The following is a 114,444-nucleotide window of genomic DNA, read 5'->3' as shown; positions in this document are numbered from 1 at the left end:
CCGGCGAGACCACCGCTATCGGGTACACCGTGCGCGGATTGTGGTCCTGCCACACCGATCCGGGCGACCTGACGGCCATCCAAGCCCACCACGCCATGCAGTTGCACCTGGGATGCGGAGTGGACCGCTGCCGAGTCCGGCGGCGCGCACGCGACGCACTGGTCGCCGCCGGGCGTATGGTTCTCGACGCACGCGCCACTCCCACCTCCGCCCCGCCGTCCACATCCTGGTTGACGCATCTGCGGCACGTACTGTTCGGCTACAGCGCAACACTTCTCGGCGGCCGCCATGCCCTCCGATGACCCCGACCGTATCGAATTCCAGGTCATCGTCGACGTCCTCGACACCATCGACGCCCGACTGCGCACCCACGAACGCCACGGCTGGCACCTGACCGTCCCCCGCTCCCACATCTACGCCGCCGTCCTGCACGCCGTGATCCGCAGCGCCCGCGCCACCCACACCTTCCCACCCACCCTCGACCGCGCCCCCATCCTCGACACCATCTTCGACGGCACCGAACCACCCCCGACCGACATCCCCTGCCCCCTCGCCGCCGCCATCACCGCCCACACCGTGAATACGAACTGACACAGTCCATTACAACTCGAGCCTACAAACCAGCGCCGCCCGATTCGGAGGCCGCCACCCGCCGTGCCGATCTCCCGACGTCGACTGTGGGCGGGCTATCCGATATCGACAACCCGGGCCCAGGTTGGAGGCGCGTCCGGCACGTAATCGGGATCGTGCCGCCGCCACGAACCGGCGCGGCGGAACCGGCCGATCACGGTGCGGCACGGTGGTTTGCGCGACGGCCAGGGTGTCTGCGCGTCGGTGAGCGCCACGATGACATCCGGACGTGGCCGAGCACGAAGGGCTTGGGCGAAGCCGGTGCGCAGATCGGTGCCGCCACCACCTACCAGCGGAATGCCCTCGGCCGCACACAACGGGTGTGCGATGCGGGCGGGCGCGTCGCAGGACAGCACCGTGACCAAGTCGCGGCGGCCGCCCACGGCGCGGGCGATGGCGGCGACTTCCAGTAGGGCGCTGCCCAATTCGGAGTCACTGACCGAAGCGGAGGTGTCGACGATGACGGTGACGCGCGGCGGGGTGCGCCGCAGGCTCGGCAGCACGACGCGCGGCACACCCGCCGCGCGCCGGGCGGGGCGACCGTAGCTGTAGTCCTCGCCCGCAGCGGAAGCGGAGAGCGCGGCGCGCAGAGCGCCGCCGAGGAGGTCGCGCCAGGCTTGTGGCGGGTGCAGCGCCTCGTCCGCCCAGCGCCGCCAGCTCTGTGGCGCATCGCCGGGGCGGCCGATGATGCCCTGTGCCACCCGGAATCGGACGGCGTCGCGCTGCTGCTCGGTAAGGGCGTCCGCGCCGTCGGGACCGAGGTCCCATTCGCGATCCATCCCGTCCGCCCCGCTGCCGCAATCCAGCCAGGCCATGGCCGGCGTGTAGGCGGTGAAGCGGAACTCACGCAGGTACTCCTCCATGAGCTTGCCTTCGGGCAGGTCGATATCGGCGGCGGTGATCGCGCTCTCCGGCCGGACCAATGCGTCGTCGAAGATATCGTCGTTGATCTCGAAATCGGCGGCGATATTCATCCGCAGTCGTTCGCCGGGGCCGGTCAATTCGTGCTCGCGGGCGAAACGTTCACCGCGCCCGTGGTGGTCGCGCAGCAGATGCGACACCTCGTGCACCAGTACGCCCGCCAGTTCCTCGACGGGCATATGGGCCACGAACGCGGGGGACGCATAGCAACGCCAGTACCGGTCCACACACATTGTCGGCACCCGGCGCGACTCGACGATATGCAGCGCGAACAGCGCGGTCGCCAGATAGGGCCGGACGCGGACGGCGTAGAGCCGCGCGGCGAAGAACTTGTCCACGTCCAACCCCGGCGATTCCGGCGCGGTCATCGGCCCGCCCGCACCAGCGCGGCGGCTCGGTCCGCGCGCTGCGATACCGACACCGCGCCCGCCAGCTGTTCGATCGCCGCCGGAACATCCCAATCCTCCTGGCGCAGTGTGGCGAGTGTCGTCGCGGGCACGACCACCAGATCCGGGGCACCGGTCTCGATCGCCTTGACCAGCAGCGTCCACGCCGCGTCCCATCGAGACTTCTCCGGATGCTTGCGCACCGCCGCCACCACACCGTCGAGCACGGCCTGTCGGAGATCGCCGCGCTCCGGCAGCACCGCCCGCGCCGGGTCCGCGAGCAAGGTTTCGGGATCCGGAAGTTCCATGCGGTCCAGGCTGGTCAGCAGTTCGAAGCCCGGCCCGTCGCCCACCGTGCCACGAATCAACAGCGACAACACATCTCGTGACGAGTTCGCGGCGGTGGCGAAGGCGATCAACCGCACCGCCATATCCCAGCTGCGCGGCGAGGCCCACGCACCGCCCCGGCGCGCCTCACCGGTCGGCATCCGATGCACCAGCTTCGGACGAGCCGTGAGCAGCACGCAGACCGCACGGCGGGCGAATTCGACAGCAGCCGCGAGCTTTTCCGGATCGAGCTGGGGGAGCACGGCCTGCGGCCAGACTCCGCCCAGTCCCCGTACCACCACCTCGTGATCGTGCACCCAGTTCAGGTGCACGAAACGGTTGGCCAGCGGCGCACTCAACTCCCACCCGTCGGCCGCCGACGAGCGGGGATTCGCCGCCGCGACGATGCGCACCCCGGGCGGCAGGGTCAGCGATCCGACCCGCCGTTCCAGCACCAGGCGCAGCAGCGCGGCCTGCACCGCGGGCGGCGCGGTGGACAGCTCGTCCAGGAACAGCAGTCCCCGCCCCGCCCGCACCAGCCGCACGGCCCACTCCGGCGGAGCCATCGGCACCCCCTGCGCGGCCGGGTCGTCACCGATGATCGGCAGGCCCGAGAAGTCCGATGGCTCATGCACACTCGCGATCACCGTGGTCAACGGCAGGTCCAAGGTCTGTGCCAGTTGCGTCAGCGCGGCGGTCTTGCCGATGCCCGGCTCGCCCCACAGCAGGACCGGGAGGTCAGCGGCGACCGCCAGCATCAGGGCTTCCAGTTGATTGTCGGGTCGCGGTTCCGTCGTCGACTCGCCGAGCAGGCGCAGCAGATCGGTCGCGATCGTGAGCTGGGAATCAGATGTGGAAGAAGGCATGGGGATTCACCTTGGGTTCGGAATGATCGAATGGGGTAGCGGGCGCGCCGCCGGGAGCCGACGTGTCGACCCGATGTCGTAAGGGGTTGTGACAGCGAGCGTTTCGACTACGACATGGCCGCTCCGCGAGCACCGGTGCGGCGATCGCGTGAGCGGTGTGCCCGCCGTTCTCGGACCCGGCGGGCTTCGGCATTGCGTGGAGGCGGGATGAGGGATGGTGATTGCGGGCCGGATCGATAGCGCCCGTAGGTGATCCGCTGTTCGGCAGCGGCTCGGAGTTCGTCGCGGAGCGCGCCGTCACGCAGCGCCGCCGCCGGGCCGAGGAGCGTCTCGACCAATGCCAGCACACCGGCGACATCACCGTGGACGAGACGTTCGCGGACACTCGCGAGGCAGTCCGGATGGCGGTGGACCTGATCGATGACCTGAAGGCAGGGCACGGGTTTCCCGGTCAGCGCGGCGAGCAGTTCTTCGCGATTGATTTCGCCTGGTTCGTGGTCCAACGCCGTCAGGACGCCGTCGACCAGGCCGATGCGGTGCAGCTCGCCGCGGCACTCCACGAACTCCGGACGCCCCGATTCCGGCTGCTTCCAAGCCGATTCGTCCCGCGGGTGGCCCGGACACAGTACGGCGGCGACCAGTGGATGGAGCCGATCCGCCGACAGTGCGCCGGTGCGAAGCAGTTCGAGATCGGGCAGGGTCCAGGTCGCGGCATCGGGCAGGATCGGAAGCGCCGAGATGCCGCCCGCCGGGTAATCCGGGACGACCCGCACACCGGGTGCGTCCGCCGTGAGCTCCAGGATCACCCGCTGTTTGGCCCCGAGCCGCACCTGAAACGTATTCTCCTGCCGCCCTTCGGCATCCAGCAGAATCCGCGCCTCGGCGGGCCAGCGCCCGACTGCGCATCGCTCGACGGGAACCGCCGCCGGAAGACCCGGAACGATCGGAGGCCGGTCGGCCTGCTCGACCCCGGCGCGGATGCGCAGCTCGTCGGTCCTGCGCACATCCCAGAGGTGACGGTGCAGATCCAGCCGGAAGCGGCGATTGGGCCTCGGATGTGGATGCGAGCCGGATTCGGTGCGTGCACCGTCCCACAGCGCGATACTCACTCGCTGTCCGGCATCCGCCCACGCGGGAGCGGTCCGAACCACCAAATATGTGGAACCGCGCCCACCCCGACCGGTTTCACTCCGATAGCGCGCCAGTGCGATCGTCGTACCCGGTCGTAGCAAGCCGTCGGGCGCGACCCTCGGCAGATGCCACCGCAGCAGATCCGGGGCCAGATGCGACAGGTCGTCTCGAATCCGAGCCGCGACTTCCGCACCGTACGTCCTCGCCGCGGACCGCAACCGCAGGTCGACATCGAAACCCGCGGCAGCACAAGCGCCTGCCCAATCGCCGACCCGCCGCCTGGCGGTAGCGTTGTCGATCATCGAAGCCGGCACGGCGAATTCGCGCACGCGCGGCCAGTGGGAAAGATGGGAATCGTCCCTCGTCGTCTGCACAGTGAGCATCAGCACTCACCTTGGACGAACGGGACCCCCAATCTGTGATCAGAAGGAATCATCGTGTCGATCGTAAAGCCGGATGCCGTCGCACGGCAAGCGCGGGCCGGGGGAGTCGGCGGCATTGGGGTCACCGAAGCTGCCGCTACTGGCCTGACCGCCCTTGCTCGACTGCTCGGCGGTCTCGGAGCGGTTGCCGAACTGTCCGCCGAGCGCCGAACAAACCATCAGCTGATCGAGAGACAGATCACTGCCGACCTCGACCGGCTCGGCGTAGACGGGGCGTGCGTGGATAACCCATCACTGCCGGTCGGGTTAAGAAAGCAGCCCACCGGTCCTATCGACGCGATCGAACCGAGAAGGCCGCCGCACGCGACGCGGACGGGCATACTTGCAGGGTGACAGATACTGTCGGCCCCGCTCGCGGAGCGACGCCGCGCGCGGACAACACCGATGAGCCGAACCATCTCGCCGCAGCGGACGAGCGAGGGTTCGGCAGCTTCCGCTTCTGGTTCGCCACCCAATGCTGGGAATGGTCGCCGGAGGTGTACCGCATGCACGGCTACGCCCCCGGTGAGATCGAACCGACCACCGAGTTGCTGCTGGCGCACAAACATCCGGAGGATCGCGAACAGGTGGCCGAAGCGATCGCGCGGTCACTCACCGAAGGCCACCCCTTCTCGAGCCGCCATCGCTTCCTCGACACCGCCGGTGGCGAACACCGCGTAATGCTGGTCGCCGACCGCATCCTCGACGCCACCGGCACCCCGGTCGGCACCGCGGGCTACTACATCGACCTGACCGACACCCTCGCCGAGGCCGAACGCGAAACCCTCGACGCCGTGATCCCCGAAGTCGTAGAGAACCGCGCCGCGATCGAGCAGGCCAAAGGCGTCTTGATGCGCATGTACGACATCAATGCCGACCAGGCGTTCAAGGTCCTGAAATGGCGCTCCCAGGAAACCAACACCAAACTCCGCGACCTGGCCGAAGCCCTGCTCAACGGCCTGCCCCAACTCCCGCCCCCGCCGCCGAACACGGTGGCCGCATTCGACCATCTGCTGCTCACCATCCACGAACAGATCCGCTGACCCGCACGCCGCACCGTGGTGGTCACGACCTCCGCGGCGGCGAGCGGCAATCGCAGACCGACCCCCACCAGGCGATTGTTGGTGCGTGATGGGGGTCGGCGGGCGGATAACGCACTCAGGCAGCGGGGCTGCCGTCCCAGGACACGAGCTTCCAACCCTTGCCCGGCTTCCCCTTCACGACCACCCGTCCGGTGTTCTGGATCGGGTCGGACTGCAGCTTGCTCACGTCCACGTCGTCGAGCGTCATCACGGCCCAGACCATCATGGCACCGCCGTGTGAGAAGACCACCGCACGCTTGGTGCCGCGATCCTGGATGCCCTGGATGGAGGCGTCCATCCGCTGCTTGAACTCATGGCCATCGATCGAGCCGGGGATGCGAGCATCCAGGTTGCCCTGCATCCACTGGAGCGGAGCGGCGAAGTAGCCCTGCATCGCGTCCCGCTCCGGTGTGCCCTCGTAGATTCCGGCCTCGATCTCGTGGAAGCCGCTCTCGACGACCGCTGGACGATCACACCGCTCCGAGACCGGCCCCGCCGTCTGCTGAGTCCGCACCATCGTCGAGACGTACACACCGTCGATGAACTTGCAGTCACCCAGGGCCCCGGAGACAGCCTCAGCTTGTACCCACCCCTTGTCGGTCAGCTCGGGGCCGGGGACGGAAGTGTCGATGAGACCGGACGCATTGCCGGTCGACTCGGCATGACGGACGAAGGTCAGCGTCATTTCACCGGGCGGCACCGCTCCCGCGGTACCGCCTCCAGCGGCCACGACTGCCACCGTGGCGACGACCGCTCCGATCACCGCCGACAGGCGAGATGCGATTGATTGCATGGATACTCCTCGAGTGATGCGGACCACACCGGAATAGGAATATGGCCTGCTCAGGGACGGTAGGTCTGGGTGCAGGCGGCCGCAAAGAGGTGTCCCGGTGAATGGTCGAGGGGGGTCGATTAGGCCAGCGGCCCGCTGCCCGAATTGATGCAGATGACTATCCATCCACACCGACAAGACCATCCTCGACGATCAAGATCAGGCACCGGCTACGACAGGGGCAGTCAAATGCTGTTGTCGTCCTGCGGTCGCTGGCGTTGTTCCCTTGCATGAAGGTCGGCCTCTCGTTGATCGGCCCACGCCCGAGCTTCCACGATGGCGTCCCGAAGGTCGGCAAGGTCCAGTTGCTCGCGAAGGTCTGGCCGGTCCAGGGTGAAGCGCACGTCGGGTGGCCCGTCGGGGCCAAGGGTGACGACGTCGATGAGCAGCCATTGTTGGATGTCTGTTGGTCGGCCACCGCCAGCGGCCGCCGATTCGAGCACGCGGTAGGTGGAGCCATCCGATCGGAGGGCCTCAACGGCCTCGAGCGCTTCCTGGCTTTGCCTTTTGATCGTTTTCAGGTCGTCATCGTCGGCGGCAAGTCCCGCATTTTCGACGACGGCCATGGTGGCGAGCAGACGTGCATGATGCTGGTCCAGCAAGTCCGAGTCAGGATTGAGCGAGTCGTCTCCGAGAGGCGAGATCGTTGCGCTTCTCATCCCGGAATAGGTGCCGCTGGTTCGTCTCCCTCCCTGAACAGAACCAGATTTCGCGCTCGTGGCTGCGATGAACCCGGACAGTCTGGCCACAGGTTTCGCAGATCGGAACTGGACGGAGCGGTGGAGTATCCGCGTACTGCTTCTCGATCTCCTCCAACGCGGCGAGGGCGGCAGCTCGATCGGCCTTCCACGCAAGCCACAGATCGAATTGGCATGCGACCCGGTGTGGGTGGCTGTGCGCAACGAGCGTCATCGCCTGTTCACGAAGGAACGGATCGTGGCTGCTGTCATCAGGGCAGTGATACGTGAGCGTGTGCGCTTCGGCGTCGTAGGCGACCACGCACGCGCGGGTAGTCGTTCCCGGCCCCACCGTGATGTCAGAGCTGACAGCCGATCATCGGCGCGTCTAACCCGGTTCTTCAGGTCGGCCCGGTCTCGTCGCTGCTTCTCCGCGGCCTGTCTGGTGGCATCGTCCCTTTGCCACTCAGCTGTGGTCGCGACCGTATAGGCAGATTGGTCATCGGTGAGACGGATCCGATCGTCGACCCGGCAGGTTCTGCAGCCCCGCGCCACGCCGGCGACAATCAGCTCTGTAAATGTGTGGCACCGCGGCCGTGCCTTTCCGAGACTCCTACAGTCGGCCATGTGGATCGTGCCGGTACCGGTGACAGCGACCTTGGCCGTGATTTGCGTCAGCGGGCCGGGGTCGACCCCACTCCCGCCACGGTCGACCGGACTGAAGGCGCGAATTGCCTCTGAGAAGCTGGGACCGGGCATCGGTTCCTCCTGACAGCGTGAACTAGCCTGAGGGTGGCGGGTCGCCTTCCCGCGTGACTGCTGTAGGAGGAAAGATGCCGGCTGTGGATGCCCGCGGCGAACAGCGGCTGACGGCTGAGGAGTTCCTGGCTGCGGACCCCGGAGACCTTGCTGCACGGTTCGGCGGGCCATTCGAGTTGGTGGATGGTCTCGTGGTGCGCTGTCAGGCGCAGAGTAGAGCCCATGACCGGGTGATTCACAGACTCCGCCGGGCGCTCGAGAACGCGCACACGCCGAACGATCCGTGCCTCGATACCGAGTCGGACACTCCTGTTCGCTTCCCCGACGCGGACAGCGCGAGCGTGGATCGGCGAGCGAACTTTCGGTTCCCCGACCTGCTGGTCATCGACTGCGGCCGATGGGATGCGACGACGGTCCTGCCGCATATCCGCATGGTCGTGGAAGTGGTATCCCCCGACAGCATCGGCGACGATACCGAGTACAAGCGGAAACTCTATGCCCGCACAGGGATTCCCGTGTATCTCGTCGTTCACTTCGCCGATGACTGGGAAACCGTCGAACGTATCGACGAGTTCCGTCTCGACTGGTCGAACAAACGGTACGGGCTGCACCGTGAGCATTGGGACGAGCTCGCCTTGGAGGAACCGATCAAGTTGCAGTTGCCGTTCACCGATCTCGATGGTGTGCGCCGGGAGAAGTGATTCCGCTGCTCGGGGACCCCGAGCAGCGGGCTTCGACCAGCAAGTCGCGGGGGCGCGTACCCGCCGCCAGTGGCGTGCAGATCGTCGCCCGACTACGAGGCGGAGCGTCAGCCAACAGCTCGCTTCCGAATACCAACTGGCCAAGGGCAGCAGCTGTTCAGCTGCCTCGTTCGTCTTTGATCACGCGGATGATGTCGGCGACGCATATGTTGATCATCGTGGTGAGCTTCTGGGCGTCGACGCCGATCGCCTTCCAGGGCGCCGCGTGCCGGATGGCGTAGCGGCCGTGGTCGGGCAGGTCGCGCCATTCCAGGCGGTGATCGGTGATGCCGCGGGGACCGAAGACCGAGTTGCCCTGTGCGACGTCGATGACGCCCATCAGCGTGGGCCGTACCCGGAAGAATCGCTTGGATCGCACGCTCACGATGCTGCCGTGGTCGGCGGCCGTGGGTGACCGCGCGATGCACTGGTCGAGATCGTCGGTGCCCGAAGCTGGTGCCGCCAGCGGGATTTCGGCCTGAGCGCCGGGCGCTTCGTCTGGCAGAGCGGCGACGACGGTGTCGGCCAGCGCGACGGGATCGCAGGCGGCGACGGTGAAGCTGCCACCCACGCCCGGAGTCTTGCCGGGTAGCTGGGTCACTACGTAACCGTGGCCGCCGGCGCGGGCGGCGAGGATGCGGATGCGTGCCTGTTCGTTGTCGGGATCGTCTGTGTCCCAGCCATTCACGGTGATCCGCAGGTCCGGTCGGGTGATCGCGGTGAGTACGTGGTCGAATGAACTGCCGTGGGTGGCGTGCAGCCGCTCGCGGGTTTCGCGCTTCTCCCGCAGGTAGTCGTAGTACGACGGGGTCGGGCTGATGATGGTGAATGGTGACGGGAGCAGCTCACCGGTCGCGTTCTCCCACAACACGGCGAGTTCGAGATCGGTGAAAGTCCACGTGCGGGTCATGAGTCGGCTACCGGCTTCACGACTTTCGGTGCCTCGCCCCAGGACTCGGCGAGGTACTCGGCGGAGTTCAGGTACTCCGCTCGCTGATGCTGCTTGCCCTGCCCATGCCCTTGCCCCGGCCCGGCCGCACCGGCGCCCGGGGCCATCGGCCCCATCGTGGTCGGGGAACCGCTTCCGGAGGCGAGAACGGCGCGTGTCGAGGTCGTCGCCGCATCGTCGGCGGCGGCTGCGGCCCTGGGGAACAACGACGCCGAGGTCGTCCGCAGTTCGGGGCTCGGAGAGGTGGGCGAGGTCGGGCTTCCACCGCCACCGCCGGGGATCCCCGCCGAGGGCTTACCGTCCACCGCCGTGACGGGGAGTCCGGTAACGGGGTCGAGCGTGGTGGCCGGGTCCTGGCTGGTGACCTGTTTCGTGGTCTGCTCGATGCCCTGCTGCACCGTCTGCGCGACCTGCTGCGCGATCTGCTGGGCGGCTTGAAGGCCTTGCTGCACAACCTGAGTCCCCTGCTGGAGCAGAGTCTGTGCCACCTGCTGCGCGGCCGCGAGCGCCTGCTGTTCCAGCGTGGTCTGCGGCGTATCCTGCGGCTGGGTAGTCGTCACGGGCGAGTCGGGCTGTGGTTCCGGTGTCTCAGTGGTCACGGGCGGTGTTGTCGGGGAGGGAGATTCGGCCGTGGTGGTGCCGGGCGCTTGGGGCGTTTGCTGTACCTGAGGCGTGGTCACCGGTTGCGCGCTGGGCACGGGCAGGCTGACCAGCGCGGCGTTGTAATTGATCAGCCCGGTGCAGTAGTAGAGCTCGCAGGCATGCTGGTAGGTGCTCAGCGGCGCCAATGCGGTCTCCTTGCCGCCCAGCATGTACCCCTGCGGGTTACCGGGCAGCGCGGGATCGTCCGGCAGCGGCGGCATGGCGTTCTTCGTCTTTTCCAGCCAGTCCGAGATACCCGCCAACTGGGAGCCGACGGTATTCGCCGTGTCGGCCAGCGCGGCACCGTCGTCCACCCGAGCCCGCACCGCGCGTCGCGCCATCTCCGCCGACGGCCCGACCCATCCGGACTGGATCGAATACTCGCTGCCCTGCCCGCCCTCACCCAGCGCGGTGCGCTTGAACTCGTCGACGCCGGTCCGGATCTCGGTCGCCATCCACTGCCAGTACGCCGACACCGCGGTCACCGCCGCGTGGTTGATACTGACACCCAGGTCGTAGAGCGGCCTCCACTTCTTGGAGTACGGATTCTCCGGATCCACCGCCCGCCCGTCATCCGGCTTCGTGTACTGTCCGACCACCGACCCCGGCCCCAGACCCACCAGCGCCGCTCCCCCAGGCACCGGCACCGGATTGATGCTCTGCTCGGAGGCGGGAACATCCAGACTCGGACGCGAGGAGTAGGAGTCACCAATCGCTCCGGAGATCGTGAGCCCCTCGAAAGCAGCAGCGGAGTCGGCTTCTGCATTCTCGAACACCCGCGCAGCCGCCTTGAACGTGTCGGCCATATCGCCCAGCAAGGCGATATGTGTGCCGAGAATGTTCTCCAATTCGCTAGCGAGGGCGGAGTATTCGTCGGCGAGCTTGGACCCGGAGGGGAAATCGGCGTGCGGTCCCGCGAACGGCGACAGACCCGTCACATCCGCGGTGGCCTTCCGCACCGCCAGCAACCTGCTGACCAGGCCGTCGCAGGCGGCCACCCCGATCGCCGCCGCGGCCGGATCGAATTGCACAGTGCCTTGGGCGACCTGGCCCTGGACATCACCGAATGATGGAGTTCCCTCGCCGGCCACGACTATCTCCACCCTCCCCGATGCCCTGCGCTCCGATCCTCGCGATACGGGCCGACCGTATCACCGCAGCCAGCTCCGGACGAGCCATGGCACCCCAGCCTCCTCGCAGTCCACCATTCGAGGATCGAGAGCGAGGACCGCGCCCCGCTGAGCGGAACGGTGCTACAGGCGTACCGCTCTCATCACCGCCACCCGTGCAAAAACGGTGCGCTACCGGCGGATCCGTTGCCGGTTCGTCCCGGTCGGCGATGCGAGGCACGCACGTGTTTCTGATATTGTCGCCGCGACGGATAGCAAGGGGGCGATCATGCAGGTATCGGCTGAGGAACTGCGCCAAGCAGCGACAACCTTCGACGGCCTTGTCAACACGATCAACACGTTGCCGACCATCGAATCGACCGACGGCCCGATGGGTGGGTGGACCCGGTCGGCGTTCATGCAGGGGTCACAGACCGCGCCGGAACTCGACCGCATCGAGTCGGTCCGGACAGCGGCGATGAAGTCGGTCGCCAACCGCTACACTCAGTTCGCGAGCCTGCTGCGCGTGTCGGCGGACACCTACACCGACACCGATCTCGCTGCGGCGGAGTGGTTCATCGCGCTGGGTGATTTCAACAGCGGGGAGGCCGGGGGTACATCGGCGTGACCGAGACCCCGCCGCCGTCGAAGAGCCAGGTGATGAACTGGAATGTCGACCTCGCTTCGATCGCCACGCCCGCGGAGAAGATCGCCCAAGGTTTGCGCGATGCGGCCGACGACATGGACCGCACCATCGACGGCATGAACTGGTCTGGGGAAGGCCGCGACGGCGCGGACTACCGCTCCGACCGCGAACGCCAGCAGATGCGGCTGCTCGCCGACCAGTGGGACAACCTCGCCGAAGTCGGCCGGAACCGCCAGAACTCGCTTGGCGGACTGGTATCCACCGCGCGGACCACGGTGACGACGGTGCAGGGTGACGGCTTCGACGTGGCCGAGGACTGGACGGTCACCGACCGCTACAACTATCCCAAGGCATTCGCGGCGATCACCGGTGACAGTGATTACGCGCAGTCCTCCCGGGACCAACTCACGCAGCTGCAGACCAGCCGAGCGAACGACGCGCAGAACAACACCGTGCTGCTGCAACGACTGGCCGCGTCCATTGGCGCCGAGGACGCCGCCACGGCCACCGACATCCGCAACACCCTCAACTCCATCGAACAACTGGCACCGGACTCGACCACCGAACTGAGCCCCGCGGACGCCGAACAGGACGGCAAGGCCATCGCCGACGGCACCGCCACCAAGGAAGAGATCGCGCGGATCACCGAGCGGCTGGCCAAGACCGGGCTCACCGCCGAACAGTTGCAGATGATCGAAAACGGCCAGACCGTCGACCTTCCACCCGGCGAGCTGGCCTACTTGCAGGCGTTCTACGGCTACGCGGGCAAGGACGGGCTCCTCGGACTGTCCGAGCAGCTGGAGACGGACGGTTCCCCCGAGGCGCAGGCCCTGCAGACCTACCTTGCCAATGGTCTGCTCACGCTGTCTCAGGAGAAGGTCGTCACCCGCGACAAGGACGGCAACATCCTCGACACCGGGGGCATGGACAAGCTGGACCCCGAAATCACCGAGCTCATCTCGACGCGGCCGTCTTTGGGTGGTGACCTGCCCGACGCGACGACCGTCAGTCTGGCCGAGGAGTATCGCGGTGGCCCAGCGGATCGAGGCGAGTACGTCAGCGACCTGAAGACTTTCGGCAATCTGCTCGCCAGCTCCAGCACCGGTTACGACCCGGGTACCAAGCTGGGTGTCGAGTTGACCCGTCAGGGCGCGCACTTGGCGGGGCTCGATGACCAGGGCTTGCTGACTCAGGTCGGTGACAAGACCATCGAGCAGTACGTGCAGGTAGGAACCCGCAACGAGGACTCCAACTACGCGCTGATCACCGGCAAGGGTACCGACGAGATCCCCGGCAATGGCGATAACGGGCTCTCTGCCGAACAACTCCTTGGCCCCGGCTACCAGCGCGAGAGCGTGATGGTGCCGTTGCTGTCGCACGAGTGGGACGACGACGGCGCCGCGGTCGGCAAGGGCCTGTTCGGGTGGATCGACGATGACGCGCGGGTGGAGGGCGAGGCACCGACCGTGGCGAACCGGCGGGCCGGGGAGGCGGCGTTCGGGCTCGCGCAGATCCTGTCCGACACAGAGGGCAGCAACCTGCACGAGCGGTGGCTCGATATGGGCATCCCCGAAGGCGGGGAGGACGACTCCCTCGGCCAGGTCAACCCCGAACTCACCCGGTCGATGGCCGAAGCGTTGGTTCCGTATGCCGGAAGCCTGGTCGGCATGCCCGATGATTACACGGGCACCGCCGGGTTCGGCGACCTCGGTGGCCCCATCGAGACGGTGCGGGTCCTGTCGGTGCTCGACGGTGACATCGTCGCCGGTACCACCATCAATGGGGCGATGCTGTCGGAATCCATGCGTATGAACGAGACGTACGCGTCGATGGTCACCTCGGGCGAGGAGGTTGCCCCCAAGCTGATGGGCGAGTACGCCAACCGGTTGACCTGGGCTGTCGAAGCAGGCCTCGATGCCGAATACGCCGAACGCGACGCCGACACCGACGCCCACAACGATCGAATCAGCGACAAGAAGACCATGTTGAACGCTGCCTATACCGCCGCGCAGATCGGTATCGGTGGTCTCAGCGCTCCGGCAGCCGGCGTAATGGCGCTGACGGCATTTCCCCAAGCCGATATCGTCGACGCGCTCGGCGGCGCGGAGCAAGTGACCGAGCCTCGCAATCCGGCCTACCGCGAAGGCATTGGCCCGATCAACTACGAGTACAACCCGACCACCGACGGTACCGATACGCACCGCAACTACGCGTTCCTGCAATCACTCGTCCAACAGGGCACGATCGACGTGAACGCCCTAGACCCAGCACTCACCAAACAAGTGGACGGCAAAACCGTCCTCGCGACCTTCGACGACTACCAAAACAACTTGAAGAGCATGCGCTTCAACACGCAGATCACGTCCACTAATGCGGTGACCAATGCGCTGACCGCAGCTGGCGTCGATGAGACCAAGGCCGATGACTATTTGGATGCCGCGGACAACCCCGCCTACCAGAAGAGGTACAACGACCTGATCGCGAACGGACCCACTGAGGACAACGGTAACGTATGGATCTACCCCTAGGGATGGAGCAGATGAGCAGGCGGACGGCGACGACATTGGTGGCCGGGATCCTCACTGTCGCGATGGCGGCGACCGGCTGCGGTGATTCCGCGACCAGCCCGGCCGACCCCACTCCTGCCGGGGAGCGCCCGTGTACCGATATCCCGATCGTCGCGGGCACCTACAAGCCGCCTCAGCAGGTATGTGACGCCACGATGGTGTGGTCGGCAGAACCCGGTATCGACCTCTACACGCCCGAAGCAACCCTGATCCGCGCCACCGATGAAGCCGATCTCATCGCCCTGTACGCCGGGCTCGACTACAGCTATCCCGGATACGCGGCGGCCTTGATGGACCCGACAAGACTCGAACGCTACGAAGAAGGCGAAGGTCACCGGACGGTTTTCGGCACCTTGCGGTCCCATGTATGGCAGATTCAGCCGAACGCGAACGGATTCCACGCCGAACTCTGTGGCCTGAACAACGAGTCCGCCGCCACGTCACCCGGGGCCCCGGAGCTGAGCAGGCCTAACAACCGTGGCGGCTACCAAGGAATCGATTTCGTTCGCACCGGTGCGGCGGTCGAGACACCGGTTACGGCCACTCCGTATGCCCCGGCACCGGATCGGTTGCATTGGCAGGCACCGACGTACAACGTGTTCGACGGCTGGACCGTCAGTTTCGAAACTGGCGAGGACCCAGAAGCAGCGGCGCGGTGCGATGCGTGGGCGCTGAGTCTGTTCCCTGATCTGCCCGCTGGGCTGGGTGACTCGACACCCCTCGACACCCCTCCCGTGCCCCAGCCCGCGTACCCAGGCTGGCCAGCCCCAGCAGTCTGACCGTCGTGACGCCTGCGTCCCACCGATGACCAAGTGCGGCTCACTGTTTCGAGGAGACCGGGAAGAATCATGAGTGCTCTGAACCTCCCACCCGAACTCCGGGCACTGCTGAATACGCCACGGGACGAGCCCGCCACCGCGCCGGAGCCCGACAGCCCACCTCCAGGCACCAGCGCACAGCAAGGTGCCGAACCTAGCTGGGCAAGTGAAATGAGTTACGAGGAACGGAAATTCAGGTCCGAGAACTCCCGTATCGCCGCGGAACCGCCCTGGTGACAATAGCCACGAGAAGAACACGTGACGGAGAGCGACGAGTGAGCCACCGGATGGCGGCTATCCGTGCGAGTGTCGGCCGGACGCTGGTGACCGTGCCGATCGCGGTGGTGCTCCTGTTAGACAGTGCCTGCGGCAATACCGCCGAGAGTGACCCGGTGGCGCGCGACCAGCCTACGATCGCGACAAGCGAGCGAACTACCTCTGCCACACCGCGATTCGAAGACGAAGTCGTCGATGGAGAGTGCTTCCTCACCGCGGCGGAGATGAGCACTCTCGCCGGTGTGAGTGTGGACACCGCCGAGAATGTGACGGCCACGGGCCTCGACGGCTCCGCGCACAGCAGGTGTGAGTACAACCGCGGCATGGGGACGTTTCGGCTTCCCATGGCGTCGATCAGCGTCCGTCCCCCGGACGAGGGATTGCCCATCGACCTTGTCGTGGCACTGCACACCCCGGATGACAGTCGCACGATTCCGGGGATCGCCCGCGCGGTGGTTATCAGCGAGGAGACCAGCGATCTTCGGGTCTGGATCTGTACCGACCACCTCGCCGTGACGGTATTGCTCAGTACGAACGGCCTGCCGAGCCTGCCGACCGACGAGCAGTGGGCGGACGCGGCCCGGCGGATCGTCGCCAGACTGCCGGCGCGGTGATCCGATACGGAGGGTATCGCGGCGCTGGCCGCGCGGTAGCGGTCGGTTACGGCGGATTTCCAACTCGTCCGGATTGTGCTGCGGTGGGGGCGATTTCGCCGGACCCCGGCTGACTGTCCCGTGTGTACCGCTCGGTCGCAGTGCGGACCAGGCAGTCCCAGCGGGGATGGTCGCGATGAATGGCGTGAAGTGCCACGGCCCGAGCCTCGGTGAGGTCCAGTAGCTCGACGTGACACAGGTATTCGGCCAGCATCCCATCCGCGGCGACGAACATATGTGTACAGGCAGGCTCGGGCATCGCGGTGGTCCTTCCGGTATGCGGTGGTCACGAGGGCTCGCGGGCGGGTCGTGGTTATCGAGCTGCGATCGGCTCGCCTCGGCGGTCTGGGTGATCGGCCGCGAGGCGTTCGCTCTCGATCCGGGCGGCAATGCTGTGCACGGTGAGTGCCTCGTGAGTGGCCGCGTGTGCTGGGTGAGCAGTGGCGGACAGCGGCGCGATGATCCACGTGATCAATCCGCCCAGGCCGACTCCGAACAGAAACGGCAGTGCGAAGGACATCATCTCCAGCTCCTGGCGTCGTTCTTCGGTCTCTCCGGCCTCCGACCGAAGTGATGCCGATCACGAATTCGATGCAAGCAAGGCTATCCGGCTTGTTACAAGTAATCAATCAAGTGTCTATTTTGTCTGGATACCAGTGCGGTACCGTAGGGGCGTCTACCCGAAGGGAGCGAGATGGCCCGGACCTCCCCCGCCGTTGCCGGATGGGAACTGATGCTGCGACTCCGCGAGCAAGCCAAGCGGCGCGGAGTGTCACCCAAGGAGATCGTCAACGCGCTCGACGTCAGTCAGCAGTACTGGTCGTTGCTCGGCAAGGGCAAGGGGTTGCTGACCGAAGAGAAGCTGCGAAAGTTACTGGACCTCCTGGATTTCGAGGCCGATGAACAGGAAGAGCTGCTCGAGCTTCGAATGGTCGCGAAGGGGCGTGGTTGGCAGTCCGAGTACTCGGGACTGTTCCACGATGAGCTGATGCGCTACTACGGGCTGGAGGACGGCGCGCAGACTATTCGCAGCTGGGAATGCGCGGTCATCCCCGGACTGCTCCAGACCGAGGACTATGTCCGCGCGTTGATGTCGGCGATTACGGCCACCGGCCGCCCGACCGAGGCCGAGCAGCGGGTCCGGGCGAGGTTGCGACGTCAGGCTCGGCTGGATGAGCCAGAGGCCCTTCGCCTTTCGGTCGTAATCGGTCAAGCCGCCCTGATGCAGCAGGTCGGTGGCCCGGAAGTCCAGCGTCAACAGCTGGTGCATCTGCTCGAACTGGCGGACGAGTACGCCGACACGCTCGACCTACGTGTCATCCCCTTCGACGCACAGGGGTCGATAGCGGCAATGAACACCTCAACGTTTCATCTACTGGACTTCGTCAGCCCTCGGTTGCCAACGGTCGGCTGGGTCGAGGCCGCGCTCTTCGTTCAGGTCGTGGAGGACTCGAGGCGGGTCGCCGAACTCGAATTCCTGTACAACCGAGTACATACGATCGCGCTGGGCCGTGAGGATTCGCTGCGTTTGATCGACAAGACCGCGCGCCGGATAGGGTGAAACACCGTGAGTTCCGCTTGGTACAAGTCCACATACTCTGGCTCCGAAGCGACCTGCGTCGAAGTCGCCCACCGTGGCGACGCCGTGCTCATCCGCGACAGCAAGTTCACCGGACCCTCTGACGAACAGCCGATCGTCTCTGTCGCCCCCGCGCAGTGGCGCTCTGTGCTCGATCTGGTCCTGAGCGGCGAATCCGGAGCGGCTGGCGATGTGAGCATCTCGATCGATCCCTCCGCCGGTGCCGCCATGTCCGATTGTTTCGTGACGCTGTCCTACAACGCGGCCGAATGGGACGCCTTCATGAAGGGGGTCGCGGACGGGCAGTTCGACCGCCGGGCGTGACCGGCTTACCCGCCGCGTCGGAACCTTCGGAGAATTCGAGCTGTTGGGCCATCGGCCCCTCGGATTGGGAGCACCCGCCACCGACCCGAAGAACCCTCTGCAACACCCCAACCGCTTGACATGTCGGGCAGGGTCAACGGCCCGCCCCGAATCCCACGATGGCGGAGTCGGCTGAGTTCTCCGATCCGGATGGGCAGACGACGATGGTCGCGCCGGGCACCGGTAACACGGTGGCAAGCTGGTCGAACTGTCCACAAGACTTGACGGTCGTCGTCGTGGTCACCGACCCGCCGATGCGGCTCCATGATCGCAGGTCGCGGTGGCCGTTCTGGCCGGCCCACTCGTCGACCTCCAAGAGCTCGTCGGCGAGGAACACGCGATACCTCGGACGCGGGCGTGTACCGGTTTCCTCGGCCAGTTGATAGCGCGGCAAACCGGTATCGGCATCGAGAATTTCGGAGACGATAGGATCTCGCTGTGCGAAAAACTTCCGGCCCCTCATCTAGACGATCCCCACCCGATTAGCGCAAAACTGTGGCAACGCATGGGAAATCAACTCCGGCCCGTTGTCCATGCGCAGCACCCGAGGCGGGCCGCCGCGCGCGGTGAACACCCGCTCGAGTTCGGCGACCAGTCTCTCGGCGGTGATCGACCACTCCACCACGTGCAGTAGCGATTCACGAGTGTGCTCGTCGATCATCGACGCGATCTTCACCGCACGGCCGTCGATGGTGGAGTCGAACTGGAAATCCAACGCCCACACCACCTTCGGCGCGTCCGCCTCGACCGGCGGCACCGACGAGACGTCGGCCCGCTTGCGCGGGCAGTGCGCGCGCACTTGTGAGCGGTCCCTGATGCCGAGACCACCCGGGAATAGAGCCGGGTGATTTCGTACCGTGTTCAGTTGGTCCCGCAGGCCACCGGATGGTGGGTGTGGGTGCAGGCCGCAGCGTACTCGGCCGGCGTAAGGTAGCCCAGCGCCGAATGCCGGTGCCGCAGATTGTGGTCGACCTTGAAATCGCCGATCACCACCCGCGCCTCTAGCAAGGTGATCCAGTGGTTGCGGTTGAGGCACTCGGTCCGTAACCGCCGGTTGAACGATTCGACGAAGCCGTTGTCCCAAGGCGGGCCCGGCGGAATGTAGGAGATCCCAACCCTGTCGGCGCAAAACCGTTGCAGTGCAGACGAAATCATCTCCGGCCCGTTGTCCATCCGCCGCACCTTCGGTGGGCCGCCGGTCTCGGCGAACACCTTCTCCAGCTCGGCAACCAGCCGCTCGGCGGTGATCGACCGTTCCACCACGTGCAGCAGGGATTCGCGAGTGTGTTCGTCGATCATCGATGCGATCTTCACCGCCCGCCCATCCACGGTGGAGTCGAACTGGAAATCCAACGCCCACACCACCTTCGGCGCATCGGCCTCGACTATCGGGACCGAGGAAATCCCGGCCCGTTTGCGCGGGTGGTGTTGCCGGACCTGCAGGCCCTCCTCACGCCAGAGACGGTGGACCTTCTTGAGGTTGACGCCCGCGCCCTCGTCGAACCGCAGGGCCGCCCAGGCACGCCGGAACCCGTGCCCGGGATTCTTGACCGCGTACGAGCGCAGCCAGGCCCGCATACCGGCGTCCGGATCGGTCGGGGTGTCCTTGATCGGCAGCCGCCGATAGGTCGACCGATTCAGCCCAACGACCTTGCACGCGAACCGTTCCGACATGCTCTTGACTTCGCGAAGCATGTCCACGGCGCGACGCTTGGTGGCTGGGCTCAGAATTTTCCCCGAGCGATCTCCCGCAACGCGTCCTTCTCCAGCTCGGCATCGGCGAGCAGCCGCTTCAAGCGGGCGTTCTGCTCACGCAGCTCTTTGAGTTCCTTGGCGGCATCGGTGTCCACACCGCCGTACTGGCGGCGCCAGTTGTACAACGTCGCCGCCGATACCCCGATCTCGGCGGCAGCCTCCTCGCCGGTCTTACCGGCGGCGGTCAGCTCGTCGGCACGGCGCAGCTTCCGCACGATGTCTTCCGCGGAATGCCGCTTGCGTCCTGCCATATCGATCAGTGTCCCTTCTCGGCCCTCACCAGGCCATACAGGACTCTAATACCAAGTGGTCTCATTCACCGGGGACGGCCCACCCACAGCTCCGCAGCGATCTCGCCGCCAGACTTGCCGACTGCGGCCAGCTCGTAGGCCCGGCGCAGCTTCCGTACGATCTCCTCAGCGGAATGCCGCTTCCGTCCAGCCATGTCCTTCATCGTCCCTTCCAGCCCTGACCAGCAGGGCCACAAGGACTCTAATGCCGAGCGGTCTCACTCACTGGGGACGGGCCACGGGGAAGCTCACCACCATGCTCAGCCAAGGATTCACACGTACCGGTGATACGACGTGGGTCGAACGCGGCACACTTTCCATCCTGTGCCTCGACCTCCACAGCGGGCGGCGAAGCCGGACTGAGATGTTCAGTCGTAGACACCCCTGTTGGACGCCAGCCCGAAATAGCGTTCGAAGAATCGAGTTAGCGCATCGACAATGCGCTTCTTCTTGTCGCCGTGGCTGGCCTCACGGTTGAAGCGGGAGACTGGAGGAAGGATCTTAGTGATCTCCGTCCCGGTCGTGCGAATCTGTCCATCGCGGAACGCGGCATCGACGAATGCGCGAGTCTGTTCGGGCTTCAGCTTCTGTTCCTCGATGATCGCGGCCAGTTCGGCATCACGCTTGGCGTCCACGTACGCCTTCCACTGCTCATCCACGGAACCATCGACAGACAGCGAGTCGACGAAGTCCTCGACCAGGTCCCGCTTGCTGCGCAGGCTCGGGCTGGAATCGACCGCACGCGAGATCTGAGCACGGAGCTCCTTGTTCTCGCCGTCGCCGCGCTCGGCGCGCATCTTCTCGACGAGCATCAGGATGTAGTCGACGTTAATCTCGACCTGCTTGACCAACTCGATCTCGAAGACGACGTCTTCGTTGATGCGCTCCTTCTCAGCATCAGCACCTGTGCGGAACTCAGCGTACAAATTGAGGTAGACGCTGCGGTAGTCCTGGTGTTGACGCTCAGTGAGGAGGTCCTGGCCGTCGAAGTCGTCGAACTCGGTCAGGATGTTGTGCAGGCGAAGGATGGCGCCGAACAGGTTGATGAAGTCCTTCTGGTCCTGCTCCCCCACGATCTGCGTGCCCAGCGGAAACCGCTGTAGCAGGTCGTTCACCTTCTCGGAGTACTCAGTATAGTACTCGCCGTAGGACGGCACGACCACGATGCCGCGCGCGTCCTTGTTGCCGAACAGCTCCAGCGCGGCGTTCGTCTCGTCCTCGAGGTCACGGAAGGCGATGATGTTGCCGTGTCGCTTGACGGAGTTCAGGATGCGGTTGGTCCGCGAGAACGCCTGGATGAGACCGTGCATGCGCAGGTTCTTGTCGACGAAGAGCGTGTTGAGCGTCGTGGCGTCGAAGCCGGTCAGGAACATGTTGACCACGATGACCAGGTCGATCTCGCGGTTCTTCATCCTCTGCGAGAGGTCCTTATAGTAGTTCTGGAACTTGTCCGCACTGGTGTCATAGCTGGTACCGAACATGGCGTTGTAGTCCTGAATCGCACCGTCCAAGACCGTGCGCGCATCGCCCGACAAGCCGTCGGTGTCGAAGGCCTCATCGTCGAGGATGCCGTCGTCGATAGCTTCGTTGGCACCATAGGAATAGATAATGCCGACTTTCAGGCGCCGATCCGGCGTCAGCTCTTCCTGCTGCACCTTGAACTGCTGGTAGTAACGCTGCGCCGCCTCGACCGAGGCAGTCGCGAAGAGCGCGTTGAAGCCGCGGACGCGCTTGCGCTCCTTGAGCGCCTCGACCTGCCGTCGCGTACGCGCGGACTCCGCGACGTTGGTGACGACAGAGTGCTCGTAACTGGTCTGCCGCTTCGTCTTCTGGTCGAAGTGCTCCAGAATGTACGCCGTGATCTCGCTGATCCGGCGCGGATCGAGCAGGGCCTGCTCCCGGTCGATCGCCGAGACCTGCTTGTCATCGGGGTTCCCGACCTTGATGGTGTTGATGTAGTCGATCCGGAACGGCAGGACATTCTTGTCCGTGATTGCGTCCATGATCGTGTACGTGTGCAGTTTTTCGCCGAACGCCTGCTCGGTGGTCTTCAGCAGCGGGTTGCCGCCGCTGCCGGAGTTCGCGGCGAAGATCGGCGTGCCGGTGAAGCCGAACAGGTTGTAGCGCTTGAACGCCCGCGTGATGTCAGTGTGCATGTCGCCGAACTGCGAGCGATGGCATTCATCGAAAATGATCACCGCATGACCGCAGAACACCTCGTGGCCCTTGTTCGCCTTGATGAACATCGACAGCTTCTGAATCGTCGTGATGATGATCCGTGCGTTCGGATCCTCGAGCTGCTTCTTCAGAATCGTCGTCGACGCGTTCGAGTTCGCTGCGCCCTTCTCGAACCTGTCGTACTCCCGCATCGTCTGATAGTCCAGATCCTTGCGGTCGACCACGAACAACACCTTGGCGACATCAGGCAGCTTCGATGCCAGCTGCGCCGCCTTGAACGAGGTCAGGGTCTTGCCCGACCCAGTAGTGTGCCAGACGTAGCCGCCGGCGTCGACGGTGCCGAGGGTCCGGTAATTGGTGGAGATGTCGATCTTCTGCAGGATCCGCTCGGTCGCGACGATCTGGTACGGGCGCATTACCAGCAAATCGCGGTCGGCCGTGAGCACGCAGTACTTCGTGAGGATGTTCAGCAGCGAGTGCTTCGCGAAGAACGTCCGGATGAATGACGTCAGCTCCGCGATCGGCTTGTTGTTCGCATCCGCCCACCAGGAGGTGAACTCGAACGAGTTGCTCGACTGTTTCCTCTTGGCCGCGCCTCTCGCCTTCTTGGCCTCGTCGAGACGCTTCGCGCGCGTGCTATTCGAGTAGTACTTCGTCAGCGTGCCATTGCTGATCACGAACAGCTGCACGTACTCGAACAGACCCGACCCCGCCCAGAAACTATCGCGCTGGTACCGATCGATCTGGTTGAACGCCTCACGGATATCGACGCCCCGGCGCTTCAGCTCGACGTGCACCATCGGCAAGCCGTTGACGAGCACCGTCACGTCGTAACGGTTCGCGTAGTTCGCGCCACCCTCGCCCCGGTCCACCTCGTACTGATTGATGACCTGTAGCTGATTGTTGTGGATGTTCTTCTTGTCGATGAGCGAGACGTTCTTCGTCGAACCATCGTCACGCTTCAGGATCTGGACGTGATCCTCCTGGATGCGTGCGGTCTTCTCGACGATGCCGTCATTCTGTCCGGCGATCTTGGTCGTGAAGAACGTCTCCCACTCCGCGTCCGAGAAGGCCATCCTGTTGAGCTTCTCCAGTTGCCTCCGAAGGTTCGCGACCAGCTGCGCCTCGGACGTGATCGGGAGGTACTCATACGCCTGTGTCTCCAGCAGACGGATCATCTCGCGCTCAAGCGCTGCCTCGGACTGGTACGCCTCTGCCCTCGCGGGCTTCGGGATGTACTCGGCAACGACCGTGCTCTCCGAAGAGATCGCGATCGGATCGAACTTGCGCTCGCTTGCTGCGCTCATGCTGCGAGCTCCTTGAACGTCAGCAGCCGGTCACGGTAGTGCTCGTACTGCTTGCGGCGTGCGGCGAGCTCAGCGGGAAGACCGACGCTGATGTCGTTGACGAGGGCGTCAAACTTGTCGAGTATGTCAACAACCCGCTCTTTCACCTCAAGCGATGGAGCGGGGATCGGGATCCTGTTGAGGTTGGCCTTGTTCAGCTTTGGCTGGGTCGAACCTGAAATGAACGGGGCGAGATCGATCGAGTTTAAGTAGATCTCAACGAATCTCCGTTCCACGTAGGTATCGAACTGAAGAACGTGGGCGTGGTTGTTCACCCAGGTCTTGCCTGAGACCGAGAAGGCGATCGGCGTCGAGCGTGCCAGAAGGTTGGCACCATCTTCCGACACGAGCAGATAGTCCCCGTCGAAGATGTAGCCACTCACGTAGTCGACGACTCCCGAAGCGCCGTAATAGGGGATATTTCCGGGCTTGCGTGCGTCGCGTGTCACAGGCTTTCGGCGATTGTCGAGATTCCAAGCAAGCTCTCCGAGCGGCCGTGTCTCCACTTCCGAACCGAACGAAAACGCCTCATGCCGATAGTGGTTGTACTGGGCACGCCGCGCCTCCAGCTCCGCCTCCAGCTCCGCCTCCAGCTGAGTGAACTTATCCAATACTCGCACGATCTCGCGCTGCACCTCAAGAGGAGGCACGGGGATTCGGAGCTTCTTCAAGTACGACTGGGTCATGCTTGGCACACCACCCGCTTGATTCTTCTCGGCAAGCCGGTGCTTATACATCGAGTAGTAGAAGAACTTCGGCATGAGTCGGGTCAAATCGATTTCAGTGTAAAAGATTGTGTCGACTGTCCAGAACGGCTGATCGACATAGAAGAGGTTGCCGAGAGACCCCTTGCGCGGGATCAGTACCGAAGGGCCGCCGTGAACTGCGGTGTCCACTGTCGTCATGATCCCACCCGACCCGTAGACCGGCACTTCCCCGGCACCAAGCGCCTTGTAGTCACTTCCGTTGCGGATCTTCACGACCTCGTCAAGGGCGACGTGCTCTATACCTTCCGGGCACAGCTCCTGGATCAGTTCCTCGATATGAGTCATGTTTACGCATCTCCTCGCGCAAGTGCGCCAACGTTCTCGACGCTCCATCCAAGTTCATCAATGGCTTGAGCAACCACGTTGTCTCTGTTCACTTCCTCGACGACTCCGAGCACCAGTTGGAGACACGGCTTGAACTTTTGAAGCGCCTCCACTTCACTCGAATTACCGTGGATGATTCCGCTCAGCTCCCGGAACAATTGATACCCGTCACTAGAGAAGCGCTGTGGAATAATCCTGCGCTGTGCATTTACCTCTTCAAGCACCTGAAAGAAGGGGCGCCGATTCCCATTCTGCCTCATGGTCTCGACCCCGAGGATTTCAGCAACCTCCCAAGTGACCTTTTCAAAAATCTTTCGGAGGTAGATTACGGATCCGGCACCAAGACCGCTCTCGTACGCGAGATGCGCCCGCTTAACAAGATCTGAGAACGGACCGGCCGCAACATCGACACGTTCCGCTCGCTCTCTTAGATTCTCGGTATATCTCTCGACATACACCTCCGGCGCCCTGGAATGGAGCATCCCGCTCGACGCAACCAAGAACCATGTTTCTACCGACGAACGGCACACCATGCAACGCAACGTCGCGTCGATGCTGATTTGGTTATCCCCGACGCCCAAGCATGAGAGTTCATCGGCCGACTCAAATGGCCTGACATCATTGCACTCATGGCAATGAAAGTTGTGAATGACTTTGCCAACCCGGATCTTCTTATGCTTCCCCCAGCCGAGCGGACGATCTGAAAGGAATCCTTCGACTTGAGCTGCCGTAACCTCGGGCGCTTTTGACAGCAAGTCAGACAACCTCATTTCCCCCTACTTCCAGACTTTCCACGATCTCGTCGATCGCCGTGCGGAGCTCGGCCTGGCGCGCCACGATGCGCGCGATCTCGGCGTTCAGCTCCGTGATGTCGACTGCCTCGCGCGTTTCCTCCGCCTCCACGTAGCTGGACACGGCGATGTTGTAGTCGTTGGCCGCGATGTCCTCGTTGCTCACGGCCTTTGTGAAGTGGTCCTCCGGCTCGCGCGTCGTGAACGCCTCGAGGATCCTCGCCTGGTGCTCCTCGAGTAACTTATTCTTGTTGCCCATGCGTTTGAACTCAGCCGATGCGTCGATGAACAGCACGTCGTTGGTCTTCTTCGACTTCTTCAGAACGAGAATGCAGGTCGCGATCGTGGTGCCGAAGAAGAGGTCCGGCGGCAGCTGGATGACCGCGTCGACATAGTTGTTGTCGATAAGGTATTTTCGGATCTTCTTCTCCGCTCCCCCGCGATACAGCACGCCGGGGAACTCAACGATCGCCGCCGTGCCGTTCACGGCCAGCCAGCTGAGCATGTGCATCGTGAAGGCGAGATCGGCCTTCGACTTCGGCGCCAGCACACCAGCCGGCGCGAACCGCTCGTCGTTGATCAGCAGCGGGTTGGCGTCGCCGTCCCACTTGATCGAGTACGGCGGATTGGAGACAATCGCCTCGAACGGCTCATCGTCCCAGTGCTGTGGGTCGATCAGGGTGTCGCCGTGGGCGAGGTTGAAATCGGCGTAGTTGACGTCGTGCAGGAACATGTTGATCCGCGCGAGATTGTAGGTGGTCAGGTTGATCTCCTGACCGTAGAAGCCCTTGCGGACGTTGTTCTTGCCGAGCACCTTGTCGAACTTCAGCAGCAGCGACCCGGACCCGACCGCCGGGTCGTAGACCTTATTGACCCGCTTCTTGCCGACCACGGTGATGCGCGCCAGCAGCTCGGAGACCTCCTGCGGAGTGTAGTACTCGCCACCCGACTTGCCAGCGTTGGCCGCGTACATCTGCATTAGGTACTCGTAGGCATCGCCGAACAGGTCGATCGAGTTGTCCTCGAAACGCCCCAGCGGCAGGTCTCCGATCGCGTCGAGCAGCTTCACCAGCTTCTGGTTGCGCTTGGCGACCGTCGAGCCGAGCTTGTTGCTGTTGACGTCGAGGTCATCGAACAGACCCTTGATGTCATCCTCGCTGTCGGTGCCGAGTGCCGATCCTTCGATGTTCTTGAACACTCGCTCGAGCGTCTCGTTGAGGTCCTCGTCGCCCGCGGCTCGCCTTCGGACGTTGACGAACAGGTCGGACGGCAGGATGAAGAATCCCTTCTCAGCGACCACCTCGTCGCGAGCGAATTCCGCCTCCGAATCAGGCATTCGAGTGAAGTCGAACGACTCGTCACCCGCCTCGTGCTCACCCTTGTTGATGTAGGCCGTGAGGTTCTCGGAGATGTACCGATAGAAGAGCATGCCCAGCACATAGGACTTGAAGTCCCACCCATCGACGCTGCCACGCAGATCATTCGCGATCCGCCAGATCGTCTTGTGCAGCTCCGCGCGCTGCCCTTCTTTGGTTGTGGGTGCCATATTGCAGATGTTCTCCTCCGCGCCACGGCGCGATTCGGTTGCTGTGCGGTGGTGGAGTCAGGCTACCGGCGGCCGCTGACAGGAAGCGACTGCCGCGCCTGCTCTGGACGCCCGGCACCAGGATCCCCTGTCGACGAAGATCATCCGATGTCAAGCTTCCCACCCAGTTCCATAAACCGGTTTCCAGAGGCGAATCCCGTCGTCCGCCCATCATCTCCGACCTGTCGAGGCCCTCCACATGCGGGAGAAAGGATTCCGGCGCAGAGCGGGACGACGCCGAAGACCAGGTGTACGTTTCCGAAAGTCACGCGAAGTAGGTGCCGGAGCTGGGCGGCCATCACGGCATCGTTTCCGAGCGTCGTCCGCAAGGCCGCTTCGTGGATCAGCACGTATATCTGCAAGGTGCCTTCATGTAGGACCCACTGGCGGACCATGTGCGCCGATACCGCCGCCTCTAGATCGTTTGTGTGTGCCGACAAACCCGATGCTGGTCCGCAGCAGTCAAGCCGGCGGAGGTTAGGCGCAGGTGGGTGTCATCGGCGTGCACTCGGGTCATGACGATGCTATTGCAAGGGTGAGTCGGCGGTCGCACCCAGGATCTATCCGGTTGCGCGTGGTACTGCCCGAGGACGCGGCGCTTGAGCAGGTCCCGACGGACTTGTCCAGTACGGCCTCGGATTTACCCCTGCCGGAGTGCCACCGCGCTGTTGGAATCACCGCGCGGCGACCGATCTCCCTCATACACCTCCGCCCGAGAGGGACGGCCGTACAGACCGTTTCGACGAAAACGAGGGGTAACCGTGGGGTCGGGTCGAATGAAAACAGGTCAGGCGCGGCGGTTCGCCAGCCTGACCTGTGTATCTACGTGGAGCTAAGGGGAATCGAACCCCTGACCTCTTCGATGCGAACGAAGCGCGCTACCAACTGCGCTATAGCCCCGTGCGGTCCGTTTCCGGTCTGCGGTGAAGAACTTTAGCAGGTGGGTTCGAGGGACGACGAATCGGCTGGTCAGGGGGCTGTTGGGGGCGGATATTCGGTTGCGGGGGTGCTTAGGATTCGGGGGTGGATATGAGTGCGAGCATCGAGTTGCCGGGGGATTGGGAAGCGCGGGTTCGGGGGGCCTTGGCGGGGGCCGGGGGGTTGGGGGTGGAGTTGGCCGCGGGGGAGATCGCGGTGTTGGGGGCGGGGATGGAGAGTGTGGCGATGGTTGTCGCGGTGGGGGAGCGGCGGTATGTGATGCGGTTGCCGAAGGGGGAGTGGGGGGCGGAGGGGATGGTGCGGGAGGCTCGGTTGCTGCCGGAGTTGGGGCCGCGGGTGGGGTTGCCGATTCCGCTGTTCGCGTTCACCGCGCCGAATCCGTTGGGGCCGGGGGAGTTCTGTGTGTATCCGGTGGTGCCGGGTGCCGTGGTGCCGGGGGCGGAGTGGCATCGGCGCGGTCTGTTGGGGGCGGGGACGGCGCGGCAGGTGGCGGAGTTCCTGGAGCAGGTGCACGCGTTTCCGGTGGAGCGGGCCGTCGAGTTGGGGGTGGAGGTGGCCGACTTCCGGGCGGACTTCGCGGAGACCCTGGAGATGCTGGAGGAAGAGGTCGCGCCGCTGCTGGACGCGGAGCGGGGGCGGCGGCTGGTCGCGGTGTACGAGCGGTATCTGGGCGATGCGGCGAACTTCGCGTACCGGCCGACCCTGATCCACGGGGACGTGAGCCTGGATCACCTGCTGATCGAGGGGGATCGCATCAGCGGGGTGATCGATTTCGGGGATACGCAGGTCGGGGACCCGGACTACGACCTGTGCTACCTGTGGGCGGATGCGGGCGCGGACTTCGTGCGGCAGGTGCAGCGAGGTCGGGGGCGGGAGCTGGACGCGCCGCTGGTGCGCAAGCTGGAGTTCTGGACCTGCGCCGACCCGGCCGACGACCTCCTGCACGGGATCGAGAACGATATGCCGGACCTGCGGGAGCAGAGCCTCGGCCGCCTGGTGCGGGCGCTGGACGGGCTCGCCGATCAGGCGGGGGTGCTGTAGGCCAGTACGACCTGGAGGAACAGGTCGACGCGACCCTCTCGGACGGCGGGATTGTCCGGTTCCAGGAGGCATTGGGCGAGGGTGCCGTCGTGGACGGCGACCAGTGCGCGGCCCAGGGCGCGCGGATCGGGCACGGTGCGGCCCGCGCGCTCCAGCAGCGTCACGATCACCGGGGTCAGGGCCGCGGCGATCGACTCCTCCCGAGCCACCATGGCCCGCCGCAGCGTCGGGGTGCGCAGTGCGTGCGCGGTGAACTCCGAGGTGATGCGAAACCACTTGTCGTCCACGGGAACCGCGGCCAGCACATGCTCCACCGCCTGCCGCGGCTGCGACACCGTCACCGCGGCGGGCACGTCCAGCACCGCCCGCACCTCGCTCAGCATGCGGCTGGAGCGCTGCTCCCACATGGCGAGGAACAGCTCCTCGAGCGAGGTGAAATTCGAATAGAACGCGCCCCGCGTGAATCCGGCCCGCTCACACACCTGCTCGACCGAGCACCGCCCGAACCCCTCGTCCGCGAACGCGTCGAACGCCGCGTCCAGCAACCGCTGCCGGGTCTGCTCCCGCCGCCGCCCGCCGCGCGGCTCGGCCACCTCGGCGGCGACCTCCTCCACACTCTCGTCACCCCTGCTCACGCCCGCATCGTAGCGAGCCGCACCCCCACCCCGTGTCGACCGGCCACCGGTCACGCCCGCGACGATCGTGTAGTCATGGCGGACACGAGGTCGTCCGCGACCAGATAGATCACCGGCTGCGCTTACACCGCGTAAGCCATCGGCGGCCAGACCTCGGCACGCAATTGTCGGACCGGTCACTCACCGAGCCCTGCGGCCGATTTCGCCTCGGCCAGTACGGTTTCCAGCATCGCTGGAGTCAGCCGTCCCGTGAAGGTGTTCTGCTGGCTCACGTGGTAGCTGCCGAACAGGTGGAGGGTGGCGCGGTCGGGAGTGGCGGGGGCGATGGTGGTGTGGACGCCGTGGCCGAACTTGGGTCTGGGTTTCGGTAGCGCCCAGCCGGATCGGGCGAGGGCGGGTAGCAGCGCCTGCCAGCCCCAGCCGCCGAGGACCACGATCGAACGCAGGGTCGGGGCGAGGAGGCCGAGTTCGGCTATCAGCCAGCGGCGGCAGGTGTCGCGTTCGGTGGTGGTCGGTTTGTTGTCGGGCGGGGCGCAGTGGACGGGGGCGGTGACGCGGGCGCCGAGCAGGCGCAGGCCGTCGTCGCGGTGAACGGCGGTCGGCTGGTTGGCGAGGCCGACGGCGTGCATGGCGGCGTAGAGCATGCCGCCGCTGCGATCACCGGTGAACATCCGACCGGTGCGATTGCCGCCGTGCGCTGCCGGTGCCAGGCCGACTACCAGCAGTTTCGCATTGTCGGGGCCGTATCCGGGTACGGGCCGACCCCAATACGCCTCATCCCGGAAGGCGGCGCGCTTCTCGTCGGCGACCCGCTCCCGCCACGCCACCAGACGTGGGCAGGCTCGGCACTCTACGAGGTCGTCCTCCAGTTCGGAGATCGTGCGGAACACGGTTCCAGCCAATCACGCCCCCCGTTGTCCCGTCCCGCGACAGGCCGAAATCGGACATCCGGGCATACTTAGCCGGATTGCCGAATATTTGCGACATGGAGGGTGCGTACATGGCCTACCTGGCGGAGCTGGGCGGTGCGGCCGGTATCGCACAGGAGGTGGGAGATCTGCTGGGGGTCTTCGCCTTCGCCGTGTCCGGGGCACTGCTGGCCGTCCACAAGAGATACGACCTGGTCGGTATCGCCGCGCTGGCCGTCTGCACCGCTCTCGGCGGCGGCATCATGCGTGACCTCGTGATCGGCGCGACGCCGCCGGCGGCCTTCGTTCACCTCCGCTATCCGGCCACCGCACTGCTGGCCGCGCTCCTCATCTTCTTCTGGCACCCGCCGCGGCGACTCGTTCGTACCCCGCTCGCCACGGCCGACGCCGTCGGCCTCGCCAGCTTCTGCGTCACCGGCACCGTCACCGCGTACCACCATGGGCTGTCGGCCTTCTCGGCCGCCGCGCTGGGCGTGCTCACCGCGGTGGGCGGCGGTGTCGTCCGCGATGTGCTGGCCGGGCGGACACCGAGCATCCTGCGCCCCGACGAGGAGGTCTACGCCATCCCGGCGCTGGTCGGCGCGGCCGCCACGGCGGCACTGCTGCATTTCGGCGCGTACACCTACTGGACGGGCGCGCTCGCCGGTGCGGTCGCCTTCGGCGTGCGGGTGGCCGCGCTGCGCCTGCATTGGCGCGCCCCGCTGGCCCGTCCGCACCGCCGCCGTCGCGACGCACCGTGACACCCTGCTCGCGGTCGTGTCGCCAAGGCTGGGCTAACTCGGTTGATAGCATGTCGATGCTGGCCGACGCGGGCAATACGGATTGCGCACCTGCCCATGCGATCACACCTCGAGAGAGTTTCTTCCATGCAGTTTGAGATCGTCGAGCGGGACGAGACGTGGGTTGCCGGTCTGCCCGTGCGCAGTCCGAAGCGTGCGCTCGGTGAACTGCGCGACCACGATCTGGAGGTGGCCTGGGCGGCGGTGCTGCACCAGGAACTCGGCGGCCCGCTGGCGGCGGCCTACACCGACTTCGCGGCCGAACTCGGCACCTACAACACGCAGATCGTCGGCTACCAGTGCGGTTCGTTCGACGAGGTCACCCGGGGGCACGTGGTGGCGCGGCTGCCGCGCGGCACGTACGCGCGCTTCTCCTCGGTCGGCAACTTCCCGCAGATCATGACCGATCTGTGGACCCAGATCGCGTTCGCCGAGGAGCACAAGCAGATCAAGCGCACCTACACCGGAGACTTCGAGTGCTACCCGCACGCCTACAAGATCGACCTGTATCTGGCGGTCGAAGCCTCATGAGCTATTCGATCGTGGTGCGCTCCGGCGCTATCTACGGCGGCCTGGTGGTGCCGCGGGTCCGGCCCAGTTTCAAGGTGAGCAACAGCGAGCTCATCGAGTTCCTGCGCGATCGGCTGCGCGAGCGCAACGGCCTCGAACCGCCGCTGGCCACCGTGTACGTGCCGGATCCGGCGGGCAACTACAACGTGCTGGTGTCCTACGAGTACCCCGACGTGCACGAGGTGCCGGTCGGCGATGTGCTGATCAAGGTCCCCAAGGGCGTCTACGCCCGCTTCGAGCCCAACGGCGACTATCACGATCCGGTCGAGGACGTGTGGGCGCAGGTCGACGATGCGACGGCGTCGGCGGAGATCACCCGCGCCTACCGCGAGGAGATCGAGATCTGGCGCGGGACCTCCGAGGTGGAGCTCTTCATCTCCATCCTGATCTGATAGCTATCAGTTAACTAAATCGGAACCAACCAGTCTTGTGGTTGTATTTCGTGACTGATAGCAATGATCTGACCGGGCTAAGTTTCCGCATGCGCATGAGGGTTTCGGGAGATTTGCCAGACGCCTGGACAATTCCATGCGCGTGGCGGATACTCCCCTAGGTGCCCATGCCGGGCACGGTCGATACACGACCGTATCGGGCGGGAGCGATCAGGCGCACGAAGTTCAGTGCAGCAATGGAGTGGGAACTATATGGCAGTCGATCCAATCGCGCTGGCCCAGGTTGAAGGTCATGGTGACGGCATGCTCCGATTTCGTGACACGGAGTCCGGATGCACATTCGTGGCGGGTTCCCCGCGGGCACATCCCGAACTGTGGCGCCGGTGCATGGACGGTGCGCTGCGTGTCTACCGTCACTACGGTGCCGAGGCCGCACTCGAATACGACTCGGTGATCGACGGTCGCTCCACCACACTGTTCTTCGTAGCCCTGGACACCGACGGTAATGCGGTGGCGGGGGTTCGCGCCGAGGGCCCGCATCGTCATGTCGATGAAGTGCACGCCATCGCGGATTGGGCCGGGCGGCCCGGCGAGGCCGCGTTTCGCCGGATGGTCGCCGAACAGATCGTCGATGGAGTGATCGAGACGAAGGCGGGTTGGGCCGCGCGCGAGGCACGCGATCGGCGCGCGCTGGCATCGGGTGTGGCTCGTGCCATCGTGCACTCCATCGCGCTGCTGGGGGTCCGCTACGGCGTCGGAGTCTCGCCGGAACACGCGCTCGCGCGATATGAATCCAGCGGCGCGCGGGTGCCCTGGTGGATTCCCGCGACGTCCTATCCCGACGACCGCTATCGCACCGTGCCGGTGTGGTGGGATATGCGGACCTATCGGTCCGTTGCCTCCGATGCGCAGGCCCGTCTCATAGATGCCGAACTCACCGAACTCACGGGCAATGGCGCGGTGCCTCCGGTGCCATGGCTGTACGACGAGGGACTGGCTCAGGCATGACCGCCGGGCATGGAGCGGTCGGTGCCTACCGGCCGTTGCTGCTGGATGAACTCGACCCAGGCGACGCCGCCCGGCTCGCGGCATTGCGGGCCGACGCGGCAATCGAATTCACTGATACGAGAAATTTGCTGCGCGCGGAATTCGCGGCCTTGGTCAGCCCTCCAAAATTATCCGAAGAGGCCGATTCGGACCGTTGGGTCTACTATCCGTGGCGTCGCCAGGTGGTAGCCCTACCGGGGCCACAGTTGCTTCGAGCACTACGACTCGACCGCAATCGCAATCATCTGACCCGAACCGAGCAGGAAGCCTGCGGCGGGCAGACGATCGGAGTAGTCGGCCAGAGCGTAGGTCATTTGGTGGCATACACGCTCGCGCTCGAAGGGGTCTGTGGCGCACTGAGATTGGCCGATTTCGACATGATCGAACTGACCAACCTGAATCGCGTACCGGGCACCCTCCTCGATATCGGCGTCAACAAGGCGGTGGTCGCCGCCCGGCGCATCGCCGAACTCGACCCGTACCTACCCGTCGAGGTGTTCGAGGCGGGGATCACCGACGACAACCTCGACACCTTTCTCGACGGACTGTCCATCGTCGTCGAGGAGTGCGACTCCCTCGACATCAAGCTGGCGGTGCGCGAGGGCGCCCGTCGTCACCGGCTTCCGCTGCTCATGCAGTCCAACGATCGAGGGCTACTCGACGTCGAGCGCTTCGACCTGGAGCCGGCTCGTCGCCCCTTCCACGGTCTGCTCGGCGATATTCGTGCCGCTGACCTGCGCGGACTGTCTACGCGCGAGAAAGCGCCGCACGTGATTCGTATCCTGGACGGCCGCAATCTGTCCGACAAACTCGCGGCCAGCATGGTCGAGATCGGCCGGACCCTGAACAGTTGGCCGCAGCTCGGCGGCGACGTACAACTCGGTGGCGCGACGGTGGCCGCGGCGGTTCGGCGCATTGCGCTGGGACAGAAGTTGCCGTCCGGTCGCGCCCGTGTCGACCTGGAGCGCTGCCTGGACGAACTCGCCGAACCGGCACCGGTGGACGAGCTGAACTGGGGCGAGGAGGCGGATACGGGACCGGCCTCGGCCTCGGGCCTCGCGGCCGTGTTGGCCTGCGCCCAGTGCGCGCCTTCGGGCGGTAACGCGCAGCCGTGGGCGTTGAGCGCCACCGATGACGCCATAACCATAACGCTCGATCCCGAACGCACATCCACCATGGATATCGGATACCGCGGCAGTGCGCTGGCGGTGGGCGCGGCGTTCTACAACGCGCGGTCGGCGGCCGCGGCCCACGGCTTGCTCGGCGAGCGGAGCGAATTCCGAGCCGATGGCGCGGGGCCGCTCACCGCTGTCGTCACGCTGGGCGCGGGAGACGATCCATTGCTCGCACAGGACTATTCGGCGCTGCTCGCCCGCCACACCAACCGCCGGGCCGGTAGTGGCGAACCGTTGGCAACCGGTGTTACGCAGGCTTTGACCGCCCGGGCCGAGGCCGCCGGTACGAGATTGCGCATGGTTATCGAGCGGGCCGAGATCGAGACCGCCGCGGAGATTCTCGGAGCTGCGGAGCGGATACGGTATCTCACCCCGCGCCTGCACGAGGAGATGTTCGCCGAACTGCGCTGGCCCGGCGACGACCTGCGCACCGGCATGGACCTGCGCACCCTGGGCCTGGCCCCCGACGAACTGGCCGAACTCGATATCGCCCGGCGGGCCGACGTCATGGCGCAACTGCGCACCTGGTCCGGTGGTGACGCCCTGGGCGACGGCACCCGCGACCGGGTGCGCTCCAGCTCCGCGGTGGCCGTGGTGACTTTCCCGGCACCGCCGATGGACAGACCCGAAGAGCTGGTGGCCTACGCGCACGCCGGCGAGGCCGTGCAGCGGGTCTGGATCGAGGCCGAGCGGCACGGTTTGGCGGTGCAACCGGTATCTCCGGTGTTTCTCTTTGCCCGACGTCCCGAGGAGTTGCATAGGGTTTCCCCGGAGTTCGCCGATACACTAACGTCACTTCAGGGCCGCTTCCTGAAGGTGTTGGGAGTGCCTGGGCACGAAACGTTGGCAATGGTACTGCGCCTCGGTTACGCGGCGGGTGTCACGGTTCGGAGCAGGCGACTTCCGGTACCGGGCGCGGACACCCGCGGCTAGTGTGATCGGAGACAAGGTGCCTCGGCGAACTCTCGACTCTCTGGTGACCCAGGTCGCTTCCGAGTTGATGGCGGTCGACGCCACGAATCTGGTGGCGGCGAGCGAGCGGGTGCTGTCGTGGCTGGTCGACCACTTCGATGTCGATTTCAGCTTTCTACGCCACACTGATCGGGAACGCAAGACCTCACTGTTGATCGCGGAGTGGCCGCGCCGTCCCGTCTCCGCCGAGGACGATCCGCTGCAGATCGCCCACGTCGATGAGACTCCCTCCCTCTTCCTCCGGCTCGAGCACGCCACCGAGCCCATGATCATCCGGCCAACGCCGGAGTTCGCCGATTACCAGAGACTCATTCAACGGGCCACCGGCATCGGTGCGGTATCCGCGGCGGCGGTGCCGCTGGTATCACGGGACGAGGCCACCGGCGTGCTCGGCTTCATCAAAGAGGGCGACCGCGAGTGGAGCACGCGCGAGATCAACGTCCTCAAAGCAATTGCCGCGCTGTTCGCACAGCTGCAGGCGCGGGTGGAGGCCGAGGAGCGCCTTCGCTACATCGCCATGCACGACGACCTCACCGGCCTGGCAAATCGCCGCGCGTTGCTCGAACATATGGAGGAGCGGTTGCGGCCCGGGAATCTGGGGCCGGTGGCGGCGTTCTTCCTCGATCTGGATCGGTTGAAGGCGCTCAACGATTTTCTCGGGCATACGGCGGGGGACAACTTCATTCGGACGCTGTCGGCGCGACTACGCGAGAATCTGGATCCGGCGGATATGATCGCCCGGCTCGGGGGTGACGAGTTCGTGATCGTGCCGGCCAAGCCGATGGACGCGGTGGCGGCCGAGAGTGAGGCGGCGCGGATCCGGCAGCTCATCGGGCGGCGGGTCACCGTGGGTGGGGAGTCGGTGAGTCGGGGAGCGAGTGTCGGTGTGGCCGTGGGGATTCCGGGGGAGACCACGGTGGCGGATGTGCTGCGGCGGGCCGATCACGCGCTGCTGTCGGCCAAGTCCAGCGGGGGCAACGGGGTCGCGGTGTTCACCGACGCCATGCGGGCGCAGTTCGAGTTGCAGGACGATGTGGAGTTGAACCTGCGCGGGGCGGTGGCGGACGGGTCGCTGCTGCTGCACTACCAGCCCGAGGTGGATCTGCGGACCGGGCGGGTGGTGGCGTTGGAGGCGCTGGTGCGCTGGCAGCATCCGACCCGGGGGCTGCTACCGCCGGGGGCGTTCGTGGGGGTCGCGGAGGCCACCAACCTCGCGGGTGAGTTGGGGCGCTGGGTGATTCGATCGGCCTGTGAGCAGTTCGCGAAATGGCGGCGGCGGGGGTTGGCGTCGAATGTGGTCATTCGCATCAATGTGTCGCCGGTGCAGCTGGTGAGTCTCGACTTCGTCGAGACCATGGAGGACATTCTGCGGCGCTTCGGCATCGACGGCTCGTCGGTATGCCTGGAGATCACCGAACATGTTGTGGTGCAAGACCTCGCGCGCACCCAGGTGACCCTGCGCGGGCTCAAGCGGATGGGCGTGCAGATCGCCATCGACGATTTCGGCACCGGATACTCCTCGCTCTCGCACCTCAAGGCGCTGCCGGTGGACGCGGTGAAGATCGATCGGGGGTTCGTGCAGCGGCTCGGTGCCAGCGCCGACGATTTGGCGATTGTGAAATCGATTGTGGGACTTGCTGGTTCGTTCGGTCTCGGGGTGGTCGGTGAGGGCGTGGAGACGACCGTGGCGGCGCGCACGCTGGTGGCGCTCGGCTGCTACCGAGCCCAGGGCTTCCTCATCGCACGGCCCATGCCCGCCGATGAGGTGGAGGCGCATCTGACGGCCGGGCGGATCGCGCTGGACCTCGATCTGCCGGGATCCGCTCCGCGCTAGCGACCTGGACGGCCGACCGGTTGTTGAAACTGGTGCGACCCTGGAAATAGGGGCGCTGTTGTGGGGCTTTCCAATGGCGAACAACTCTGTTCGCGGGTAGCGTGCCCCTGCGACAAGGCTGTCAACTTCGAGGGATGGATCAGCGTGCGTGGTCGTAAGCTCAGCGGCAAGAAGACCGTGATTACCGGCGCGGCGAGCGGTATCGGCCGGGCCACCGCCCTGGCGGCGGCGCGGAAGGGGGCGCGGCTGGTCCTCACCGATGTCAACGCGGAGGGGCTCGCGGACACGGTGGCGCGGGTGCGCGCCGAAGGCGGGGTGGTCGAGAACTCGCGGGCGCTGGATGTCAGCGACTACGAGGCCGTGACCGAGTGGGCGAAGGAGGTGCACGAGCAGCTCGGCTCCGTCGACGTGGTCATGAATATCGCGGGCGTATCCACCTGGGGCACCGTGGAGAACCTGGAGCACCGGCACTGGAAGCGCATGGTGGACGTGAACCTCATGGGGCCCATCCACGTGATCGAGAACTTCGTGCCGCCCATGATCGAGGCCGGGCGCGGGGGCGCGCTGCTGAACGTGTCCTCGGCGGCCGGGCTGCTGGCCTTCCCGTGGCACGCGGCCTACAGCGCCAGCAAGTTCGGACTGCGCGGGGTGTCGGAGGTGCTGCGGTTCGACCTGGAGCGCCACGGCATCGCGGTGCACCTGGTGGTGCCGGGCGCGGTGGACACCCCCCTGGTGCACACCGTGGACATCGTCGGCGCGGATCGCGACGATCCGCGAATCCAGGCGTGGATCAAGCGTTTCCGGCGGCACGCCAAACAGCCCGAGCAGGTGGCCGACATCATGGTGCGGGCGGTGGAGAAGGGCACCTATCTGGTGCACACCCAGTTCGACATCCGCTTCGGCTACTGGTGGGCGCGCAAGTTCGCCTGGCCCTACGAGTTCGTCATGCGCCGGGCCAACGACCTGTTCACGACGTTTCTGCCGAAGCCGGAGCGCACTCCGGACCAGGTTTGACGCAGGTCTCCGCGGCGTGGATGTCGAGCACCCGGGCGCCGGGCCCCTCGTCGCCGAGGTGGTCGTGGGCATTGACGATCTTGCAGGTGCCCAGGGACAGACAGCCGCAGCCGATGCAGCCGGTGAGATTGTCGCGCAGCGCGATCAGCTGGGCGATGCGGTCGTCCAGGTCTGCTCGCCACGCCGTGGACAGGGTCTCCCAGTCTCGGCGTGTCGGGGTGCGGCCGTCGGGCAGGTTGTCCAGTGCCTTGCGGATCTCCGCCAGCGGGATGCCCACCTGCTGCGAGATGCGGATGAAAGCCACGCGGCGCAGCGTCTCGCGCGGGTAGCGGCGCTGATTGCCGCTGGTCCGGCGACTGTGCAGCAGACCCTCGCGCTCGTAGAAGTGCAGGGCGGAGACCGCCACGCCGCTGCGTTCCGAGAGCTGTCCGGGCGTCAGTTCCTTCGCCTGCCATGACGCGTGTTGCATACCTGAACACTACTCGAGGTTGAGGGTTGTTGCCCGCCCCCCGGGGAGCGGTCGGCCGTATGGCCGCGGCCGGTGGCGCGCGGCGGTGCGACGGGGCCCCAGCCGCGGCCGGGGCGGCGCGAGCCCCATGCGACGTCCAATTCCCTGCCTTCGGCGCGAATGCGAACTACCGTCGTGTCATGGGAACTGAGGCTGCGCCCGCCGCGCGACCGTTTTCCGTCACGTCCGAGGTCGGCGCGTTGCGCACGGTGCTCCTGCATCGGCCGGGCGATGAACTGCGGCGGTTGACGCCGCGCAACAACGACCAGCTGCTCTTCGACGCCATCCCGTGGGTGGAGCGGGCGCAGCAGGAGCACGACGCCTTCGCCGACGTGCTGCGCGGGCGCGGCGTGGAGGTGTTGCTGCTGGCCGATCTGCTCACCGAGACCCTGCGGGTGAGCGGGGCGGCGCGGATACAGGGCATCTCCGGCGCGGTGGACGCGCGGCGGCTCGGACATGTGCTCGCCGACGAGCTGGCCGCCTACCTGCGCACCGTGCCCGCGCCGGAACTGGCCCAGATCCTCATGGCCGGAATGACTTTCGACGAACTGCCGTTCGGGCCGGACGCCACCTCGCTGGTGCGGCGCATGCACCACGGGCACGATTTCGTCATCGACCCGCTGCCGAATCTGCTGTTCACCCGCGATTCCTCGTTCTGGGTCGGCAATCGCTTCGCCATCACCTCGCTGGCCATGCCCGCGCGGGTGCGCGAGACCTCGCTCACCGATCTCATCTACGCCTTCCATCCGCGCTTCCTGCACGTGCGCCGCGCCTACGAATCGCACACCGCACCCATCGAGGGCGGCGACGTGCTGCTGCTGTCGCCGGGTGTGGTGGCGGTCGGAGTGGGCGAGCGCACCTCCCCGGCGGGTGCGGAGGCCCTGGCGCGCAGCCTCTTCGAGGACGACCTCGCCCACACGGTACTCGTGGTGCCGATCGCCCAGACCCGTGCGACCATGCATCTGGACACGGTGTGCACCATGGTCGACGTGGATGCGGTGGTGATGTACCCGGCGGTGCAGGATTCCCTGTGCGCCTTCGCCATTCGCAAGACCGACGGCGGCGGTGTGAGCATCGGCGGCCCCGACCCCTTCCTGCGGGTGGCGGCCGAGGCCATGGGAATCGGCAAACTGCGGGTCGTGGACACCGGTCTGGACGGTGTCACCGCCGAACGCGAGCAGTGGGACGACGGCAACAACACGCTCGCGCTCGCACCCGGTGTCGTCGTCGCCTACGAGCGCAACGAGATGACCAACGCACGGCTCGCGGACGCGGGCATCGAGGTATTGCAGATTCCGGGGTCGGAACTGGGTTCCGGCCGCGGCGGTCCGCGCTGCCTGTCCTGCCCGCTGTCGCGTGAGGAGGTGTGAGAGGACCATGCTGGACATCCCGGTCGACCACCACTCGACGGTGCCGCCCTACGAACAGCTGCGGCAGGGCGTCATCGCCCGGGTGCGATCCGGTGAGCTGGCCGCCGGGACCAAGATCCCCACCGTGCGCGCGCTGGCCGCCCAGCTGCGGCTGGCCCCGAATACCGTGGCGCGGGCGTACCGGGAGCTGGAACAGGACGGTGTGCTCGAGACCCGGGGCAGGCTGGGCTCTTTCATCGCCTCCTCCGGCGACCCGACCAGTGATACCGCGGGCCGCGCCGCCACCGAGTACGTGAGCGTCATCCGCCGCCTCGGACTGGACGACGAGGCGGCGGTGCGTTATCTGCGGGCCGCGCTGGGGGAATCCGACCCCGGTTGACCGGGTGCTACCGCCAGCTCGGCAGCCACAGGTGGTCGTGCCAGTTCCCGATCGTGATCGGATAGGCCGTGAGAATCGGCCACAGCCAGATGAAGTTCGCGATCACCAGGGCCAGATACAGGCAGATGATGAGCAGCCCCAGCCCCTGCCGCTCACTGGTCGGGGTGAACCGCTGCCAGTCCGCAACGCCCGATAGTCGTCGCCCGCTCGGCTCGGCGTGCCCGAGAATATCGCCGAGCACCAGCGCCACGGCCATGGCCAGGAACGGGGCCAGCGGCACCGCGTAGAAGAAGTACATCTGCCGGTCCAGCGACAGGAACCAGGGCAGCAGGCCCGCGCCGTAGCCCACCAGCACCGCCGCGTACCGCCAGTCGCGGCGTACCAGCGTCCGCCACAGCGCCCAGGCCAGTACGGGCAGCGCCACCCACCACAGGGCGGGCGTGCCGATCAGCATGATGGCCTTCACGCACTGCGAGCCGCCGCAGCCGGTGACGCCGGAATCGGCGTAGTAGTAGAGCATCGGGCGCAGACCCATCGGCCAGGTCCACGGTTTCGATTCCCACGGGTGGTGGTTGCCCGCCGAATTGGTGAGTTCCTCGTGGAAGCGCAGCACCTCCGCCGAATAGAACCAGAGCGAGCGCAGCGCGTCGGGCACCCAGGAGAACAGGCCGTCGCTGCCGAGTTTGGGGCTGCCGACCACCCAGCGGTCGTAGGTGGTCTCGCCACCGAACCAGGACCACCAGGTGGCGAGGTAGACCAGCAGCGGGACGACCACCAGCGCGTAGGCGGTGGGGGCGAGATCGCGCACCGCGGTGCCCTGCCAGGGCAGGCGCACCCGGTAGCCGCGCCGGGCGGCGAGGTCGAAGGCCAGGCTGAGCAGGGTGAACGCCGCCACGAAATACAGTCCCGACCATTTGGTGCCGCAGGCCAGGCCGAGCAGGACACCCGCGCCGAAACGCCACCAGCGCACCCCGAATCGGGGACCGTACGGACTGTCCCGGATCCGGCCCTCCCGGTCCACCCGGGCGATGCGGGCGCGCATCTCGTCGCGATCCACGATCAGACAGCCGAAGGCGGCGACCACGAACAGCGCCTGGAAGATGTCCAGCATGCCGATGCGCGAGGAGACGAAGGTGACCCCGTCGGCGATCAGCAGAATGCCCGCGAACGCGCCCACCAGCGTGGAACGCGTCATCCGCCGCACGATGCGGATCACCAGCAGCACCATGACGGTGCCGCAGACGGCGGCCGTGAACCGCCACCCCCACCCGTTGTAACCGAAGATGGCCTCGCCGATGGCGATCATCTGCTTGCCGACCGGTGGATGCACGACGAGCCCGTACCCCGGATTGTCCTCGACCCCGCCGGTCAGCACCTGCCAGCCCTGCGGCGCGTAGTGCTTCTCGTCGAAGACCGGCGTCTTGCCGTCGGTCGGGTACCCGAGCATGAGGAATCGCGTGAACGCCGCGATGGCGGTGAGCACCAGCGTGACCACCCACCCGCGCACCCGATCGGTGGGACCGAGTTCCAGCGAGGGTCTCAGCGGTGCCGGGCTGGACATCGCCACCCCGGTGTCCGGGGTGGACGGTCGAGTATCGGTCACCTGGGTCACGACCCGATGTTATGCGGTGCGCCGGTGGCGGGGCGCGGCCGGTGAGGCCGGTGCGAGCCCCCGGCCCGAGCGCCTGCGTGCCCAGTGCACATGTGCGTGCCTGCCCGGGTCGTACGGAATCCTGTTTCCTGTGCCCGGGGACGGCGGGTGTCCGAGCCCGTGCGGAGGTGGTCGCGCCCCACACAAGGCATGTGTGTCCGACGCGGCGGCGTCCGTATGCTGGGCGCGGCGGGCGTGCGCAACCCGTGGTTTTCCGGCCGAGCGGTCGCGGCCCGTCGTTCGTGCCGAGCGGGTGCGGGCGTCGAGTTCGGCGAGCGGGCGACGCTGTCGGATGGATGCCCGTTGTCGAGACGATTGCGAGGAGCGGTGAGCGGTATGGGTGAGGCGTCGGGGCGGCTGGTACTGGCCGCTACGCCGATGGGGGATGTCGGCGACGCCTCGCAGCGGTTGCGCGATGCGCTGGGCTCGGCCGATATCGTCGCGGCGGAGGACACCCGGCGCACGCGGTCGCTGGCCAAGGCACTCGGCGTCGAGATCGGCGGGCGGGTGGTGAGCTTCTACGACCATGTCGAGACGGCCCGGATTCCCATGCTGCTGGCGGAGATCGAATCCGGCCGCACCGTCCTGCTGGTCACCGACGCGGGAATGCCGTCGGTCAGCGATCCCGGCTACCGCATGGTCGCGGCCTGCGTCGAGCGCGACCTCCCCATCACCTGCCTGCCCGGCCCCTCGGCCGTGACCACCGCGCTGGCCCTGTCCGGTCTGCCGGTGGAACGCTTCTGCTTCGACGGCTTCCCGCCGCGAAAGTCCGGCCAGCGCAAGGAATGGCTGCGCACCCTCGCCGCCGAACCCCGCGCCTGTGTCTTCTTCGAGGCCCCGCACCGCCTGGCCGACTGTCTGGCCGACGCGGTGGAAATCCTGGGCCCCCGACGCCGCGCGGCGGTCTGCCGCGAACTCACCAAGACCTACGAGGAGGTCGTGCGCGGCACCCTGGCGGAACTGGCCGCCTGGGCCGTCGACGGCGCACGCGGCGAGATCACCGTGGTTCTCGAAGGCGCACAACCGGTGACGACCGCACCCGAAGACCTGGTCGATCGCGTGGAGGACCTGGCCGCCAAGGGCCTGCGCCTCAAGGACGCCTGCGCCGAGGTCGCCTCCACCACGGGTGCCTCCCGCAAGGAACTCTACGAGGCCGTCCTGGCCGCCCGCTCGGCCGAATAGGCCGCTACCGCCGATACCGGCGCGCTTCCCGCGTGCGGGCGGTGATCCGCTCCGGCCGGCGGCGTCGGCTCCGCGCTATCCCCGCGCCGGAACCGTCGCCTCCGGGGTGGTGGCGGTGACCGATTCCGGCGGCTGCGGCGGGCGGCGGCCGGGCATCCACCAGTTGGCCTTGCCCATGAGTTTCACCAGGGCTGGGACCAGGAGCATGCGGACCAGGGTGGCGTCGATCACCAGCGCGATGACCATGCCGAGGCCGAGGAAGCGCATGGGGGTGAGCGGGGAGATGGTGAACGCGCCGGTGATGAGGACGAGCAGGGTCGCGGCGGCGGTGATCACCCGTGCCGTCCGCACGGTGCCGGTGCGGACGGCCGCGGTGGTGTCGGCCCCGGCGTCGTGCGCCTCCTTCATGCGGGAGAGCAGGAACACCTCGTAGTCGGTGGACAGGCCGAAGACCACGGCGATGATGAGCACCACCATGCCGCCGGAGAGCGGACCGGGGCTGATGCCGAGCGCATCCGCCAGATGGCCCTGGTCGAAGATCCAGGTCAGGATGCCGAAAGTGGCGGCGAGGCTGAGGAATGCCATGAGGACGGCCTTGAGCGGGAGCACCACGGAACGGAAGGCCAGCAGCAGCACCAGCAGGGTGGCGGCGACCATGACCACCAGCATCAGCGGCATGGCGTCCACGACGCCGATGACGCTGTCCACGGTGGCGGCGCTCGCCCCGCCGACCCGCAGCTCCACACCGTCGAGGCGCAGCGCCCGAATGTCTTTCACGATCTCCTGGGCGTCCGGTGAACGGTCGGGCGCGGCCAGCGCCGCGTGCAGGACGGCGGCATCGTCCCGCGTGCCCAGCGAGAGCACTTGGCGCACACCGGGTACCGCCCCGACCTCCCGCAGCCCCGCGGAAATGTCGGAACTCGCGGGCACGGTGCCGTCGGCGCGGGTGAGCAGTACGGTGGCACCGCTGTTGGCGGCGGGGAAGTTCGCGCTCAATTCCTCGACCGCGACGCGCTTCTCATTGCCGGGCGGCAGCGCGGTGTGGTCGATATCGCCCAACCGCACCCCGGCCAGCGGCGCGGCGAGCACCAGCAGCAGCCCGCCCACGGCGATGGCGACCGTTCCGGGACGCCGCATGACCGCGGTGACCACCCGGCCCCAGAACCGTTGCGCCCGTCGCTCGGCGTGCTCGTAGGCGTCCGCCCGCCAGCTCCACTTGCGAATCCGGGGTCCGAGCAGCATGAGCGCCGCGGGCAGCGCGCTGACCGACAGCAGCGCGGCCAGCGCCACCGCGGCGATGGCGCCGAAGCCCAGCGACCGCAGCACCGCCTGCGGGAAGACGAAGGTGCCCGCGAAGGCGCACATGAGCAGCAGCGCCGAGAAGGTCACGGTGCGTCCGGCGGTGAGCAGCGCGCGGGTCACCGCCTCGTCCACGGCACGCCCCTGCCCGAGTTCCTCCCGGAACCGTCCGACCACGAAAAGCCCGTAGTCGATGGCCAATCCGAGCCCCAGCAGCGACACCACGTTCATGGCGAACACGCTGACCTCGGTGACGTGGGCGATGAGCCCCACCGCGCCCAGCGCCCCGATCACGGCCAGCGTGCCCACCGCCACCGGCAGCAGCGCCGCCACGATGCCCCCGAACACCAGCACCAGCACCACGGCCGTGAGCGGGATCGAAATCGCCTCCGCGACTATGAGATCGCGCCGCGACTGCTGGCTGATCTCGTCGGCCAGGGCGCTGTAGCCGGTCAACTGGGTGCGGATGCCGGGCACCTCGAGTTCGGCCGCGATCTCCGGATACACCGCGATCCGCCGGTTGTCGTCCCCGGCGGCGAACACCACGGCCAGCGCCTGCCGACCGTCGGGCGAGCGCAGGTACTGCTGTCGCGCACTGTTCCAATAGGTTTCCACGGGGCGATCGAGCAGTGCCGGATCGATCCGCCACACCGCCTGCTCGACGCTGGCGCCGATATCGTCGAGCGTCTGCCCGTCGGGCGCGGTGTAGATGGCGATGATGTCCGGATTCTGCGGTCCGAACCGCTCCGTCACCCAGCTGTCCACCGCCGTGGACTCGCTGCCGGGGTCCTGAAACCCGGCCGCGCTGACCTTCTCCGCCAGCCCGGCGGCGAAGACTCCCGACAGCAGTGCGAACAGCACGGCGGCGGCCAGCACCAGCCGCGGCCGGGCCACCACCACCCGCGCCCACCGCGTCATGACGCCGCCGAATCCGTCTGCGCGAACTCGCTCTCCAGGGTGTGGACGATCTTGTCCAGCAGCGCTTCCAGCCGCTCGGGAATGCCGCGCCCGCTGCGCGCCGACACCGAGAGCTCGGTGCGCCCGTCGCCCTCGGTCATGCCGAACAGCAGTGGCATGGCCACACTGTGCTGCGGCAGCACCCGCACGGCGGTCGGGCGGAAGCCGGGCACCGCGAGTTCGTCGAAGTCGTAGCGCCCCATGTGCGAGACGGTGGCCGAGGCGAGGTTGTAACCCCACCGGGAGCCGACGAAGTTCAGCGTCCGCAGCAGTGAACGTCCCACGGCGGGCGGCAGTTTGGTGAGCCCGCTGTTGTCCATCTGATTGAGTTCGCGTGCCTCGCGCAGTCCCGCTTTCTTCATCTCGTTGAGCTGTGCCACCGTGGCGACGCCGCGCACATCGAGGAACAGCGGCAGCGCGAGATTGGCGGTGGAGCGCAGCTCCGGATCATGGCGGCGCAGATCGACCGGAATCATGATGCGCGATCGGGGGCCGCCCCACTCGGTGAGGATGGCGGCGACCCGTTCCAGCGCGCGCGGGCCGGTGGCGTTGATGGTGCGGCAGCGCAGCAGATGGCGGTGCTCGCCCGGCTCCTGCCGCCCGTGGCCGACCGCGGAGCGGAAGCTCGGATTCATGAGCGTCGGCCGCCCCGGCGCGCCGACCTTGCGCACCAGCTCGGCGTCGGCGATGGGATCGGCCGCGCCCACCGGCTCCTGTCCGCGCAACACCCGCAGCACATCGGTGACGAACATGATCATGCCCATGCCGTCCATCACGCCGTGGAACACCCGGAACACGACGGTGGTCGGCGCGGCGGTCAGCAGCAGCACTTCCACCGTCGACTCCGGGGTGGGGCCGATCGGGCTGGTGAGCACCGGATCCGCCTCCAGTTCCGGGAACCGGAGCGCGTGGTCGACCACCCGCACCGCGGGCGCGATGCCGCTGTCCACCCAGTACTTCCCGTCCCGCACCAGCCGTGCGCCCGGATTGGCCTGCGCCGCCGCGGCCACCGCGCGCCGCAGTTCCTCCGCGTCGAGCGTGCCGGTGCCCTCGACGGCCAGCTGCATGAGGAACGGCGGAGCCAGATCCCGCATCGGGAAGTAGATGAGCTCGGTGGGGGAGATGGGTCGGCGGAAACCGGTGTCGTTGCTCATGGCCTGCTCTCAATCACCGAAGGTTCTTGGTCAATTCCTCGACGCCGCCCTGGGTTTCGAGCCAGGCCAGCAGTTCGCGCAGCCCCCGTGCCCGGTCCACCACCGGCGCGTACCCGAAATCGCGGGCCGCGGCCGAGGTGTCGTAGGTGGCCGTGCGGGTCATCAGCGCCACCACGTAGCGCGACAGCGGCGGCGACCAGCGGGTGGCGACGGCCGGTACCCGCCAGATGGTTTCGATGACCGACACCACGGCGTCGAGCACCCGCCGATTCGGCTGTCGGCTCGGCCGCTGGTAGCCGAGTTCGGTGGCGACCTCGCCGAGGAAGCCCCACACGTCGGTCTTCTCGGCGTCGGCGACGAAGTACGCCTTCCCGCCGACCCGGTCCGACGCGGCGGCCGCGACGCTGGCCTCCACGATGTTCTCGACGTGGCACAGCGAGGCGAACACCTGCTTGCCGTAGGACAGGTCCGGCAGCGAGCCCTCCGCCGCCTTGCCCAGCAGCCGCACGATCGGCCCGCTGCGGTCGCCAGCGCCCCAGATGGCACGCGGGCGCAGCGCACACGTGCGGAAGTTCTCCGAATTCGCCGACAGCACAGCGCGTTCGGCGGCCGCCTTGGTTTCGGAGTACAGGTTCAGGTAGCGGCTCGGGTACGGCACCGATTCGTCGATGTCGACCTGATCGCCGCCGTCGCGGTCCATGAGCGCACTGGGACTGGAGATGAAGACGAAGCGCGAAGCGCCGTTGCGGCGCGCGGCGGCCAGCAGTTGCACGGTGGCGCTGACGTTCTCGGCCCAGAACTGCTGCCGGGTCCCGCGCTCGTCGACCCGCGCCGCACTGTGGAACACCACGTCCACGCCCTTGGTGGCATTGTCGAGTGAGCCCGCGTCGGTGAGGTCGCCGGTGACGATCTCGATGCGGTCGATGACGTCGGCGAGGTCACGCAGATTGCTGGTGGGCCGGGCCAGGATCGCCACCTGGTAGTCGCCGTCGCGGACCAGGCGGCGCACGATGGCGCCGCCGAGGAATCCGGACGCGCCCGTCACGAGTGCCTTCACGCCGCCACCTCCTGCGTCTTCCACCAGGTGAGACCGAAGATCTGGGTCAGCACGGCGGTTTCGACCGGTGACGTGCCGCTGCCCTCGGCGGCGCGCAGCGCGGCCGGAATCTGGGCCGCGTGCACCACGATGCTGAGGAACGCGTCGATCCAGAAGACCGCGTGCAGCAGCCGATTGGCCGGGGCGCGACCGGTCAGCGCGGCGATCAGGCCGACGGCCAGGTACAGCCAGCCCAGGATCGGGACCGCGCGCAGTGCGAGAACCTTCATTACTTCTCCGTCCCTAGTTGCCGCTGCGCCCAGATCGCCAGCTGCTCGCGGCCGATCTTGGCATTGTGCCGAATGTCCACCGGGAACTTCGAGTGGAACAGGAAGCGGGAAACCTTTGCGGTGACCTCGAATTCGGCGGCGCGCTGGCGCAGCGCCACGGCGATCGCGTCGATGTCCGCACCCGGCTCGGCCTCCACGCACAGCACCGGCGTCTGCCCGCCGCGCGGTCCCACCCCGACCAGCGCGGTGCGGGCGACGCCGGGCACGGTATTGAAGACCTGTTCGACCTGCACGGTGAACATGGGTCCGTCGGCGCTGTGCACGCGCTGACTCTTGCGTCCGCAGAACCAGATTCGGCCCTCGGCGTCTATCCAGGCCAGATCGCCGGTGCGGTGCCAGACGGTGTCGCCGTCGTGGATCTTGCCCGCGGCATTGGCCTCCGGCGGCCAGAAGTAGCGGGTGCTCACATTCGGCCCGGAGACCACGAGTTCGCCGATCCCGTTGGTGGCGTACAGCTCCGAGGACAGCTCCTCCACCCGATCCCAGGTGGGCAACGGCTCGTCGGTGATCGCGATCACGCGGGCGCGCACCCGGTCACCGGGGCGGCCGATGCAGGTGCCCTCGCCCCGCTGCGACCGCTCCACCAAACCGTCGAACAGCTCCCGCGATTCGATGGTGGACATGGGCAGCGCCTCGGTGGAGCCGTAGCCCGCGTGGATCTCGGCGTCGGCGCTGAGCACCTCGCGCAGGCCCGCGATGCACCAGTTCGGCACCGGCGCACCGCCGGAGTAGATGCTGTGCAGGCTCGGCACCGCCGCCCCGGTGTGTCGCAGATGCCGCAGCAGCGGGATCAGCACGGCCGGGGAGGCGAACATGGTCTTCACGCCGAACCGGTTGACGGCGTCCACCACGTGTGCCGGATCGGTGGACCCGACCTGGCTGGGAATCAGCGGCGGCAGCACACAGCGCGAGCCGAGCAGCAGATCCAGAATGCCGACCAGCGGCAGGGTGATGAGCGAGGTGTCCGGCGGGACGTGGCCGCGCGCGGCGTGCACCTGTTCCACCATGGCCGACAGATTCCCGTGCGTCATCTCCACGGCCTTGGCCGGGCCGGTGCTGCCGGTGGTGTAGGCGATGAGCAGCAACTCGTCGTCGGGAGCCGGATCGCGCTGCGGCAGTGACCCGGTCGGCCGGGTGCCCCAGGAGGCGAGGGTGGGGCCGCGCCAGAACCAGCGCCTGCCGACCGTCACCGTCACCCGCACCCCGCGGAAGTAGTTGCGGAACAGCACCCGGGCGGCGTGCGCGGGCGGAATGCCGATGAACGCCTCGGCGTCGGCGGCGCGCAGGCAGCGCAGCATCTTGCGCAGGCCCATGCCCGGGTCGATCGCGACGGGGACGGCCCCGATCTTCAACAGCCCCAGCATGATCGCGTACAGCTCGGGGCTGGGCAGCACCAGCACGATGGTGCGGGTGCCGCGCCCGACACCGGCCGCGCTCAGCCGTTCGGCGATGGCGTCGGACCAGGCGTCGAGTTCGCGATAGGTGAGATACCGGTAGTCCGGCAGCCCGGACGGGTTCGTACCGCCCGGGAAGATCACCGCCTCGCGATCCGGCCGGTCGGCCACGACCGCCCGGAAGCGGTCGATGGCCTGCCAATAGGTGCCCGCCGTCACGCGGCGGCCCCGGCGAGGGCGGGCAGGCGGTAGAGCACCGCGGCGGCGGCCGGACCGGCGCCGGCTGCGACGAAGAGCACCTGTCGGTACGCCGCGAGCGAATCATCCTGTGCGGCGGCGTCATAGGCCAGCGGCAGTGCGGCGGTGTGCGGATCGCCTTGGGACAGATCGGGAGTCCGCACCGCCTCGGGGGCGATGCCCAGTTCGGCGGCCAGTCGCGCCGGGAACGCCGCGCTCGGCGTGGAGGCGATCACCGCCGTGTCGGCCGGATCGATGTCACCCGCCTCGTCGAGCGCGGCCCGCGCTGCCCGCACGGCGACCGCGAGCAGCCGGTCCTCGGCGTCGGCGTCGCGCTCCACGGTCATCAGACCGCGGCCGACGGTGCCCATGGTGGCGACGTCGACATAGGACTCGACGGCGGGGGCGCCCGCGCCCGAGACCGTGTGCACCCGGCCGAAGCCCTCCGGCTCGTCGGTGAACTCCAGCAACAGCGCGGCACCCGCGGTGGCGTAGGGGAATTCGTCGTCTGCGGCCGCCCGGGTCAGTGACGGGTGGGTGTCGCCGGAGACCACCAGCACGTGCTCGGCGCTGCCGGTGGCCAGCACCGACTGGGCCACCTGCACGCCGTTGAGCACGCCGACCGCGCCGTTCATGAGGTCGAAGGAGAACGACCGGGGGTCCTCCTTGGTGTAGTCGAGCCCGATCCCGGCGGCCTTCTGGATCAGCGCCGAGACGGCGGGTTCGACGGTGTTGGAGTCGCGGAACACGCCGGTGTTGATCAGCACGCCGACCTGGTCGGGCCGCACACCGACCCGCTCCAGGCTCTGCCGCGCCGCGCGAGCGCTGTGCTCGACGATGCTGAAAGTATCGGTGTCCCGGCTGGTTCCGGTGGATTTGATGCGCACGCCCATAGCAGATTCAGACCTTCAGCGACGAAATCGTGGTGGACAGGAATCCGGCGACCACGCCGGAGGCGGCCGGGACCATGAGCAGCTTGGATCCGGCCGGAATGGCCTGCTGGCTCAGCTGGTCGTGCAGCACGATGAAATGTGAAGTGGTGGAGGTGTTTCCGTACTTGTGGATGACATTCAGGTCCGGCGGCATCGGCACGCCGAACTCCCGCGCGGCAATGGCGTTGATGAACGGCACCGCGCCCGCACCGAACTGGTGGTGGATCATGTAGTCGAATTGCTCGTCCGCGAAGGACTTGCCCTGCTGCTCCAGGAATGTGCCCTGGGTGTCGGTCCACAGCAGGAAGCGTGACTCGTTGTGCATCTTCCGGTTGTCGGTGTAGAGCGCAACACCCTGTGACTTGTCACTGGGCATGCCCAGGCACAGGTGCGAGTACTCCGAGGCCGTGGTCAGCTCGATGTAGTGGATCTTGTCGGCATCGTCGACCGCCTCATCCAGTACGACGGCGGCACCGGAATCGCCCACGGTGAGTGAGGCGAATTGCAGGTCGTATTTCTCGGAGATTTCTTCGACGGCGGTTTCCGCAATGGGGGTGATGGCCTCGCCGCTGACCACGATTCCACGCCGTACGGCACCCGAGCGAATCATTCGATCCAGAATGTAGGTGCCGGTGAGCATTCCCGCGCACGCATTCGACAGATCGAAGGTGATGACATCGTCACGCGCGCCGATGGCACGGCCGATCGCACCCGCGAAGGAGGGTTCCATATACATCTTGGTGCCGTCCTTGGACCGCGTGATCGAGGTGGAGATGATCACGTCCAGGTCCGAGGCCGCATACTGTGACCTGGACAGACAGTCCTCCACCGCATTCATGGCGAGGGTGAAGGAATCTTCGATGTGCCCGGGTTCGGTGGAGCGGAAGCGCCGCTCCTGGACGCCCGTGATCTTTTCGAGATCGAAGCCGGGCGCGGTTTTCAATTGCGATACGAGTTCTTCGGTGGTGACTCGTTTGGACGGCAGATATGCGCCGATCGCCTCGAATCGTGAATACGGCACGGGGACTCCTCGGAAGTAGGGAGCAATTCATTCGATAGCGGGGACGCATGGAAGGCTACCCGAGGGTAACTTCGTCTGCGACATCGTCGATCGGGGTCGGCTGTCTGAGACATTTGGGTATCTCACAATTTCTGTAACTGAAAGTCTCACGAACTGCATATGGTTCGGCTATCAGTACTTCGCCTCGGGTGATCAGGTGATCTTGGTGTCCGGGTGGGCGCGGGGCCAACGATCGGTTACCCGGGCAAATCTGTGCGAACGACCAGTCTTGATTATCGGACTGACGGTTTCGCTGTGAGAGACTTCACCGCCTCCCGACCGCCGAAAGCACGGCGGCCGGGCACGATTTCTCGTACCCGGCCAGCGGTGAGCAAACTGTCTGGGCGACAGCCCTTTTCGAGAGGTTACGCCGCAGGGTCCCGGAACTTCGGGAAGACCACCTCCGGCTCGGGCAGTGCGGTGCCCGGCTGGATCGGCGTCGCGATATCGGCGAAGGTGCGGCCGGTCTGGCCCAACAGATCCAGGATCTTGTCCGCCGAACCCGGAATCACCGGCTGCACCAGTATGGAGACGATCCGCAGCACCTCCATGGTCACGTACAGGATGGTGCCCTCCCGGGCGGTGTCCTCCGGCGTACCCGCCTTGGCGAGCGTCCACGGGGCCTGCGCGGAGAAGTAGCGGTTGGTCTCGCCCAGGGTGAGCCACAGCTGTTCCAGGCCGAGATGGATCTGCTGCTGGTCGAATTCGGCGCGCACCTTCTCCAGCAGCCCGTTCGCCCGTTCCAGCAGCGCCTTGTCGTCCGCGGTGAGCTCACCGGGCGTCGGCACCACGGGACCGAAGTCGCGGGCGACCATCTTCAGGCAGCGCTGCGCCAGATTGCCGTACTCGTTGGCCAGGTCGGTATTGATGCGCCCGACGATGCCCTCGTGGCTGTAGGAGCCGTCCTGCCCGTAGGAGATCTCGCGCAGCAGGAAGAAGCGCACGGCGTCGAGGCCGTAGGTGTCGACCAGTTGCATCGGATCGACCACATTGCCGACCGACTTCGACATCTTCTCGCCCTTGTTGTACAGGAACCCGTGCACGAACACGCGTTTCGGCAACTCGATACCGGCCGACATCAGGAAGGCGGGCCAGTACACGCAGTGGAAGCGGGTGATGTCCTTGCCGATAATGTGCAGATCCGCGGGCCAGAACTTCCGGAACTCGGCGGAATCGGTATTCGGGAAGCCCGCGCCGGTGAGGTAGTTGGTGAGCGCGTCCACCCACACGTACATGACGTGCGCCGGATCGCCCGGCACCGGCACGCCCCAGTCGAAGGTGGTGCGGGAGATGGACAGATCCTTCAGCCCGGCCTTCACGTAGGAGACGATCTCGTTGCGCCGGGTGGCGGGCGCGATGAACTCCGGTCGCGTCTCGTAGAGTTCGAGCAGCTTGTCCTGGTAGTTGGACAGCCGGAAGAAGTAGTTCGACTCCTCGGTCCACTCCACCGGCGTCCTGGTCTCGGTGGAGACGCGGGTGCCGTCGTCGAGGACGGTGGTCTCCTCCTCGGTGTAGAAGGCCTCGTCGCGCACCGAGTACCAGCCCGAGTAGGTGTCGAGGTAGATGTCGCCGTTGGCCGCCATCCGCTCCCAGATGGCGATGGAGGCGGCGTGGTGGTCGGCGTCCGTGGTGCGGATGAACCGGTCGAAGGAGACGTCGAGCGCGGAGTCCATCCGCTCGAACACGTCCGAGTTGCCCGCCGCGTACTCGCGCTCGGGCACGCCCGCGGCCTTGGCGGCCTGCTGCACCTTCTGGCCGTGCTCGTCGGTGCCGGTCATGAAGAACACGTCGAAGCCGTCGAGTCGCTTGAAACGGGCCAGGGCATCGGAGGAGATGTACTCGTACGCGTGCCCGATGTGCGGCGCACCGTTCGGGTAGGCGATGGCCGTGGTGATGTAGAAGGCCGGTGCTGATGCGCCAGGGGTGGCGGTGCGGTCGGATGCGCTCATGGTGTGTCCTACTGTAATCGGCGTGCCTTCAGCCGCTCCCCTCAATATCCCTGTAAGCGGTGGTGTCGATGAGTAAGAAGCGACCCGCGCCGGAACCGCCCGAACCGCTGTCCCCGCTGGTGGACGCGCACACCCATCTGGACGCCTGCGGCGCGAGCGATGCGGAATCGGTTGCCGCCATTGTGGATCGGGCCCAGGCCGTGGGGGTCGGTCAGGTGGTGACGATCGCCGACGATCTCGAGGCCGCCCGTTTCGCGGTGCGCGCCGCGCACTGGGATCGGCGGGTTTACGCGGCCGTGGCCCTGCATCCGACGCGCGCCGCCGCGCTGGACGACGCGGCCAAGGTGGAGCTGGAGAAGCTGGCGGGCGATCCGCGCGTGGTGGCCGTGGGCGAGACCGGCCTCGATTACTACTGGCCCGGCAAGCTCGACGGCTGCGCCGCGATCGAGGAGCAGGTCGAGGCTTTCCGCTGGCATATCGACCTGGCCAAGCGACTGGGCAAACCGCTCATGATCCACAATCGGGAAGCCGATCATGATCTGCTCGCCGTCCTGCTGGACGAGGGCGCACCGGAAACGGTGATCTTCCATTGTTTCTCCTCCGACGCGAACATGGCCGTCGCGTGCGTGGAGGAGGGCTACTACCTGAGTTTCTCCGGAACCGTCAGTTTCAAGAATGCCCATGAATTGCGGGAGGCCGCGAAACTGGTGCCGGAGGAGCGGATTCTCGTCGAAACGGACGCGCCCTTCCTGACCCCGCATCCCTTCCGCGGCGCGCCGAACGAGCCGTACTGCCTGCCGTACACCGTGCGGGCGCTGGCCGAACTTCGCGAACAGGATCCGGTGCGGCTGGCCAAGATCACCACGGCGAATGCGCGGCTGGTCTACGGAATCTGAGGTCGCACGATTTCTGCGAGAAAGTCACGGGTTTGCGCACTGTCGATCCGTGGGTCGCGCGGTGTGGCTTCGCTCACTATGATCTAGCCGAATCGTGACCAACCAGCGCTTCGATATCGGGTCGTTATTCTGAAACGCCCCGGTACGCGTGGAGTGGTTGTCAATTCATGACCCCCTCGTTATCGTACTGTGACCATGCCGGGATTTCCGATGAACGCTCTGACGAAGATCAACTCGTCGCGCTCGCCGCTGCTGTACGGCGCCATCGCGGCGATGCTCGTCACGCTCGTCGTCGGCGCGGGCCTGGCCATCGTGAACCACAAGACGGTCACCGTCGTGGTCGACGGCCAGAAGTACATCCAGAGCACCATGTACCGCGACGTGCGCGGGGTGCTGAAGGCGGCCGGATTCTCGGTCGACGACAAGGATGACGTGAGCCCGGCCGCGAACGCCACCGTCGCCGACGGGGCAACCATCACCCTCAACCGCGCCCGCGAGGTCGCGCTGACCGTCGACGGTCAGCAGCAGAAGGTGTGGACCACCGCGCTCACCGTCGCCGAGGCGCTGGTGAAGCTGAGCCTGCCCAGCGATGTGTTCACCTCCCCGGCCCGGCCCACGCCGCTGCCGCTCGAGGGTGGGCAGCTGCTGGTGACCAGCCCGCGCACACTGGAACTCGCCGACAACGGCCGCGCGCCGACGCTGGTCCGGCTGGCCGCGCCGACCGTCGGTGAACTGCTGAAGGTACAGGGCCGCCCGCTGGTGAACCAGGACACCGTGGAGCCCGCCGCCGACACCCCGCTCACCGACGGCATGAGGATCGTCGTCACCCGGCGGGTGATCGAGAACCGCACCGAGCGAATCCCTCTCGATCCGCCGGAGAACATCATCGAGGATCCGGAGCTGAACATGAGCCGGACCGTGGTGGAGAATCCGGGCAAGCCGGGCGTGCACGACGCGACCTTCGCCGTCTCCATCGTGAACGGCCAGGAGGCGGGCCGGGAACTCGTCGATTCGACCGTGATCGTCCCCGCCGAGCCGAAGACCATCCGCAAGGGCGCCAAGCCCGGCACCGAGGTGCCGCCGGTGCGGGACGGCGCGATCTGGGACGCGTTGGCCCAGTGCGAGTCCGGCGGCAACTGGGCCATCAATACCGGCAACGGCTACTACGGCGGCATTCAGTTCGACGCGAACACCTGGGCCCGGCAGGGTGGACTGCGCTACGCGCCGCGCGCCGACCTGGCCACCCGCGAGGAGCAGATCGCCATCGCCGAGGTGACCCGGCAGCGACAGGGCTGGGGCGCCTGGCCCGCTTGCACCAGCCGACTGGGCCTGAGCTGAGCGGGCTTCCCGCTTCGGCTGTTCGTATCGCCCGCGCGGGCCGTTGCTCACATGACCCACGCGGACTGTCGCTCGCAGCGGTCGTCGGCCGCTACATGAGCGCGCCGCCGTCCACGCGGAGTTCGGTGCCGGTCATGTAGCGGCCGTCCTCGGAGGCGACCATGGCCACCACACCCGCGATGTCCTCGGGTTTGCCCAGCGCGCCGCCCTCCAGCCAGCCGGGCAGGCGGGCCATCAGGGTCCAGTCCGCGTCGGCGGGGATGTCGAGATTCGATGTGATGGCGGTGCTGATGCCGCCGGGCACGATATTCACCGCGCGCAGGCCCTGCTTCGAGTACTCGAGCGCGATGGAGTGGGTGAGCGCGTTGACCCCGGCCTTGGACGCGGCGTAGGCGGCCATATACGGCGCCGCGCCGAACGCGCTGGTGGAGGAGAAGTTCACCACGACGCCGTGCGGCGATTCGAGCAGGTGCGGCAGGGCCGCCTGGACCATCAGGAAGGTGCCGGTGAGGTTCACCGCGAGCACCTGGTTCCAGGTCTCCAGGGGTAGTTCGTGGGTGTGCCCGCCGCGCATGATGCCCGCCGCGTTCACGAGAACGTCCAGGCCGCCGAGGAACTCGGTCGCCTCGGCCACGGCGGCGCGGGTGGACTCCTGATCGGCCACGTTCACCGCCAGGGCGCGCAGCCGGTCGCGCTGGTCGGCGGGGGCGGCCTCGACGGTGGCGGCCAGTCCGGTCTCGTTGACGTCGGCGGCGACCAGCTGCGCGCCCTCGGCCAGCAGTCGCAGGGCGATGCCCTGTCCGATGCCGGAGCCCGCGCCGGTGACGAGTACGCGACGGTCGTCGTATCTGCGATCCATCGCCCGAAATTAGAACAAGTTACAGGTGGGGTCAACGGCGGATTGCCAGAGAATCTTCAGATTGGACCGTTGTTCAGTTCATTAGGCTGCATGGCGGTTCGATAGTCATTCCCGGGTCGGGGACCTGATGGAGGATCGCATGCGAGTGTTCGGCGGGTGGACGCGTGTCCTGGCCGCGGCGACGGTGTCGGCGGGAGCGCTGTTGAGTGTTCCGGTGGCCCCGGCGCAGGCGGCGGCCGAGGGCACACCGATCGCGGTGGAGGCGCAGCCCGCCGGCTGGCGGGGGATGGCCAACGGGTACTCCGTCGACTACTGGACCACGCGCTCCAACGGCGAGCCGGTGAAAGCCAGTGGGGCCCTGATCGTTCCGGAAGGGACGCCGCCCCTGGGCGGCTGGCCGATCATGGCCTACGACCACGGCACCTCCGGGCTCGGCCCCGGCTGCGGCGGGCAGAGCGCCGGCAGCCGATTCAGCCGACCCAAGGAGGACGCGGTCCTCCAGTACTTCGTGAACAAGGGTTTCGCCGTGGTCGCGCCCGACTTCCTCGGGCTCGGCCGGTTCGACACCGGACCGCACCCGTATCTGGAGACGCGCACCGAGGCGACCGCCACCATCGACCTGGTGCGGGCGGCGCGCGAGATCCGCTCCGATCTGTCGCGGTCGTGGGCGGTCACCGGCTTCTCACAGGGCGGCCACGCGGCGCTGGGCACCGCGCACCTGCAAGCGGCGCTGCTGCCCGACCTGGACTTCCGGGGGACCATCGCCGTCGATCCGGCCTCGGATATCGAGAAGGTCGCCCCGCTCGTCGGGCCGTACGTGCCCGCGGTGCCGGGCCAGCTCGGCAATGCCATCGACGGATTCGTGGTGAGCATGTTCGCCGGACTGCGGGATACGCGTCCCGAACTCGACCTGGACAGCTACCTCACCCCACGCGGCCGCCAGGTCCTCGATGACGCCAGCGGCCTCTGCTTCGACGGCATCATGCGGGTGGTGGACGGCATCTCGGTGGGGGAGATGCTGGCCCGGCCGCTCGCGGACGAGCGCTTCCGCACCGCCGTCACCGACTACATGGCGGTGCCGACCAGCGGCTACGACGCCCCGATCCTGCTGCTGCTCAACGCCACCGACAAGGTGGTTCCGTCACCGCTGCACGCCGCTTTGGCCGCGCAGTTCACCGCCAACGGGGTCGACTACTCGACGGTCGTCGGCATGGGTGAGCACACCGAACTCAACCCGGAGATGTGGGCGGCCATCGAGGGCTTCGTAGCCCGGGTGCTGTCCACGCCGACGTTGCCGTGAGACGCGCCCGGAGGCGGCGGGCGCGGACGGCGGAACGGCCGGTGGTCGGGGTGGCCGCCGCTCGGCGCCTGACCATGCGGTAGCGGCTGCCGCCGTCGTTCGAGCGACGACGGAGCAGCGGGGGAGAGGTGGCCGTGGGGCGAGCGACGGCGCGGGCAGGTGCGTGCTCGGCGCGGCCGTGTTGATACGTTTGGCGGCGTGTCCGAGTCCGATATCGCCCGTGGTCGAGCCGCTCTGCTGGGTCCCGCCGAAGTGCGGGAGCTGGCCGAACGGCTCGGGGTGCGGCCGACCAAGCAGCTCGGTCAGAACTTCGTGCACGATGCCAACACCATGCGGCGCATCGTGAGCACGGCGGGGGTCGGCCCCGAGGACGTGGTGCTCGAGGTCGGACCCGGACTCGGTTCGCTGACCCTGGCGCTGCTCGATGTGGTCGACCGGGTGGTGGCGGTGGAGATCGACCCGGTGCTCGCCCGCGCCCTGCCCGATACGGTGGCGGCGCGGGCCCCCGAGCTGTCCGATCGCCTGACGGTGGTGCTCTCCGACGCCATGAAGGTCACCGCCGCCGATCTGCCCGCCGCACCCACGGCGCTGGTCGCGAATCTGCCCTACAACGTCGCGGTCCCGGTGCTGCTGACGCTGATGGCCGAATTGCCCAGCATCCGAACCGCACTCGTCATGGTGCAGTTGGAGGTGGCCGAGCGCCTGGCCGCCGAGCCCGGTGGCCGCGTCTACGGCGTCCCCAGCGTCAAGGCGGGCTTCTTCGGTCCGGTTCGCCGTGCCGGAACCGTCGGCCGCCAGATCTTCTGGCCGGTTCCGCAGGTCGAATCCGGTCTGGTCCGCATCGACCGCTTCACCGTCTCCCCGTGGCCGCAGGACGCCGAGTTCCGGCAGCGGGTCTACGCGGTGGTGGACGCGGCCTTCGCGCAGCGCCGCAAAACGCTGCGCGCCGCCCTGGCGGGCTGGGCGGGCTCCCCGGCCGAAGCCGAAAAGCGTTTGGTGGCAGCGGGAATCGCGCCCACCGCACGCGGTGAGACCCTCGATACGGCGGCCTTCGTCCGCCTGGCCGAACAAGGCTGAGACAGCCGCGCGGGATCGAGACCGCCGCTCCGGCTCAGGCGGAAACGGCCAGCCCCGCGACAATGGCTGCCGCGTCCGCGCCGTCGTGGTCGGCGCGCGTGGTGACGGTCAGCTGCACCAGATAGCGATCCTCGAGGATGACGTACCGGTTGTAGGCCCACAGGGTCATCGGTTCGACCACGTAGGTGCCGGTGATCGCCGAGGACGGGAAGCCGTTGAATTCGCCGGTGTGGGTGTCGAGCTCCTGCCACTCCGGCAGCCGCCGCGCATCGGTGAACCCGCACTCCAGCAGCTTGGACGAGTCCATCGGCTCGGAGAACTTCGCGACCAGCACCACGGCGTTGTCGGCCCAGCCGCCCTCCGGCGCGGTCGCCCACACCCCGTACGCGCCGGGGAACTGCGCCGGGTTCATCTGCTGCCACCCCTCCGGCACCGGGATCGAGACCTGCGGTGCACCAGGGTCTCCGGGCGCGACGGACTCCACGTGCACGCCCGCCGAGGCGAGGTATTCGGCAATGCTGGGCAGCCCATCGGGGCCGGTGGGGGTGGACACGAGAGATCCTCTCGGCTGGACAACGGATGGCCGCAGGCGAGTCTGCCATGGACCGGCCCGCGACGATCGGCGACCGGGTGGATTGGTTCGCGAGCGACCGGGTGGATCGGGGTCGGATGCGACGGCGACCGGGTCGGTCGGTGCCGCCGTGGGGCGATCCCGACCGACCCGGTCGATTCGTGCCGCGTGCGGCTAGGCGAAGCGCCGCAGGCGCAGGCTGTTGCTCACCACGAAGACGCTGGACAGCGCCATGGCGGCACCGGCGAGCATCGGGTTGAGCATGCCCGCCGCGGCCAGCGGGATGGCCGCGACGTTGTAGCCGAACGCCCAGAACAGGTTGCCCTTGATGGTGCCCAGGGTGGCCCGGGACAGGCGGATGGCGGCGGCCACCGTGCGCAGGTCGCCGCGCACCAGCGTGATGTCGCTGGCCTCGATGGCCACATCGGTGCCGGTCCCCATGGCCAGGCCGAGGTCGGCTTGGGCGAGGGCGGCGGCGTCGTTGACGCCGTCACCGACCATGGCGACGACCTTGCCCTCGTCCTGGAGCCGCTTGATCACGTCGAGCTTGTCACTGGGCAGCACCTCGGCGATCACCTCGGGGATGCCGACCCGGTCCGCCACCGTGCGGGCGGCGGCGGCATTGTCTCCGGTCAGCAGCACGGGTGTGAGGCCGAGCGCCCTCAGGTCCGAGATCGCCTCGGCGCTGGTGGATTTGATCGCGTCGGCGATCACCAGCACGCCGCGGGCGGCGCCGTCCCAGGCCACCACGATGGCGGTGTGCCCGGCGGCCTCGGCCTGGGACTTGGCCTGCGCCAACGACTCCGGCAGCGCGATCGACCAATCATCGAGCAGCGAGGTGCGTCCGATCACCACCGCGCGTTCACCCACCAGGCCCCGCACGCCCTTGCCGCCGTGGGAGACGAACTGCTCCACCGGCTCCAGGGGCAGGCCCTCGGCCGCGGCACCGTCCACCACGGCTTTGGCAACCGGGTGCTCGGAACCGTGCTCCACCGCCGCGGCCACCGCGAGCAGATCGTCGGCGCTCTGGTCGGCGGCCGGAATCACCTCCGCCAGCGTCATCTTGCCGGTGGTCACGGTGCCGGTCTTGTCCAGTACCACGGTGTCGATGCGCCGGGTCGACTCCAGCACCCGCGGACCCTTGATCAGGATGCCCAGCTGCGCACCGCGCCCGGTGCCGACCAGCAGCGCGGTCGGGGTGGCCAGGCCGAGGGCGCACGGGCAGGCGATGATCAGCACCGCGACGGCCGCACCGAACGCGGCGGCGGTGGCCGTTCCGGTGCCGAGCCAGAAGCCCAGCGTCGCAACGGAAATAGCGATGACGATCGGCACGAAGACCCCGGCCACCCGGTCGGCGAGCCGCTGCACCTGTGCCTTGCCGTTCTGCGCGTCCTCCACCAGCTTGGCCATCTGGGCCAGCTGGGTGTCCGCGCCGACACGGGTGGCGCGCACGGTCAGCATGCCGCCCGCGTTCACCGTCGCCCCGACCACCTCGTCGCCGGGGCCGACCTCGACGGGCACGGACTCGCCGGTCAGCATGCTCATGTCGAGGGCCGAACTGCCGCTCACCACAACGCCGTCGGTGGCGATCTTCTCGCCCGGCCGGACCAGGAATTCCTCGCCGACCGTCAAATCGGCCACCGGGATGCGGGTTTCGGCGCCGCCGCGCAGCACCGACACCTCCTTCGCACCCATTTCGAGCAGGGCGCGCAGCGCCGATCCGGCCTTCTCCTTGGATCGGGTCTCGAAGTACCGGCCTGCCAGAATGGCCACGATCAGCACGGCCGCGACCTCGAAGTACAGCGTGGAGGCCGAGTCCGTGCGCGAAATGCTCAGGGTGAAGGGGTGTTTCATGCCGGGCATACCCGCGTCGCCGAAGAACAGCGCGTACACCGACCAGCTGAAGGCCGCGATGGTGCCCAGCGAGATGAGCGTGTCCATGGTGGCGGTGCCGTGCTTGGCGTTCACCCAGGCGGCGCGGTGGAACTGCGCGCCGCCCCACACCACGATGGGCGCGGTCAGCGTGAGCGAGAGCCACTGCCAGTTGTCGAACTGCAATGCCGGGATCATGGACATGGCCACGACCGGCAGCGCGAGCGCCAGGCTCACCAGCAGCCGGTGCCGCAACTCCGCGGTGGCGCTGGGACGGGAATCGTGCTCGGCCGCCTCGGTGCGCACCGGTTCGGTGGCGTGCACGGCCGCGGTGTAACCGGCCTCGGTGACCTGCTCGATGAGATCGTCGGCGCTCACCGACGCCGGGAAGTCGACCCTGGCCTTCTCGGTGGCGTAGTTGACCGACGCATTGACACCCTCGATCTGGTTGAGCCGCTTCTCGATTCGGGAGGCGCAGGAGGCGCAGGTCATACCGCCGATCTCGAGTTCGACGGACCGCTCGGTAGTCGGCGCGCTCATCAGTGACCTCCTTCGTGTTCTCCGAGCCCTCCCGGATCGGCCGGGACGGGGGCGGCAGTGGCTGCGATGGTGAATTCCGCGGTGTGCACCGCGTTGTCGTGTGAGAAATCCAGGTACAGGCGGTATTCCCCGGCGGTGGGCGCTTCCGCGTGGAAGGCGACCTCCGGTCCGGGGGGTGTGCTGCCTACCTCGCCCTGCGGATGGACGTGCAGGTAGGCGAGGTCGGCGGCCCGCAGCGCCACCAGGTGCGCGTACGCGCCCAGGTAGGGTCGCAGATCGGTGACCGGTTCGCCGTCCCGGGTGACGGTGAAGCCCAATCGGCTTCCGGCGGTGGTCAGATCACCGGTCAGGGTGACCCGGTACCCGTCCACCTCGGCGGTTCGTGACGGCGGCGGCAGGGGCTGGAGTGCGGTCTGCCCGGTCACGGTGACGGTCCGGCTCAGGGTGAGCCCGCCCGGCCCGCCGGTCGGCGCGAAATCGGCGAACACCCGGTAGGTGCCCGGCTCCTTCCACGTCCAGTCGATGGACCAGGTGCCGTCCGCGGCCAGCTCCGGATGCACATGCCGGTACTGGCCGGCGTCGGTGCGGGCCACGATCAGGTGCAGATCCTTCTCGTGCTGTTCGTCGTAGGCGGTGACGGTTCCGGATGGTCCGGTGATCCGGAAGCTCAGCACGCCGGGTTGATGTGCGGTGCTCGGTGCGCTGATCTCGCCGAGGGTGTAGCCGGATGCGCTGGCGTCGAGTCCGAACGCGTCGTGCTGGTCGGTCCGGCTCTGCGAGGTGTCGTGGCTCGAGGCCGGGCTCGGGTCGCCCACCAGGGCGCCGATCCCGAGCGCGGCCCCGAACAGCACGACCAGTCCGCCACCGAACGCGGCGAACCTCAGTCGATCGTTCATCTCAGCCCGCCACCTGGTAACCCGCCTCGTCGACGGCGGCCACGACGTCGGCGTCGGTGAGGGGAGCGTTCGACTCCACCTTCACCAGACCGCTCGCGAGGTCCACGTCGACATTGGTGACACCGTCGATCTTGCCGATCTCCTTCTGGACCGAACCGACGCAGTGGCCGCAGGTCATCCCGGTGACGGTGTAGGTGCTGGTGGCCATGTCAGACTCCTTCTCGCGCTCATCATACGGTGCGGGGGTATCCCCGACACCGATGAAGGTACCCCCAAGGGGTACCTAGCGCAAGCCCGTCACCGGAAGTCCCGGCGCGCGATCTCCTCGGGCCAAGCGTGCATGGCCAGTTCCGCGGCCTTGTTCAGTTCGGCGGCGGTCGCGCCGTCCTGCGCGCTCTGGGACATGCCCTGTAGAACCGCCGCCGTGTACCGCGCGAGCGCGGCGGGATCGGTATCCGCGGGCAGGATCCCGGCCGCGACGTCGGCTCGGATGCGTTCCTCCAGCACTGCCACATTGCGATTGCGCTTATCCCGGAGCAGTGCGGCGACCTCGCTGTTGGTGGTATTGACCCCGGCGCTCATCACCATGCATCCGGGTGGGCGACCGGGCTCGGTATAGGCCGCCGCGGCCTCGCGCAGCAGGCGTGCGGCCGCACTGCGTGCCGTGGGCGCCTCGGCGAAGGCGCGCATGGCGAATCCGCCGTAGCACTCGCCGAAGCGTTGCACCGCCTCGGTGAACAGCTGCAGTTTGTCGCCGAAGGCCGCGTACAGGCTCGGCGCGCCGATGCCGAGCTCCTCGGTGAGATCGCGGGTGGAGGTGGCCTCGTATCCCTTGCGCCAGAACAGGTGAATCGCCTTGTCCAGCGCGGCATCTCGATCGAAGGAGCGGGGTCGTCCCCGCGTCGGTGCGCCCATGGGGTCTATTTTATAGCGACTGCTATTTAATGTGCTACCGTCCTTCTGTAGCGACCGCTAGAGAAAGGTTTCGACATGGGCACGCTGACAGGGAAGACCGCACTGGTGACCGGCGGCAGCCGCGGCATCGGACGCGGTATCGCGGAACGACTCGGCCGCGACGGGGCGCGGGTCGCGGTGCACTACAACGGCAATGCGGCCGCCGCGAAGGAGACCGTCGCGGCCATCGAGGCGGCGGGCGGATCGGCCTTCGCGATTCAGGCCACCCTCGGCGAGCCCGGCGACGTGCGGACGCTGTTCGAGGCTTACGACGCCCAGGCCGACGGCCTCGACATCCTGGTCAACAACGCGGGCACCGACGGCATCCGGGAACCCATCGCGGGTACCGACGAGCAGTCCTACGACCGCGTGTTCGCCGTCAACACCAAGGCCCCGTTCTTCATCACCCGAGCGGCCCTGGAGCGCATGCGCGACGGCGGCCGCATCGTCAACATCTCCACCGGACTCACCCACGGCGCGCATATGCCGCAGCTCATCGCCTACACCATGACCAAGGCCGCGCTCGACGCCTTCACCGCGATCCTCGCCAAGGAGGTCGGCGCGCGCGGCATCACCGTCAACGCGGTCGCGCCCGGCATCGTCGACACCGATATGAATGCCGCCTGGCTGCGCAATGACGAGACACAGGCGACCGTCGCGGCCATGTCGCCGCTGCGGCGGGTCGGGCAGGCCGACGATATCGCCGATGTGGTCGGCTTCCTCGCCTCGGCCGATTCCCGCTGGGTGACCGGCCAGTGGATCGACGCCACCGGCGGTGCCCTGCTGTAGACGCGGAGTCACGGATCGGCCGGTGGGCGGTGCTTCCGCCGATCCGGGGACGGCGGCACGGTGCGCCGGGTGCGCTGCCCGGCGGCCGTGCCGCCGTTCGTTCTCGGGGGCCGGTGCGCACTAGGCTTGGCGCGTGCTGTCTGTTGTACCCGGTCCCGTGGTCGTGCGCGCCCCGTCGAAGGTGAATCTGCACCTCGGGGTGGGCGATCTGCGCGACGACGGATACCACGACCTCACCACGGTATTCCAGGCTCTGTCGCTGAGCGACGATGTGCGGCTCGCGCCCGCGGGCTCGCTCGCGGTGAAGGTGACCGGGGAGGGCGCGGCCGAGGTGCCGACCGACCGCACCAATCTGGTGTGGAAGGCGGCGGTCCGGCTGGCACATCTGGACGGCCGCGCGCCGCTGGTCGACATCGCCATCGACAAGGGGATTCCGGTCGCGGGCGGCATGGCCGGGGGCAGCGCCGACGCGGCGGCCGCGCTGGTGGGGCTCAACGACCTGTGGGAACTGGGGCTCAGCCGCGAGCAGCTGCTGGATATCGCCGCCGAACTGGGCAGCGATGTGCCGTTCGCGCTGCACGGCGGCACCGCCCTGGGCCGCGGGCGCGGCGAGAAGCTGCTTCCGGTGCTGTCCCGCAACAGCTTTCACTGGGTGCTGGCGCTGGCCAAGGGCGGGCTGTCGACACCCGAGGTCTTCCGTGAACTGGACCGGTTGCGCGAGGTCGGCGACCCGCCCCGCCTGGACAGCCCCGAGGCGCTGCTACAGGCTCTGGCCTCCGGCGACCCGCGGCAGCTCGCACCGCTGCTCGGCAACGATCTCCAGGCCGCGGCCCTGTCGCTCAAACCGGAACTGCGCCGCACCCTGCGTGGCGGCGTGGCGGCGGGCGCGCTCGCGGGCATCGTGTCCGGCTCCGGTCCGACCTGCGCCTTCCTCTGCGAGAGCGAGGAGGCCGCGGTGGCGGTCGCCGCCGAACTCTCGGGCGCGGGCGTCTGCCGCAGCGTCCGCACCGCCAGCGGTCCGGTGCCCGGAGCCCGGGTCGTATCGGACCCCGGCGTGCACCGACCCGGTGACAACTGATTTCGTAAGGATCTGGGTACGCCCAGAAGTCTCCACGGTCGTGGCCGCCGGTCCGCGTCCCGATGTGAGTGGATTCGCGCGACCGGCAGCAGACGTGGAGAGGCGGGCAAGCCCATGGTTAACCTGATCAATCTGGAGCAGGTCGGCAAGAGCTTCGGTATCAAGCCGCTGCTCGACAATGTCTCGCTCGGTATTCACGAGGGGGACCGGATCGGGGTCGTCGGCCTGAACGGCGGGGGCAAGACCACGCTGCTGGAGGTGCTGACCGGGATCGAGGGGCCGGACAGCGGCCGGGTGAGCCGCATGGGCGGGCTGCGCATGGCGGTGGTCACGCAGCGCGGGGTGCTGCCGGACGGGGCGACGGTCGGGGAGGTGGTGCTGGCGGGGCTGGCGGAGGATCAGCAGATGTGGGCATCGTCCGCCGATTCGACCGCGGGTGGCGGTGGGGCCGACGGTGTGGCCGAACACGAGTGGGCGTCCGATCCGCGGATTCGGTCGGTGGTCGAGGGCATCGGCATCGCCGATCTGGGCATGGACACGCTCGTCACGAACCTCTCCGGTGGTGAACGCCGCCGTGTCGCCTTGGCAGCGGCCCTGGTGCGCGAACTCGATCTGCTCGTGCTCGACGAGCCCACCAACCACCTCGATGTGGAGGGTGTGCAGTGGCTGGCGCGGCATCTGCTGGCCCGGCGCAGCGCCCTCGTGGTGGTCACCCACGACCGCTGGTTCCTCGACACCGTCGCCACCCGCACCTGGGAGGTGGTGGGCGGGAAGGTGGAGACCTACGAGGGCGGCTACAACGACTGGATCTTCGCGCGCGCCGAGCGGGCCCGCCAGGCCGACGCCGCCGAGGCGCGGCGGCAGAATCTGGCGCGCAAGGAGCTGGCGTGGCTGCGGCGCGGCCCGCAGGCACGCACCTCCAAGCCGCGCTACCGGGTGGAGGCCGCCGAGGCGCTGATCGCCAATGTGCCGCCGCCGCGCGACACCGTCGAACTGGCCTCCTTCGCGCGTAAACGCCTGGGCCGAGTGGTGATCGAACTCGAGGACGTCACCCTCGCCACCCCCGACGACCGCGAGCTGGTGCGCGACCTGACCTGGCGGCTCGCGCCCGGCGAGCGGGTGGGCCTGGTCGGAGTCAACGGCTCCGGCAAGACGACACTGCTGCGTGCCCTGGCCGGTGAGACGGACCTGAAGGCGGGCAAGCGGATTCAGGGGCAGACCGTCCGCATCGGCTGGCTGCGGCAGGAACTCGACGATCTGCCGCTGGATATGCGGGTACTGGAGGCGGTTCAGGATGTCGCGCAGCGAATGATGCTGGGCGACAAAGAGATCTCGGCGGGTCAGCTGGCCGAGCGGTTGGGCTTCACCCCGGCCAAGCAGCGCACCCCGGTCGGTGACCTCTCCGGCGGCGAGCGTCGTCGGTTGCAGCTCACCCGCATTCTGATGAGCGAACCGAACGTGCTGCTGCTCGACGAGCCCACCAACGACCTCGATATCGACACCCTCCAGCAGCTCGAGGACCTGCTCGACAACTGGCCGGGCACCCTGGTGGTGATCTCCCACGACCGCTACCTGATCGAGCGCATCTGCGATTCCACCTGGGCGCTGTTCGGTGACGGAAAGCTCACCAATCTGCCCGGCGGCATCGAGGAGTACCTGCGCAAGCGTGCCGCCCTGACCGAGGCCGGGAACGCCCCCGCCAAACCCGGGGGCGGCCAGGCGAATACCGCGACTCCCACCACGGATTCGGCCGCCTACCGCGCCGCCCGCAAGGAACTCGCCAAACTGGAACGCTCCATCGAGAAGCTCACCGACCGCGAGCGGAAGCTGCACGCCGCCCTCGCCGAAGCGGCCACCGATCCCGACAAGCTCATCACCCTGGGCGGCGAGCTGAAGCAGGTGCAGGCGGAGAAGGACGCGGCGGAGGAACGCTGGCTCGAACTGGCCGACAACGCCTGAGCCTCCCGATCACACGCGGCCTCCGGTCGCACGCCGTCTCCGGTCGCACGCCGTCTCCGGTCGCTCGTCGGTGGCGGCCCGCGGGTGGCCTTCCCGCGCCTGCCGCATGCCGACGGCCGCCGTGGCAATGCCGGTGTGAGCCGCGAACCGCGAGCCGCAGCCGCTCCGGTCGGCTGCCGCCGCGAACGACGCGGGGGCGGCGGCGGAACCGCGGCGGGCCTACAGCGCCTGATCCAGGCTGGGCACCGGGAGGCAGGTGCGCACGAAGCCGCCGCCGAAGCCGGTCAGCTCGATGGTGCGGTAGAGGACCTTGGTTCCGAAGCCGGTCCGTTTCAGCAGCTTTCGCGCTTCGGGTATGGCTTCCAGCAGTTGGTACCGGTTGGGATTGCCGAGCGGTTCGCGGCCCAGGTCGATCAGGCCCAGGCGGCGCAGGTTGGTGAGGTATTCGTCGGTGCGGTTGGGATAGCGCAGCCCCGCGTCCTCGCCGAGCAGGTTGAACCAGCCGCCGCGGGTGCCGGAGGTGCGGCTGAGGCGGATGTCCATGGCGGGCTGCGGCCCGTCGAGGTAGAGGAAGCGGACTATCCGGGCCTCGTCGGGGGCCAGCTCGCCCAGGATGCGGGCGTAGGCGGGATGGCTCTCCTCGGCCCCGTGCAGATCGGCGGACTGCCGCAGGAGTTCTGCGCCGCGCGCCCGCAGCGCGGTGACCGTGGCGGTGTCCGGCACCGGTTCGGGACCGGGCGCGTGCTGCACCCCGAGCGCCTGCCGGAGCGAATCCCGCACCTGGGCGCCGGCTTCGGTCAGGATCTCGCGGGGCGGCTGCCCGGACATGCTGCCGCGCAGCACGGTTCCGGTGACGCCGAGCGCGGTGCCCACGCCCCAGGCCGTCACCTCCGTCAGCGCCGACCACGCCACCCGCACCACACCGGTGGTGGTGCGCACGGTGCTGGTGCGCTCGGGTTCGGGCACGACCGGTACGGGCGGTGTCGGTCGCACGGCGAGTTCGGTCGAATACTCCCGATCGTCGTCGTCCGCATCGGATTCGCTCAGATCCATGTGGTCGCTACTCCTGTTCCGAAGACCAGGATGTGAGCGTAGCCCGCGAGCAGCCCGAGCGCGCCGCCATGGACGAACAAAAGCCATTCGTCTTGTTTGATGGCCGATCGCAGCATGTCCACGAACTCGGGCGGGCTCAGCGCCGACATTTGTTTGGCGATGTACTCCGAGACCTGTTTGCCCTGTTGCACATTGAACGACGGGTCGGCGAAGGCGATGGGCGCGATGCGCGTGGCCTCGGCGGTGAGGGTCGACTGGAGGGTGTCGTACTCGCGGCTGCCGAGCATGAACTTGACCGCGCCCTTGGCCGGACCGAGGGCCCGGTCGGCGGCCGGTCGCAGCATGTCCTCCAGCATCTGCACGGTCCGGTCCGAGCGCGGCCCGTTGAGCAGCTCGTCACCGATATTGGCCACGGTCATGATCTCCCGCGATACCAATTCCGCATAACCCTCGGTGATCTCGGGCTGTCGCTTGATCAGCAACCCTTGCCGCCACGGGCACCACCACTTGGGGTAGGCGGGCTCGAAGATCAGGTTGATGCCAACCCAGTTCACCACCCAGCCGATGACGATGCCGCCGATGGGGAGCACCACCCAGGTGTTCAGCCAGGAGATCTCATAGATCCGCCCGGTCTGCAGGATGGCGACCAGGATCAGGCCCATGGGCGCGCCGAAGTAGAAGCCGAAATTCTGCATGAACCGCAGTTCCTTGGCGCCCAGCACCTGGAAAACACTGTTCAGCAACTGCGGGCGCGCCTGGAAGTAGCGAATCACCATCTGCTTGACGTCGAGCAGTTGATCGATGTTGGCGCCGAGTTCATCGGTGAGCTCCCGCAGAATATCCGGCAGCTGCTGCCGGACGCGTTCGTGAATGAGCTCCCGGACCTGCGTCGGCAGGTTGTACCAGAGTTGCGGATGTTCCCGCTTCAAGATCTCTTCAACGATGTCGCGGATCTGAAGTTCCGCTATTTCGGTCAGGTGTTCGGCCAGTTTGTCGGGTTCCAGTTCCCGATAGAAGTCCGCGACGCTCCCGAGTTTGGCCAACCCCTTGTCCACCGCGATGGACGCCATCTTGTCCGCACGTGACGGAACGATCCCCTGCCATCCCATCCGCCCGTCGTACTGCAGCAGCGGCAGCACCTGAATTCGCTTGGGCAGGTACGGAAACAACGCCGCCAACCCCGGCATCCGGACGCCGTGGAAGTTGAGCGGTTTGAACAGCATCAGCACACCGGTCCAGTTGGTGATGTAGCCGATGACCCCCGTGAACAACGGAATGGTAATGATCTCCAGCAGAATGGTCGGGTGGATTCCGAAAACACTCTCTAGCACGACACCCTCCTGCCGACCCCTACCGGTACGAGCCGCTGTACCGGCACGCTCAAGTTAGCACCCCGTCGGCAGTCGGACCTTACTGTCGATTCAGGTAGCAGGTCCACTCGCGGTTCTCCGGTCGGCGAGATCTCGGTCACAATGGTCCGCCCCGATGTGTCGTCGTCCGGGCGCTGCCGCCACAATGGCGGGGACCACAGCCATATCCCATTCGGTTGACGGTGTCGGGGGTCATGTTGGGCGAGTGTCGCCGGGCGAGGACGGGGTAGCCTTCGCATGGCTGACCGGTTCACCGTGCCTGGGGTCTGTCGGCGGCATAATCTGTGAACGGTTTCGTTCACCTGGCGAACTTCGGAGTAGACGTGGCAGACGACAGGACCGGGCAAGCGGTGGTCCGTCCGGGTTCCCGTGCCGTGGAGCGCAGCTCGGATGTGGAGCAGCGGCAGATCAGCAATGAGGCGCGGCTGATTCGCGGGGCATTCCGTGCGGCCGGCCTGGCGGTCGGCACGGCGGTGCGCAGCGGGCAGTGGGCGGTCGACACCTCGTTCGAGATCACCAAACAGCTCACCCAGGCCGCGTTGGACGGCGAGTCGTCGGCCGATATCGCCGAGCGGACGGGGGCGGCGCTGCGGTCCATCGCGCGCAGCGCACTCGGCGTCACCGAGGGGTCGGTGCGCGAGATCGTCAGCTATGTGCCCACGCCCGTGGGTCCGGCGCACCAGGCGCTGCCGGTCAACGGCAGCCTCATCCGCTCGGCCAGCGCGGAGGATCTGCGCCGCCGCGGCGACGCGCTGCTGGCGCGATCGGCGGATGTGTACTTCACCGAGGCCGTGCATCCCGCCTACGACCGCATTCTCGACGAACTGGCTCCCGATGAGGCGCGCATTCTGCGATTCATGGCCTTGAACGGCCCGCAGCCGTCGGTGGACGTGCGCACCAACCGGCCGCTCGGCATCGGTTCGGAACTGGTGGCGGGCGATCTGACCTCGGTGCCCGAGCAGGCGGGCGTGCGCTATCCGGACCGGTCACGCCTCTATCTGATCAACCTGAACCGGTTGGGCCTGACCGCGACCTCCGACGATCCGGTGGTGCTGAGTCGCTACATGGTGCTCGAGGTGCAGCCCGTGGTGGAGGCGGCCCTGAAGAAGGCCGGACGGGTGCCCAAGATCGTGCGGAAGAGTCTGCGGCTGACCGAGTTCGGCGAGGACTTCTGCCACACCTGCTTCAACATCGACTCGTGACCGCCGGTCCGGCATTCGATACCGCTGGGATGCCGGGGCGATAGCGAATCGGTACAGATCTGCGCCAATCGGCGAGAATCCCGTATCCGTGATGGGATTGTGGGAGGTATGGACGCCGATGCCGTCGCCGCGATCAGCCGGCTGAAGTTCCGCTACCTGCGCGCCCTGGACACCAAGGCGTGGGACGAGTTCGCCGACACCATGGTCCCGGAGGCGACCGCCACCTACAGCGAGTATCTGCAGTTCGAATCCCGCGACGCCTTCCTCGCTTTCATGCGGAACACGCTCGGACCGCACGTCATCACCGAACACCGCTGCGACCACCCGGAGATCGACGTGGACGGCGATACGGCCACCGGCACCTGGTACCTGGCCGACACCGTGCTCATCCCCGGCCACAATATGCTGCTACGCGGGGCGGCCTTCTACACCGACAAGTACGTGAAGTGCGGGGACGGGTGCTGGCGTATCGCACACACCGGCTACGAACGCACCTACGAGGTGGTGCTGTCCCTCTCCGACCTGCCCAGTCTGCGGCTCACCTCCAGCCGCTGGGGGCTCATCGCCCGCGAACCCGCGGATGCGAATCGCGGCGAGCCCGGCCCGCCCGAAGCGACCATGGGCTGAGCGGTCCATGGGCTGAGCGGTCTCCGGACGCACCGACGGCCCGCGCGCTCTCGTCCGAGCGGGCGACGGGCCGCCGCGAGCCGGTCTATTCCACGCCCGCGACCAGGGGTTCGAGGGTGAGGTTCGGCAGCTCCTTCTGGATGTACTGCAACTTCCACTTGTCGCCGAACAGCGCCAGCAGCACGCCGTCGCTGCGGGTGAACACCTCGACGCCGCGCTGGCGGGACAGTTCCGGGGCCGATTCGGCGTCGGTGCGCCGGGCCAGCGAGTAGGGGAGGCGGTCCAGCTGGGTCTCGACAGTGAATTCCGCCTGCATGCGGGCGGTGACGACCTCGAACTGCATCGGGCCGACGGCGGCCAGCACCGGGGTGGCGTCGCCGCGCACGTCGTTGCGCAGCACCTGCACCACGCCCTCGGAATCGAGCTGGTCGATGGCCTTGCGGAACTGCTTGTACTTGCCCGCGCTCCGGGCGCGCAGGGTGGCGAAGTGCTCCGGCGCGAAGGACGGGATGGGCGGAAACTCCACCTTCTTCCCGGCGAAGAGGGTGTGGCCCGGGGCCAGCGCATTGGCGTTGACCAGGCCGACCACATCGCCCGGATAGGCGGTGTCGACCGTGGTGCGCTCGCGGCCGAAGACGGTGAGCGCGTACTTGGTGGCGAACGGTCGTCCGGTCTGGGCGTGCGTCACCACCATGCCGCGCTCGAACTCGCCGGAGACCACGCGCATGAAGGCCAGCCGGTCACGGTGGGCGGTGTCCATACCGGCCTGCACCTTGAACACCACCGCGCTGAACGGATCGGTCGTCTCGCGCGTTCCGCCGTTCACGTCCTTGCGGGCGGCGGGCGGCGGGGCGAGCCGCACCAGCGTCTCGAGCAGTTGGCGCACACCGAAATTCAGCATGGCGGAGGCGTAGATGACCGGTGAGGTGTGGCCCGCGAGGAACAGCTCCTGGTCGTGGTCCTGGCCCGCGGCGGAGAGCAGTTCGCTCTCCTCGGCGGCGGTGACCCAGACATCGCCCTCGCGTTCGAGTGCCTGCTCCGGGGTGTAGTGCTCCTCGGGCGCGATGGTCGCGCCGCCCGCGGTGCGGGTGAAGTGGATGTACTCGACGGGAGCGCCCTCCTCGCCGCGCCGCAACAGGCCGCGGAAGTCACCCGCGATGCCGACCGGCAGGAACAGCGGGGTGGGGGTGAGCCCGATCCGGTCCACGATCTCGTCGAGCAGTTCGAGCGGGGCCTGACCCGGCCGGTCCCATTTGTTGATCACCGTGACGACCGGGATGCCGCGATCGCGCGCGACCTGGAACAGCTTGAGCGTCTGCGGTTCCAGGCCCTTGGCGGCGTCGATGAGCATGACCGCGGCGTCGACCGCGGTGAGCACGCGGTAGGTGTCCTCGGAGAAGTCGGAGTGACCCGGGGTGTCCACCAGATTGATGACGCAGTCGCCGTACTCGAACTGCAGGGCGGTCGAGCTGACCGAGATGCCGCGCGCCTTCTCCATCTCCATCCAGTCGGAGACGGTCGACTTGCGCCCGGACTTGCCGTGGATGGCTCCGGCCTCGGAGATCACCTTGGCGTGCAGGGCCAGGGCCTCGGTGAGCGTGGACTTGCCGGCGTCGGGATGCGAGATCACCGCGAAGGTGCGCCGCCTCGAGACCTCGTCGGCCAACCGTCGCGGGACGGTGTCGGTCGGGGTGGTCGGGGAAGTCACGGGAGCTCCTTCGGGACATCGGCAACCGATCCAGGGTAGCGGGCCGGACTTGCCCGCCCGCCCCTGGGCTGGACAGGTTCAGGGGGAGCGCACCGGCTCGATACCGCCCCGGAGCCTCCCGAACTCGCGGTCAGGTGTCAGGCCGCAGGCCGAGGCGGGTGAGGTTGGCGTTCAAGGTCAGGCAGAACGGGTGTCCGGCCGGGTCCAAGAGCACCCGGAAGCGTTCGGGGGCGGGTTGTTTCACCACCGGGGTGGCACCGGCCAGGACGGCTTCGGCTTCGGCCGCATCCAGGTCGTCCGCGCCGAGGTCCAGGTGGATCTGCTTGGGCAGGGCGTCCTCGGGCCAGGTGGGCGGGCGATAGTCCTCGACGCGGGTCGCGGACACCAGCAGGTCGCCGACCCGGGTCACCGCGACGGTCGCGCTGGAGTAGGTGATCTCCCCGCCGAGCAGTGTCGACCAGAAGGCCGCCAGGGCGGCGGGGTCATCGCAATCGAGGGTGATGGATCCCAGTCGCACCATGCTCACCCCCGCGATTCTAGGCTGCGCCGATCCCGGACCTGGAGCCGAGATCGTGCGCGGACCGCGGCGACGCCGGTGACCGGGCAGGGCCGGGCGGGGCATGCGGCGTCGGCGCGCGGGGAGTCGGTCGCCGCACTCGCGGTGCGTAGCGGACGGCGTCGCGTGGTGGCGGTGCGTAATGGCTGGTGGTTGGTGGCGGTGCGCGGTGGTTGGTGGCGGTGCGCGGTGGTTGGTGGTGGTGCGTGGTGGCGTCCCGTGGTGGCGGTGAGTGGTGGCGTCGCGCTGTGCGTCCGGACGGGTGCGCGGTGCAGAGACTGATCGGTTTGGACAATTCGGGGTGCGGTCCGCGCGAGAGGGATCTAGGCTTCGAAGCGGCGCATGTGGCACGCCCCGGGACGGGGGTGCGTTTTCGGGGTGGATTCCGCCCGTGTTAATCTCTTCGGGTTGTCTCGGCGAGGGTGTTGGCACCTGTGCCCACCGTGATCGACGCGGCTCGGCTATCGGCCGTCCATGTTCGTTCTCCCTTGCCGGACGAGCAGACCAACACCAACCGGGGATGGGTCCCCTGGTGTGCAGCCGACAGAGTCCGAGCCGTAGGAGTAGAACCTCTCATGTCCGACGCCAACCTTCTCGAAGCCACCGTACGCACCGAGTTCGGCAAGGGCGCCGCGCGTCGCACCCGTCGCGACGGCAATGTTCCCGCCGTGCTGTACGGCCACAACTCCGATCCCCAGCACCTGGCCGTGAACGCCCAGGCCTTCGCCGCCATCCTGCGTGAGCACGGCGCCAACGCCATCCTGAACCTGGAGATCGGCGGCAAGAAGCAGCTGGCGATGACCAAGTCGGTGGTCGTTCACCCGATCCGCCGCTACATCGAGCACGCCGACCTGCTGGTCATCAAGCGCGGCGAGAAGGTCGTCGCCGACGTGCACGTGACCCTGGTCGGCGACGCCGCCGCGGGCACCCTGGTGACCCAGGAGACCACCACCCTGTCCGTCGAGGCCGACGCCATGAAGCTGCCCGAGGCCATCGAGGTCTCCGTCGAGGGCATCGAGGCCGGCACCCAGATCACCGCCGGTGAGATCGCCCTGCCCAAGGGCGTGACCCTGGCCGGCGACGCCGACGCGCTGATCGTCAACATCATCGCCGCCCCGGCCGCCGAGGCCGCCGAGGGCGAGAGTGCGGCCGACGGCGAGGCTGACGCCGAAGCCGCCGAGTAATACTGCTCCGCAACGGTTCACATGACCGAGGCAACAGCCGGGCCCGCGCTGGTGGTCGGTCTGGGTAATCCCGGACCCGAATACGAGCGCACCCGGCACAATGTCGGTTTCCTGGTCGCCGACGTGCTCGCGGGGCGCGTCGGCGGTCGTTTCACCGTGCACAAGAAGTCCGGCGCGGACCTGCTGGAGGCGCGCCTGGACGGGCGCAAGGTGCTGATCGCCAAGCCGCGCACCTTCATGAACCTGTCCGGCCGCCCGGTCGCCGCGCTGGCCCGCTTCTTCTCCGTGCCCGCGACCGAGGTCATCGCGGTGCACGACGAACTCGATCTGCCGTTCGGCACGGTGCGTTTGAAGCGCGGGGGCGGCGAGGGCGGCCACAACGGCCTGCGCTCGGTCTCCCAGTCGCTCACCACCAAGGACTACCTGCGGGTCCGCTTCGGCATCGGCCGACCGCCCGGCCGTCAGGACCCCGCCGACTTCGTGCTGAAGCCGTTCTCCGGCACCGAGCGCAAAGAGCTCCCGGTGATCGTCGAGCAGGCCGCCGACGCGGTGGAACTGCTGCTGCGCGTCGGCCTGGAACCGGCGCAGAACCAGCTGCACTGAGGTACCGGCTGCGCCGGGGTACCGGCTGTGCTGAAGTACCGGCTGCGCTGAGGTATCAGCTGCACCGCGGCCCCGAGCGGGTCAGCGGCGACTCAGCTGCTCGATCACCAGCTCAACGAAAGTCATGACGGGCGTGGACGTCTCATCGTGCCGGGTGGCGCAGTACCAGGTCCGCCGCTCCGCGACGGCCCCCACGCGGACGGTTGTCACATCGTCGCGCCCCCGAGTCCGCTCGGCGACCCAGGCGGGCATGACCGTCACCGAATCTCCCGTCGCGACGAGTTCGATGACCACATCGAATCCGGTCGCCACCGTGGTCAGCCGACCGTAGCGGGCGCCCTCCGGCACCGGCAGCGGCGGTGCCGGAATCCGCTGCTGGTCATAGGAATCCGGAAGCACCAGGTGTACGTCGTCGAAGTCGGCGGCGGTCACGTGGTCGCGCCGCGCCCACGGATGGCCGGCCGCCACCACCGCGCGCATTTCGTCGTCGAACAGCCGCTCCAGCCGCACCCGGTCCATGCGGCGATCCAGTTTGGCGATCATGGCGACATCGAGCCGATCCTCGAGCAGGGCGTCGATCATCTCGTCATCGCGCACGGTCTCGACGCGAATCTCGGCATCGGGCATGCGCTGGCGGAAACGGGTGAGCACCATCGGCATCCACTCGTAGCTGGCCGCGCACTGGGACGCGATGCGCACCGGGCGGGTGCGGCCCGTGCCGAGTTCGAGCAGATCCATACGCGCCGAGCGCAATTCGCCCAGCGCGCTGCCGGCGGCCTGGAGCATGCGCCGACCGGCGTCGTTGGGCACCAGATTCCGTCCGCGCCGGTCGAACAGCGGCAGGCCGAGGCGGCCCTCCAACCGCAGCAGCCGCTGGCTCAGCGCGGGCTGGCTGACGTAGAGGTGGCGGGCGGCGGCGGTCAGCGTGCCGTGACTGCCGAGCGCCTCCAGCAGTTCGAGGTCACGGATATCGACATCCATAACTTCAGCTTATATGCGCTATCCAAGCTATGTCGTGGTGTTATCTCTTCGCGGTTCCTAGCGTTGGTCTCGCCACCAGTTGAAAGGAATCGCAGATGAGCACCATCGTCGTCGTCTACCACAGCGGCTTCGGCCACACCCGCGAGCAGGCCGAGGCAGTGCGCCGGGGCGCGGCCTCGGTGCCGGGCGTCGAGGTCACCCTCGTGTCCGTCGACGAGTACGAATCCGCCTGGGCCGCCATCGATGCCGCCGACGCCATCATCTTCGGCACCCCCACCTACATGGGCGGGCCGTCGGCACCGTTCAAGGGGTTCCTGGACGCCACATCGGGTCGGTGGGCGCAGCAGCAGTGGCGGGACAAGCTGGCGGCGGGATTCACCACCTCGGCGGGGGTGAGCGGCGACAAACTCGCGACGCTGCAAGCGCTGTCGCTGTTCGCCATGCAGCACGGCATGGTGTGGGTGGGGCTCGGCCTGCTGCCCGGCAGCTTCGAGGAACCGGCCGACCTCAACCGCGTCGGCGGTTTCCTCGGCGCGATGGCGCACGCGCCCGCTGACGCCGCACCGGAGGTCGCCCCGGGTCCGGGCGATCTCGCCACCGCCGAACACCTGGGCCGACGCGTCGCCGCCGCGACGGTGCGGTGGACGGGCGACCGCTCGCTCGCGCGGGTCGGCTCATGAGCACCGGGAGGACGGCGGGGTCCGGCGACGGCCGGGCACGCGATCTCGCGGAAACCAGGCCCGCCGCGGCGGTCCACCGGGATGCCGGGGTGCGTGACGGTTCGCCCGCGCCTGGCGGCGGGGCGCACGGAAACGGCGTGGTCCGGCACTCGGCGGCGAGTGGCGGTGCGGCGGTGGGCGGCGGTGCCGAAACGGGTGTCCGGGAGGCGCTGCGGTTGTACTTCGACGGGCTCTACTACGGCGATATCGCCTTGCTGGACAAGGTCTTCCATCCGCAGGCGATCTACGCCACCGCGACCGAGGGATCGTTGCTGCGGCTCACCATGGCCGAGTACTTCCCGATCGTCGCGGCACGGGAAGCGCCCGCGACCCGCGGTGACGAGCGGCACGACCGCATCCTGTCGGTCGAGTCGGCCGGTCCCGTCACCGCCCTGGCGCGTGTCGAATGCGCGCTCGGGCCCAAACGATTCACCGATCTGCTCACCTTCGTTCAGGTGGACGGCCGCTGGCGGATCATCGCCAAGGTCTTCCACTACGACCTCGTGGAGAACTGATATGCCCTATGTCAACATCAAGATCACCGATGAGGGTGTCACCCGCGAGCAGAAGGCGGAACTCATCACGGGCGTCACCGACCTGCTGGCGCGGGTGCTGCACAAGGACCCGGCCACCACCTTCGTCGTGATCGATGAAGTGTCCCTCGATGATTGGGGCATCGGTGGCCTGCCCGTGGCGGAGTACCGGCGCTCAGTCGGTCGCTGAAGGTCCGGTGGAGCGGGACAGTTGGGCGGTGGCGGCGCGGCGGAGTTTGCCGGAGGAGGTCTTCGGCAGCGCCCCGGGGCCGAGTACGGTCACACTGCGCGGGCGCACACCCACCTCGGTGAACACGGCGTGCACCACCTCGTGTTCGATGCGCCGCACCTCCTCGGGGTGCTGATGCTCATTGCTCTCCACCACCACGGCGAAGCTCTCGCGCTTCTGACCCGCGTCCAGACGCACCGCCACCGCGTTGCCGGGCCGAACGCCCAAGACCCGCATGGCCGCTCGCTCGATATCGGTGGGGAAGATGTTGCGGCCGCCCATGATGATCACATCCTTGATGCGGCCGCACACCACCACCAGGTTCTCCTCGGTGAAGTATCCGATATCCCCGGTGTCGAGCCAGCCGTCCGCGTCCTGTGCGCTGCGGAAGCCGTCCACGGTGACGTAGCCGGAAGTCACCGCCGGACCACGCAATTCGATGACTCCGACCGAACGCACCGGCAGCGGCTGCCGGTCGGCGTCCACCACCCGGCCCTCCAGATTGTCGACCAGATAGCCGAGGGTGGGCAGGCGGCGCAGATTGCCGTAGTGGTGTTCGGGATGCCGGACGGGCACCGCCTTGCCGATCGCCTCCAGCAGGTCGGCGTCGACGATATCGACCACCTGCCCGAGTCCGGGATCCGGAATCGACACGGCCAGGGTGGTTTCGGCCATGCCGTATACGGGGGTGAGAGCCATGGGGTTGAGCCCGAAGCGCCTACCGGCCGCGGCCAGGGCGTCCATGGTGTCGGGATCGACCGGTTCCGCGCCGTTCCACATATAGCGCACACTGCTGAGATCGACCGCGTCGTCCGCCGCCATCCGCAGTTTGCGGGCCAATAGCGAGTAGGCGAAATTCGGTGCCGCGGTAACGGTTCCCCGGTACTTGGAAATAAGCTCCGCCCACAGCATCGGCCGCCGCAGGAAGTCCAGCGGCGTTACGCACACCACTTCCGCGCCGAATTGCATCGGCACACTGAGGAATCCGACCATTCCCATATCGTGGAACAGCGGCAGCCAGCTGACCATCACATCGTCGTCGAGCTGGAATTTCACCCGATCGAACATGGCGTAGGCATTGACGAAGAAATTCCCGTGCGTTATCCGCACCGCCTTGGGCGAACCCGTGGACCCGGAGGTCAGCTGCTGCAACGCGATATCGGATTCCTCGGTGGGCAGCGGATCGGTATCCGCACCGCCGCGCAGCTCGTCCATGAGCACCACCGTGATGCCGCGTTCGACCAGCAGTGGCGCGGCGGCCTCGAAGGGGGCACCCAGCACGACGGCGCGGGCGTCGATCATGCGCAGCACCGTCTCGGTATCGCGCGCCCACATCTGGAGGTCGGTGCGCGGCGTCGGCTGATGCAGCATGGTGATGGACGCCCCGCGCATCCAGATGCCCTGGCAGGCGGGCGCGATATCCACCGGCATCCCCGCCAGCACGCCCACCGCGTCCCGGTGTCCGATACCCGCCGCCGCCAGCCCGCCCGCCATGCGCCGCGCGATGGCGTGGATCTCGCCCCAGGTCTGGCGCAGCGGTGCATCCGGCTCACCGGTCACCAGCCCGCGAACCGATGTCCGTGCCGTCGCATACATTTCCTCGGTGAACCGGCTCACGTCGCACTCCCTCACCCTGTCTCCGCGGTCGGGGACACTCCCACTATCCCGCCGACACGCGGGTCTGTTAACCCGGTTTCGCCTAACAGGAGGGTGTACGTCGGCGTGTTACCGATTGGTTCGTTTCGTGAGTGTCGTGACTGCTGCGACGAATCGGTCCAGGTCGTCGAAGCTGACGAAGCAGTGCGGCGAGGCGCGGACCACCGCGCGCAGATCGCGGGCCGTCATATCGAGCAGGGTGGATCCGCGCTGGCTCACGGTGACGGTCACCGACTCGGCGGCGAGCCGGTCGCGCACATCCGCGGGCTCGAATCCGGCGACGGTGAAGGACACGATGCCCGCGTGCTGGGTGCCGCGGTCGTGCACGGTGACGCCGCCGATCTCGGCCAGTGCCTTGCGCAGGTACTCGGCGCGTTCGGCGATGGCCTGGTAGACCTGCGCCGGACCCAGGTCGAGCAGGTATCGCACGGCCGCGCCCAGGCCGAGGCGCGCGGCCACATCGCATTCCCAGAACTCGAAGCGTCTCGCCCCGTCGGCCAGGCGGTAGTCGTCCGGTGCGGTCCATTCGGCGCTGTTCAGATCGAGTCGTCCGGGTTCCATGGTGGCCGCGAGTTCGGGGCGCACGTACAGGAAACCGGTGCCGCGCGGGCCGCGCAGCCATTTGCGGCCGGTGGCCGACAGGGCGTCCACCTGTAGCTCGGCCACGTCGAGGGGGAGCTGCCCGGTGGACTGGCAGGCGTCCAGCAGCACCAGCGCGCCCTCCCGGTGCGCGATGCGGGTGGCGTCGGCGACCGGGTTCACCAGGCCGCCGTTGGTGGGCACGTGCACCAGCGACACCAGCTTCACCCGCTCGTCCATCATGGCCGCGAGGGCGTCCAGGTCGAGTTGACCGCTGCCGTCGCCGGGGATGGCCTCCACCGTGGCCCCGGTGCGGCGGGCGCGCTGGAGTGCCGCGATGGCATTGCTGCCGTAGTCGGTGCCCGAGATCAGAATGCGGTCGCCGGGCCCCAGCGGCACCGAGTAGAAGAAGTCGCTCCACGCCCGGCTGGCGCTGTCGCTGAGCGCGATGGCGTCGGCGTCGGCATTGATCAGCGTGCCGATGGCGGTCTTGACGGCGTGCAGGTCGTCGAGGCGTTCGTTGGCGGCGCGGTAGCCGCCGATCTCCGCCTCGCGGCGCAGATGGCCGACGGCGGTGTCGACGACTACGCGCGGCGGCAGTGAGGAACCGGCGCTGTCGAGGAATACCCGGCCCTCGCAACCAGGGGTGTCGGCGCGCAACTCGGAGAGGTTCAGCATGTCATCGACCATATCGACTGGTTTGCCGGCGACCCGTCCGTTCGGTCCGAATCAGCCGCGACGGCGACTCGGAATCAACCGCCCGGCCTGCGGTGTTCCCCGTTTCGTCACTTTTGATGTCGGAGACCGTCGCTACTCTGGTTTGGTCGGCGTGCGTCGCCCCGACTCGAGAGCGGAGGTTGACATGGCTGTGACCGCATCCCGCACGAAGCCGCCGCGCGCGGTGCTCACGGATGGTCGGGCGGACTCCGCACCCGAGGTGGGGCTGTCCTCCCGGGCCGCGGCCGAGGCGTATATCGGAGGTGTCTGCTTCAAGCTCGGTCCACCGGCACTCATCGGAGCCGAACTGGAGTGGCTCACCGCCCGGGGTGAGCGTTCGGCCCTGGATTCGCGTCCGGACCCGACTGTGCTGGCGGACGCGCTGGGACCCTATGCGCCACAGTCCATTTCCCCCGATTCTCCGGCCGTCGCGCTGCCAGGGGGGAGCCGGGTCACCCTCGAGCCCGGTGGTCAGATCGAATTGTCCAGCGCCCCTTTCCCGAATGCCACGGAACTGTGTGAGCGCCTGCGATACGACGCCTCCCTGCTGCGGGAGCTGCTCGAATTCCGAGGTATCCGAACCTATTCCGCCGCCGCCGACACCGAGCGTGCGGCGCGGCGGGTGCTGCGGCTGCCGCGATACCGCGCCATGGAGCGGGCCTTCGGCGGTATCGGGCCCTACGGCCTGCTCATGATGTGCAATACCGCCGCCACCCAGGTCAGCGTGGACGCGGGGGCCGATGCCGCGGAGGTGACGGCCCGCTGGACCGCCCTCTACACCATCGGCCCGGCACTGGTCGCCGCCTTCGCCTGTTCCCCGGCCCTGCACGGGGCGCCGCAGGGGGAATGGGCGTCGCAGCGTATGCGCACCTGGCTGCGGTTGGACAATCCGCGCACCCGTCCGCCGGTGCACGAATGGGCGGATCCCGTCAGCGGCTATGCGCGCTGGGCGCTCGACGTTCCGCTGCTGTGCGTGCGCTGCGACGGCGGGGACTGGTCCGCGCCGCCGGAGGCGACCTTCGCGGACTGGCTGTGCGGGGCGCTCGACGACGAGATCGGGCGGCGACCCGACCTCGCGGACCTCGACTACCACCTGACCACGCTGTTTCCCCCGGTTCGGGCCTCCGGGCATCTGGAGGTCCGGTATATCGACGCCCAGCCCGGTGCCGGGTGGACGGTGCCCATCCACGCCGTGGAAGCACTGCTGTCGGCACCCGCCGTGGTGGCGGAGGCGACGGCCGTGGCCGCACCGACCGCCGGGCGCTGGTCCGAGGCCGCGCGCGGTGGACTGGCCGATCGGGAACTGCGCACGGCGGCCGTGGAACTGCTCGAACTCGCCGCCGCGCACGCCACCACGCGCGAGGCCGCCGCGGAATTGACGGCGGCGGCGCGGCGCGGCGAGCGAGGTATCAGCCCGACCGAGGAATTCGGAGCTCTCTCATGACCATTCACCTACCCGGCAGTGACCGCGCCGAGACCGAACGGCTGCGCGGGCGGATCGCCGACGCGCTGGAGCGGGCCCGGCGGCGCACCATCGCCCTCACCGACTGCGTGGACGAGGCCGAGCTGGTGGCCCAGCATTCGCGCATCATGAGCCCGCTGGTGTGGGATCTGGCGCATATCGGCAATCAGGAGGAACTCTGGCTGGTCCGTGACGTGGGCGGGCGCGAGCCGGTGCGCGCCGATCTCGACGAGCTGTACGACGCGTTCAAGCACGCGCGGGCGAATCGTCCGGCGCTGCCGCTGCTGTCACCGGACGAGGCCCGCGCCTATGTGGGCACCGTGCGGGACAAGGTGTGGGATGTGCTGGACCGCAGCCCCTTACACGGTGGTGAACTGGTCGAGCAGGGGTTCGCGTTCGGCATGATCGCCCAGCACGAGCAGCAGCACGACGAGACCATGCTGGCCACGCATCAGCTGCGGGCGGGGGAGGCGGTGCTCGCCGCACCGCCCGCACCGTCCGCCCGCGGGCCGGTGGGCGGGGAGATCGTGGTTCCCGCGGGCGAATTCACCATGGGCACCGATGACGATCCGTGGGCGCTGGACAATGAGCGGCCCGCACACCCGGTGTGGGTGCCCGGTTTCGCCATCGACGCCGCGCCGGTCACCAATGCGCAGTACCTGGAGTTCATCGCCGACGGCGGCTACGACCGACCCGAGCTGTGGTCCGAGCGCGGGTGGGCGCATCGGGTCGAGGCGGGGCTGGTGGCGCCGCAATTCTGGGAGCAGGACGGCGGCGGCCGTTGGTGGCGGCGGGTTTTCGGCACCATGACCCCGGTGCGGCCGCGGCAGCCGGTGGTGCACGTGTGCTGGTTCGAGGCCGAGGCGTACGCCGCCTGGGCGGGCAAACGGCTGCCCACCGAGGCGGAATGGGAGAAGGCGGCCCGATTCGATCCGAATACCGGCCGCTCCCAGCGCTATCCGTGGGGTGCGGACGAACCCTCCGAGGCCACCGCCAATCTCGGGCAGCGGCATCTGGAACCGGCGGAGGTCGGCGCGTACCCGGCCGGTGCGTCACCGCTCGGCGTCCACCAGCTCATCGGTGACGTGTGGGAGTGGACCGCTTCCGGTTTCGACCCCTACCCGGGTTTCCGCGCTTTCCCCTACCGCGAGTACTCCGAGGTCTTCTTCGGCGGTGACTACCGGGTGCTGCGCGGCGGTTCCTTCGGCGCGGACCCGGTGGCCTGCCGCGCCACCTTCCGCAATTGGGACCACCCCATCCGCCGCCAGATCTTCTCCGGCTTCCGCCTGGCCCGCGACCTGCGATCGGACGACCGCTGATGTGCCGCCACATCGGCTACGTCGGCCCGCCCGTCCCCGTCGGCGACCTGCTCACCCGAGGCCCCCACTCGCTGCGCAGCCAGTCCTGGGCTCCGCGCGACATGCGCGGCGGCGGCACCATCAACGCCGACGGTTTCGGCGTGGCCTGGTGGCTCCCACCCGAGGTCGCCCCCGCCGACCACGGCGCGGGCACCGCCTGGCACGGCGGCACCGCCCCGGACGTGACCGCCTTCGCCCGCGCCGAGCCGCACACGGCACCCGAACCGGGCGCGGCGGATGCGGCGGCGGTCGCACCGCGGCGATCGGGCATCGAGCACGGGTCCCCCCACCGACCGGCCGAACCACCTCGGCCCGGACACCCGAGCCCGGCTTCCGAATCAGCGGGTCCCGAACATGGCTCCGCGTCGTCCGGTGGCGGCAACACCCCCGGCGCGGCCGGTGGGGGTGGTGTGTCCGGCGCGGCCGGTGGGGGTGGTGTGTCCGGCGCGGCCGGTGGGGGTGGTGTGTCCGGCGCGGCCGGTGGGGGTGGTGTGTCCGGCGCGGCCGGTGGGGGTGGCGTGTCCGGCGCGGCCGGTGATGGCGAGTCCGGGCCGGGTGATCGCGGCGGGGCGGGGGCGTTGTCGGTCAGCCGTTATCGCAATGCCGCGCCGATCTGGACCGATCCGGCCGTGGACGAGGTGCTGCCGCAGATCCGCTCCACGGCGGTGCTGGGTGCGGTGCGCTCGGCGACGGTCGGGCTGCCGCTGGATCGGGGGGCCTGCGCGCCCTTCATCCGTGGTCGCTGGGCGTTCAGCCACAACGGGGCCATTCCGGGGTGGCGCGACGTGCTGGCGGATGTCGCGGCGGAGTTCGGTTCGCCGCCGTTGCTGGAGGCGGAGTCGCTGACCGACTCCGCCGTCCTCTGGGTGATCCTGCACGACCTGCTCGATCGGATATCCGGCGGTGACGCCGAATCCATCGCGCACATGCGGACTGCGACAGCGCGGCCGCGTGAACGAGGACGCGGTGAGAACGGAGTCGGCGCGGGCCGAGGAGACGAGAGCTCGGCCGGTGCGAGCGGAGCCGCCCACGGCGGAGCTGCTGATGGCAGCGGCGGTGACAGCGGGATCGGTGACAACGGGATCAGTGACAGTGGGGCTCCGGACAGCGGGGCTCCGAACAGCGGGATCGCCGCGGGCGAGCCGGGTGGCGCGCGGGCGGCGCGCGGTCCCGCTCCTGCGGTGGCTCGTACCGCTGCGGTCGATTCGGCTCGCGCGACGTCGGCGCGGGATGATCCCGGCGGTGGCCGCGGGGCGGAAGCGGTCGCGCGGGCGCGGGAGGACGGCACGGCGGAGGCAGCCGTGCGAGAGCCCGGTGTGCTCGGTTCGGGGGCGGGCGTCGATCCGGCCGCCGTACTGCGGCTCGTCATGGCGGCGGTGCTGGAGCGGTCGCCGAAGGCGCGGCTGAATCTGCTGCTGGGGGATGGGGAGACATGGTGGGCCACGACCTGGCATCACTCGTTGTCGGTGCTGGTCACCGACACCTTCGCGATTATCGCGTCGGAGCCCTATGACGACGATCCACGGTGGCGGTCGATCGCCGATCGCCGGGTGGTCGTCGCGGGGCCGGGGCGGCTGGTCGTGGAGGACTTGGCTATCGAAACGGGAAGGGCGCGCTCATGACTGCCGCGACGCTGGAAATCCATCTGACCGACGACGACCTGACCGCGGCGCTGCGGTCGGACGCCCGGACCGGGCTCACCGCGACGCCGAAATGGCTGCCACCCAAATGGTTCTACGACGCACGCGGCAGTGAGCTGTTCGAACTCATCACCGAGCTGCCCGAGTACTATCCGACGCGCACCGAACGGGCGCTGCTGGAGCGCGTGGTGGGGGAGATCGCGCGCACCGCCCAGGCCGAGGTGCTGGTGGAGCTGGGTGCGGGGTCGGCGGCCAAGACCCGGCTGCTGCTGAATGCGCTCAGCGTCGAGGGCCCGTTGAAAACATATGTGCCACAGGATGTATCGGCGACCGCCCTGCGGGCCGCGGCGGACGAGGTCGCCACCGAGTTCCCCGCGCTCGCCGTGCACGGCGTGGTCAGCGACTTCACCGCCACCCTGGACAATCTGCCGCGGGGCGGGCGGCGCATGATCGCCTTCCTCGGCGGCACCATCGGCAATCTGGTGCCCGCCGAGCGCGCCGAGTTCCTGGCCGGAATCCACGCTGTGCTGGAGCCGGGGGAGCAGCTGTTGCTCGGTGCGGGGCTGGTCATCGATCCGGCGGTCCTGGTTCCCGCCTACGACGACGCCGCCGGTGTGACCGCGGAGTTCAACCGAAATGTGCTGCGGGTGCTGAACTCTCGGCTGAACGCCGACTTCGATCCGGAGAAGTTCGCCCATATCGCGCTGTGGGACACCGAGAACGAATGGATCGAAATGCGCCTGGAGGCCACCGAAGCCATGACCGTGACGGTCCGTGATCTCGACCTCACCGTCGACTTCGCGGCGGGTGAGCAGATGCGCACCGAGATCTCCGCCAAGTTCCGCCGCGAAGGACTCGAAACCGAGCTGGACGCGGCTGGTTTCGCCACCGAGCGGGTGTGGACCGACCCGGACAGCCGCTTCGCCCTCCTGCTCGCCGAGCGACGCTGACCGCGCAGCGGAGTCATGTGGTGTTCCGGTGGCTCGTGACCGGGTGACCGCACATGCGGTGAGCTGCGGCGATCGTAACCGTGCGACGGTGAACCGGGTGACGCGACAGGGTCAGCGTTGCGCGGTCACCGCCGCCAGCCACTCCACCAGTAGTCGCAGATCCTCCCAGGCGGCCCGCACCTGCCCGGCGGCCTTCGCCGTGGTGAGCCAGGTGGGTGCGCCGAAATCCCTGGTGGCGACCAGGGACTGATGGCGTAGCAGGTCGATGCGTGGGTGCTCGGCGGTGAAGCCCTTGGGCTTCGTCTTCAGCTTGTCGCCGCCGATCGTGTATCCGGCGGCATTGGTCTGTTCGAGTAGGCGCTCCAGCTCGGTCCCGCGCACCTCGTCGTCGATGGCGGCGCGCAGGGCGGTCCGTTGGGCGGGCGAGGCCGTGTACAGCCCGCCCGCCACGAACAGCCCGCCCGCACCGATCTGTACGTACCATCCGCACGATTCGGCGGCGTGCACCACCGCGCCCTGGTGGTTCTTGTACGGCGACTTGTCCTTGGAGAACCGGACGTCCCGGTACGGCCGGAAGATCTTGGCCGCGCCGAAGTCCGGCTCCAACTCCGCCGCCAGCGCCCGCATGGGGTCGCGCACCGACTCCTCCCAGACCCGTTTGTGCGCGTTCCAGAAGGTTTTGGAGTTGTCGGCCTCGAGATCCTCGTAGAAGTCGAGTCCGGCGAGCGGAAATCCGGTGAACTCCATCGCGATCAGCTGGTGGGTACCAGACCGGTGCCGACGATGGCGAACCCGATGGCGAGGCCGACGACCATGCAGACACCGGAGGCGATGGCCGCCCACTTGCCCAGCGGTTCGCCCTTGCTGTTGCCCACCAGACCCAGGATGATGCCCGCGATGCCGAATCCGGGCGGACAGAACAGCAAGGAGATTGCCGCGCAGACGAATCCGATGATGGAGAAGATCTGGGTGCGGGGCTGCTGCGGCGTGTTGAACGCCTGCTGCGGATACGGCTGATACCCCTGCTGCCCGTACGGCTGCTGCCCGTACGGCTGCTGGCCGTAGGGCTGTTGTCCGTAGGGCTGTTGCCCGTAGGGCTGTTGTCCATACGGCTGTTGCTCATAGGGCGGCTGCCCGTATCCCGGCTGGCCGTAGGGCTGTTGCCCGTACGGCGGTTGTTCGGCGGGCTGTCCGTACGGTTGCTGCGGGTACCCGCCCTCGGTCTGATCACCCGGCCGGTAGCCGTACTGCCCGCCCGCGGGATACTGCGGCGGCTGCGGGTACTGACCGGGCGGCGGTGCGCTCTCCCCGGGCGACGGTGTTCCCACCTCGGGCGGCGGTGTTCCCTCCCCGGGCGACGGTGCGGCCGCCCCCGGCGGCGGCGCACCCTTCTGGAGCGACGGCGTGTCGCCGCTGTCGGACGGGCGGTCGCCGGTCTCGGAATCGCCGGGAGAATCCGGGCCCTGTCCGGGCAGTCCGTACTGCGGTACGCCGGGCGCGGACTCCGGAACGCGCCGTGTCGCGTCGTCCCCCGACTCGCCACCGGCCTTCGGATCGTTCGGGTCGTTCGGTGGGGTGCTCATGACGCGCCCTCCTCACTGGTGCTGTGAACGCTTTCCATGGGTATCACAGCGCGCCGCGTTTCGGCGAAAGCGCGGCGGTTCAGTCGCCCGGTTCGTCCACGATCTCGAGGGCCGCGACCTCGGCGGGCCGGTCGTCCTCGGCGCGTGCCTCCTCGCGTCGGCGGCGGCGCGTCCACTCCTGATCGAGTTCGCTCTCGATGCCGAGGCGGCCGTGGTCGTCGTTCTCGCGATTGCGGATGATCAGGTCCTCGGGCGGGTCGGCGATATAGCGCTCGTACTCGCGGACCTCGTCGGCCTGGTCGTCGTCGCCGAGGTCGTAATCGAGGTCGGTGTCGTCATCGTCCATGTCGAGGACCTCGTCCATCAACTGGTCGTCGTCATCGGCCATGGGCCACCACCTCTCCGCGCTACAGCACACCGATAGCAAACAGTTGATCACCTGCTCGGGTTCAACGCTACCGGAAAACGGCCCCGGAAACGGCAAACCCCCGGCACCCGATACCGGTGCCGGGGGTTCGCCGTACGAAACTCAGGCGTTGCCGTTGAAAAGCCCGGTGACGGAACCGTTCTCGAACACCTCGCGGATGGTCTGCGCCAGCAGCGGAGCGATCGACAGCACGGTCAGCGTCGGGAACTTCTTCTCCTCGGTCAGCGGCAGCGTATTGGTGACCACGACCTCCTTGGCTCCGCAGCTCGCCAGCCGCTCAGCGGCCGGGCTGGAGAGGATGCCGTGGGTGGCGGCGATGACCACATCGGTCGCGCCCGCCTCCTTGAGCACGTTCACCGCGCCGGCGATGGTGCCGCCGGTGTCGATCATGTCGTCGATCAGGATGCAGGTGCGGCCCTCGACCTCACCGACGACGCGGTTGGCCACCACCTGGTTGGGCACCAGCGGGTCGCGGGTCTTGTGGATGAACGCCATCGGCGCGTCGGCCAGCGCGTTGGCCCACTTCTCGGCCACCTTCACCCGGCCCGCGTCGGGAGAGACGACGGTGACGTTCTCCAGCGGGTAGTTGTTGCGAATGTGCTCGACCAGCTGTACCTGCGCGTGCATGTGATCGACCGGGCCGTCGAAGAAACCCTGGATCTGATCGGTGTGCAGGTCGACGGTGATGATGCGGTCCGCGCCCGCGGTCTTGAGCAGGTCCGCGACCAGGCGGGCCGAGATGGGCTCGCGGCCGCGGTGCTTCTTGTCCTGGCGGGCGTAGGGGTAGAACGGCAGCACCGAGGTGATCCGCTTGGCCGAACCGCGCTTGAGCGCGTCCAGCATGATCAGGTGCTCCATGACCCACTGGTTCAGCGGGGCCGGGAAGCTCTGGATGACGAAGGCGTCGGAGCCGCGCACCGATTCCTCGAACCGGACGAAGGTCTCGCCGTTGGCGAAGTCCCGGGCGGTCTGCGGGGTGACGTGGACATTGAGTTCCTTGGCCACCTCCTCCGCCAGCTCGGGATGAGCGCGTCCCGAGAACAGCATCAGGTTCTTCTGGTTATCGGTAGAGAACGCGGTCACTGACGTTCGCCATCCTTTTGCTCGTTGGTCGTGTCTGCGGCCGCGAGAGCGGCCTCGGCCGCGCGGGCCGCTTCCGTGCCGGGCCGGTTGCGCTGCACCCAGCCCTCCATATTGCGCTGCGCACCACCGGACACGGCGAGCGCACCCGGGGGGACGTTTCTACGCAGCACAGTACCCGCTGCGGTATACGCTCCATCACCCACCGTCACCGGTGCCACGAACATGGTGTCGCTGCCCGTGCGCACATGGGATCCGACCACCGTGTGGTGCTTCTTCACGCCGTCGTAGTTGACGAAGACGCTGGACGCGCCGATGTTGCTGTACTCGCCTATGGTCGCATCTCCGACGTAGGTCAGGTGCGGAACCTTGGAATGCGCACCGATTGTGGCGTTCTTGGTCTCCACGAAGGCCCCGAGCTTGCCGGAGACCCCGACCACGGTGCCCGGCCGCAGGTAGGTGAAGGGCCCGATATTCGCGCCCGCCCCGATGGTCGCGCCGTCGCCGTGGGTGCGCACCACCCGCGCGCCGTCGCCGACCGTCACATCGGTGAGGGTGCTGTCGGGTCCGATCTCGGCGTCCTCGCCGATCACGGTGTCGCCCAACAGCTGCACGCCGGGCCGGATCACCGCGTCGCGGCCGATGCGCACGCTGGCGTCGATCCAGGTGGTGGCCGGATCGATGACGGTGACCCCGGAGCGCATGTGCCGCTCCACGATGTAGCGGTTGAGCGTGCGCCCGGCCTCGGCCAGCTGCACCCGGTCGTTGACCCCGGTGACCTTGGCCCAGTCCAGCAGTCGCGCGCCGTGCACCGCGTGCCCGGCCTCGCGGGCGAGCTTGAGCACGTCGGTGAGGTACAGCTCGTGCCGGGCGTTGGCGGTGTCGATGCGGCCGATCATGACCCGCAGCACCGCCGCGTCGAAGACGTAGACGCCCGAGTTGACCTCGGTGATGGCGGCCTGTCCGGGGGTGGCGTCGGCGTGCTCCACGATCTCGAGCACCCGGCCGTCGGCGTCGCGCACGATGCGGCCGTAGCCGTTCGGGTCGTCGGGCTCGAAGGTGAGCACGGTGACCGCGGAGCTGTCGGCGTAGCTGCGGTGCTCGTCGAGCAGGGCATTGAGGGTGTGCCCGTCGAGCAGCGGCACATCGGCGTAGGTGACCAGCAGGTCGCCGGAGAAGTCCGCGGGCAGGGCGGTGAGCGCGCACTGCACCGCGTGTCCGGTGCCGCGCTGCTCCTCCTGCACGGCGAGGGTGACCTCACGTCCGAGCTCCGCGCTCACTCGCCCGACGGCCGCTCCCACTTGTTCGCGGTCGTGCCCGACCACGGTGATGAGATGCGCGGGGTCGATCTCGTTCGCCGCATGCAGCGCGTGCGCGAGCATGCTTCGGCCGCCCAGTGGGTGCAATACCTTGGGGGTCTTGGACCGCATTCGGGTTCCGGCTCCGGCGGCGAGAACGACGACGGCGGTCTGCTGTGGCATGGATCTCCCTCGGCTGCCTGTCATCGTGAGTGGGGCTGTCGTGGTGGCACATGGCCTTCCCGTTGGCAAGACTTGCTCCGCCGCCAGGACTCGAACCTGGACAAACTGAACCAAAATCAGTTGTGCTGCCATTACACTACGGCGGATTGCGCACCGGCGGACCGTTTGGTACGCCCGTGCGTCACGGCATGCGGGAACGATCCTCGCATGAAGACGCGCCCACCCGCCACTCTCCCCGCCTCCCGCGTCATAGGCCGGGCGTGGGGTGCCCGCGGACCGGCGGCGGACGACGTGGCCGAGTTTTGGTCGTTCCCGGTGAGTTACCCGGAACCATGCTAGATCAGTTGTGGCGTTTCACGAGCGCGAAGGAGTGAATCACACGGGTGGATGAGCGCCGCGGCGGCACGATCTGAAACAGTTGTAGGACAGTCGGTTGGATCGCAGGGAGGCGAAGCGGTGGGTTCGGGTGAGGGGAACCGCGTGTCGCGCCCACGCATGACCGGGACCCAGCGGCGGCAGCAGCTCATCGAGATCGGGCGGGCGCTGTTCGCCGAGCGGGGCTACGACGCGACGTCGATCGAGGAGATCGCGCAGCGGGCCCAGGTCTCGAAACCGGTGGTGTACGAGCACTTCGGTGGTAAGGAAGGGCTGTACGCGGTGGTGGTGGACCGCGAGATGTCCACCTTGCTCGACATGATCACCGCCTCCCTCACCCAGAACCGGTCGCGGGTGCGGTTGGAACAGGTGGCGCTGGCGTTGCTCACCTATATGGAGGAGCGCACCGACGGGTTTCGCATCCTCATGCGCGACCAGCCCGTCTCCGCCGCCGAGGGCACCTACTCCAGCCTGCTCAACGAGGCGGTGAATCAGGTGGCTCACATACTCGCCGGGGATTTCGAAAAGCGAGGTTTCGATACGAGCCTCGCGACGCTGTACGCGCAGGCGCTCGTCGGCATGGTGGCGACCGCGGCCACCTGGTGGCTCGACGAACGGCAGCCCTCCAAGGAAGTGGTCGCCGCGCATCTGGTGAATCTGTGCTGGAACGGTCTCACGCATTTGGAAGCGGACCCCAAGCTGGCGTCGGAATGGCCCGCCCGCAAAGGGGTATGAACACTGTCACGTGAAATGTCGGTTATGTGGGGGCGGAACTGGATAGTTAACCAGCGAATTGCGAAGGAGGACGGGTCGAATGCTCGAATCGGCTGGCAGCGCGCAGTCGGGTGGTACGGTTCACCCATCCTTCGAGTGCTGTTCGAGCTGTGATGTCGGTCTACTTCGGGATGTCGGTCTACTTCAGGATGGCTGGTTTGATGACAGGCGGATCTGATGGCTAGGCAAGCGCGTGCGGAGATCACTCGCGATTCCGTGCTCGCGGGTGCTGCCGATGTCTTTCTGCGACTGGGCTACGCGAACGCGAGCCTGTCCGAGATCATCGCGCAGTCGAATGTGACCAAGGGCGCCTTGTACTTTCACTTCGGCTCGAAGGAAGAGCTGGCGCGCGCGGTGGTCGACCAGGGCAATGAGCGACTGGTCAGCGCCTGCCAGGGCTTCTTCGATCCGCGCGTGCCCGCGCTGGAGGCGTGCATCGGCATCACCTACGTGGTCGCCGACCTGACCATGAACGATCCGATGGTCGGGGCCATGCTCAAACTGACCCACCAGATCGGCGACTACCGCGGCGCGAACGGCGACAATATCGCCAAGACCTGGGGCGAGACGCACCGTTTGCTCGCCGAACGCGCCATCGCGCAGGGCGACCTGAAGCCGGACCTCGACCCCGAGACCATCGGCCTGCTGCTGCAGGAGATGACGACGGGCGTGCACATCGTCGCCGTCAGCACCGACTCCATCGACCAGATGGCGACCCGCATGGAACGCGCCTGGTACTTCCTGCTGCCCTCCATCGTCCCGGAGGAGAAGGTGGCCTACTTCCGCGAGTTCGCCGCCCGCCGCCTCCGCCGCTACGTGCTGTAATTTTGGCCTCCGCTCCGCTCCGGCGGGGTTTGCGGCGCTGGAAGTCCCGGTTCTTCCCTCCCGCCGCTCCTCCGCTTCGCTCCCCCGCTCTGGTCAGTCCAGAACCGGGACGCGCCGCAAACCCCGGGGAGTTGCCGGTGTGGAGTGGTGAATCCTGGCGGGTTGATCGTCTGTGGGTGGAGTTGGGATGCGGCGCAGGTGGGGTGATTCGGGGGCCGTGCGGGGGTGGCGCGCACTCGATGAGTGTGGTGTGTCGCCTCCGTCGGTGTTCGGCATGCTCGCCGCGTGGGGCGGCGGGCTGCGGTGTCGGCGTGAACTACTAGACTCTGTTGGCCGTCCGAATCGCTGATCCGCGTCCAGGAGTCTGCCCATGCCCTCGAACCGTCCACCCCTGGCTGGATTGGCGGCGGCGGCCGCGGCCGATACCGCGCTGCGGCAGGTCGCGGGGCTGATCGGGCGAGAGTCGGCCATGCTGGTCGCGCCGTCGGCGGTGCGGCCCTTCGTGGCGGCGACCATCGCCGAGCAGCGGCCGCTGGTCGTGGTGACGGCGACCGGGCGGGAGGCCGACGACCTCACCGTGGAGCTCGCGGAGATCCTGGGCGACGCCGTTGCGCAGTTCCCGTCGTGGGAGACGCTGCCGCACGAGCGGCTGTCCCCGAGCGCCGACACCGTGGGCCGGCGGCTGCAGGTGCTGCGGCGGCTGGCGCACCCCGACGACGCCCGCTACGGCGAGCCGCTGCGCGCGGTGGTGACCACCGTGCGCTCGCTCATGCAGCCCATGGCGCGCGGGCTCGGCGAGATCGAACCCATCGTCCTGAGCCTGGGCGAACAGCACGATTTCGACGAATTGCTCACGCGGCTGGTGGAATTCGCCTACGAGCGGGTCGATATGGTCGGCAAGCGCGGCGAGTTCGCGGTGCGCGGCGGCATTCTCGATATCTTCCCGCCCACCGCCGATCATCCTGTGCGCGTGGAGTTCTGGGGTGACGAGGTCAGTGAGCTGCGTGCCTTCTCGGTTGCCGACCAGCGTTCGCTGCCGGATGTCGCCACCGCCGTGGTCATCGCCCAGCCCTGCCGGGAACTGTTGCTCACCAAGGAACTTCGCGAGCGCGCCGCCCAGGTCGCCACCGAGAACCCGGCCGACGCCGCGCTGGTGGAGATGCTGGACAAGCTGGCCCAGGGCATCCCCGTGGAGGGCATGGAGGCGCTGCTGCCGGTGCTGCAACCGGGCGAACTGCACCTGCTCACCGACACCGTGGCGCAGCACACCCACGTGCTGCTGTGCGATCCGGAGAAGATCCGCACCCGCGCCGCCGATCTGGTGCGCACCGGCCAGGAGTTCCTGGAGGCGTCGTGGACGGCCGCCTCCTTCGGCGGGGCCGCGCCGCTGGGCGCGCACGGACTCGACCTCGCCGCCTCCGCCTACCGCGGCCTGGACGTGGTGCGCGCCGATGCCGAGCAGCGGGGCCTGGCCTGGTGGACGCTGAGCCCCCTGGCAGCCGACGATCCGAACGAGATCGCGCTGCCGGTGCTGTCCGCCCCCGCCGCCCGCGGTTCCGAGGAACTGGTCGCCACCATCTTCGCGTCGCTGCGCGCCCACGTCACCACGGGCGGGCGCGCGGTGATCGTGGTGGCGGGGCACGGCACCGCGCAGCGCGTGCTGGAGCGGCTGCGCGACGTCGAGGTGCCCGCCGCGGCATTGGAGCCGGGCGCACAGCCGGTCGACGGACTGGTCGGGGTGCTGTGCGGTTCCCTGCACGACGGCATCGTGTTCGACGACGCCAAGCTGGTGGTGATCGCGGAGTCGGACCTCACCGGCAATCGCGTCACCGCCCCGCAGGAGGGCAAGAAGCTCGCCGCCCGCCGCCGCAACCAGGTCGATCCGCTGGCGTTGAAGGCCGGGGACATGGTGGTGCACGATCAGCACGGCATCGGCCGCTTCGTGGAGATGATCGAGCGCACCATCGGCGGTGCCCGCCGCGAGTACCTGGTCATCGAGTACGCGCCGTCCAAACGCGGCCAGCCCGGCGACCGGCTGTTCGTGCCCATGGACGCCCTCGACCAGCTCTCCCGCTATGTGGGCGGTGAGATGCCGTCGCTGTCCAAACTCGGCGGCTCCGACTGGGCGAACACCAAGCGCAAGGCCCGCAAGGCGGTGCGCGAGATCGCCACCGAACTCGTGCAGCTGTACGCGGCGCGCCAGGCCGCGCCCGGCCACGCCTTCGGCCCGGACACGCCGTGGCAGCAGGAGATGGAGGACGCCTTCGTCTTCACCGAGACCGTCGATCAGCTCACCGCCATCGCCGAGGTGAAGGCGGATATGGAGAAGTCGGTACCGATGGACCGCGTGGTCTGCGGTGACGTCGGCTACGGCAAGACCGAGATCGCGGTGCGCGCCGCCTTCAAGGCGGTGCAGGACGGCAAGCAGGTGGCGGTGCTGGTGCCCACCACCCTGCTGGCGCAGCAGCATCTACAGACCTTCGTCGAGCGCACCTCGGGCTTCCCGGTGACCGTGAAGGGGCTCTCGCGCTTCACCGACGCCGCCGAATCGCGGGAGATCCTGGAGGGGATGGCCGCCGGTGACGTGGATATCGTCGTCGGCACCCACCGGCTGCTCCAGACCGGCGTCCGCTGGAAGGACCTGGGACTGGTCATCATCGACGAGGAGCAGCGGTTCGGCGTCGAGCACAAGGAACACATCAAGGCGCTGCGCACACACGTGGACGTGCTCACCATGTCCGCCACGCCGATTCCGCGCACCCTGGAGATGTCGCTGGCCGGCATTCGCGAGATGTCCACCATCCTCACCCCGCCCGAGGAGCGGCATCCGATCCTCACCTATGTCGGCGCGTACAACGACAAGCAGGTGGCCGCGGCCATCCGCCGCGAGCTGCTACGCGACGGCCAGGTGTTCTACGTGCACAACCGGGTGTCCTCCATCGACAAGGCGGCCAAGCGGATTCGCGACCTGGTGCCCGAGGCCCGGGTGGTGGTGGCGCACGGCCAGATGAACGAGGACGTGCTGGAGAAGACCGTGCAGGGCTTCTGGGAGCGCGAGTACGACGTGCTGGTGTCCACCACCATTATCGAGACCGGGTTGGACATCTCCAATGCCAACACCCTGATCGTGGAGCGCGCCGACACCCTCGGGCTGTCCCAGCTGCACCAGCTGCGCGGCCGGGTGGGACGCAGCCGCGAGCGCGGGTACGCGTACTTCCTGTATCCGCCGGAGAAGCCGCTCACCGAGACCGCCTACGACCGGCTGGCCACCATCTCGCAGAACTCGGATCTGGGCGCGGGCATGGCGGTCGCCATGAAGGACCTCGAGATTCGCGGTGCGGGCAATGTGCTCGGCGCGGAGCAGTCCGGACACGTGGCCGGGGTCGGCTTCGATCTCTATGTGCGACTGGTGGGCGAGGCGGTGGAGGCGTACCGCGCCGCCGCCGACGGCAAGCCCATCACCGTGGACGAGGAGGTCAGGGAGGTGCGCATCGACCTGCCGGTGGACGCGCACATCCCGCCCGACTACATCGGCTCGGACCGCCTGCGCCTGGAGGCGTATCGCAAACTCGCCGCCGCGCAAGATGATTCGGCCATCGCGGCCGTGGTGGAGGAGCTGGTGGACCGCTACGGCCCGCTGCCGGTGGAGGTGGGCCGCCTGGTCTCGGTGGCCAAGTTGAAGCTTCTGGCCCGCGAGTACGGCGTCGCCGAGATCGGCGTCACCGGCACCACGCTGAAGATCGCGCCGCTGCAACTGCCGGACTCGAAACAGTTGCGGCTCAAGCGCATCTACCCCAACGCCAGCTACCGTGCCGCCACCGGCATCGTCCAGCTGCCGCTGCCGCGGGTGGAGGACAGCGTCGGCGCGCACCGCATCCGCGATGTGCGACTGCTCCAGTGGGTGGCCGATCTGCTGCTCGCCCTGGACGGAAAGGCCCAGGGTGCGGTCGATCTCACCGTGGAGACCGAGGTGAGCGCGGCCCGATGAGCGGGGATGCGAACGGGCGCACGGTATCCGGCAACGGGCAGGCGGCCGACACCGCCCGCATGACGGAGGCGCTGGCCGAGGCGGTCGATGTCATGGACCGGCTGTGGAACTTCGGCGGCTGGGAGGTGACCCAGACCCACGACTCGCTGCGCCCCTATCTGCTCGAGGAGACCTACGAACTGCTCGACGCCATTCAGCAGGCCGACACGCGGACCATTCGGGAGGAACTCGGCGACCTGCTGCTGCAGGTGCTGTTCCATTCCCGAATCGCCGAAGCCGCGGGCGAATTCACCGTTGCCGACGTGGCAGCCACGCTGGTGGACAAGCTCACGCACCGCAGCCCGCACCTGCTCGACGGCTCCATCGGCCCCGACACCGCCCCCGAGCAGAAGATCGCCGCCCAGGAACGCGCCTGGGAGGAACGCAAATCCACCGAGAAGTCCCGCCGCTCCTGCCTGGACGGCATCGCCATGGCCCAACCGGCCCTGGCGCTGGCCGAGAAGGTGCTCTCGCGCAGCCGCAGAGCGGGCCTGCCGGACCGGCTCGTACCCGACGACCTCCGCACCGTCACCCTCGAGCGCGGCGACAGTGCCGAGGAACGCCTCCGCAAGGCCACCCTCACCTTCGCCGCCGCCATCCGCACCGCCGAGGACCGCGCCGAAGCGGCGCGCGGCGAGCGCCAACCCCTCACCATCGAGGACTGGCTCCAGTTCTGGCCCGCGGCCTGACTCGATGCGTGGTCGCCGACGCCGCGCCCGCGGTGGTGTGTGGCGGCACCCGCCGAGGTGTCGACCGGCGTCGACGCGGCTGTCGCGGTGCGAAATCCGCCGCTTCCGGTGGCTGCGGCGGCGCGGTAGGTTTCGTGGGGACGGTGGCGGGCAATCCCGATGGTTCGGGACGTCGGTTCCAGGGAGGCGGCATGCGGGGCCGTGGGATTGCGGCGTTGGTGGCCGTGCTGTTCTTGCTGACCGGGTGCGGACAGGTGGTGGGGGGCAGGGCCGAGCCCGATCCGGCGGTGGCGGGCCTGCCGCGGCTCGGGGCGGAACAGGTCGGGGAGGTGCTGCTGCCGATCTCGGAGATCGAGTCGATCGTGGACACCACCGGGCTGACGCAGTCGTACGAGGCGGCGAGTACCGCCGCGCCCCGCGAGACCATCGGCCCGGCGCGGTGCGCGGCACTGGTGTACACCGGGCACGACAGCGTGTACGGCGGCGAGTGGACGGCCTTGCGCACCAAGGTGTTCCGGCAACCGGGGGACCGGTACACGCACTTCGTCTATCAGACCGCGGTGACCTTCCGGAACTTCCTCGCCGCGGAGGCGCTCGTCGACCGGTACCGCGCGGTCATCGCCGACTGCCGGGATCGAAACGTCACCGTCTCGGCCTCCGGGCAGGATGCGCTGACCTGGCGGGTCGCCGACACCACGCGCCCGGCCCCGGCGGGCCAGGTCGCGGTCGGCTGGACCACCACGGAGCAGGGCAATGACTGGATCTGCGACAACCACGCGCGCACCACGGGCAATACCGTGATCGAGGCGAGTACCTGTTCGGTCGGCAATGCCCGCGCCGCACAGGTGATCGCGGACCGCATCGCGGCCGAGGTCGGCCGCCGCTGAGCCCGTCCTGAGCGCCGCGCCGGGTCACTCTCCGGCGAGGTAGCGTTCCACCGTGTCGACCTTCGCCGTCATGGCCCCGGTCACCCCCGGCCGCACATCGGCTTTTCACCCGCGAGCCCTGCGTCGGCCACACTCGACCCATGGTCTATGGCATCCACCACATCGGTACTCTCGACGACCCTGCCGAACGAGGCGTAACCCCGATTGCCGACGTACCCGGTGATTTCGCACCGTTCGGGGTAACTCACCGGGTACGTCCGGAATCGGTTCGGCTCCGCCCGCAGGCGCTCGTGCACGAGAGTGAACGGCTCTCGGCTACACGCTGAAGTTCCGGGGCGGCGGGGGAGCGAGGGTCATACGTTGACGCCGTAGTCGCGGGCGATGCCCGCGAGGCCGGACGCGTAGCCCTGGCCGATGGCCCGGAACTTCCACTCCGACCCGTGCCGGTACAGCTCGCCGAACACCATGGCGGTCTCGGTGGAGGCGTCCTCGGTCAGGTCGAAGCGGGCCAGTTCCGAGCCGGTCGCCGCGTCCACCACCCGGATGTAGGCATTGCGGATCTGTCCGAAGGACTGCCGCCGCGCCTCCGCGTCGTGAATGGACACCGGGAAGAAGACATTGGTGATCGTGGGCGGCATGGCGGCCAGGTCGACATTGATCACCTCGTCGTCGCCGTCGCCCTCACCGGTGAGGTTGTCCCCGGTGTGCTCGATGGTGCCCTCCGGCGAGCGCAGGTTGTTGTAGAAGATGAAATGCGCGTCCGACAGCACCCGCATATTCGATCCGCAGGCCAGCGCGCTCGCGTCCAGGTCGTAGTCCGCACCGGTCGTGGTGCGTACGTCCCAGCCGAGGCCGACCTGCACCTTGGTCAGATTGGGGGCCTGCTTGGACAGCGAAACATTTCCGCCCTTGGCCAGGGTGACGCTCATGATCTCCTTCCCCGCGGTGCACTTCGTACCGCATCCCCACCCGATTATGGTCGAAATGGTGACCTGTTGTGCCAGTTCATTTCTGGAACGGCGGCTCGGACCGCTGCTGATCCGCCTCGCCGCCGCTCGCGGTCAGTCGAGTCCGGCCGCGAGTTCGCGCAGCGCCGCCACCCGTTCCTCCAGGTAACGCAGTTCGCCGGGGTCGAGCACGGTGCGCTGGATACCGGCCGCGACCGTGAACGCCGACTGGCGGTGATCGTCGATGGCGGCCACCTCGATGGCGACCGCCACGTAGTCGCGCGCGGTGGGCATGGGATCGGCGACCACCCGCGCGCTGCCGCGTGCGCACAGCGCCACATCGCCGCCGCCGAGGATCAGCAGTGCCACCTCGGGGTGCTCCCGCAGCCGGGCCAGCGAGCCGCGATCGAATTTCAGGCTCAGCAGGATGCGGTGGTCGCCCGCGCGGACCGGCCACGAGACCGGAATGGCGTGCGGGCCGCCGTCGGTGGTCACGAGCACCGCGATGGTGTCGACCGGCCACTCCGGGAGCACGTCCAACTGCGGATGGTCTGTCGAGGGCTCCTGACGCTGCTGGGCACGCGTAACCATCTTCGTCACCTCACGATCGTCTCGACGCAGCGGGCTGGACTGCGCTACTTGCAGTGTAAGCCGTTGTGACGCTGCTCTGCTGGGGTCCGAAGATCACATACCGCTCACATGTCGGCGGTTACGGATGTGAAAACCTTGACAGATGGTGCGACGGATGTCATTGACGAAGTGACTTCGGAGGTTCATCATTCGTAACAGTTCCTCGTCCAATCGAGGTCGCGCGAGTAACCGGCCGATGACCGCCCGGTGAAGATCGTCCGCCGCATCCGGCGTCGACGAACGCGGGCAGTATCCAACAGACGCGCGTCGGGCGCGTCACCAGTGAGTGAGGTGAGTGCGACATGGGATTCCACCCGCATCGGCAGCGTCTCTATCCGCGCACCATACTCACGGCTCCGTTCTTCTGAATGCGCCCAGTCGATTTCGCGACTCGCCCCGTGCCGTGGGCGAGTCGCGTCGGCGCATGTGTCCAGGCGTGAGGTGATAGGCGCGACAGAGCGGAGAACGGTGATGGTGGATATGGGTGCGGTGCAGCCGGAGACGGTGGAGATGGTGGCGCGGGCGACCGCCGCGAATCTGGCGGTGTCGACGACGGTGGTGGACGATCTGCGATATCTGCGGGCGGAGTTGACGGCCGCGGACCTGCCGTTCCTGCTGGTGCGGGACTGCGATCACCGGCTGGTGCTGGCGGTGGACGCCGCGCACCGTTCGGCGTTGCGCCGGGTGCTGGGCGCGGCGATGATGGCTGGATTCTCGTGCAACGAGAAGCAGCGCAATGTGTTCCGGCTGGGCCGGGACCTGGATCCGGCGCATCACGTGGAACTCGAACTGTGGGAGTACCACGGCGACACCGTGGAGTGCCCGCGGCCGAACGCCTTGACCCGCACCGTCTTCGACCTGGCCGATGTGGAGCAGTCCACGGTGCTGCTCTACGAGCTGAGCTGGCCGACGCTCGCCGGCATGTTCGCGCCCAACACCACCGATGTCGGCTTCGACATCGACATCGTGTTCTCGTGGGTGGACGGTTCCGATCCGGAGTTCCGGGCGCGGCGCGCGGGCATGATGGCGCAGGTCGTGGTCGGTGAGGGGGACGAGGCCGATGCGCGCATCCGCCAGATCGACGAGTTGCGCTACGCGCTGCGCGCGGTGCACAAGAACGCGCCGTGGATCCGCCGCATCTTCATCGCCACCGACTCCGCGGTGCCGGATTGGCTCGCCGAGGACCCGCAGGTCACCATTGTCCGTGCCGTGGACCACTTCGCGGACCGCAGCGGCCTGCCGATCTTCAATTCCCATGCGGTGGAATGCCAGTTGCAGCACATCGAGGGGCTGAGCGAGCACTTCCTGTACTCCAACGACGACATGTTCTTCGCCCGCCCGGTGCGTCCGTCCATGTTCTTCACCCCGGCCGGGGTGAGCCGCTTCATCGAGGCGGACACCCGGATCGGGCCGGGCTCGAACAACGAGCGCCGCAGCGGATTCGAGAATGCCGCGCGGGTGAATCGGGCGCTGCTGCGGCAGCGGTTCGGCCACGTCATCACCAGGCATCTGGAACACACGCCGGTTCCGTTGCGGCGCAGCGTACTCCACGAGATGGAGCGGGAATTCGCGGCCGATTTCGCACGCACCCGCACCAGCCGGTTCCGGGCCGCCACCGATATCTCGGTGACGAATTCGCTCTACCACTACTACGCGCTGTTCACCGGCCGGGCGGTGCCGCAGGAGCGCGGCAAGGTGCGCTACGTCGACACCACCCTCTACACCGGGCTCGCGCTGCTGGACGGGCTGGCCCGGCGTCGCAATGTGGACTTCTTCTGCCTCAACGACGGCAGCTTCCCGGAGGTGCCGGAGGCGGAGCGGGTGCGGGCGGTCTCGGAATTCCTGGAGACCTACTACCCGGAGCCCGCTCCGTGGGAGAAGCCGGAGTCGGTGGCGGGAGCGCTGTTCGAATCCGGCGCCGCCTGATCGGTTCTAGCTGACCGATTCGCCGTCGTTCTCGGGCGTGGTGGCCGGTCGCTGCACGACGTGCGGAATCCCGGCGGCCGGCGGTATCACGATGCCCGCGTCCGCCAGCTTGCGCGCCGCCTGCTCCGGGGTGGCCGGTTCCCCGACCGTCGGCCCCGACCCGATCGGCACCACCGAATGCACCACGGTGTCCGGGTAGACGTGCACGTAGTTGAACGCCTGCGCGCCGTCCCGCCCGCGGATGCCGCCCCGGGCCACCGCCAGGTCCTGGCTGTAGCAGGTCGCCGACGCCACCGACACCGGAATCCCGGCGAAGGTGGCGCTGGTGGAGAAGTGCAGGTGCCCGGCCAGGATGGCGCGCACATCGGTGCCGTCCAGCACGTCGGCGAGGCGGCGCTGATCGCGCAGCTCCACCGTCACGGCCAAGTCGATTACGCACGGCACCGGCGGATGGTGCATGGCCAGCACGGTCCCGAACGGCGCGGGCTCGCAGAGCACCGTGCGCAGCCATTCCAGCTGGGCCGGGGTGATCTCGCCGTAGTGGTGGCCGGGCACGGTGGTGTCCAGCACCACGACGCGCAACCCGTCGAACATGTGCACCTGGTCGTACGGCGTGGTGGAACCCGGCTCGTCCAACAGGTTTTCGCGCAGCGCGGTGCGGTCGTCGTGGTTGCCGGCCACCCACACCAGCGGCGCGCCCACCCGCTCGGCGAAGGGCTCCACGAGGTTGCGCAGCTTGGTGTACGCGCCCGGCTCACCGTGGTCGGTGAGGTCCCCGGTGAACACGATGGCGGTCGGTGTGATGCCGCTGGCCTCGGCCTGCGCCAGCAGTTGGGATAGGCGTCGCTCGGCGTCCACCGCGCCGTAGAGCGCGGTGTCGGCGGCGATCAGGTGCGTATCGCTGAAGTGGAACAGCACGTGATCGGGTCTCGGGTACTCGGCGACTCTGGTGATGTACACGGACATCCTCCCCGGCGGTTTCGTCTTCGCCCTTGCTTGCCGATTCCGTCGGCCAGAATAGCGAAGCCGTTTCTTCCAGCCTGCCCGCGCCCAGTGACGGCATGCTTGCGGAAAGATGAGATTTACGTGTCGGCTTCAACTCCCGAGGCTATTGGCCAGCACGCGGGGATACTCCTGCTCACGCGCGTCCAGCAGTGCGAAGTAGCGGCGCAGCATCAGCACAGCGGTGGTGGCGAGACCGGCGGCGAGACCCCACCAGACGCCCGCCGCCCCCAGGTGCAGCGGGTAGGCGAGCAGCAGCGCCGTGGGCAATCCCACAGCCCAGTAGCCGATCAGCGACAGCCGGAACCCCGCCTTGGTGTCCTTCAGGCCGCGCAGCAGCCCCACGCCGATGTTCTGGGCCGCGTCGAAGAACTGGAGCACGATGGCGATCAACAGCAGGGTGTGCGCCAACGCGACGGTATCGGCGTCGGCGTCGCCGAGGAAGGGTTTCAGCACCCAGTCCGGGGCGAGTACGTAGGCCGCGCCGGTGACCGCGGCGACGATGGCCGCGTAGCGCAGCGCCAGCCAGGCCACCGAGCGCGCGTGCGGGTATTCGTCGCGCGCCACCGTCGTGCTCACCAGGATGGAGGAGCCGTGCGAGAGTCCGATGGCGACCTGGAAGACGATGTAGACGATCTGGTAGACGACATTGTGCGCGGCCAGCGCGGCGGCCCCCAGCGTGCCCATGACCAGGGCGAGCACCGAGAACATGCCCGCCTCGGAGCCGTAGGTGAGCGCGATGGGGGTGCCCAGCTTCAGCTCGTCGCGCACCGTCCGCATGCGCACGGGCCACATTCGAATCGGCAGCGTCCGACCGAGCTTCGGGTCGCGCCGCACCATGGCCCAGAACACGCCGAAGGTGATGAGGAAGACCAGCGAGGTGGCGACGCCGATACCGGTCAGCCCGAGCGCGGGCATTCCGAGCCAGCCGTGCATGAGTCCCAGCGCCAGCACGAGATTGAGCGCCACCGAGCCGAGCGTCACCAGCAGCAGCGCCTGGGGCCGCTGCATGCCGACGGTGTACTGCCGCAGCACCTGGAACCACAGGCAGGGCAGCAGGCCGGGGGCCAGCGCCACCATCATGGGGCGCGCCGCCTCCAGTACCGAGGCGTCCTGGCCCAGCCATTGCAGGCTCCAGCCGAGCCCGATCAGCAGCGCGCCGCCGAGGACGCCGGCCAGGGTGGCGATGAGGAAGCTCGACCGCACCACCTCGCGCACCTCGCGCTCGGCGCTCATGCCGCGCTTGTCGGCGCGGCTCACCACCGTGGCGACCTGATTGCCGGTGCCCGTGATCAACCCGACGCACATGGTGCGGATCTGGTTGAACAGCACCAGCGCCAGTCCGCCCGCCGCCACCTGCTGCACCCCGAGGCTGCCCATGAGCGCGATATTGGTGGTGGAGACCGCCACCTGGGCCAGTTGGGTCAGTGCGATCGGCGTCGCCAGCGCGGTGAGCCGTCGTCCATCGGACTGCCGAGCGGCGATGTTCATTTGGCCGCTACTCCCTGCACCGGCTCGCGCCGATCGGCGGGCAGCACGATGGTGTGCGTCGCGCGGCGCGAGCCGGTCGCCGCGGCGTCGGGGGTCGACGCGGCGGCGCGGCGGCGAGCCGACGAGGGCAGCCGGTCGAGCATGGCGGCGACGGCGCGTTCGGTCTCGGCGTCGAGGAGATCGCGGTCGCTCATCCAGTCGTCGTCGAACACGGTGTCGAGGTACTTCTCGCCACCGTCGCAGACAATGGTGACCACGCTGGATCCGGCCGGGAAGTCGTCGAGCCGTCGCAGCGCCGCGAAGACCGAGCCGCCCGCGGAACCGCCGATCATGAGGCCGAGTTCGGCGGCCAGCACCCGCGCGGTGGCGAACGCCTCCACATCGGAGACCTTGACGCCCTCCTCGAGCAGCCCCAGATCCTCGGCGACGATCTTGCCCGGATCGGCCCCTTCCGGGGTGCCGGTGCCGGACTGCCAGTACGGTCCGGCCGGTCCGCCGAAGGCGATGGACCCGACCGGCTCCACCCCGTAGAGCCGCGGCTCGAATCCGTGCTCACGCAGGCGGCGCGCGGTGCCGAACATGGATCCGCCGGTGCCGACCGCGGAAATCAGCACGTCGACCCGGCCGAGTTCGGCCAGCAACTCGTCGGCCAGCGCGTAGTAACCGAGGGCATTGGCATCGTTGTTGTGCTGTTCGGTGAAGTAGGCATTCGGGGCTGTTCCGGCGTCGCGTGCCGCCTCGCATTCCTCGCGCGCCATTTTCTCGGCGAGTTCCTCGCGTGCCGAGGTGGAAAGGCTGTCATCGCCTTCGTCCGCTACGAACACCAGTTCGGCACCCATGGCTTTCATCGCACGCAACTTGTCTTTACAGGCGTGGTGGTCGACCACCGCGGTAAAGCGATACCCACGCTCGGCCGCTACAACCGCCAGACCGAGTCCGGTATTTCCGGAGGTCGACTCGATGATGTGACCGCCGGGGAGGAGTAGCCCGCGTTGTTCGGCGTCGTCCACCATGGCGCGGGCCATTCGAATCTTCGCCGCGCCGGTGGGATTGAGGTTCTCCAATTTCAGATACAACCTGGTGCCGGTGTCAGTGGCGGCCAGTTCGAACAGCGGGGTGTGTCCGATCAGGTCTGTCACACGGGTGACAACCGACATCGCGGGATTCTCCTCAGGGATCGGGTAAGGCATGGATGGATTCGAGTGCGGCCGAACGGCCTGAAACGCTAGGTAAGCCTAAGCGTTGGTGATGGAGTTGTCAGCACCACCACGGCCAGAGTTTCGGCTAACGTGCGGTAATTCGGGATTCCACCGACCATTCGTAGGAATCGCCCGGAATGTCCCGGAGAACGACCTTCGGCGGGATCGCGAGATCGTGGAAGGCGGACTCGTTGGAGTCCATCTGATAACCGGCGGTATTGGGGTAGATCAGCAGATCGCCGGTGCGGGCGGCGCGCGGCAGTGGAATGCGCCGCCTGCTGATCATGTCGTCCTCGAGGCAGGACGCGCCTCCCACCGACGTCGGGGTCACCGTGCCCGGTCCCGGCGGCCACAGCACCGGATCGGGCAGGTACTCGCTGTCGAACCACTGCTCGGACAGGCTGAGACTGGTGCCGTCGGCGGTGAGCATCAGATACGAATGCCCTTGGGCGATCAGGTCTTTCACGCCCTGAATGCCGAATACCGTGCTCCCGGCGCGATCCAGCAGGGCGCGGCCGGGCTCCACGGCCAGGCCGATGCCCTCCCGGCGCAGCCGTCGCGCCAGGCCGTCGTGTTCCAGCACCCGGGTCAGCATGCGGGCACCCGGCTCCGGGAAGTGATAGGGGTAGAGATCTTTCGGTTCCCAGCCGCCGTGGAACCAGCGCGGACTCAGCCGGGCCCGGAAGGCGGTCCACGCCGCCTCCGGAACGTAGTCGACGCCGAAGCCACCGCCGATCGAGATGGTGGTGACCGGATGTCCCCAGCCGCGCGCCTCACGGCAGCGATCGAGCAAGGCCGCCGCCAGTTCCGCGCGGGGCCGGTAGTCGTAGCCGCTGAGATGGAAGCTGAAGCCCTCCAGCCGAATCGCCCGCGGGTCGATCTGCGCCACCGCGAGATCCAACTGGTCGCCGCGCAGCCCGAAACGACTGGCGGAATCCGGCGGTTGGGCGCGCAGCACCACGCGTGCCGGACCGCCCAGCGCGCCCAGTCGGTCGAGTTCCTCGAGCGAGTCGATGGCGATGAGCGCGCGTTCGTGTACCGCGAGGCGCAGCAGCTCATCGGATTTGGCCGGTCCGGTGACCATGAGGGCGGTGCCGTCGACACCTCCGGCCAGGGCCGCGCGCAGTTCGGCGGTGCTCGAGACATCCACGCCCGCACCGTGAGCCGCGCATTCGGCGACGACGCAGGCCGCCTTGTTGGCCTTCTTGCCGTAGTAGATCGCGCCCACCACACCGGCCGTGGCGAACGCCTGGTGGAAAGCTCGGATATTGCGCCCGACCCGGGCGGGATACAGGACGTGGAAAGGGCCGCCGATCTCGGACGCCATCTCGCGCAGGAGATTCGGATGGTCCAGCAGCTTCCGCTCCCAGTCGTCGCGGTGGGCGGGCAGCGGTGCGGCGGTGATGCTCTCGCGACCGTCGACATACGAGCCGGAGTCGGCGGTGTCGGTGCCGGTCGAATCGGCCACGGGGGCCAGGGTTTTCGTGAAGTCCGTCAGCGGTCTCCCCTTTCGCTGTCGCACCCGTCGCCGGTCAGTCCCACAGCCGGACCTCCGTGCCGCGCCCCTCGGCGATCGCGAGCGTCGCCAGTGCGTGCGCCACCGCGATATCGGTGAGCACGAGACCGCTGTTGTAGACGAAGATGCGTTGGTCATCGGATAGTCGTCCGGCCGCGCGGCGGCTGAGGATCTGGGGTAGCTCCGCGTCGACCTGACGTAGTCGGCCGTCGGAATCGGCCATATCGGTGCCGGTCAGAGTCATCTGCTCGGCATTGGTGGCGATCACGCGGTCGGCCCGGCCCAGGGTGGAGGGGGCCAGCCCGTAACCGACCAGCACCGTCACCGCGCCGGGCGCGAGATCATCGGCCTCCAGGGCCACCTTGGTGCCGGGGCCGGCGGTGGCGAGCACGACGTCGGCGTCGCGCGCGGCCGCCCGCGGATCGGAGACGATCTCCAGTTCCGCGCGCGGCTGATGACGCAGCAGTTCGCGCTGGACCGCCTCGAGCCCCTCGGGGTGGGTGCCGTAGAGCATGAGCCGGTCGAGCTGCGGGTTGGCGGCCAGCAGGTGTGGCAGGGCGTTGCGGCCCTGGGTGCCGGTGCCGATCAGCAGCACGCTGCGCGCACCCGGCCGGACGGTCTCGCGCACCAGCAGCGCCGAGACCGCGGGTGTGCGCAGCGCGCCGACCCGAGCGCAGTCCATCATGGCGATGGGCAGCCCGGTGGCGTCGTCGTAGAGCGTGATGGTGGTGTAGTACCGCTTGGTGCTGCGATCGTGATGCGGGTCGAACTTGTACGAGGTCTTCATGGCGACCACGCGGCGGCGGCCGTCGCGGCCGAGCATGGCGTAGGCCACCGACCAGCCGTCCGGATGCGCCACGCTGAGCTTGCGCGGATTATCCGAACTACCTTCCGCGAAGGCGAGATACGCGTCCTCGACGGCGCGCACCACCTCCCCGGGGCTGATCGGGACATCGGCCAGGTCGCTGCGACTGAGCACTCGCAGCGGGGTGGATCGGGTATTCACGTGCTAATTCCTCGAGTCGTTGCGGAACGGCGATACTGTGCGCTGACCGTATCCGTTCTCGGCGACCTCGGCCTCGGCCCGACGCCGCTCGGGCAGCCGGATATTCACCCGCTTGAGCCAGCGGTCGGTGCCGTCGTACCGGGGTTTGAACGGCACCCGTCCGTGCACCACAACGTCATTGTCCACCAGCAGTAGTTCGCCCGGGGTCAAAGCCGCGGTGATGCACACCCTTTCGAGCTCGAGCGCCAAATGGTCGTAGGCGGCCCGGAATTCGGCGTCGGCGTCGTCGAGCGGGGTGTAGGCGGGATCGAAACGCAGGGTGAGCGCCTCGTCGTCGCTGCCCAGCGTGGCCACGGCGGGCGCCGCCGCGGTGGGGAGCTCACTGCCGTAGGACAGGTCCGGATGGATCGGCAGCAGCGCTCGCCGCAGCCGTTCCCGCTGCCAGGTCTCCAGCCGCACCCGCCGCACCGATGACACCGTGGTGCCGACCCGGTCCGGATTGCGCAGGCAGCCGAGCATGAGCAGATTCGCGCGCTCGGGGTGGAAGGCGTCCTCGGTGTGCGGGGCGAGCAGGGTGGTGCTGCTGGCCCCGGTCTGCTCCTGCTCGTGGCCCGGGCTGGGCACGATGTTGTTGACCAGCCGTCCCGCCTGCTGGCCCTGCCAGCCGAACGGCTCACCGGCGCAGCGCGCCAGCAGCAGCATGGCGATATCGAGTTCGAAGGAGGCGGCGCAGCGATCGGGGTCGCCCGCCCAGGCCGCGGCCTGCCGCCAGTCGATGGGGGTGGGGCCGAGTTCGGCGTCGGCCACGGGTAGATCGCCGATGATGGTGACACCCGCCGAGGTGGCGGGGGCGCGCATGGCCTCGTGCACGGCGTCGGGCAGTTCCCGGTAGCGGGAATCGATCGTGTGGATCAGCGCCGGCTGTGCGAGGGTGGTGGATATCGCCTGATCGTGTCCGAGTGTGACGGCGATCTCATGGGCGAGGTCGCGGATGGATCGTGACGCGGCCGCGGGCAGTGCGCGTCGTTCGATATCGGCGGGGTGAAGCGAGTTACGTTCGAAGAGAACGCTTTTCACCGAGGGTTGTCCCTTCTTCGCATCGTTGGTGCGCGGACGTTCGATGGTGAAAAGTACACGGCTTAATGAGGTTAGGCTAGCCTGTGTTTCGCGTCCGGCGTGTCGCAGAGAAATAGCGGGTCGGCATGAAAGGGTAGTGCTGAAAGGTTGCCAGCGCTCCGGATTCGGCCGATTCGGTACGGGCGCGTCGGCGCATCGTGGCCGACGCGCCGCTTCGTCTGGATGATGAATAACGTGCGATTCGTGAAGGCCGGCGTCGGCGCCGTCATCTCCCGCGCCGGCGTGTTGGGCACGGCGTGCGCTCTCGTGCTGCTAACCGGTTGCGGGGCAGTGGATCTCACGCCCATACCGGAGGGTATCCCGCCCGGACCGGGTGCGCCGCTGCCCGTCATCGACATCGACGCGCCCGGACGCACCGCCCTCCAGCTGCGCGGCTGGGCGGAGGAGCGGTCCGACGCGCTCGGCATTCCGGTGGTGTCGCTGGAGGCGTACGGCTATGCCGCCGCCGTCATGGCGCGCTCCCGGCCGGACTGCGGTATCGCCTGGACCACCATCGCGGGCATCGCGAGCGTCGAGAGTCGGCACGGCACCCACCGCGGGGCCGAGGTCGCCGCGGACGGCACCGTGTCGCCGCCGATTCGCGGGATCCCCCTGGACGGCTCGCCCGGCGTCGCGCGCATCGAGGACACCGACGACGGCAGACTCGACGGGGACACCGTCTACGACCGCGCCCTCGGCCCCATGCAGTTCATCCCGGAGACCTGGCAGCGCTGGGGCGTTGACGCCAACGGCGACGGCGTCGCCGACCCGGACAGCATCGACGACGCGGCCCTGACCGCGGCCCGCTACCTGTGCGCCAGCGGCGGCGACCTCACCGGGCCCGAGGGCTGGCAGCGGGCGCTGCTCACCTACAACCGGTCCAACGTCTACATGCACACCGTGCGCGACCGCGCGGCGGCCTACAGCGTGGGGCGCAGAGCCTGAGCCGCCGCCCGCTTGTGGCGGGCCACAGCGGCACGATCACTTGCGTTAGGCTCGGCACCGCACGGGCATGCCGTGCGACCTGCCGAGCAAGCAGCCGAAGGAGTGTCGTTTCGTGGCCATCATCGAACAGGTCGGAGCTCGCGAGATCCTGGATTCTCGTGGTAACCCCACCGTCGAGGTCGAGATCGCTCTCGACGACGGCACCCTCACCCGGGCGGCGGTGCCGTCCGGCGCGTCGACCGGCGAGCACGAGGCCGTCGAACTCCGCGACGGCGGAAGCCGCTACCAGGGCAAAGGTGTGCAGAAGGCCGTCGAGGGCGTGCTGGACGAGATCGCCCCCGCGGTGATCGGCCTGGACGCGGTCGAGCAGCGCACCGTCGACCAGACCCTGCTGGACCTGGACGGCACCCCCGACAAGTCCCGCCTCGGAGCGAACGCCCTGCTGGGCGTGTCGCTGGCCGTGGCCCGCGCCGCCGCCGAATCCTCCGGCCTGGAGCTGTTCCGCTACGTCGGCGGTCCCAACGCCCACGTGCTGCCGGTGCCCATGATGAACATCGTCAACGGAGGCGCGCACGCCGACACCGGCGTGGACGTGCAGGAATTCATGATCGCCCCGATCGGCGCGCCGACCTTCAAGGAGTCGCTGCGCTGGGGTGCCGAGATCTACCACTCGCTCAAGTCGGTGCTGAAGTCGCAGGGACTGTCCACCGGTCTGGGTGACGAGGGCGGTTTCGCGCCGGACGTCGCGGGCACCCGCGCCGCGCTGGACCTCATCGCCTCCGCCATCGAGAAGGCGGGCTACAAGCTGGGCAGTGACGTCGCGCTGGCGCTCGACGTGGCCGCCACCGAGTTCTACACCGCCGGTGAGGGATACAAGTTCGAGGGCAGCGTGCGCAGCGCCGCCGAGATGAACGATTTCTACAGCGAGCTGCTGTCGGGCTACCCGATCGTCTCCATCGAGGATCCGCTGTCCGAGGACGACTGGGACGGTTGGGTCGCGCTCACCGACGCCATCGGCGACAAGGTGCAGCTGGTCGGCGACGACCTGTTCGTCACCAACCCGGAGCGCCTGGAGGAGGGCATCGCCAAGGGCGCCGCCAACGCGCTGCTGGTGAAGGTCAACCAGATCGGCACCCTGACCGAGACCCTGGACGCCGTGGACCTGGCCCACCGCAACGGCTACAAGACCATGATGAGCCACCGGTCCGGCGAGACCGAGGACACCACCATCGCCGACCTGGCCGTGGCCGTCGGCTCCGGCCAGATCAAGACCGGCGCGCCGGCACGGTCGGAGCGCGTGGCCAAGTACAACCAGCTGCTGCGCATCGAGGACGCCCTGGGCGACTCGGCGCGCTACGCCGGTGATGTCGCCTTCCCGCGTTTCGCGTTCGAAGGCTGAATAATCGGGCTCGGGACAATCGGGCACGAGGTGTCGAATCGGCTGAGTTTCGAGGTGTGAGATGACGGAGCGGCGAGCGCGCGGTACCAGTCCGGCCGGACGCGGGGACCGCCGCTCGTCGCGATCCGCCAAATCCCGGCCGGCGGCCAGCGGCAAGGGCCGCACCACCGCCGGACAGCGGGCCGCCGCGCGCCGCGCCGCCAAATCCGGGAAAACCGCACGGTCCGAACACCGGATCCTCGGCCTGTCCACCGGCCGGGCGGTGCTGCTGGCCGCCGTGATCGCGGCCCTCGCCCTCACCCTGGCGGTGCCGCTGCGCACGTACTTCAGCCAGCGCGCCGAGGCCGAGCAGCTCGCCGCCGAGCGGGCGCAACTGGAGGCCGAGGTGGCTGAGCTGCGCGATCGCCGTGCGCAGCAACAGGATCCGGCCTACATCCGAGCCGAGGCGCGGGACCGGCTGCGGCTGGTGATGCCCGGCGAAACCCCCTACATCGTGCAGGTGCCCGGTATCGAACAACCGGCGGTGCCGAGCCAGACCACCAAGCCTCGGGAACCCGACCCCTGGTACACCGAGCTGTGGCGCAGCATCTCCGAGCCGCAACCTACCCCCACGCAGGAAGGAGCACCCGGGTGACGTACGAAGAGCCCACCGACCGGGATCTCGAGATCGTCGCCGAGCAGCTGGGGCGCGCCCCGCGCGGGGTGCTCGCCATCGCCTACCGCACCCCCGACGGTGTGCCCGCCGTCGTGAAGACCGCACCCAAGCTGCCCGACGGCACGCCGTTCCCGACGCTGTTCTACCTGACCGATCCCCGGCTCACCGCCGAGGCCAGCCGGTTGGAGACCACCGGCATCATGCGCGAGATGACCGAGCGGCTGGGGCGCGACACCGAATTGGCCGCCGCCTACCGCACGGCATACGAGGGCTACCTCGCCGAGCGGGACGCCATCGAATCGCTCGGCACCGACTTCGCCGGTGGCGGCATGCCCGACCGGGTGAAGTGCCTGCACGTGCTGATCGCGCACTCGCTGGCCAAGGGGCCGGGGGTCAATCCGCTCGGCGACGAAGCGGTGGCGCTGGCCGCCGATCATGGCTTGCGCGGCACCGCGATTCCCGCGGACTGGCCGAAATACGAAGAGTACGGAACCGATTCGGCCGCCGTGGAGTAGCCGGAGGAGTATCGGAGGAGTAACTCATGACCGACCGGATCGCCGCCGTCGACTGCGGCACCAATTCCATCCGACTACTGATCGCCGATGTCGCCCCGGCCGGGGAGGCGTCGGCGACGCCGCATCTGACCGATGTGCACCGGGAGATGCGGATCGTGCGGCTCGGGCAGGGGGTGGACGCCACCGGCTCGCTGCACCCCGAGGCCATCGAGCGCACCCGCGCCGCCCTGCACGACTACGTGGACCTCATGCTCGACGCCGGGGTCTCGCGGGTGCGCATGGTCGCCACCTCCGCCACCCGCGACGCGAGCAATCGCGAGGACTTCTTCGCCATGACCCGGGAGGAACTGGGCCGCGTGGTGCCGGGCGCGCAGGCCGAGGTGATCACCGGCGACGAGGAGGCCCGGCTGTCCTTCGCCGGTGCCGTCGGTGAATTGTCCAGTGCGGACGGGCCTTTCGTGGTGGTCGATCTCGGTGGCGGGTCCACCGAGGTGGTG

At 68.0% G+C, this 114,444-nt stretch carries 107 protein-coding genes and 2 tRNA genes (2 of these 109 running past the window's edge); 51 read left to right on the top strand and 58 right to left on the bottom strand.

Translation table 11 applies throughout. The annotated features are described in order from the left end of the window. Positions 1-302: the 3' portion of a hypothetical protein gene (locus QMO76_RS10690; protein ID WP_306361040.1), read on the top strand. 88 nt of this gene lie to the left of the window's left edge; only the last 302 of its 390 coding nucleotides appear in the window; its start codon lies off the left edge, out of view; the stop codon is at positions 300-302. After that, positions 289-591: a hypothetical protein gene (locus tag QMO76_RS10685; RefSeq protein ID WP_306361039.1), complete on the top strand. Its 303-nt coding sequence runs from the start codon at positions 289-291 to the stop codon at positions 589-591. Before QMO76_RS10690 ends, QMO76_RS10685 begins: the two co-directional genes overlap by 14 nt. 95 nt (positions 592-686) lie before the next feature. Here QMO76_RS10685 and QMO76_RS10680 read toward each other — a convergent pair whose 3' ends face one another. From QMO76_RS10680 to QMO76_RS10670, 3 genes are all read right to left on the bottom strand, one after another. Next, positions 687-1,919, bottom strand: coding sequence for a VWA-like domain-containing protein (locus tag QMO76_RS10680; RefSeq protein WP_306361037.1), 1,233 nt, complete (start codon positions 1,917-1,919; stop codon positions 687-689). After that, entirely contained in the window at positions 1,916-3,130 is a 1,215-nt protein-coding gene (locus QMO76_RS10675; protein WP_306361036.1) for a MoxR family ATPase, read from the bottom strand. Before QMO76_RS10675 ends, QMO76_RS10680 begins: the two co-directional genes overlap by 4 nt. 107 nt (positions 3,131-3,237) lie before the next feature. Further along, positions 3,238-4,239 carry a hypothetical protein gene (locus QMO76_RS10670; RefSeq protein ID WP_306361035.1) on the bottom strand — a complete coding sequence of 334 codons (1,002 nt, stop codon included), beginning with the start codon at positions 4,237-4,239 and terminating at the stop codon, positions 3,238-3,240. Positions 4,240-4,698: 459 nt separating this feature from the next. Between QMO76_RS10670 and QMO76_RS10665 the strand changes: the two genes are divergently transcribed. Both QMO76_RS10665 and QMO76_RS10660 read left to right on the top strand, forming a co-directional pair. Further along, the gene (locus tag QMO76_RS10665) at positions 4,699-5,037 is read left to right on the top strand and encodes a hypothetical protein (protein WP_306361034.1); all 339 of its coding nucleotides are present in this window, start codon (positions 4,699-4,701) and stop codon (positions 5,035-5,037) included. Then, positions 5,034-5,726 carry a PAS and ANTAR domain-containing protein gene (locus QMO76_RS10660; protein ID WP_306361033.1) on the top strand — a complete coding sequence of 231 codons (693 nt, stop codon included), beginning with the start codon at positions 5,034-5,036 and terminating at the stop codon, positions 5,724-5,726. The genes QMO76_RS10665 and QMO76_RS10660 overlap by 4 nt, the downstream gene beginning before the upstream one ends. A gap of 115 nt (positions 5,727-5,841) precedes the next feature. Here the strand turns inward: QMO76_RS10660 and QMO76_RS10655 are convergent, their stop codons facing one another. The 3 genes from QMO76_RS10655 to QMO76_RS10645 all read right to left on the bottom strand — a co-directional run bounded on the left by QMO76_RS10655 (position 5,842) and on the right by QMO76_RS10645 (position 7,596). Further along, positions 5,842-6,528: a histidine phosphatase family protein gene (locus QMO76_RS10655; RefSeq protein ID WP_306361032.1), complete on the bottom strand. Its 687-nt coding sequence runs from the start codon at positions 6,526-6,528 to the stop codon at positions 5,842-5,844. 254 nt (positions 6,529-6,782) lie between these two features. After that, positions 6,783-7,163, bottom strand: coding sequence for a hypothetical protein (locus tag QMO76_RS10650; RefSeq protein WP_306361031.1), 381 nt, complete (start codon positions 7,161-7,163; stop codon positions 6,783-6,785). Positions 7,164-7,206: 43 nt separating this feature from the next. Continuing rightward, entirely contained in the window at positions 7,207-7,596 is a 390-nt protein-coding gene (locus QMO76_RS10645) for a hypothetical protein (protein ID WP_306361030.1), read from the bottom strand. Between the two features lie 511 nt (positions 7,597-8,107). Here QMO76_RS10645 and QMO76_RS10640 point away from each other — a divergent pair. Next, positions 8,108-8,734 carry a Uma2 family endonuclease gene (locus QMO76_RS10640; protein WP_306361029.1) on the top strand — a complete coding sequence of 209 codons (627 nt, stop codon included), beginning with the start codon at positions 8,108-8,110 and terminating at the stop codon, positions 8,732-8,734. A gap of 157 nt (positions 8,735-8,891) precedes the next feature. On the opposite strand, the gene QMO76_RS10635 is transcribed toward QMO76_RS10640, so the two are convergent. Both QMO76_RS10635 and QMO76_RS10630 read right to left on the bottom strand, forming a co-directional pair. Further along, positions 8,892-9,683, bottom strand: a complete 792-nt coding sequence (locus QMO76_RS10635) for an ESX secretion-associated protein EspG (RefSeq protein ID WP_306361028.1) — start codon at positions 9,681-9,683, stop codon at positions 8,892-8,894. Next, a complete protein-coding gene (locus tag QMO76_RS10630) occupies positions 9,680-11,455 on the bottom strand; it encodes a hypothetical protein (protein ID WP_306361027.1) in 1,776 nt (591 codons plus the stop codon). The genes QMO76_RS10635 and QMO76_RS10630 overlap by 4 nt, the downstream gene beginning before the upstream one ends. Before the next feature lie 205 nt (positions 11,456-11,660). Between QMO76_RS10630 and QMO76_RS10625 the strand changes: the two genes are divergently transcribed. The 4 genes from QMO76_RS10625 to QMO76_RS10610 all read left to right on the top strand — a co-directional run bounded on the left by QMO76_RS10625 (position 11,661) and on the right by QMO76_RS10610 (position 16,394). After that, a complete protein-coding gene (locus QMO76_RS10625) occupies positions 11,661-12,101 on the top strand; it encodes a type VII secretion target (RefSeq protein ID WP_306361026.1) in 441 nt (146 codons plus the stop codon). After that, positions 12,098-14,647, top strand: coding sequence for a hypothetical protein (locus QMO76_RS10620; RefSeq protein WP_306361025.1), 2,550 nt, complete (start codon positions 12,098-12,100; stop codon positions 14,645-14,647). The genes QMO76_RS10625 and QMO76_RS10620 overlap by 4 nt, the downstream gene beginning before the upstream one ends. A gap of 11 nt (positions 14,648-14,658) precedes the next feature. After that, positions 14,659-15,465, top strand: coding sequence for a hypothetical protein (locus QMO76_RS10615; RefSeq protein ID WP_306361024.1), 807 nt, complete (start codon positions 14,659-14,661; stop codon positions 15,463-15,465). 314 nt (positions 15,466-15,779) lie between these two features. Next, positions 15,780-16,394, top strand: a complete 615-nt coding sequence (locus QMO76_RS10610) for a hypothetical protein (RefSeq protein WP_306361023.1) — start codon at positions 15,780-15,782, stop codon at positions 16,392-16,394. A gap of 352 nt (positions 16,395-16,746) precedes the next feature. Here the strand turns inward: QMO76_RS10610 and QMO76_RS10605 are convergent, their stop codons facing one another. After that, the gene (locus QMO76_RS10605; protein ID WP_306361022.1) at positions 16,747-16,953 is read right to left on the bottom strand and encodes a hypothetical protein; all 207 of its coding nucleotides are present in this window, start codon (positions 16,951-16,953) and stop codon (positions 16,747-16,749) included. 174 nt (positions 16,954-17,127) lie between these two features. Here QMO76_RS10605 and QMO76_RS10600 point away from each other — a divergent pair, with 174 nt between their 5' ends. Beyond that, a complete protein-coding gene (locus QMO76_RS10600; RefSeq protein ID WP_195144398.1) occupies positions 17,128-17,994 on the top strand; it encodes a DUF5753 domain-containing protein in 867 nt (288 codons plus the stop codon). A 6-nt stretch (positions 17,995-18,000) separates the two neighbouring features. Further along, on the top strand, positions 18,001-18,336 hold the full coding sequence (locus QMO76_RS10595; RefSeq protein ID WP_306361020.1) for a DUF397 domain-containing protein: 336 nt from the start codon (positions 18,001-18,003) through the stop codon (positions 18,334-18,336). A gap of 133 nt (positions 18,337-18,469) precedes the next feature. Here the strand turns inward: QMO76_RS10595 and QMO76_RS10590 are convergent, their stop codons facing one another. From QMO76_RS10590 to QMO76_RS10545, 10 genes are all read right to left on the bottom strand, one after another. Next, positions 18,470-18,838 carry a hypothetical protein gene (locus QMO76_RS10590; protein WP_306361019.1) on the bottom strand — a complete coding sequence of 123 codons (369 nt, stop codon included), beginning with the start codon at positions 18,836-18,838 and terminating at the stop codon, positions 18,470-18,472. After that, complete coding sequence (locus QMO76_RS10585; protein ID WP_372341943.1) at positions 18,839-19,132, bottom strand: transposase family protein; 294 nt, start codon at positions 19,130-19,132, stop codon at positions 18,839-18,841. Positions 19,133-19,236: 104 nt separating this feature from the next. After that, positions 19,237-20,381, bottom strand: a protein-coding gene (locus QMO76_RS10580) for an IS3 family transposase (protein ID WP_306361018.1) whose coding sequence is annotated in 2 segments (ribosomal slippage) — positions 19,237-20,105 and positions 20,105-20,381 — 1,146 coding nt in all. Because the reading frame shifts where the segments join, the coding sequence is not laid out codon by codon here. Positions 20,382-20,446: 65 nt separating this feature from the next. Continuing rightward, on the bottom strand, positions 20,447-20,575 hold the full coding sequence (locus tag QMO76_RS10575) for a hypothetical protein (protein ID WP_306361017.1): 129 nt from the start codon (positions 20,573-20,575) through the stop codon (positions 20,447-20,449). A gap of 213 nt (positions 20,576-20,788) precedes the next feature. Then, positions 20,789-23,905: a type I restriction endonuclease subunit R gene (locus tag QMO76_RS10570; protein ID WP_306361016.1), complete on the bottom strand. Its 3,117-nt coding sequence runs from the start codon at positions 23,903-23,905 to the stop codon at positions 20,789-20,791. Beyond that, positions 23,902-24,996 carry a restriction endonuclease subunit S gene (locus QMO76_RS10565; RefSeq protein ID WP_306361015.1) on the bottom strand — a complete coding sequence of 365 codons (1,095 nt, stop codon included), beginning with the start codon at positions 24,994-24,996 and terminating at the stop codon, positions 23,902-23,904. Before QMO76_RS10565 ends, QMO76_RS10570 begins: the two co-directional genes overlap by 4 nt. Positions 24,997-24,998: 2 nt before the next feature. After that, positions 24,999-25,799, bottom strand: coding sequence for a hypothetical protein (locus QMO76_RS10560; protein ID WP_306361014.1), 801 nt, complete (start codon positions 25,797-25,799; stop codon positions 24,999-25,001). Next, positions 25,792-27,372 carry a type I restriction-modification system subunit M gene (locus QMO76_RS10555; protein ID WP_306361013.1) on the bottom strand — a complete coding sequence of 527 codons (1,581 nt, stop codon included), beginning with the start codon at positions 27,370-27,372 and terminating at the stop codon, positions 25,792-25,794. The genes QMO76_RS10560 and QMO76_RS10555 overlap by 8 nt, the downstream gene beginning before the upstream one ends. Positions 27,373-27,512: 140 nt before the next feature. Next, complete coding sequence (locus QMO76_RS10550) at positions 27,513-27,851, bottom strand: Scr1 family TA system antitoxin-like transcriptional regulator (RefSeq protein ID WP_306361012.1); 339 nt, start codon at positions 27,849-27,851, stop codon at positions 27,513-27,515. Positions 27,852-28,238: 387 nt separating this feature from the next. Continuing rightward, positions 28,239-28,311 (bottom strand) — tRNA-Ala (locus QMO76_RS10545). 129 nt (positions 28,312-28,440) lie between these two features. On the opposite strand from QMO76_RS10545, the gene QMO76_RS10540 reads away from it, so the two are divergent. Further along, entirely contained in the window at positions 28,441-29,391 is a 951-nt protein-coding gene (locus QMO76_RS10540; RefSeq protein ID WP_306361011.1) for a phosphotransferase family protein, read from the top strand. Here the strand turns inward: QMO76_RS10540 and QMO76_RS10535 are convergent. Beyond that, positions 29,373-30,005 carry a TetR/AcrR family transcriptional regulator gene (locus tag QMO76_RS10535; RefSeq protein WP_306361151.1) on the bottom strand — a complete coding sequence of 211 codons (633 nt, stop codon included), beginning with the start codon at positions 30,003-30,005 and terminating at the stop codon, positions 29,373-29,375. The two genes, QMO76_RS10540 and QMO76_RS10535, sit on opposite strands and share 19 nt — an antisense overlap. 197 nt (positions 30,006-30,202) lie before the next feature. Further along, positions 30,203-30,916 carry a uracil-DNA glycosylase gene (locus QMO76_RS10530; protein WP_306361010.1) on the bottom strand — a complete coding sequence of 238 codons (714 nt, stop codon included), beginning with the start codon at positions 30,914-30,916 and terminating at the stop codon, positions 30,203-30,205. 95 nt (positions 30,917-31,011) lie between these two features. Here QMO76_RS10530 and QMO76_RS10525 point away from each other — a divergent pair, with 95 nt between their 5' ends. The 7 genes from QMO76_RS10525 (at position 31,012) to QMO76_RS10495 (ending at position 38,738) form a co-directional block, all read left to right on the top strand. Next, positions 31,012-31,695 carry a trimeric intracellular cation channel family protein gene (locus QMO76_RS10525; RefSeq protein ID WP_306361009.1) on the top strand — a complete coding sequence of 228 codons (684 nt, stop codon included), beginning with the start codon at positions 31,012-31,014 and terminating at the stop codon, positions 31,693-31,695. Between the two features lie 126 nt (positions 31,696-31,821). Further along, positions 31,822-32,265, top strand: a complete 444-nt coding sequence (locus QMO76_RS10520) for a GyrI-like domain-containing protein (protein ID WP_029931205.1) — start codon at positions 31,822-31,824, stop codon at positions 32,263-32,265. Continuing rightward, a complete protein-coding gene (locus QMO76_RS10515) occupies positions 32,262-32,696 on the top strand; it encodes an effector binding domain-containing protein (protein ID WP_306361008.1) in 435 nt (144 codons plus the stop codon). Before QMO76_RS10520 ends, QMO76_RS10515 begins: the two co-directional genes overlap by 4 nt. 387 nt (positions 32,697-33,083) lie before the next feature. Then, positions 33,084-33,704: a hypothetical protein gene (locus tag QMO76_RS10510; RefSeq protein ID WP_306361007.1), complete on the top strand. Its 621-nt coding sequence runs from the start codon at positions 33,084-33,086 to the stop codon at positions 33,702-33,704. Continuing rightward, positions 33,671-35,851, top strand: coding sequence for an Rv1355c family protein (locus QMO76_RS10505; protein ID WP_306361150.1), 2,181 nt, complete (start codon positions 33,671-33,673; stop codon positions 35,849-35,851). Before QMO76_RS10510 ends, QMO76_RS10505 begins: the two co-directional genes overlap by 34 nt. A 43-nt stretch (positions 35,852-35,894) precedes the next feature. After that, positions 35,895-37,724, top strand: coding sequence for a bifunctional diguanylate cyclase/phosphodiesterase (locus tag QMO76_RS10500; RefSeq protein WP_306361006.1), 1,830 nt, complete (start codon positions 35,895-35,897; stop codon positions 37,722-37,724). A gap of 144 nt (positions 37,725-37,868) precedes the next feature. After that, positions 37,869-38,738: an SDR family oxidoreductase gene (locus tag QMO76_RS10495; protein ID WP_306361005.1), complete on the top strand. Its 870-nt coding sequence runs from the start codon at positions 37,869-37,871 to the stop codon at positions 38,736-38,738. On the opposite strand, the gene soxR is transcribed toward QMO76_RS10495, so the two are convergent. Then, complete coding sequence (soxR, locus tag QMO76_RS10490; protein ID WP_306361004.1) at positions 38,692-39,207, bottom strand: redox-sensitive transcriptional activator SoxR; 516 nt, start codon at positions 39,205-39,207, stop codon at positions 38,692-38,694. The genes QMO76_RS10495 and soxR overlap by 47 nt on opposite strands. 179 nt (positions 39,208-39,386) lie before the next feature. On the opposite strand from soxR, the gene arcA reads away from it, so the two are divergent. Together arcA and QMO76_RS10480 are read left to right on the top strand one after the other, a co-directional pair. Next, on the top strand, positions 39,387-40,616 hold the full coding sequence (gene arcA / locus QMO76_RS10485) for an arginine deiminase (protein ID WP_306361003.1): 1,230 nt from the start codon (positions 39,387-39,389) through the stop codon (positions 40,614-40,616). A 7-nt stretch (positions 40,617-40,623) separates the two neighbouring features. Continuing rightward, positions 40,624-40,995, top strand: a complete 372-nt coding sequence (locus QMO76_RS10480; protein WP_039817128.1) for a GntR family transcriptional regulator — start codon at positions 40,624-40,626, stop codon at positions 40,993-40,995. 7 nt (positions 40,996-41,002) lie between these two features. On the opposite strand, the gene QMO76_RS10475 is transcribed toward QMO76_RS10480, so the two are convergent. Continuing rightward, positions 41,003-42,607, bottom strand: coding sequence for a dolichyl-phosphate-mannose--protein mannosyltransferase (locus QMO76_RS10475; RefSeq protein ID WP_306361002.1), 1,605 nt, complete (start codon positions 42,605-42,607; stop codon positions 41,003-41,005). Positions 42,608-42,982: 375 nt separating this feature from the next. On the opposite strand from QMO76_RS10475, the gene rsmI reads away from it, so the two are divergent. Continuing rightward, the gene (gene rsmI / locus QMO76_RS10470) at positions 42,983-43,828 is read left to right on the top strand and encodes a 16S rRNA (cytidine(1402)-2'-O)-methyltransferase (RefSeq protein ID WP_306361149.1); all 846 of its coding nucleotides are present in this window, start codon (positions 42,983-42,985) and stop codon (positions 43,826-43,828) included. A gap of 75 nt (positions 43,829-43,903) precedes the next feature. Here rsmI and QMO76_RS10465 read toward each other — a convergent pair whose 3' ends face one another. From QMO76_RS10465 to metG, 8 genes are all read right to left on the bottom strand, one after another. Next, entirely contained in the window at positions 43,904-46,045 is a 2,142-nt protein-coding gene (locus QMO76_RS10465; RefSeq protein ID WP_306361001.1) for an MMPL family transporter, read from the bottom strand. After that, a complete protein-coding gene (locus tag QMO76_RS10460) occupies positions 46,042-47,238 on the bottom strand; it encodes a peptide synthetase (RefSeq protein WP_306361000.1) in 1,197 nt (398 codons plus the stop codon). Before QMO76_RS10460 ends, QMO76_RS10465 begins: the two co-directional genes overlap by 4 nt. Before the next feature lie 13 nt (positions 47,239-47,251). Continuing rightward, positions 47,252-48,295: an NAD(P)-dependent oxidoreductase gene (locus QMO76_RS10455; protein WP_306360999.1), complete on the bottom strand. Its 1,044-nt coding sequence runs from the start codon at positions 48,293-48,295 to the stop codon at positions 47,252-47,254. Continuing rightward, positions 48,292-48,564 carry a hypothetical protein gene (locus QMO76_RS10450; protein WP_306360998.1) on the bottom strand — a complete coding sequence of 91 codons (273 nt, stop codon included), beginning with the start codon at positions 48,562-48,564 and terminating at the stop codon, positions 48,292-48,294. The genes QMO76_RS10455 and QMO76_RS10450 overlap by 4 nt, the downstream gene beginning before the upstream one ends. Beyond that, positions 48,564-50,237: a fatty acid CoA ligase family protein gene (locus QMO76_RS10445; protein ID WP_306360997.1), complete on the bottom strand. Its 1,674-nt coding sequence runs from the start codon at positions 50,235-50,237 to the stop codon at positions 48,564-48,566. Before QMO76_RS10445 ends, QMO76_RS10450 begins: the two co-directional genes overlap by 1 nt. Then, entirely contained in the window at positions 50,234-51,148 is a 915-nt protein-coding gene (locus tag QMO76_RS10440) for a hypothetical protein (protein ID WP_306360996.1), read from the bottom strand. The genes QMO76_RS10445 and QMO76_RS10440 overlap by 4 nt, the downstream gene beginning before the upstream one ends. A 7-nt stretch (positions 51,149-51,155) precedes the next feature. Then, positions 51,156-52,208 (bottom strand): 3-oxoacyl-ACP synthase III family protein, encoded by a 1,053-nt coding sequence (locus QMO76_RS10435; protein WP_306360995.1) that lies wholly within the window; start codon positions 52,206-52,208, stop codon positions 51,156-51,158. Positions 52,209-52,612: 404 nt separating this feature from the next. Next, positions 52,613-54,196 carry a methionine--tRNA ligase gene (metG, locus tag QMO76_RS10430; protein ID WP_306360994.1) on the bottom strand — a complete coding sequence of 528 codons (1,584 nt, stop codon included), beginning with the start codon at positions 54,194-54,196 and terminating at the stop codon, positions 52,613-52,615. 68 nt (positions 54,197-54,264) lie between these two features. On the opposite strand from metG, the gene QMO76_RS10425 reads away from it, so the two are divergent. Together QMO76_RS10425 and QMO76_RS10420 are read left to right on the top strand one after the other, a co-directional pair. Continuing rightward, the gene (locus tag QMO76_RS10425; protein ID WP_306360993.1) at positions 54,265-55,092 is read left to right on the top strand and encodes a TatD family hydrolase; all 828 of its coding nucleotides are present in this window, start codon (positions 54,265-54,267) and stop codon (positions 55,090-55,092) included. A 210-nt stretch (positions 55,093-55,302) separates the two neighbouring features. Further along, positions 55,303-56,430: a resuscitation-promoting factor gene (locus tag QMO76_RS10420; RefSeq protein ID WP_306360992.1), complete on the top strand. Its 1,128-nt coding sequence runs from the start codon at positions 55,303-55,305 to the stop codon at positions 56,428-56,430. A 91-nt stretch (positions 56,431-56,521) separates the two neighbouring features. On the opposite strand, the gene QMO76_RS10415 is transcribed toward QMO76_RS10420, so the two are convergent. Beyond that, entirely contained in the window at positions 56,522-57,289 is a 768-nt protein-coding gene (locus QMO76_RS10415) for an SDR family NAD(P)-dependent oxidoreductase (protein ID WP_306360991.1), read from the bottom strand. A gap of 139 nt (positions 57,290-57,428) precedes the next feature. Between QMO76_RS10415 and QMO76_RS10410 the strand changes: the two genes are divergently transcribed. Together QMO76_RS10410 and rsmA are read left to right on the top strand one after the other, a co-directional pair. After that, positions 57,429-58,589, top strand: coding sequence for an alpha/beta fold hydrolase (locus QMO76_RS10410; protein WP_306360990.1), 1,161 nt, complete (start codon positions 57,429-57,431; stop codon positions 58,587-58,589). A gap of 198 nt (positions 58,590-58,787) precedes the next feature. Then, positions 58,788-59,666, top strand: a complete 879-nt coding sequence (gene rsmA / locus QMO76_RS10405; protein WP_306360989.1) for a 16S rRNA (adenine(1518)-N(6)/adenine(1519)-N(6))-dimethyltransferase RsmA — start codon at positions 58,788-58,790, stop codon at positions 59,664-59,666. A 34-nt stretch (positions 59,667-59,700) separates the two neighbouring features. Here rsmA and QMO76_RS10400 read toward each other — a convergent pair whose 3' ends face one another. The 5 genes from QMO76_RS10400 to QMO76_RS10380 form a co-directional block, all read right to left on the bottom strand. Next, positions 59,701-60,219 (bottom strand): LpqN/LpqT family lipoprotein, encoded by a 519-nt coding sequence (locus QMO76_RS10400; RefSeq protein ID WP_306360988.1) that lies wholly within the window; start codon positions 60,217-60,219, stop codon positions 59,701-59,703. A gap of 192 nt (positions 60,220-60,411) precedes the next feature. Beyond that, positions 60,412-62,649, bottom strand: a complete 2,238-nt coding sequence (locus tag QMO76_RS10395; RefSeq protein ID WP_306360987.1) for a cation-translocating P-type ATPase — start codon at positions 62,647-62,649, stop codon at positions 60,412-60,414. After that, positions 62,649-63,545, bottom strand: coding sequence for a hypothetical protein (locus tag QMO76_RS10390; protein WP_306360986.1), 897 nt, complete (start codon positions 63,543-63,545; stop codon positions 62,649-62,651). Before QMO76_RS10390 ends, QMO76_RS10395 begins: the two co-directional genes overlap by 1 nt. Before the next feature lies 1 nt (position 63,546). Further along, complete coding sequence (locus QMO76_RS10385) at positions 63,547-63,753, bottom strand: heavy-metal-associated domain-containing protein (protein ID WP_306360985.1); 207 nt, start codon at positions 63,751-63,753, stop codon at positions 63,547-63,549. A gap of 89 nt (positions 63,754-63,842) precedes the next feature. After that, positions 63,843-64,460, bottom strand: coding sequence for a TetR/AcrR family transcriptional regulator (locus QMO76_RS10380; RefSeq protein WP_306360984.1), 618 nt, complete (start codon positions 64,458-64,460; stop codon positions 63,843-63,845). A 75-nt stretch (positions 64,461-64,535) separates the two neighbouring features. Here QMO76_RS10380 and QMO76_RS10375 point away from each other — a divergent pair, with 75 nt between their 5' ends. From QMO76_RS10375 to QMO76_RS10365, 3 genes are all read left to right on the top strand, one after another. After that, positions 64,536-65,288: an SDR family oxidoreductase gene (locus QMO76_RS10375; protein WP_306360983.1), complete on the top strand. Its 753-nt coding sequence runs from the start codon at positions 64,536-64,538 to the stop codon at positions 65,286-65,288. Positions 65,289-65,421: 133 nt separating this feature from the next. Continuing rightward, on the top strand, positions 65,422-66,366 hold the full coding sequence (locus QMO76_RS10370) for a 4-(cytidine 5'-diphospho)-2-C-methyl-D-erythritol kinase (RefSeq protein WP_306360982.1): 945 nt from the start codon (positions 65,422-65,424) through the stop codon (positions 66,364-66,366). Positions 66,367-66,480: 114 nt separating this feature from the next. Next, positions 66,481-68,325 (top strand): ABC-F family ATP-binding cassette domain-containing protein, encoded by a 1,845-nt coding sequence (locus tag QMO76_RS10365; RefSeq protein WP_306360981.1) that lies wholly within the window; start codon positions 66,481-66,483, stop codon positions 68,323-68,325. 219 nt (positions 68,326-68,544) lie between these two features. Here the strand turns inward: QMO76_RS10365 and QMO76_RS10360 are convergent, their stop codons facing one another. Together QMO76_RS10360 and QMO76_RS10355 are read right to left on the bottom strand one after the other, a co-directional pair. Then, complete coding sequence (locus QMO76_RS10360; protein WP_306360980.1) at positions 68,545-69,378, bottom strand: Abi-alpha family protein; 834 nt, start codon at positions 69,376-69,378, stop codon at positions 68,545-68,547. Continuing rightward, positions 69,369-70,709 (bottom strand): hypothetical protein, encoded by a 1,341-nt coding sequence (locus tag QMO76_RS10355; RefSeq protein WP_306360979.1) that lies wholly within the window; start codon positions 70,707-70,709, stop codon positions 69,369-69,371. The genes QMO76_RS10360 and QMO76_RS10355 overlap by 10 nt, the downstream gene beginning before the upstream one ends. A 362-nt stretch (positions 70,710-71,071) precedes the next feature. Between QMO76_RS10355 and QMO76_RS10350 the strand changes: the two genes are divergently transcribed. Continuing rightward, positions 71,072-71,950: an Abi-alpha family protein gene (locus tag QMO76_RS10350; RefSeq protein WP_306360978.1), complete on the top strand. Its 879-nt coding sequence runs from the start codon at positions 71,072-71,074 to the stop codon at positions 71,948-71,950. 108 nt (positions 71,951-72,058) lie between these two features. Next, entirely contained in the window at positions 72,059-72,577 is a 519-nt protein-coding gene (locus tag QMO76_RS10345) for a nuclear transport factor 2 family protein (RefSeq protein ID WP_306360977.1), read from the top strand. 85 nt (positions 72,578-72,662) lie between these two features. Here the strand turns inward: QMO76_RS10345 and QMO76_RS10340 are convergent, their stop codons facing one another. Both QMO76_RS10340 and QMO76_RS10335 read right to left on the bottom strand, forming a co-directional pair. After that, complete coding sequence (locus QMO76_RS10340) at positions 72,663-74,285, bottom strand: peptide chain release factor 3 (RefSeq protein ID WP_306360976.1); 1,623 nt, start codon at positions 74,283-74,285, stop codon at positions 72,663-72,665. A gap of 130 nt (positions 74,286-74,415) precedes the next feature. Next, positions 74,416-74,805, bottom strand: a complete 390-nt coding sequence (locus QMO76_RS10335; RefSeq protein WP_306361148.1) for a VOC family protein — start codon at positions 74,803-74,805, stop codon at positions 74,416-74,418. A 611-nt stretch (positions 74,806-75,416) separates the two neighbouring features. On the opposite strand from QMO76_RS10335, the gene QMO76_RS10330 reads away from it, so the two are divergent. Together QMO76_RS10330 and pth are read left to right on the top strand one after the other, a co-directional pair. Next, positions 75,417-76,025: a 50S ribosomal protein L25/general stress protein Ctc gene (locus tag QMO76_RS10330; protein WP_306360975.1), complete on the top strand. Its 609-nt coding sequence runs from the start codon at positions 75,417-75,419 to the stop codon at positions 76,023-76,025. 21 nt (positions 76,026-76,046) lie between these two features. Beyond that, on the top strand, positions 76,047-76,628 hold the full coding sequence (gene pth / locus QMO76_RS10325) for an aminoacyl-tRNA hydrolase (protein WP_306360974.1): 582 nt from the start codon (positions 76,047-76,049) through the stop codon (positions 76,626-76,628). Between the two features lie 81 nt (positions 76,629-76,709). Here the strand turns inward: pth and QMO76_RS10320 are convergent, their stop codons facing one another. Continuing rightward, entirely contained in the window at positions 76,710-77,609 is a 900-nt protein-coding gene (locus QMO76_RS10320; RefSeq protein WP_306360973.1) for a LysR family transcriptional regulator, read from the bottom strand. A gap of 95 nt (positions 77,610-77,704) precedes the next feature. On the opposite strand from QMO76_RS10320, the gene QMO76_RS10315 reads away from it, so the two are divergent. The 3 genes from QMO76_RS10315 to QMO76_RS10305 are packed head-to-tail and all read left to right on the top strand — an operon-like array spanning position 77,705 to position 79,051. Next, a complete protein-coding gene (locus tag QMO76_RS10315) occupies positions 77,705-78,289 on the top strand; it encodes a flavodoxin family protein (protein ID WP_306360972.1) in 585 nt (194 codons plus the stop codon). Continuing rightward, entirely contained in the window at positions 78,286-78,843 is a 558-nt protein-coding gene (locus QMO76_RS10310; protein ID WP_306360971.1) for a nuclear transport factor 2 family protein, read from the top strand. Before QMO76_RS10315 ends, QMO76_RS10310 begins: the two co-directional genes overlap by 4 nt. Before the next feature lies 1 nt (position 78,844). Further along, complete coding sequence (locus tag QMO76_RS10305) at positions 78,845-79,051, top strand: 4-oxalocrotonate tautomerase family protein (protein ID WP_306360970.1); 207 nt, start codon at positions 78,845-78,847, stop codon at positions 79,049-79,051. Here QMO76_RS10305 and QMO76_RS10300 read toward each other — a convergent pair. Together QMO76_RS10300 and QMO76_RS10295 are read right to left on the bottom strand one after the other, a co-directional pair. Next, positions 79,037-80,707: a fatty acyl-AMP ligase gene (locus QMO76_RS10300; RefSeq protein WP_306360969.1), complete on the bottom strand. Its 1,671-nt coding sequence runs from the start codon at positions 80,705-80,707 to the stop codon at positions 79,037-79,039. The two genes, QMO76_RS10305 and QMO76_RS10300, sit on opposite strands and share 15 nt — an antisense overlap. A gap of 108 nt (positions 80,708-80,815) precedes the next feature. After that, positions 80,816-82,003 (bottom strand): aminotransferase class V-fold PLP-dependent enzyme, encoded by a 1,188-nt coding sequence (locus tag QMO76_RS10295; RefSeq protein WP_306360968.1) that lies wholly within the window; start codon positions 82,001-82,003, stop codon positions 80,816-80,818. 184 nt (positions 82,004-82,187) lie between these two features. Here QMO76_RS10295 and egtA point away from each other — a divergent pair, with 184 nt between their 5' ends. From egtA to egtD, 4 genes are read left to right on the top strand one after another with little or no spacing between them, the layout of a single operon-like run. Beyond that, positions 82,188-83,486 carry an ergothioneine biosynthesis glutamate--cysteine ligase EgtA gene (egtA, locus tag QMO76_RS10290; RefSeq protein WP_306360967.1) on the top strand — a complete coding sequence of 433 codons (1,299 nt, stop codon included), beginning with the start codon at positions 82,188-82,190 and terminating at the stop codon, positions 83,484-83,486. Further along, positions 83,483-84,823: an ergothioneine biosynthesis protein EgtB gene (egtB, locus tag QMO76_RS10285; protein ID WP_306360966.1), complete on the top strand. Its 1,341-nt coding sequence runs from the start codon at positions 83,483-83,485 to the stop codon at positions 84,821-84,823. Before egtA ends, egtB begins: the two co-directional genes overlap by 4 nt. After that, positions 84,823-86,484 carry a hypothetical protein gene (locus QMO76_RS10275; RefSeq protein ID WP_372341942.1) on the top strand — a complete coding sequence of 554 codons (1,662 nt, stop codon included), beginning with the start codon at positions 84,823-84,825 and terminating at the stop codon, positions 86,482-86,484. The genes egtB and QMO76_RS10275 overlap by 1 nt, the downstream gene beginning before the upstream one ends. Beyond that, positions 86,481-87,452, top strand: coding sequence for an L-histidine N(alpha)-methyltransferase (gene egtD / locus QMO76_RS10270; protein WP_306360965.1), 972 nt, complete (start codon positions 86,481-86,483; stop codon positions 87,450-87,452). Before QMO76_RS10275 ends, egtD begins: the two co-directional genes overlap by 4 nt. A gap of 111 nt (positions 87,453-87,563) precedes the next feature. On the opposite strand, the gene QMO76_RS10265 is transcribed toward egtD, so the two are convergent. From QMO76_RS10265 to QMO76_RS10240, 6 genes are all read right to left on the bottom strand, one after another. Next, positions 87,564-88,199, bottom strand: coding sequence for a DUF2461 domain-containing protein (locus QMO76_RS10265; protein ID WP_306360964.1), 636 nt, complete (start codon positions 88,197-88,199; stop codon positions 87,564-87,566). Positions 88,200-88,204: 5 nt separating this feature from the next. Continuing rightward, positions 88,205-89,035, bottom strand: coding sequence for a hypothetical protein (locus tag QMO76_RS10260; RefSeq protein WP_306360963.1), 831 nt, complete (start codon positions 89,033-89,035; stop codon positions 88,205-88,207). A gap of 79 nt (positions 89,036-89,114) precedes the next feature. After that, positions 89,115-89,423, bottom strand: coding sequence for a hypothetical protein (locus QMO76_RS10255; RefSeq protein ID WP_029931257.1), 309 nt, complete (start codon positions 89,421-89,423; stop codon positions 89,115-89,117). A 141-nt stretch (positions 89,424-89,564) separates the two neighbouring features. Then, the gene (locus QMO76_RS10250) at positions 89,565-90,545 is read right to left on the bottom strand and encodes a ribose-phosphate diphosphokinase (protein ID WP_306360962.1); all 981 of its coding nucleotides are present in this window, start codon (positions 90,543-90,545) and stop codon (positions 89,565-89,567) included. Continuing rightward, positions 90,542-92,023, bottom strand: a complete 1,482-nt coding sequence (gene glmU, locus QMO76_RS10245; RefSeq protein ID WP_306360961.1) for a bifunctional UDP-N-acetylglucosamine diphosphorylase/glucosamine-1-phosphate N-acetyltransferase GlmU — start codon at positions 92,021-92,023, stop codon at positions 90,542-90,544. The genes QMO76_RS10250 and glmU overlap by 4 nt, the downstream gene beginning before the upstream one ends. 75 nt (positions 92,024-92,098) lie before the next feature. Then, positions 92,099-92,169: transfer RNA gene (locus tag QMO76_RS10240), tRNA-Gln, on the bottom strand. Positions 92,170-92,518: 349 nt separating this feature from the next. Here QMO76_RS10240 and QMO76_RS10235 point away from each other — a divergent pair. The 5 genes from QMO76_RS10235 to QMO76_RS10215 all read left to right on the top strand — a co-directional run bounded on the left by QMO76_RS10235 (position 92,519) and on the right by QMO76_RS10215 (position 99,600). After that, positions 92,519-93,133 (top strand): TetR/AcrR family transcriptional regulator, encoded by a 615-nt coding sequence (locus QMO76_RS10235; protein WP_306361146.1) that lies wholly within the window; start codon positions 92,519-92,521, stop codon positions 93,131-93,133. Between the two features lie 216 nt (positions 93,134-93,349). Further along, positions 93,350-93,997 carry a TetR/AcrR family transcriptional regulator gene (locus QMO76_RS10230; RefSeq protein WP_306360960.1) on the top strand — a complete coding sequence of 216 codons (648 nt, stop codon included), beginning with the start codon at positions 93,350-93,352 and terminating at the stop codon, positions 93,995-93,997. 370 nt (positions 93,998-94,367) lie between these two features. Further along, positions 94,368-97,985, top strand: coding sequence for a transcription-repair coupling factor (gene mfd / locus QMO76_RS10225; RefSeq protein ID WP_306360959.1), 3,618 nt, complete (start codon positions 94,368-94,370; stop codon positions 97,983-97,985). Continuing rightward, a complete protein-coding gene (locus QMO76_RS10220) occupies positions 97,982-98,713 on the top strand; it encodes a MazG family protein (protein WP_372341941.1) in 732 nt (243 codons plus the stop codon). The genes mfd and QMO76_RS10220 overlap by 4 nt, the downstream gene beginning before the upstream one ends. A 191-nt stretch (positions 98,714-98,904) precedes the next feature. Beyond that, a complete protein-coding gene (locus QMO76_RS10215; RefSeq protein ID WP_306360958.1) occupies positions 98,905-99,600 on the top strand; it encodes a sensor domain-containing protein in 696 nt (231 codons plus the stop codon). A 353-nt stretch (positions 99,601-99,953) separates the two neighbouring features. On the opposite strand, the gene QMO76_RS10210 is transcribed toward QMO76_RS10215, so the two are convergent. Beyond that, entirely contained in the window at positions 99,954-100,529 is a 576-nt protein-coding gene (locus tag QMO76_RS10210; protein WP_306360957.1) for a TerD family protein, read from the bottom strand. Between the two features lie 132 nt (positions 100,530-100,661). Next, entirely contained in the window at positions 100,662-101,138 is a 477-nt protein-coding gene (locus QMO76_RS10205; RefSeq protein ID WP_306360956.1) for a pyridoxamine 5'-phosphate oxidase family protein, read from the bottom strand. A 549-nt stretch (positions 101,139-101,687) separates the two neighbouring features. Here QMO76_RS10205 and QMO76_RS10200 point away from each other — a divergent pair. Continuing rightward, a complete protein-coding gene (locus tag QMO76_RS10200) occupies positions 101,688-103,103 on the top strand; it encodes a stealth family protein (RefSeq protein ID WP_306361144.1) in 1,416 nt (471 codons plus the stop codon). 6 nt (positions 103,104-103,109) lie between these two features. Here the strand turns inward: QMO76_RS10200 and QMO76_RS10195 are convergent, their stop codons facing one another. The 6 genes from QMO76_RS10195 to QMO76_RS10170 form a co-directional block, all read right to left on the bottom strand. Next, positions 103,110-104,063, bottom strand: coding sequence for a phosphodiesterase (locus tag QMO76_RS10195; RefSeq protein ID WP_306360955.1), 954 nt, complete (start codon positions 104,061-104,063; stop codon positions 103,110-103,112). Positions 104,064-104,198: 135 nt separating this feature from the next. After that, a complete protein-coding gene (locus tag QMO76_RS10190; RefSeq protein WP_306360954.1) occupies positions 104,199-105,596 on the bottom strand; it encodes an MATE family efflux transporter in 1,398 nt (465 codons plus the stop codon). Further along, complete coding sequence (locus QMO76_RS10185) at positions 105,593-106,753, bottom strand: PLP-dependent cysteine synthase family protein (RefSeq protein ID WP_306360953.1); 1,161 nt, start codon at positions 106,751-106,753, stop codon at positions 105,593-105,595. The genes QMO76_RS10190 and QMO76_RS10185 overlap by 4 nt, the downstream gene beginning before the upstream one ends. A gap of 127 nt (positions 106,754-106,880) precedes the next feature. Continuing rightward, entirely contained in the window at positions 106,881-108,263 is a 1,383-nt protein-coding gene (locus tag QMO76_RS10180) for a Y4yA family PLP-dependent enzyme (RefSeq protein WP_306360952.1), read from the bottom strand. A 64-nt stretch (positions 108,264-108,327) separates the two neighbouring features. Continuing rightward, entirely contained in the window at positions 108,328-109,290 is a 963-nt protein-coding gene (locus QMO76_RS10175) for an ornithine cyclodeaminase family protein (protein ID WP_306361143.1), read from the bottom strand. A gap of 30 nt (positions 109,291-109,320) precedes the next feature. Further along, entirely contained in the window at positions 109,321-110,394 is a 1,074-nt protein-coding gene (locus QMO76_RS10170; protein WP_306360951.1) for a TauD/TfdA family dioxygenase, read from the bottom strand. Between the two features lie 225 nt (positions 110,395-110,619). On the opposite strand from QMO76_RS10170, the gene QMO76_RS10165 reads away from it, so the two are divergent. From QMO76_RS10165 to QMO76_RS10145, 5 genes are all read left to right on the top strand, one after another. Beyond that, positions 110,620-111,378 (top strand): lytic transglycosylase domain-containing protein, encoded by a 759-nt coding sequence (locus tag QMO76_RS10165; protein ID WP_372341940.1) that lies wholly within the window; start codon positions 110,620-110,622, stop codon positions 111,376-111,378. Positions 111,379-111,490: 112 nt separating this feature from the next. Beyond that, the gene (gene eno / locus QMO76_RS10160) at positions 111,491-112,777 is read left to right on the top strand and encodes a phosphopyruvate hydratase (RefSeq protein ID WP_306360950.1); all 1,287 of its coding nucleotides are present in this window, start codon (positions 111,491-111,493) and stop codon (positions 112,775-112,777) included. A gap of 61 nt (positions 112,778-112,838) precedes the next feature. Then, entirely contained in the window at positions 112,839-113,411 is a 573-nt protein-coding gene (locus tag QMO76_RS10155; protein ID WP_306360949.1) for a septum formation initiator family protein, read from the top strand. Continuing rightward, complete coding sequence (locus QMO76_RS10150) at positions 113,408-113,947, top strand: DUF501 domain-containing protein (protein WP_306360948.1); 540 nt, start codon at positions 113,408-113,410, stop codon at positions 113,945-113,947. The genes QMO76_RS10155 and QMO76_RS10150 overlap by 4 nt, the downstream gene beginning before the upstream one ends. 26 nt (positions 113,948-113,973) lie before the next feature. Further along, positions 113,974-114,444, top strand: partial view of a Ppx/GppA phosphatase family protein gene (locus QMO76_RS10145; protein WP_306360946.1) — the start only. Its footprint extends 504 nt past the window's final position; 471 of the gene's 975 nt are visible here — the first part of the coding sequence; the start codon lies at positions 113,974-113,976; the stop codon falls past the right edge of the window.

The organism is Nocardia sp. CC227C (assembly GCF_030767025.1).
GTDB lineage: Bacteria > Actinomycetota > Actinomycetes > Mycobacteriales > Mycobacteriaceae > Nocardia.
The sequence above is the reverse complement of the archived record's forward strand: the minus strand, read 5'-3'. Positions and strand labels throughout refer to the sequence as shown.

Bases quoted from the DNA above. Each gene is read 5' to 3' on its own strand.
- QMO76_RS10450 (WP_306360998.1), bottom strand. From the start codon at position 48,564: ATGAAGGTTCTCGCACTGCGCGCGGTCCCGATCCTGGGCTGGCTGTAC.
- QMO76_RS10305 (WP_306360970.1), top strand. From the start codon at position 78,845: ATGCCCTATGTCAACATCAAGATCACCGATGAGGGTGTCACCCGCGAG.
- QMO76_RS10465 (WP_306361001.1), bottom strand. From the start codon at position 46,045: ATGACGCGGTGGGCGCGGGTGGTGGTGGCCCGGCCGCGGCTGGTGCTG.
- QMO76_RS10640 (WP_306361029.1), top strand. From the start codon at position 8,108: ATGCCGGCTGTGGATGCCCGCGGCGAACAGCGGCTGACGGCTGAGGAG.
- QMO76_RS10255 (WP_029931257.1), bottom strand. From the start codon at position 89,423: ATGGCCGATGACGACGACCAGTTGATGGACGAGGTCCTCGACATGGAC.
- QMO76_RS10320 (WP_306360973.1), bottom strand. From the start codon at position 77,609: ATGGATGTCGATATCCGTGACCTCGAACTGCTGGAGGCGCTCGGCAGT.
- QMO76_RS10220 (WP_372341941.1), top strand. From the start codon at position 97,982: ATGAGCGGGGATGCGAACGGGCGCACGGTATCCGGCAACGGGCAGGCG.
- QMO76_RS10635 (WP_306361028.1), bottom strand. From the start codon at position 9,683: ATGACCCGCACGTGGACTTTCACCGATCTCGAACTCGCCGTGTTGTGG.
- QMO76_RS10365 (WP_306360981.1), top strand. From the start codon at position 66,481: ATGGTTAACCTGATCAATCTGGAGCAGGTCGGCAAGAGCTTCGGTATC.
- QMO76_RS10265 (WP_306360964.1), bottom strand. From the start codon at position 88,199: ATGGAGTTCACCGGATTTCCGCTCGCCGGACTCGACTTCTACGAGGAT.
- QMO76_RS10600 (WP_195144398.1), top strand. From the start codon at position 17,128: ATGGCCCGGACCTCCCCCGCCGTTGCCGGATGGGAACTGATGCTGCGA.
- QMO76_RS10190 (WP_306360954.1), bottom strand. From the start codon at position 105,596: ATGAACATCGCCGCTCGGCAGTCCGATGGACGACGGCTCACCGCGCTG.
- QMO76_RS10650 (WP_306361031.1), bottom strand. From the start codon at position 7,163: ATGGCCGTCGTCGAAAATGCGGGACTTGCCGCCGACGATGACGACCTG.
- QMO76_RS10395 (WP_306360987.1), bottom strand. From the start codon at position 62,649: ATGAGCGCGCCGACTACCGAGCGGTCCGTCGAACTCGAGATCGGCGGT.
- glmU (WP_306360961.1), bottom strand. From the start codon at position 92,023: ATGCCACAGCAGACCGCCGTCGTCGTTCTCGCCGCCGGAGCCGGAACC.
- QMO76_RS10330 (WP_306360975.1), top strand. From the start codon at position 75,417: ATGTCCGACGCCAACCTTCTCGAAGCCACCGTACGCACCGAGTTCGGC.
- QMO76_RS10460 (WP_306361000.1), bottom strand. From the start codon at position 47,238: ATGAGCAACGACACCGGTTTCCGCCGACCCATCTCCCCCACCGAGCTC.
- rsmI (WP_306361149.1), top strand. From the start codon at position 42,983: ATGGGTGAGGCGTCGGGGCGGCTGGTACTGGCCGCTACGCCGATGGGG.
- QMO76_RS10555 (WP_306361013.1), bottom strand. From the start codon at position 27,372: ATGGCACCCACAACCAAAGAAGGGCAGCGCGCGGAGCTGCACAAGACG.
- egtA (WP_306360967.1), top strand. From the start codon at position 82,188: ATGGCTGTGACCGCATCCCGCACGAAGCCGCCGCGCGCGGTGCTCACG.
- metG (WP_306360994.1), bottom strand. From the start codon at position 54,196: ATGAGCGCATCCGACCGCACCGCCACCCCTGGCGCATCAGCACCGGCC.
- QMO76_RS10235 (WP_306361146.1), top strand. From the start codon at position 92,519: ATGACCGGGACCCAGCGGCGGCAGCAGCTCATCGAGATCGGGCGGGCG.
- QMO76_RS10390 (WP_306360986.1), bottom strand. From the start codon at position 63,545: ATGAACGATCGACTGAGGTTCGCCGCGTTCGGTGGCGGACTGGTCGTG.
- QMO76_RS10675 (WP_306361036.1), bottom strand. From the start codon at position 3,130: ATGCCTTCTTCCACATCTGATTCCCAGCTCACGATCGCGACCGATCTG.
- QMO76_RS10505 (WP_306361150.1), top strand. From the start codon at position 33,671: ATGGCTGTACGACGAGGGACTGGCTCAGGCATGACCGCCGGGCATGGA.
- QMO76_RS10615 (WP_306361024.1), top strand. From the start codon at position 14,659: ATGAGCAGGCGGACGGCGACGACATTGGTGGCCGGGATCCTCACTGTC.
- QMO76_RS10205 (WP_306360956.1), bottom strand. From the start codon at position 101,138: ATGGTTACGCGTGCCCAGCAGCGTCAGGAGCCCTCGACAGACCATCCG.
- QMO76_RS10410 (WP_306360990.1), top strand. From the start codon at position 57,429: ATGCGAGTGTTCGGCGGGTGGACGCGTGTCCTGGCCGCGGCGACGGTG.
- QMO76_RS10315 (WP_306360972.1), top strand. From the start codon at position 77,705: ATGAGCACCATCGTCGTCGTCTACCACAGCGGCTTCGGCCACACCCGC.
- QMO76_RS10680 (WP_306361037.1), bottom strand. From the start codon at position 1,919: ATGACCGCGCCGGAATCGCCGGGGTTGGACGTGGACAAGTTCTTCGCC.
- QMO76_RS10215 (WP_306360958.1), top strand. From the start codon at position 98,905: ATGCGGGGCCGTGGGATTGCGGCGTTGGTGGCCGTGCTGTTCTTGCTG.
- QMO76_RS10685 (WP_306361039.1), top strand. From the start codon at position 289: ATGCCCTCCGATGACCCCGACCGTATCGAATTCCAGGTCATCGTCGAC.
- QMO76_RS10345 (WP_306360977.1), top strand. From the start codon at position 72,059: ATGGACGCCGATGCCGTCGCCGCGATCAGCCGGCTGAAGTTCCGCTAC.
- QMO76_RS10295 (WP_306360968.1), bottom strand. From the start codon at position 82,003: ATGCTGAACCTCTCCGAGTTGCGCGCCGACACCCCTGGTTGCGAGGGC.
- pth (WP_306360974.1), top strand. From the start codon at position 76,047: ATGACCGAGGCAACAGCCGGGCCCGCGCTGGTGGTCGGTCTGGGTAAT.
- QMO76_RS10360 (WP_306360980.1), bottom strand. From the start codon at position 69,378: ATGGATCTGAGCGAATCCGATGCGGACGACGACGATCGGGAGTATTCG.
- QMO76_RS10590 (WP_306361019.1), bottom strand. From the start codon at position 18,838: ATGAGGGGCCGGAAGTTTTTCGCACAGCGAGATCCTATCGTCTCCGAA.
- QMO76_RS10525 (WP_306361009.1), top strand. From the start codon at position 31,012: ATGGAGGGTGCGTACATGGCCTACCTGGCGGAGCTGGGCGGTGCGGCC.
- QMO76_RS10480 (WP_039817128.1), top strand. From the start codon at position 40,624: ATGCTGGACATCCCGGTCGACCACCACTCGACGGTGCCGCCCTACGAA.
- QMO76_RS10565 (WP_306361015.1), bottom strand. From the start codon at position 24,996: ATGACTCATATCGAGGAACTGATCCAGGAGCTGTGCCCGGAAGGTATA.
- arcA (WP_306361003.1), top strand. From the start codon at position 39,387: ATGGGAACTGAGGCTGCGCCCGCCGCGCGACCGTTTTCCGTCACGTCC.
- egtD (WP_306360965.1), top strand. From the start codon at position 86,481: ATGACTGCCGCGACGCTGGAAATCCATCTGACCGACGACGACCTGACC.
- QMO76_RS10200 (WP_306361144.1), top strand. From the start codon at position 101,688: ATGGTGGCGCGGGCGACCGCCGCGAATCTGGCGGTGTCGACGACGGTG.
- QMO76_RS10515 (WP_306361008.1), top strand. From the start codon at position 32,262: ATGAGCTATTCGATCGTGGTGCGCTCCGGCGCTATCTACGGCGGCCTG.
- QMO76_RS10440 (WP_306360996.1), bottom strand. From the start codon at position 51,148: ATGGGCGTGCGCATCAAATCCACCGGAACCAGCCGGGACACCGATACT.
- QMO76_RS10310 (WP_306360971.1), top strand. From the start codon at position 78,286: ATGAGCACCGGGAGGACGGCGGGGTCCGGCGACGGCCGGGCACGCGAT.
- QMO76_RS10425 (WP_306360993.1), top strand. From the start codon at position 54,265: ATGAGTAAGAAGCGACCCGCGCCGGAACCGCCCGAACCGCTGTCCCCG.
- QMO76_RS10415 (WP_306360991.1), bottom strand. From the start codon at position 57,289: ATGGATCGCAGATACGACGACCGTCGCGTACTCGTCACCGGCGCGGGC.
- QMO76_RS10420 (WP_306360992.1), top strand. From the start codon at position 55,303: ATGAACGCTCTGACGAAGATCAACTCGTCGCGCTCGCCGCTGCTGTAC.
- QMO76_RS10570 (WP_306361016.1), bottom strand. From the start codon at position 23,905: ATGAGCGCAGCAAGCGAGCGCAAGTTCGATCCGATCGCGATCTCTTCG.
- QMO76_RS10575 (WP_306361017.1), bottom strand. From the start codon at position 20,575: ATGGCTGGACGGAAGCGGCATTCCGCTGAGGAGATCGTACGGAAGCTG.
- QMO76_RS10210 (WP_306360957.1), bottom strand. From the start codon at position 100,529: ATGAGCGTCACCCTGGCCAAGGGCGGAAATGTTTCGCTGTCCAAGCAG.
- QMO76_RS10380 (WP_306360984.1), bottom strand. From the start codon at position 64,460: ATGGGCGCACCGACGCGGGGACGACCCCGCTCCTTCGATCGAGATGCC.
- QMO76_RS10165 (WP_372341940.1), top strand. From the start codon at position 110,620: ATGAATAACGTGCGATTCGTGAAGGCCGGCGTCGGCGCCGTCATCTCC.
- mfd (WP_306360959.1), top strand. From the start codon at position 94,368: ATGCCCTCGAACCGTCCACCCCTGGCTGGATTGGCGGCGGCGGCCGCG.
- QMO76_RS10510 (WP_306361007.1), top strand. From the start codon at position 33,084: ATGGACGGTGCGCTGCGTGTCTACCGTCACTACGGTGCCGAGGCCGCA.
- QMO76_RS10385 (WP_306360985.1), bottom strand. From the start codon at position 63,753: ATGGCCACCAGCACCTACACCGTCACCGGGATGACCTGCGGCCACTGC.
- egtB (WP_306360966.1), top strand. From the start codon at position 83,483: ATGACCATTCACCTACCCGGCAGTGACCGCGCCGAGACCGAACGGCTG.
- QMO76_RS10155 (WP_306360949.1), top strand. From the start codon at position 112,839: ATGACGGAGCGGCGAGCGCGCGGTACCAGTCCGGCCGGACGCGGGGAC.
- QMO76_RS10540 (WP_306361011.1), top strand. From the start codon at position 28,441: ATGAGTGCGAGCATCGAGTTGCCGGGGGATTGGGAAGCGCGGGTTCGG.
- QMO76_RS10185 (WP_306360953.1), bottom strand. From the start codon at position 106,753: ATGTCGGTTGTCACCCGTGTGACAGACCTGATCGGACACACCCCGCTG.
- QMO76_RS10520 (WP_029931205.1), top strand. From the start codon at position 31,822: ATGCAGTTTGAGATCGTCGAGCGGGACGAGACGTGGGTTGCCGGTCTG.
- QMO76_RS10335 (WP_306361148.1), bottom strand. From the start codon at position 74,805: ATGGTGCGACTGGGATCCATCACCCTCGATTGCGATGACCCCGCCGCC.
- QMO76_RS10375 (WP_306360983.1), top strand. From the start codon at position 64,536: ATGGGCACGCTGACAGGGAAGACCGCACTGGTGACCGGCGGCAGCCGC.
- soxR (WP_306361004.1), bottom strand. From the start codon at position 39,207: ATGCAACACGCGTCATGGCAGGCGAAGGAACTGACGCCCGGACAGCTC.
- QMO76_RS10230 (WP_306360960.1), top strand. From the start codon at position 93,350: ATGGCTAGGCAAGCGCGTGCGGAGATCACTCGCGATTCCGTGCTCGCG.
- QMO76_RS10605 (WP_306361022.1), bottom strand. From the start codon at position 16,953: ATGTCCTTCGCACTGCCGTTTCTGTTCGGAGTCGGCCTGGGCGGATTG.
- QMO76_RS10275 (WP_372341942.1), top strand. From the start codon at position 84,823: ATGTGCCGCCACATCGGCTACGTCGGCCCGCCCGTCCCCGTCGGCGAC.
- QMO76_RS10260 (WP_306360963.1), bottom strand. From the start codon at position 89,035: ATGAGCACCCCACCGAACGACCCGAACGATCCGAAGGCCGGTGGCGAG.